This is a genomic window from Pseudomonas baetica (genome assembly GCF_019733355.1).
GTDB lineage: Bacteria > Pseudomonadota > Gammaproteobacteria > Pseudomonadales > Pseudomonadaceae > Aquipseudomonas > Aquipseudomonas baetica_A.
This window is the reverse complement of the sequence record NZ_JAIHLQ010000020.1, coordinates 1-115343: the sequence shown is the minus strand read 5'-3', so window position 1 is coordinate 115343 and position 115343 is coordinate 1. Positions and strand designations below refer to the sequence as shown.

Annotated in this window: 111 protein-coding genes (1 of these 111 running past the window's edge); 22 read left to right on the top strand and 89 right to left on the bottom strand. The window is 53.0% G+C overall.

What is annotated here, in order from left to right:
* On the bottom strand, positions 1-973 hold the 5' portion of the coding sequence (locus K5E40_RS19445) for a phospholipase D family protein (protein ID WP_078465779.1). 56 nt of this gene lie to the left of the window's left edge; 973 of the gene's 1029 nt are visible here — the first part of the coding sequence; the start codon lies at positions 971-973; its stop codon lies off the left edge, out of view.
* 23 nt (positions 974-996) lie between these two features.
* A complete protein-coding gene (locus K5E40_RS19440) occupies positions 997-1671 on the bottom strand; it encodes a hypothetical protein (RefSeq protein ID WP_078465780.1) in 675 nt (224 codons plus the stop codon).
* 382 nt (positions 1672-2053) lie between these two features.
* On the opposite strand from K5E40_RS19440, the gene K5E40_RS19435 reads away from it, so the two are divergent.
* From K5E40_RS19435 to K5E40_RS19415, 5 genes are all read left to right on the top strand, one after another.
* A complete protein-coding gene (locus K5E40_RS19435) occupies positions 2054-3226 on the top strand; it encodes a hypothetical protein (protein WP_078465781.1) in 1173 nt (390 codons plus the stop codon).
* A gap of 42 nt (positions 3227-3268) precedes the next feature.
* Complete coding sequence (locus K5E40_RS19430) at positions 3269-4306, top strand: hypothetical protein (RefSeq protein WP_153045947.1); 1038 nt, start codon at positions 3269-3271, stop codon at positions 4304-4306.
* A 130-nt stretch (positions 4307-4436) separates the two neighbouring features.
* Complete coding sequence (locus tag K5E40_RS19425) at positions 4437-4778, top strand: hypothetical protein (protein WP_078465783.1); 342 nt, start codon at positions 4437-4439, stop codon at positions 4776-4778.
* A 90-nt stretch (positions 4779-4868) separates the two neighbouring features.
* Entirely contained in the window at positions 4869-5078 is a 210-nt protein-coding gene (locus K5E40_RS19420) for a hypothetical protein (protein WP_078465784.1), read from the top strand.
* A gap of 99 nt (positions 5079-5177) precedes the next feature.
* The gene (locus K5E40_RS19415) at positions 5178-5519 is read left to right on the top strand and encodes a hypothetical protein (protein WP_169904193.1); all 342 of its coding nucleotides are present in this window, start codon (positions 5178-5180) and stop codon (positions 5517-5519) included.
* Positions 5520-5574: 55 nt separating this feature from the next.
* Here the strand turns inward: K5E40_RS19415 and K5E40_RS19410 are convergent, their stop codons facing one another.
* The 5 genes from K5E40_RS19410 to K5E40_RS19385 all read right to left on the bottom strand — a co-directional run bounded on the left by K5E40_RS19410 (position 5575) and on the right by K5E40_RS19385 (position 9546).
* Complete coding sequence (locus tag K5E40_RS19410) at positions 5575-6348, bottom strand: hypothetical protein (protein WP_153045948.1); 774 nt, start codon at positions 6346-6348, stop codon at positions 5575-5577.
* Between the two features lie 134 nt (positions 6349-6482).
* Entirely contained in the window at positions 6483-6638 is a 156-nt protein-coding gene (locus K5E40_RS19405) for a hypothetical protein (RefSeq protein ID WP_155007503.1), read from the bottom strand.
* 700 nt (positions 6639-7338) lie between these two features.
* Positions 7339-7581 (bottom strand): hypothetical protein, encoded by a 243-nt coding sequence (locus tag K5E40_RS19395; protein ID WP_078465788.1) that lies wholly within the window; start codon positions 7579-7581, stop codon positions 7339-7341.
* A 228-nt stretch (positions 7582-7809) separates the two neighbouring features.
* Positions 7810-8991: a C2H2-type zinc finger protein gene (locus tag K5E40_RS19390; protein ID WP_078465789.1), complete on the bottom strand. Its 1182-nt coding sequence runs from the start codon at positions 8989-8991 to the stop codon at positions 7810-7812.
* A 183-nt stretch (positions 8992-9174) separates the two neighbouring features.
* A complete protein-coding gene (locus K5E40_RS19385; protein ID WP_153045949.1) occupies positions 9175-9546 on the bottom strand; it encodes a hypothetical protein in 372 nt (123 codons plus the stop codon).
* A 1222-nt stretch (positions 9547-10768) separates the two neighbouring features.
* Here K5E40_RS19385 and K5E40_RS19380 point away from each other — a divergent pair.
* Both K5E40_RS19380 and K5E40_RS19375 read left to right on the top strand, forming a co-directional pair.
* Positions 10769-11143 (top strand): histone-like nucleoid-structuring protein, MvaT/MvaU family, encoded by a 375-nt coding sequence (locus tag K5E40_RS19380; protein WP_194941020.1) that lies wholly within the window; start codon positions 10769-10771, stop codon positions 11141-11143.
* A gap of 252 nt (positions 11144-11395) precedes the next feature.
* Complete coding sequence (locus K5E40_RS19375) at positions 11396-11938, top strand: DUF1523 family protein (RefSeq protein ID WP_078465791.1); 543 nt, start codon at positions 11396-11398, stop codon at positions 11936-11938.
* Between the two features lie 128 nt (positions 11939-12066).
* On the opposite strand, the gene K5E40_RS19370 is transcribed toward K5E40_RS19375, so the two are convergent.
* The 6 genes from K5E40_RS19370 to K5E40_RS19345 form a co-directional block, all read right to left on the bottom strand.
* A complete protein-coding gene (locus K5E40_RS19370) occupies positions 12067-12492 on the bottom strand; it encodes a hypothetical protein (protein WP_057710748.1) in 426 nt (141 codons plus the stop codon).
* Positions 12493-12575: 83 nt separating this feature from the next.
* Positions 12576-13052: a hypothetical protein gene (locus tag K5E40_RS19365; protein WP_194941019.1), complete on the bottom strand. Its 477-nt coding sequence runs from the start codon at positions 13050-13052 to the stop codon at positions 12576-12578.
* A gap of 84 nt (positions 13053-13136) precedes the next feature.
* Complete coding sequence (locus K5E40_RS19360; protein ID WP_033896493.1) at positions 13137-14348, bottom strand: hypothetical protein; 1212 nt, start codon at positions 14346-14348, stop codon at positions 13137-13139.
* Positions 14349-14359: 11 nt separating this feature from the next.
* The gene (locus K5E40_RS19355) at positions 14360-16342 is read right to left on the bottom strand and encodes a hypothetical protein (protein WP_221732165.1); all 1983 of its coding nucleotides are present in this window, start codon (positions 16340-16342) and stop codon (positions 14360-14362) included.
* A gap of 9 nt (positions 16343-16351) precedes the next feature.
* Entirely contained in the window at positions 16352-17209 is an 858-nt protein-coding gene (locus K5E40_RS19350; protein WP_221732164.1) for an SH3 domain-containing protein, read from the bottom strand.
* Between the two features lie 22 nt (positions 17210-17231).
* Positions 17232-18491, bottom strand: coding sequence for a hypothetical protein (locus K5E40_RS19345; protein WP_169904190.1), 1260 nt, complete (start codon positions 18489-18491; stop codon positions 17232-17234).
* A 417-nt stretch (positions 18492-18908) separates the two neighbouring features.
* Here K5E40_RS19345 and K5E40_RS19340 point away from each other — a divergent pair, with 417 nt between their 5' ends.
* Complete coding sequence (locus K5E40_RS19340; protein WP_194941017.1) at positions 18909-20162, top strand: TerD family protein; 1254 nt, start codon at positions 18909-18911, stop codon at positions 20160-20162.
* A 328-nt stretch (positions 20163-20490) separates the two neighbouring features.
* A complete protein-coding gene (locus tag K5E40_RS19335; RefSeq protein ID WP_194941016.1) occupies positions 20491-21735 on the top strand; it encodes a VWA domain-containing protein in 1245 nt (414 codons plus the stop codon).
* A gap of 57 nt (positions 21736-21792) precedes the next feature.
* On the opposite strand, the gene K5E40_RS19330 is transcribed toward K5E40_RS19335, so the two are convergent.
* The 18 genes from K5E40_RS19330 to K5E40_RS19245 all read right to left on the bottom strand — a co-directional run bounded on the left by K5E40_RS19330 (position 21793) and on the right by K5E40_RS19245 (position 39355).
* A complete protein-coding gene (locus tag K5E40_RS19330; protein ID WP_194941015.1) occupies positions 21793-22986 on the bottom strand; it encodes a DUF4236 domain-containing protein in 1194 nt (397 codons plus the stop codon).
* Between the two features lie 136 nt (positions 22987-23122).
* Positions 23123-24097 carry a lysozyme inhibitor LprI family protein gene (locus K5E40_RS19325; protein WP_194941014.1) on the bottom strand — a complete coding sequence of 325 codons (975 nt, stop codon included), beginning with the start codon at positions 24095-24097 and terminating at the stop codon, positions 23123-23125.
* An 83-nt stretch (positions 24098-24180) separates the two neighbouring features.
* A complete protein-coding gene (locus tag K5E40_RS19320) occupies positions 24181-25188 on the bottom strand; it encodes an LppP/LprE family lipoprotein (protein ID WP_221732163.1) in 1008 nt (335 codons plus the stop codon).
* Between the two features lie 164 nt (positions 25189-25352).
* Positions 25353-25931, bottom strand: coding sequence for a TerD family protein (locus tag K5E40_RS19315; RefSeq protein ID WP_046071046.1), 579 nt, complete (start codon positions 25929-25931; stop codon positions 25353-25355).
* An 82-nt stretch (positions 25932-26013) separates the two neighbouring features.
* A complete protein-coding gene (locus tag K5E40_RS19310) occupies positions 26014-26589 on the bottom strand; it encodes a TerD family protein (protein ID WP_046071045.1) in 576 nt (191 codons plus the stop codon).
* A 27-nt stretch (positions 26590-26616) separates the two neighbouring features.
* Positions 26617-27618 (bottom strand): TerC/Alx family metal homeostasis membrane protein, encoded by a 1002-nt coding sequence (locus tag K5E40_RS19305; RefSeq protein ID WP_078466138.1) that lies wholly within the window; start codon positions 27616-27618, stop codon positions 26617-26619.
* A 44-nt stretch (positions 27619-27662) separates the two neighbouring features.
* Entirely contained in the window at positions 27663-28112 is a 450-nt protein-coding gene (locus tag K5E40_RS19300) for a tellurite resistance TerB family protein (RefSeq protein ID WP_221732162.1), read from the bottom strand.
* Between the two features lie 45 nt (positions 28113-28157).
* The gene (locus tag K5E40_RS19295; protein WP_194941011.1) at positions 28158-29327 is read right to left on the bottom strand and encodes a TerD family protein; all 1170 of its coding nucleotides are present in this window, start codon (positions 29325-29327) and stop codon (positions 28158-28160) included.
* Positions 29327-29914 carry a TerD family protein gene (locus K5E40_RS19290; protein ID WP_078465803.1) on the bottom strand — a complete coding sequence of 196 codons (588 nt, stop codon included), beginning with the start codon at positions 29912-29914 and terminating at the stop codon, positions 29327-29329. Before K5E40_RS19290 ends, K5E40_RS19295 begins: the two co-directional genes overlap by 1 nt.
* Positions 29915-29916: 2 nt before the next feature.
* The gene (locus K5E40_RS19285) at positions 29917-30675 is read right to left on the bottom strand and encodes an HAD family hydrolase (protein WP_221732161.1); all 759 of its coding nucleotides are present in this window, start codon (positions 30673-30675) and stop codon (positions 29917-29919) included.
* A complete protein-coding gene (locus tag K5E40_RS19280) occupies positions 30672-31622 on the bottom strand; it encodes an HpcH/HpaI aldolase/citrate lyase family protein (protein ID WP_078465805.1) in 951 nt (316 codons plus the stop codon). Before K5E40_RS19280 ends, K5E40_RS19285 begins: the two co-directional genes overlap by 4 nt.
* On the bottom strand, positions 31622-32716 hold the full coding sequence (locus K5E40_RS19275) for a cysteine protease StiP family protein (RefSeq protein ID WP_194941009.1): 1095 nt from the start codon (positions 32714-32716) through the stop codon (positions 31622-31624). Before K5E40_RS19275 ends, K5E40_RS19280 begins: the two co-directional genes overlap by 1 nt.
* Entirely contained in the window at positions 32709-33467 is a 759-nt protein-coding gene (locus K5E40_RS19270) for a trehalose phosphatase (RefSeq protein ID WP_078465807.1), read from the bottom strand. Before K5E40_RS19270 ends, K5E40_RS19275 begins: the two co-directional genes overlap by 8 nt.
* Positions 33457-34584 carry a phosphoribosyltransferase domain-containing protein gene (locus K5E40_RS19265; protein ID WP_194941008.1) on the bottom strand — a complete coding sequence of 376 codons (1128 nt, stop codon included), beginning with the start codon at positions 34582-34584 and terminating at the stop codon, positions 33457-33459. The genes K5E40_RS19270 and K5E40_RS19265 overlap by 11 nt, the downstream gene beginning before the upstream one ends.
* Before the next feature lie 72 nt (positions 34585-34656).
* Entirely contained in the window at positions 34657-35796 is a 1140-nt protein-coding gene (locus K5E40_RS19260) for a trypsin-like peptidase domain-containing protein (protein ID WP_078465809.1), read from the bottom strand.
* Positions 35797-35886: 90 nt separating this feature from the next.
* Entirely contained in the window at positions 35887-36885 is a 999-nt protein-coding gene (locus tag K5E40_RS19255) for an ATP-grasp domain-containing protein (RefSeq protein ID WP_194941007.1), read from the bottom strand.
* 481 nt (positions 36886-37366) lie between these two features.
* A complete protein-coding gene (locus tag K5E40_RS19250) occupies positions 37367-38065 on the bottom strand; it encodes a hypothetical protein (RefSeq protein WP_153045950.1) in 699 nt (232 codons plus the stop codon).
* Positions 38066-38074: 9 nt separating this feature from the next.
* A complete protein-coding gene (locus K5E40_RS19245; RefSeq protein ID WP_078465812.1) occupies positions 38075-39355 on the bottom strand; it encodes a site-specific DNA-methyltransferase in 1281 nt (426 codons plus the stop codon).
* Positions 39356-39479: 124 nt separating this feature from the next.
* Here K5E40_RS19245 and K5E40_RS19240 point away from each other — a divergent pair, with 124 nt between their 5' ends.
* Entirely contained in the window at positions 39480-39881 is a 402-nt protein-coding gene (locus tag K5E40_RS19240) for a hypothetical protein (RefSeq protein WP_078465813.1), read from the top strand.
* A 256-nt stretch (positions 39882-40137) separates the two neighbouring features.
* Here K5E40_RS19240 and K5E40_RS19235 read toward each other — a convergent pair whose 3' ends face one another.
* Positions 40138-42552, bottom strand: a complete 2415-nt coding sequence (locus K5E40_RS19235; protein WP_078465814.1) for a UvrD-helicase domain-containing protein — start codon at positions 42550-42552, stop codon at positions 40138-40140.
* A 194-nt stretch (positions 42553-42746) separates the two neighbouring features.
* On the opposite strand from K5E40_RS19235, the gene K5E40_RS19230 reads away from it, so the two are divergent.
* Positions 42747-43394, top strand: coding sequence for a helix-turn-helix domain-containing protein (locus tag K5E40_RS19230; protein WP_078465815.1), 648 nt, complete (start codon positions 42747-42749; stop codon positions 43392-43394).
* Positions 43395-43767: 373 nt separating this feature from the next.
* Here the strand turns inward: K5E40_RS19230 and K5E40_RS19225 are convergent, their stop codons facing one another.
* The 5 genes from K5E40_RS19225 to K5E40_RS19205 all read right to left on the bottom strand — a co-directional run bounded on the left by K5E40_RS19225 (position 43768) and on the right by K5E40_RS19205 (position 49316).
* Complete coding sequence (locus K5E40_RS19225; protein WP_221732160.1) at positions 43768-44859, bottom strand: hypothetical protein; 1092 nt, start codon at positions 44857-44859, stop codon at positions 43768-43770.
* A gap of 490 nt (positions 44860-45349) precedes the next feature.
* Complete coding sequence (locus tag K5E40_RS19220; RefSeq protein WP_153045953.1) at positions 45350-45859, bottom strand: hypothetical protein; 510 nt, start codon at positions 45857-45859, stop codon at positions 45350-45352.
* 22 nt (positions 45860-45881) lie between these two features.
* Positions 45882-47012, bottom strand: a complete 1131-nt coding sequence (locus K5E40_RS19215; protein WP_228759002.1) for an endonuclease/exonuclease/phosphatase family protein — start codon at positions 47010-47012, stop codon at positions 45882-45884.
* Positions 47013-47056: 44 nt separating this feature from the next.
* Positions 47057-47566, bottom strand: a complete 510-nt coding sequence (locus tag K5E40_RS19210) for a DUF922 domain-containing protein (RefSeq protein WP_169904182.1) — start codon at positions 47564-47566, stop codon at positions 47057-47059.
* Positions 47567-47663: 97 nt separating this feature from the next.
* Positions 47664-49316 (bottom strand): tetratricopeptide repeat protein, encoded by a 1653-nt coding sequence (locus tag K5E40_RS19205; RefSeq protein ID WP_221732159.1) that lies wholly within the window; start codon positions 49314-49316, stop codon positions 47664-47666.
* 129 nt (positions 49317-49445) lie between these two features.
* Between K5E40_RS19205 and K5E40_RS19200 the strand changes: the two genes are divergently transcribed.
* The 3 genes from K5E40_RS19200 (at position 49446) to K5E40_RS19190 (ending at position 52130) form a co-directional block, all read left to right on the top strand.
* Complete coding sequence (locus K5E40_RS19200; protein WP_169904181.1) at positions 49446-50423, top strand: DNA replication terminus site-binding protein; 978 nt, start codon at positions 49446-49448, stop codon at positions 50421-50423.
* A gap of 112 nt (positions 50424-50535) precedes the next feature.
* Positions 50536-50970 (top strand): tetratricopeptide repeat protein, encoded by a 435-nt coding sequence (locus K5E40_RS19195; RefSeq protein WP_169904180.1) that lies wholly within the window; start codon positions 50536-50538, stop codon positions 50968-50970.
* A gap of 2 nt (positions 50971-50972) precedes the next feature.
* Entirely contained in the window at positions 50973-52130 is a 1158-nt protein-coding gene (locus tag K5E40_RS19190; RefSeq protein WP_078465822.1) for a hypothetical protein, read from the top strand.
* 550 nt (positions 52131-52680) lie between these two features.
* Here K5E40_RS19190 and K5E40_RS19185 read toward each other — a convergent pair.
* Positions 52681-53049 carry a PilZ domain-containing protein gene (locus K5E40_RS19185; protein ID WP_078465823.1) on the bottom strand — a complete coding sequence of 123 codons (369 nt, stop codon included), beginning with the start codon at positions 53047-53049 and terminating at the stop codon, positions 52681-52683.
* A 186-nt stretch (positions 53050-53235) separates the two neighbouring features.
* On the opposite strand from K5E40_RS19185, the gene K5E40_RS19180 reads away from it, so the two are divergent.
* The 6 genes from K5E40_RS19180 to K5E40_RS19155 all read left to right on the top strand — a co-directional run bounded on the left by K5E40_RS19180 (position 53236) and on the right by K5E40_RS19155 (position 56404).
* A complete protein-coding gene (locus K5E40_RS19180) occupies positions 53236-54201 on the top strand; it encodes a hypothetical protein (RefSeq protein WP_078465824.1) in 966 nt (321 codons plus the stop codon).
* Positions 54198-54464 carry a hypothetical protein gene (locus tag K5E40_RS19175; protein WP_078465825.1) on the top strand — a complete coding sequence of 89 codons (267 nt, stop codon included), beginning with the start codon at positions 54198-54200 and terminating at the stop codon, positions 54462-54464. Before K5E40_RS19180 ends, K5E40_RS19175 begins: the two co-directional genes overlap by 4 nt.
* 75 nt (positions 54465-54539) lie before the next feature.
* Entirely contained in the window at positions 54540-54953 is a 414-nt protein-coding gene (locus K5E40_RS19170) for a 30S ribosomal protein S10 (RefSeq protein WP_078465826.1), read from the top strand.
* A complete protein-coding gene (locus K5E40_RS19165; protein WP_078465827.1) occupies positions 54953-55678 on the top strand; it encodes a Crp/Fnr family transcriptional regulator in 726 nt (241 codons plus the stop codon). Before K5E40_RS19170 ends, K5E40_RS19165 begins: the two co-directional genes overlap by 1 nt.
* Positions 55657-55878: a hypothetical protein gene (locus K5E40_RS19160; protein WP_078465828.1), complete on the top strand. Its 222-nt coding sequence runs from the start codon at positions 55657-55659 to the stop codon at positions 55876-55878. The genes K5E40_RS19165 and K5E40_RS19160 overlap by 22 nt, the downstream gene beginning before the upstream one ends.
* 1 nt (position 55879) lies before the next feature.
* Positions 55880-56404: a hypothetical protein gene (locus K5E40_RS19155; protein WP_078465829.1), complete on the top strand. Its 525-nt coding sequence runs from the start codon at positions 55880-55882 to the stop codon at positions 56402-56404.
* Between the two features lie 2 nt (positions 56405-56406).
* Here K5E40_RS19155 and K5E40_RS19150 read toward each other — a convergent pair whose 3' ends face one another.
* Both K5E40_RS19150 and K5E40_RS19145 read right to left on the bottom strand, forming a co-directional pair.
* Positions 56407-59772 carry an exodeoxyribonuclease V subunit beta gene (locus tag K5E40_RS19150; RefSeq protein WP_194940994.1) on the bottom strand — a complete coding sequence of 1122 codons (3366 nt, stop codon included), beginning with the start codon at positions 59770-59772 and terminating at the stop codon, positions 56407-56409.
* A gap of 178 nt (positions 59773-59950) precedes the next feature.
* Positions 59951-62647 (bottom strand): PD-(D/E)XK nuclease family protein, encoded by a 2697-nt coding sequence (locus tag K5E40_RS19145; protein ID WP_221732158.1) that lies wholly within the window; start codon positions 62645-62647, stop codon positions 59951-59953.
* A gap of 202 nt (positions 62648-62849) precedes the next feature.
* Between K5E40_RS19145 and K5E40_RS19140 the strand changes: the two genes are divergently transcribed.
* The gene (locus tag K5E40_RS19140; protein ID WP_221732157.1) at positions 62850-63563 is read left to right on the top strand and encodes an EAL domain-containing protein; all 714 of its coding nucleotides are present in this window, start codon (positions 62850-62852) and stop codon (positions 63561-63563) included.
* Between the two features lie 28 nt (positions 63564-63591).
* Here K5E40_RS19140 and K5E40_RS19135 read toward each other — a convergent pair whose 3' ends face one another.
* The 27 genes from K5E40_RS19135 to K5E40_RS19005 all read right to left on the bottom strand — a co-directional run bounded on the left by K5E40_RS19135 (position 63592) and on the right by K5E40_RS19005 (position 95255).
* Positions 63592-64629: an ATPase, T2SS/T4P/T4SS family gene (locus K5E40_RS19135; protein WP_169904176.1), complete on the bottom strand. Its 1038-nt coding sequence runs from the start codon at positions 64627-64629 to the stop codon at positions 63592-63594.
* Between the two features lie 10 nt (positions 64630-64639).
* Positions 64640-65809 carry a transcriptional regulator gene (locus K5E40_RS19130; protein ID WP_311775960.1) on the bottom strand — a complete coding sequence of 390 codons (1170 nt, stop codon included), beginning with the start codon at positions 65807-65809 and terminating at the stop codon, positions 64640-64642.
* The gene (locus tag K5E40_RS19125) at positions 65790-66104 is read right to left on the bottom strand and encodes a hypothetical protein (RefSeq protein ID WP_221732156.1); all 315 of its coding nucleotides are present in this window, start codon (positions 66102-66104) and stop codon (positions 65790-65792) included. The genes K5E40_RS19130 and K5E40_RS19125 overlap by 20 nt, the downstream gene beginning before the upstream one ends.
* 2 nt (positions 66105-66106) lie before the next feature.
* Positions 66107-67354, bottom strand: a complete 1248-nt coding sequence (locus K5E40_RS19120; protein WP_169904174.1) for a radical SAM protein — start codon at positions 67352-67354, stop codon at positions 66107-66109.
* The gene (locus K5E40_RS19115; protein ID WP_169904173.1) at positions 67339-68007 is read right to left on the bottom strand and encodes a hypothetical protein; all 669 of its coding nucleotides are present in this window, start codon (positions 68005-68007) and stop codon (positions 67339-67341) included. Before K5E40_RS19115 ends, K5E40_RS19120 begins: the two co-directional genes overlap by 16 nt.
* 107 nt (positions 68008-68114) lie before the next feature.
* On the bottom strand, positions 68115-68759 hold the full coding sequence (locus K5E40_RS19110; protein ID WP_169904172.1) for a 2OG-Fe(II) oxygenase family protein: 645 nt from the start codon (positions 68757-68759) through the stop codon (positions 68115-68117).
* The gene (locus K5E40_RS19105) at positions 68756-69952 is read right to left on the bottom strand and encodes an SPASM domain-containing protein (protein ID WP_169904171.1); all 1197 of its coding nucleotides are present in this window, start codon (positions 69950-69952) and stop codon (positions 68756-68758) included. Before K5E40_RS19105 ends, K5E40_RS19110 begins: the two co-directional genes overlap by 4 nt.
* Positions 69949-71484 carry a radical SAM protein gene (locus K5E40_RS19100; protein ID WP_228758998.1) on the bottom strand — a complete coding sequence of 512 codons (1536 nt, stop codon included), beginning with the start codon at positions 71482-71484 and terminating at the stop codon, positions 69949-69951. Before K5E40_RS19100 ends, K5E40_RS19105 begins: the two co-directional genes overlap by 4 nt.
* 100 nt (positions 71485-71584) lie before the next feature.
* Positions 71585-75016, bottom strand: a complete 3432-nt coding sequence (locus tag K5E40_RS19095; RefSeq protein ID WP_169904169.1) for a PEP-utilizing enzyme — start codon at positions 75014-75016, stop codon at positions 71585-71587.
* Positions 75013-76842: a hypothetical protein gene (locus K5E40_RS19090; RefSeq protein WP_011922853.1), complete on the bottom strand. Its 1830-nt coding sequence runs from the start codon at positions 76840-76842 to the stop codon at positions 75013-75015. Before K5E40_RS19090 ends, K5E40_RS19095 begins: the two co-directional genes overlap by 4 nt.
* A gap of 76 nt (positions 76843-76918) precedes the next feature.
* Positions 76919-78538 (bottom strand): radical SAM protein, encoded by a 1620-nt coding sequence (locus K5E40_RS19085; RefSeq protein ID WP_169904168.1) that lies wholly within the window; start codon positions 78536-78538, stop codon positions 76919-76921.
* Positions 78539-78647: 109 nt separating this feature from the next.
* Positions 78648-79706: a hypothetical protein gene (locus K5E40_RS19080; protein ID WP_169904167.1), complete on the bottom strand. Its 1059-nt coding sequence runs from the start codon at positions 79704-79706 to the stop codon at positions 78648-78650.
* Between the two features lie 42 nt (positions 79707-79748).
* Positions 79749-81239, bottom strand: coding sequence for a hypothetical protein (locus tag K5E40_RS19075; protein ID WP_169904166.1), 1491 nt, complete (start codon positions 81237-81239; stop codon positions 79749-79751).
* A gap of 12 nt (positions 81240-81251) precedes the next feature.
* Positions 81252-81626, bottom strand: a complete 375-nt coding sequence (locus K5E40_RS19070) for a hypothetical protein (protein WP_169904165.1) — start codon at positions 81624-81626, stop codon at positions 81252-81254.
* Positions 81627-81866: 240 nt separating this feature from the next.
* Entirely contained in the window at positions 81867-82985 is a 1119-nt protein-coding gene (locus tag K5E40_RS19065; protein WP_169904164.1) for a radical SAM protein, read from the bottom strand.
* Complete coding sequence (locus K5E40_RS19060) at positions 82982-84124, bottom strand: radical SAM/SPASM domain-containing protein (protein WP_169904163.1); 1143 nt, start codon at positions 84122-84124, stop codon at positions 82982-82984. Before K5E40_RS19060 ends, K5E40_RS19065 begins: the two co-directional genes overlap by 4 nt.
* Entirely contained in the window at positions 84124-85206 is a 1083-nt protein-coding gene (locus tag K5E40_RS19055) for a radical SAM protein (protein ID WP_169904162.1), read from the bottom strand. Before K5E40_RS19055 ends, K5E40_RS19060 begins: the two co-directional genes overlap by 1 nt.
* Before the next feature lie 154 nt (positions 85207-85360).
* On the bottom strand, positions 85361-86371 hold the full coding sequence (locus tag K5E40_RS19050; RefSeq protein ID WP_169904161.1) for a type II secretion system protein: 1011 nt from the start codon (positions 86369-86371) through the stop codon (positions 85361-85363).
* Positions 86355-86879, bottom strand: a complete 525-nt coding sequence (locus K5E40_RS19045) for a type II secretion system protein (protein WP_169904160.1) — start codon at positions 86877-86879, stop codon at positions 86355-86357. Before K5E40_RS19045 ends, K5E40_RS19050 begins: the two co-directional genes overlap by 17 nt.
* Positions 86876-88045: a type II secretion system F family protein gene (locus K5E40_RS19040; RefSeq protein WP_169904159.1), complete on the bottom strand. Its 1170-nt coding sequence runs from the start codon at positions 88043-88045 to the stop codon at positions 86876-86878. Before K5E40_RS19040 ends, K5E40_RS19045 begins: the two co-directional genes overlap by 4 nt.
* A 15-nt stretch (positions 88046-88060) precedes the next feature.
* Positions 88061-88528: a prepilin-type N-terminal cleavage/methylation domain-containing protein gene (locus K5E40_RS19035; protein WP_169904158.1), complete on the bottom strand. Its 468-nt coding sequence runs from the start codon at positions 88526-88528 to the stop codon at positions 88061-88063.
* Positions 88529-88803: 275 nt separating this feature from the next.
* Complete coding sequence (locus K5E40_RS19030) at positions 88804-90597, bottom strand: GspE/PulE family protein (RefSeq protein WP_011922841.1); 1794 nt, start codon at positions 90595-90597, stop codon at positions 88804-88806.
* A gap of 2 nt (positions 90598-90599) precedes the next feature.
* Positions 90600-91280: a hypothetical protein gene (locus K5E40_RS19025; protein ID WP_011922840.1), complete on the bottom strand. Its 681-nt coding sequence runs from the start codon at positions 91278-91280 to the stop codon at positions 90600-90602.
* Position 91281: 1 nt separating this feature from the next.
* On the bottom strand, positions 91282-91698 hold the full coding sequence (locus K5E40_RS19020; protein WP_153045957.1) for a hypothetical protein: 417 nt from the start codon (positions 91696-91698) through the stop codon (positions 91282-91284).
* A 79-nt stretch (positions 91699-91777) separates the two neighbouring features.
* Positions 91778-92707 carry a hypothetical protein gene (locus K5E40_RS19015; RefSeq protein ID WP_011922838.1) on the bottom strand — a complete coding sequence of 310 codons (930 nt, stop codon included), beginning with the start codon at positions 92705-92707 and terminating at the stop codon, positions 91778-91780.
* Positions 92707-94359 (bottom strand): type II secretion system protein GspD, encoded by a 1653-nt coding sequence (locus K5E40_RS19010; RefSeq protein ID WP_011922837.1) that lies wholly within the window; start codon positions 94357-94359, stop codon positions 92707-92709. Before K5E40_RS19010 ends, K5E40_RS19015 begins: the two co-directional genes overlap by 1 nt.
* A gap of 14 nt (positions 94360-94373) precedes the next feature.
* Positions 94374-95255 carry a hypothetical protein gene (locus K5E40_RS19005; protein WP_169904230.1) on the bottom strand — a complete coding sequence of 294 codons (882 nt, stop codon included), beginning with the start codon at positions 95253-95255 and terminating at the stop codon, positions 94374-94376.
* A gap of 130 nt (positions 95256-95385) precedes the next feature.
* On the opposite strand from K5E40_RS19005, the gene K5E40_RS19000 reads away from it, so the two are divergent.
* Positions 95386-96903: an HD domain-containing protein gene (locus tag K5E40_RS19000; protein ID WP_228758997.1), complete on the top strand. Its 1518-nt coding sequence runs from the start codon at positions 95386-95388 to the stop codon at positions 96901-96903.
* A gap of 52 nt (positions 96904-96955) precedes the next feature.
* Here the strand turns inward: K5E40_RS19000 and K5E40_RS18995 are convergent, their stop codons facing one another.
* From K5E40_RS18995 to K5E40_RS18890, 22 genes are all read right to left on the bottom strand, one after another.
* Entirely contained in the window at positions 96956-97441 is a 486-nt protein-coding gene (locus K5E40_RS18995) for a hypothetical protein (protein ID WP_169904155.1), read from the bottom strand.
* Positions 97442-97446: 5 nt separating this feature from the next.
* A complete protein-coding gene (locus tag K5E40_RS18990; RefSeq protein WP_011922833.1) occupies positions 97447-98787 on the bottom strand; it encodes a type IV secretion system DNA-binding domain-containing protein in 1341 nt (446 codons plus the stop codon).
* Between the two features lie 26 nt (positions 98788-98813).
* On the bottom strand, positions 98814-99509 hold the full coding sequence (locus tag K5E40_RS18985; RefSeq protein ID WP_078465854.1) for a hypothetical protein: 696 nt from the start codon (positions 99507-99509) through the stop codon (positions 98814-98816).
* A 39-nt stretch (positions 99510-99548) separates the two neighbouring features.
* Positions 99549-100460 carry a hypothetical protein gene (locus K5E40_RS18980; protein ID WP_169904154.1) on the bottom strand — a complete coding sequence of 304 codons (912 nt, stop codon included), beginning with the start codon at positions 100458-100460 and terminating at the stop codon, positions 99549-99551.
* On the bottom strand, positions 100450-101367 hold the full coding sequence (locus K5E40_RS18975) for a hypothetical protein (protein ID WP_169904153.1): 918 nt from the start codon (positions 101365-101367) through the stop codon (positions 100450-100452). Before K5E40_RS18975 ends, K5E40_RS18980 begins: the two co-directional genes overlap by 11 nt.
* A gap of 183 nt (positions 101368-101550) precedes the next feature.
* Positions 101551-101922, bottom strand: a complete 372-nt coding sequence (locus tag K5E40_RS18970; RefSeq protein ID WP_011922829.1) for a hypothetical protein — start codon at positions 101920-101922, stop codon at positions 101551-101553.
* A gap of 120 nt (positions 101923-102042) precedes the next feature.
* Positions 102043-102657, bottom strand: a complete 615-nt coding sequence (locus K5E40_RS18965; RefSeq protein WP_011922828.1) for a hypothetical protein — start codon at positions 102655-102657, stop codon at positions 102043-102045.
* 95 nt (positions 102658-102752) lie between these two features.
* Positions 102753-103673, bottom strand: coding sequence for a hypothetical protein (locus tag K5E40_RS18960; protein ID WP_169904152.1), 921 nt, complete (start codon positions 103671-103673; stop codon positions 102753-102755).
* A 73-nt stretch (positions 103674-103746) separates the two neighbouring features.
* Positions 103747-104991 carry a DUF3150 domain-containing protein gene (locus K5E40_RS18955; RefSeq protein WP_169904151.1) on the bottom strand — a complete coding sequence of 415 codons (1245 nt, stop codon included), beginning with the start codon at positions 104989-104991 and terminating at the stop codon, positions 103747-103749.
* 561 nt (positions 104992-105552) lie between these two features.
* Positions 105553-105819: a hypothetical protein gene (locus K5E40_RS18950; protein ID WP_078465859.1), complete on the bottom strand. Its 267-nt coding sequence runs from the start codon at positions 105817-105819 to the stop codon at positions 105553-105555.
* A gap of 101 nt (positions 105820-105920) precedes the next feature.
* Positions 105921-107975 carry a hypothetical protein gene (locus K5E40_RS18945; protein ID WP_169904150.1) on the bottom strand — a complete coding sequence of 685 codons (2055 nt, stop codon included), beginning with the start codon at positions 107973-107975 and terminating at the stop codon, positions 105921-105923.
* A 2-nt stretch (positions 107976-107977) separates the two neighbouring features.
* Entirely contained in the window at positions 107978-108193 is a 216-nt protein-coding gene (locus K5E40_RS18940; RefSeq protein WP_078465861.1) for a hypothetical protein, read from the bottom strand.
* A gap of 160 nt (positions 108194-108353) precedes the next feature.
* Positions 108354-108575 carry a hypothetical protein gene (locus K5E40_RS18935; RefSeq protein ID WP_007250479.1) on the bottom strand — a complete coding sequence of 74 codons (222 nt, stop codon included), beginning with the start codon at positions 108573-108575 and terminating at the stop codon, positions 108354-108356.
* 160 nt (positions 108576-108735) lie between these two features.
* On the bottom strand, positions 108736-109554 hold the full coding sequence (locus K5E40_RS18930) for a hypothetical protein (protein ID WP_169904149.1): 819 nt from the start codon (positions 109552-109554) through the stop codon (positions 108736-108738).
* A gap of 15 nt (positions 109555-109569) precedes the next feature.
* Positions 109570-110739, bottom strand: a complete 1170-nt coding sequence (locus K5E40_RS18925) for an AAA family ATPase (RefSeq protein ID WP_011922821.1) — start codon at positions 110737-110739, stop codon at positions 109570-109572.
* Positions 110740-110900: 161 nt separating this feature from the next.
* Entirely contained in the window at positions 110901-111191 is a 291-nt protein-coding gene (locus K5E40_RS18920; protein WP_078465862.1) for a hypothetical protein, read from the bottom strand.
* Between the two features lie 305 nt (positions 111192-111496).
* Positions 111497-111928, bottom strand: coding sequence for a hypothetical protein (locus K5E40_RS18915; RefSeq protein WP_011922819.1), 432 nt, complete (start codon positions 111926-111928; stop codon positions 111497-111499).
* Between the two features lie 125 nt (positions 111929-112053).
* The gene (locus K5E40_RS18910) at positions 112054-112425 is read right to left on the bottom strand and encodes a hypothetical protein (protein ID WP_153045958.1); all 372 of its coding nucleotides are present in this window, start codon (positions 112423-112425) and stop codon (positions 112054-112056) included.
* Between the two features lie 280 nt (positions 112426-112705).
* The gene (locus K5E40_RS18905) at positions 112706-112960 is read right to left on the bottom strand and encodes a hypothetical protein (protein WP_078465865.1); all 255 of its coding nucleotides are present in this window, start codon (positions 112958-112960) and stop codon (positions 112706-112708) included.
* A gap of 117 nt (positions 112961-113077) precedes the next feature.
* A complete protein-coding gene (locus tag K5E40_RS18900) occupies positions 113078-113536 on the bottom strand; it encodes a hypothetical protein (protein WP_078465866.1) in 459 nt (152 codons plus the stop codon).
* 60 nt (positions 113537-113596) lie between these two features.
* Entirely contained in the window at positions 113597-114541 is a 945-nt protein-coding gene (locus tag K5E40_RS18895; RefSeq protein WP_011922816.1) for a PD-(D/E)XK nuclease family protein, read from the bottom strand.
* Between the two features lie 73 nt (positions 114542-114614).
* Positions 114615-114773: a hypothetical protein gene (locus K5E40_RS18890; RefSeq protein ID WP_155007399.1), complete on the bottom strand. Its 159-nt coding sequence runs from the start codon at positions 114771-114773 to the stop codon at positions 114615-114617.
* Positions 114774-115343: the final 570 nt, after the last annotated feature.

The window sequence follows — 115343 nt, the reverse complement described above, 5'->3', positions numbered from 1 at the left end:
CCAATATCTCTGACTCGTCCCACACAGTTTGCATGTACGGCTTCAACTCCCTGGCCAAAGCCCGGCATTCCATTTTGTTCAAGCTGTGGCCGATCAGCGTCGACGTCGGTCTCGCCAAATCTAACCAGCCAGGCTGACCACCTTCTGAGTACGTAAACTCCAGCTGAGTCGCCGTCATAACGCACGGACCGTCGACGACTACATTGGCTTTCTCCTGATTCCAGAGCATGGCCAAGTATTCGACCTTGCCAGTTGTGTTCAGGTCCTCAGGCCAGCATTCAAATGACCAGCGCTCGGTGCCTTTACCAGGAATTGCCCCCAACGCCTTAGACTCGGCGGCAGCGTGTCGCGCAGTAGCTGCCTTGGCGTCATCCGAGGGGCCGCTCACATACAGCAAACCGTACGCATCCCTGTCGATCAGATCCGCCGGCGTGAATTTCGAGAAGCTAAAGGGTCCAGTGGAGCTGCAGTCCGGCCGCGTACCTCGATGCCGCTTATAAGCCACAATTGCTTTCGCGACGTCATCCCGCGTTATCACGCGAACACTAGCGGTGTTCCATAGCTGGTCGAACCAGGCTCGGGCACTTTCTACCTCTTCGATGGCTACTGTATGTACACCTGCCTCAATCCATCGGCCAGTTTCATCGCCATCAAGACCAAGGCCGTTAGCGGAGATATTGGCCGAGCCAATGATCGCCTGTGACCGGCCTACCAAAACCTTTGCATGTAGCACATCGCATTGGCGGATCTGGATGTTGGAATTCAACTCAGCTCGCTTAAGAAAGCGTGCAATGACCCAGGGGTTCGTCCCGCCGCTTAGCAGGTTGCAGATGATGCGGATAGGTTTCGTCTCATCAGGATGCACTTTCATCTCAGCACCCTTCCCCCAAAACGCCACAGCAACGTCCAGCGAAGACTCTTCAGCGACCATCCGCATCAAAGCGGCGCTGTATTGATCTGGTCCCAGGAACATGGGGCAATCCTTACTCCTAGTGATCAGTGAAGGCGTACGGGTGCATGCTCATTGAAAAACGCTGCGCCAGGATCGACCGCAACCATCGAAGCAAGCGCTATGACTACCCGTTCTGATATGTGTTTTCTGAGGCTCGTCTCGATTTGAGGGACTGTGAACGTACGCTTCGTTACGAAGCCGAGCTCCCATGCATCTGCGGCTACCAGTGAGCTGTTCATCATAGAAACGGCGAATGACATGTCTGACTTATCACCCGAGGTGGTCGCGTTGTCGACTGTCTCCTCAAGCGTACGGATTAGTGCGAAGACAACCACTCCAATCCACTTGACATCGTAGGGATTCTTTATCAATTCATCACGGACGCGCGCCAGCACCGTTTGCGCATGTGATGAGCTGCACATCTCGTCTGCCTTCATGCCGGCCGGATTGACCCTGGGGTCATCATTCGAAAGGGCCTTATGGGCATCAGCAGCGCATCGCTGGATGAAATCTGCGAAAACAGGAAGCCGGACAAATGAAGATGCGATCTTACCCGACCAATCGTCAGCGGGCGGCTCAGTCTGTGATGGAGCCCCAACTTCACCTAACGTGATCTTTGGCATCGGGCGGAAAAGCTGCGGGTGAAAAATCAGCCCAGCAGCTTGTGCCAGTGCAGCCCCAACCTGGGCTTCAGTGAATACGGGGGACTTAATGCTCATAGCCAACCTCGAACAGTCTTCAGCATGCTCACCGGAGCATTGCCAAAGTGTTAAACGAATAGTCGGCTCATCATAACGACTGGGCTCACGATCGCACAGAATTCAGAAACGCTGCGCCTAGCCCTGTTGAGTAGAACGAACTTCCACACGAGCATTCAAGTCGGTTTGACTGTAGGCCGGCCCCATTTGAAGCCTAATCAAAAAAAGCTTTCACTCTACCCCTCCTCCTTGAACATCGACTATATTGGCCGCGCCGCCAGGCATACTTGTGCGCGAGTAGAAACCGGCTTTGCACCACCAAATTCTCGTTCAACCCTCTCGCTCGTCGACAGGTCTTAAACGCGCACCCCACACTCCGTCGGCGAGCTTTGAGGATTGACTCATGCTGCTCAAAGAACTTGTATTCTCCCTGCGCCAGAACCTTGCTGAACAGACAGGCGAAAAACCTTCGGTTGGCCACACGTACGAACTGCTTTCAGCGCTGTTGGGGTATGACTCGTTTGCAAGCCTGAATAGCCAGGCATTCATCGTCTCGCTCAGCGGGTGCGATGGCAACGCAGTCGAGAACGTTCGGCTCCTTCTGGCTGGGCTTCTAGATCTTAGGCGGGCCACAGAACGGCATGTCGCACTCCAGGCTGCAGGCTCTCCACGCCTCACTGCGTTGGTGGTGGAGTCTTTTGCACAGCGCCATGAGCTGGCAGCGATTCCCCTCGCAGGGGTGCTTGGCCTATACGATGATCAGGTTTCAATCGACCATGCCACCGAGTTCGCCCTCGAGGAGCTGCACGGCTGCCTCCTTGATATGGAGCCACCTCAACTGCGGCTTTCCTTGGGGATGCTTGAGGATTTCAGCTGCAAGAACCCGTCCGCGCATTACGCCCTTTTCCGGATCTACGAGCGGCTGGTCAAGCATCATGACTCAGGGTCGGTCTACTGGCTGCTCCAGATGCGCTTAGGCCGACAACTATCAGGTTCTGAGAAACAACTTGCCGTCGAAGCTCTCTTCGAAGAGGGTTTGATAGAGCGTGCCGAATTTCATCTATCGAAGGCATCCGCATCTGGCCATCCTGAAGCTATCTTTTTTGAGCTCGACGAATTGCAAAAGCGGATTGCTGTAACCGCGGAGGACTTCGCAGTCCTAGATTCGCATGCAGGGGTGCCGGGACTCGCCGGGCGGGTTGCAACCCTCGCTGAGGCTGCAGGTTTGACTTTGTTGGCGATGTCATGGTCCCAGGTAGCCGCACGCAATGGTGACACTGAAGCGTTACACCGGTTGGTGAGCGCTGACAGAGATGCTCCGACCGTTGAAACCTGGACGTGGATTCATCTGAGCCGTCTACTCGGAAGAGATGTCACGGTCGGGACGCTGCGGGCATACCACGCCGGTGGCCAATACGCAGGAGAAGAGTTTGATGATGACCAGGGCGGCGACTTCTACGTGGATGGTGACGAAGGGCTGGATATTGCTCCGATGAGCGCAGAACTTGACCGGGATGCTCAGGCCGCGGCCGCCATTATTTATGAGCGCATTCAGAATGGACACTCCAAGACGTAGCGGGCTCACCCATCTCCGCCGCGGCATGGTAGACGGTAATCAGTGGATTCCCTACTGCCCGCCGCGCTGATGCTGTTGCGGGCGAGGCTTTCAAATATCTGCGCCGGCCTGAACACTGTTTGCATTACCAGTAGTGGTAGAATGCCAGTTCAGTCAACGGAGGTACGCGATTTGGAGCAATCGATAATTGTCCTGGACAGCTTTGAAGATCTCGCCAAGCGCCCGAACTTCACGCAATCGCTAGCGTTCCGCCCCAAAAGCGATCGCGGCTTCGACGCTGTTGTCATGCCCTACCACTTTCTCGATTCGATCCCCTGCGGCATCGAGTCCTGCCATACCCCGCATCGTCGAGGCTACCTCATCACCACTACGGATGGACTTGAGACTGGCATTGGAGGCCATTGCGGTCGCAAGCATTTCGGGATCAGCTTCACCCTAGAGCGCCAGCGGATCGACAAAGCCCTATCTCGGCAGCGCCGAATTGATTCCATCATGCGCGCACGTGAAGACATCCCTTCGCTGATCCTGGCAGCGAGCAGCCTCAAGCAAGCCCATACCGAGCTCTCAGAGCTGAAGCGCCGTTTCATGGGGGCCGTAGGCACTCCGTTCTATACCCAGCTCAAACAGCGAGCTGATAGAGGCCAGGATCGGATCATCCGTGATGAACCCATGACCGCAGATGAGGCTGCTGCCTACTGGGAGACGACCAACAAGAAGTCCAGAAAGGACTTGCCGACGAAAGAGGTGTTGGTCACCACCCTCTCGGGACTAACGTTCCTCGCCGCCAACTTCAAAGACATGCTGGTGACGAACCTAGTTCTGCCGCTTGAGCAATTCGCCACACAATCCATAGATGACATTGAACGCATGTCACCGCGCGTGCTGCAAAGCACTGCGAAATGGGTCGGACGTGTCCCGCAGGACCTGATCAAAGCCCAGGAAGTGGTTGACGCCGGCCGCGCCTTCTTCACAGTTGAAAATATGCTCAAGCTCGTTAACCTGAATGCCGATATGCAAGCGCTCGGCCCTCTAATTCAGGAACTGAAAAGCAAGCCGGCCTCGCCTGCCACTCGTATGTAGCCGCGTCGATGTTTATCACCAAAAGGGGGTTGCTGTGCCCAGCCGGTGATAGATGCATATGCCCAGCAATACTCCCAGCCCCGCCATAATGCGGGGCCATTTTTTCACATAGTTCAAGAAGAGAATCCAAATGAAATCTGCACTATTCATCGCATTGCTCATGGCGTCCATGTGCGCGTCGGCTAAGAGCGCCGAATCAGGTACATCAGAGGCTGCCGGGGCATTAGCAAAGGATTATATGGCAACTCGGTTCATTCTCGTGGGAACGCCTAAGATTGATGGCGACCACGCGTTGGTAACTGCCAAGATGCTTGGGCAGGAATGCCAACTCAATATGGTCCGCATCGGGAAGGAATCCGGCAATGAGCATGGATGGCAGATATTTGGTCAGGTGTGTGGCCCTATACCTGGTACCGACTCCGGCAAGTGGATCACTGATGAACAGGGCAAACCACAATATGTCCAGCCATAGGACTGGGTTCGCCTCTACAAGAAGTGACCCGGTAGAAACCCGGCACCGGCAAGAGCCGCGCTGGGATGCAAATCCTCAAGGATCTCTGTAATGAGTGCCACCCCCAACGTTAAGGCTGTTTGGTCGCTTACCCTCCTCGTTAGCTGCCCTGCGTGCAAGCAGGAGTTTGATGTGTTGGAAACTCACGACATTGCTGCTGAAGGTATTCAGACTTGCGAGCACGACACAGAGGCCAGCCGGGATATCGAACTGTCCTGCCCCGAGTGTGAGCACGAGTTTCAAGCAGACCTGGCCTACTGATCCAATCGAATAAAGCGGCGCTCTGCAACACTCAAATCCAGGCCAGTCGGAGCTGTGCACATAGAGACGCGACCACGCGCTCAACATACGGGGAGTCAAATGACCACAAATATCGTAACCATGAAATCCGCAACCGGTGAGGAAGCTAAGATCGATCTGGCGAATAACGGACGCATTGGCAAGGGCAAGCGCTTTCTTCCGGAATTGGCGTATCTGTCGGATCTGTTGCAGTCGGGGGCCGTTGTTGCCCTTGATGATCTTCAGGTCGAGCAGCTCGACCAGGTACTCACAACCCTTCCGGAAAAAGCTGGTGTCGCGGAACTGGTAGAGGCGTTGGCTGGGTATGAGCAGTTGGCCCAGCTTCGTGCAGCACTGCAGGAGACTCACGACCAGGGTCGCTATGCGACGGTTTTTGATCAGGCTGCCGCCCCCTTCGCCTAACCCAACGCATGTCGCTCCCACTTTTCTCTTCTGCCGGCAGTTGGAACCTATCCCGCTACTCCATTGGGGGATTCAAACGGGGCTGGGCCATGGACTGGCCACCCCAGGCCCTCAGTGATTCCGCACGTTTGAGGAAAGTTCGAAGCTCTCCCTTGGAAACACTGGGAGTTCCTTTGAGGATCCGATTGAGAAGCCCGAAAGCTTCGGTGTCACGCTGTTGCGCATGGTGAAGGCTGGACTCCAGCTCGATTTCCACTTTTTCGGCCGTTTCAGTGAGATCATTTATTTCTTGCCGCAGTCGCTTGACGACAACTCGTTGGTTTGCAAGTTGATTCAGCGCTGCATTCAGTTTGATCCCGCCCTTGCACCAGCTGACAAACGCCAGCTCAACCTCGGGATAGACGAATCTGGCATCAGAGCCTTCACCGACCCGATCAAGCACCAGATAGCCGTTCCACTCCGCGATGAATGCAGACAGCAGATCTTTGGTGAAGTCACGAGTACGAGTTGCCGCCTCAAGCTCCTGAATTGCTCTCGTGAGCACTTCCTTGTTGACTTGAGGTGTGTTGGTCCAGCTGCAGGCCTTTAATGCTTCAGCCGTGTTTGAAGTTAAGTGCTGGCCGGGATTGCAATGAATGCAATGCGCTGTCCACGGAGAGTGCTTGCCCCCACAGCACAGGCAGCCGTACTCCACCGGGACGTCTATGGTCTCGAGCAGAAGTTGTTGGATATCAAAAGCCAATTCCTCACAGCCTTTGGCGAGGAGTTCAGTAGCCGCGCGCTCAAGGACCTCTCTTGCTCTCGCATCATTGATGCGGTCATTGGACATTAACTCCTCCCTCACGAATCTACGCTCCTGAAGCTATGCCTACAGCCATTCGATACCTGAACCTGCTGGCCGCCCTCAATGCATATCAAACACTAAGCAGGGAGCAAGCTTCCGCGGTGCGAAAGGCCACAGTTTCAGCACATGACGTTACGGCCATCGACATGACAAGGACAGCTGCACACTCGCAGCTTTTCAATGACTGAGTCGTCCCAGTCGCCTACGGTCAAATTCTCGACAATTTTCTCGAGGCGTTCCTGATCAACCTCATCTTCGTTGGGTTTGAATTTCATGCGTTCTGCGCCGCAGCAACCAAGCATTGGTAATCGCCTCATCAAGGGTCGGGAGGTCTGGACCTCGGATTGGGATATCTACCCTACTGCGGCTCTAAACGGGGCACAACTCAAAACCTGACTGTGAAAGCCCGGGGCACCGTCGTAGCCTGAAGAGGGTTGATTTAGTATTTGGAAGGTTTAACGAGGGGGGCCTTCACAGGCGAGCGTTGCGGTATCGCAGTACGTTGCCTGGACAACTTGCACTACATTCAGGATCTCGCCTCCCCGACGTCACAGCCCGCTGCAAGGAAAGCCGCAAGATTGGCTTTACCCTTATGGTATATGCAGACGCGTGGTGGCTAATGGGCAAGCGTTACAGGACTGACGACTCCTTAGAGTTTGCACCTCGTGTCATGACCCTAGTCAAGTCTGCCGCACGGGATACCAGCGTGCTCTTGGCAAGCGAGCGTGGTAGCTGAAGTCCAGAATTGCTTCGAGCCGCTGAGCCACTGCTACGCAATGCATTGCTGATGGCCATCGCTGCAAATGGGACATTGAACCTGATGGCCAATGTCTCGGGGGCATCGAACCTGTATTCAGCTACGTGCTTGCGTGCCGCAACGAGTCTTCCCTGCAGGTAGCAGTACATAAGGTGCATAGCGCAGTCCAGCGCGCACTTGCCCCCGGGCCTGAAGCCTGGGGATTAGTAGCGCTGCGCTCACTGCCCCTTAATTGAAGCGCGCTTGGCATTCAGACCTTTACTCACCGTTAGCCAGTCGATACCTTCGCTTCGACCGTCTAAATTGGCCCTATGACGGACCATGTGCCGAACACGCTCCCAAAGTGCAGGATCGTAATTGGCAATTCCGGTTACGCCGTAGTGACCAGTCTGGTAAAGCTCAAGATCCGGCTTCGTTTCAAACGCTGGGGCGTGGCTAGCTTGATGACCACGGTCGGGCATAACGTGATTCCTCGTTTAGGCGGCTTATCCGGGGCTTCTACGGACTAACCCCACTTGTAACTGCGGGATTTGATATAGCGGGTCAGTCGAGCCGCGCCATTGCTTTAAAAATAGTTGCCCAGTCTACGCCAGAGCATACGGAGCCAACCAATCTTAAAGGTCCGCAAGGGTCGCTTTGCTCAACATACTCGGACTTATATGGGATGAGCTTAGGGCAGCCTTTTTGAACTAAAAGACCGGCAACGACGCACGCTGTGCTTCTGATCCATGCTTCCAAAGGAAATTCACCATGGCTTCAGACAAAGGCTTTTCCAAATCGAAGTCACCGTATCTTTGCTGAAAGTCAGCCCACCTGGTCTCTAAGAGGCCCATACGCCTGAACATTGGGGCAATCCAGATCCATTGGAGTGACCACTCTCCTTCAGCCTTTCTGGACGTTGTATGCATGAAAGCGCAAGCTCCGGCGATTTCGCCCCCGGGGCCAGCAAACAAATGGCCTCTCCAATCAGATGGTGCGCGTGTACTTGAGCCACCAGGCCACTGAATAAAATCGTAACCAAATTCCCTTCTGAAAGCTGCCGCCCTCTCGTACACCTCACCGTGCATCCACAGCGGGGCGTCCGGACCTACGAGTTCGCCGGTAATCCCGGTAACGACTCGCTTCTGAAGGCGCGCACTCGGCTTGGGATTTAATCGGCGAACCACTCGATCGTGTGTTGTCTTGTGCCGCCGCGCATCACCAGGATGATTTGTGACGTAGAGCATTCCGCAGAGGTCGCACGTCACCGCCTCCTGAGGTTTGGGCTCCCGGTATTTAGGCCCACTGATTTCCAGTGAATATGGCAGATCACCCCGCGAACAAACGGTGTATCGATTCCCGATCGAGTCTTTAAACGTCTTCTGGGTAACTGGCCCCTCAAGGAAGGTTCGATCAGCATTCAACTGGATCCGCCGTTTTCCCAGGGTATGCTTGTAGTGAAGGATGTCGAACTCAGTGCCTGTAAGAAGTTTACGATCCCCGATATGGGTAACGAGTGCTTCAACAAGTCTACTTGGATCAACCTGTACCCCAATCGCCTCCAGCATGATGAGAAGCCAGGTAGCATCGGCCGCATTCAACCCCTTCTCGCCCTCAACCTCATCACCAAGGCACTCAGGCCTGGGGTAGATGCCCTGGATGTACAGGTCAAACACAGTGGCCAGGTCTTCAACCAGTTCTTTAATGGCCGAAAACCCCCGTTTCTCATTGGCAACCAAGTGGGTTCCTATCGCGGTTAGCGTACAGACACCCTCCGCTAATAACGCATTCTCAAACCTCAACACCGTCGGAGAGGCAGTAAAGGCTCGCTGCGCCTCAGAAATAATTTCGCAAAGGCGAAGCAGGGTCTCGCCGGGTAACTTGAAGATCATGGTATCAGTGCTCAGTTTCAGACTCAGTATCTTGCCAACCGATAGCGGCCCGCACAACTAGGAATGCGTTACTACCGTATGTTTGGAAAGCTGAGGAATCGTGACACATGCACCCAGATACTGAGTAACCCAGCCTCCGGCCGAAAATCGGAATTCAGAACTTCATGATAGAATCGTGCCAAGTCAATTGTTTATTGATCTGTAGTCCGCCTGCAGTTGTTTGAGGGCTTGTTCAAAAGCAGCAGTATCTACCATGGGAAGCCCACCATTTCCACCAACTTGTATTTCCATTACTTGTTTTAGGCTTTCTTCATCAGGCGCACTCCAACAGAAACCTCTTTCACACCTCTCGTATTCAGTATGCTCATCACGCGTTACAATCCGCTGCGTTACTGGCGCCGACGCTTGCAAGGCAAGCTCTGCAACACTTCGCGAGTATGTTTGCCTATCTATGTAGATCCTGAGCCCATTATAGATACAGCCTCCCAATACTAACAAGATAGCCAAATACAAAACTACACGAGTGCCGACTGGAGATTTTGTACTAGTTTCCACCGAAATTTCCCTTTTTCAACTTGAAGTGAAAAGCTGAGAATTAATACCCTGGCCTGATTTTGAGGGTTTCTCGACGGTATTCACCCTTGTCCGAGCATATCCACAGCTTACCGCACCACTATGGCTGCGGGCTACCTTTTCTCGGTAGTTTCCTTGCAAGCAGCAATTAACTCCCAGCGCACTTGAAAAAAATAGTGGATTAGTGCTTGGCTGGACAGTTTCAAGCCAGAGCCAACTTGACTATAAGGTACTGAACTACACAACAGAAATTTGTAAAGATTATGTAGCCACGGAATGGAGCCAGCATATACATCACGTTTTCTTCTTTTTGGGTTCATGGCACTCCAGTGCAAAGAGCGCTATAAAACACAAGGCGATCACCCACCATATACTGAAATTGGCTACAAAGTACACGGCAATAGGAATGACGATTAGGCACAACACCGTTAAAAAAAGTATCACTTCAATGAGCATCATTTATACCTATATATGAATTCAAGATTTAGATAGAGCTCACCAACCCACTCCAACCGTTAATATAACGGCGACGACCTCAGGTTTCAAGTCCAAAGCAAATTACGGATTCAATCTTGACTTCTCAAATGATGATGACAACGTTCTGCATGCAGCCCCAAATTACCAACCCATCGGATGCCTTGTCCGTGCGCTCATGAACAATCAATTTGAAGCAGCGGTGCCTAGCTGACCATCGACTTTTAACACGACGGCCAGGAGTATAGGCTTGCAATTACGTCATCATATCAATGCGCTCCATCGTGATGTGGTGCATTTTTCTAGCGCATGGAAACAAATTACATCTGGTATTACACTAAGACCTAACGACCGCACTTCGCCTTCAATCCAACTCCCAACAGACATTTTGAAAAAATAGTCTGACCGTTACAGTCACCTTTGAAATCTCTATTTTTGCCTTCGAACCGCTCATGTTCTGTATTAACGCTTCAAAAGGAGATTTCACAGATAGCCGGAGCGCAGTTCAAGGTGGCTTTAACTGAAACCTGTTGGGAAAGAATCCACGGATTGGTAGACTTAGTATCTGAGACTGAAACCTAAATTCTGATCTCCGCCTCGCAATAGCACCTCCTTTTCTCACCAAAGGCGCTTCAGGCAGAACAGATTCAGAGAGCTCTAGGCTGGACCACTACGGCATTTGGATCTCGAGTCTTGCCAGTAACGCAATCGTAATCATATGGAGCACCAAATGAGCCTCATCAACGAATACCGTACCATTGAAGCAAATATCCTCGAATTGGAGGCCCGTCGAGAAGCACTCAAGGGTGACCCGAAGCTTCAAAAAGAGATCGAGTTTGAATCCAAGTTGAAAGACCTACTGGCTTCCTACGCGAAAAATCTCCGCGACGTGATCAATATCCTTGATCCGCAGGCTTCCGCGAGCAAGGTTGCCAAAGCGGTGCCCGGTAAACAGGTCCAGCGAGCGCCACGCCAGATAAAAGTCTACAAGAATCCACACACCGACGAAGTTGTTGAAACAAAGGGTGGCAACCACAAAATTCTGAAAGAGTGGAAAGCTGAGTGGGGTGGTGATGTAGTCGAAGGCTGGGTATCTGTTCGTTAAAAATCTCGCGGCCACCCATACAGGCCAGGGAGATATCCCTGGTTTTTATGACAGTCAGGGCACGTAGTGATTTTCTTCGCTATTGGGCGCTCCTAACAGAGCCAAAATCAATTAGGCTGGCTCGCCACCTTCGAGATACAAGGTCTAGAGCAAACACATTTGTTAACCATGTTTTTTCCAAAAGTCACTGTTAAAAGTAAATCCCTAGGTCGATTTAGGGCAGAATTCGATCATCTATAACGGAGCACACGCATGAAGTGGATTAAAGGAGTGATTCTCGGCGCGTTTTTGCTGGTGGTCACCGGCGCTGCCCTGGGTCTGTTTTATGTTTTACCGCAATACGATGTGGTGGCCATCACCGGCGTCGAGGTAAAACGTGTGGATGATGACGGCGTCATTAATGCTGAAAACCCCGCGGACGGCCCTACCCGGGATGTGTATTTCATTAACACTGAACACCCAACATCGAAAAACGTAATGGTCTATCGCAATGAAGATACCGGGTGGAGTTTTCCGTGGTACTTCAAGTTTGACGCGGCCGATGTTCAGGCAAAGGCCCAGGGTTACTCACGAGATGCCCAGCAGCTGGCTCTCATTCGTTATTACGGCTGGCGCATTCAAATCTTGTCCGTGTTCCCAAACATCACAGACATCGAAGCCACGAACAGTCGCGAAGAGCCGTTTCCTTGGTTCAACACGATTTTCCTCACCGTAGGCACGCTGCTTATTTTGTTTGTGGTGTTTTTCCTGCGCCGGCGATTCAAGCGCAAGACCAGGGGCGAAGTACTGGGTTGAGCGGTTGAACCACTCGCCTTTTCAGCTTGGAGGATCGTTAGCCGCAGAATGAAAAATGCCAGTCAGTTACCTGACTGGCATTTTTTGTAGGTGAGATTCTTTTATCCGGCCTGGCAAAAGCAAGCCAGTCAGCGCTTTACCATTTCACACTGACGTCGCAAGTCGTCGTTTTTGATGCTCCCGCAACTGCCATTGCCAGTCTTGGCGTAGCACAAGTATCGCTGATCGTCGTCACGGATACTCGCGCAACTCCCGTTGCCTGTTTCGACGTAGCAGGCGTTACGCAAGTCGTCATTGTTGATGCTTGCACAGCTTCCGTTGCCCTCTTTCACGTAGCAGTATTTGCGTTTGTCATCATCACGGATACTCGCACAACTGCCATTGCCGGCCTCCACATAGCAGGTAGCGCGCAGATCGTCGTCCTTAATGCTCGCACAGCTCCCATTCCCCTCTTTGACGTAGCAGTAGGCGCGTTGATCGTCGTTGTTGATGCTGCCGCAACCGGCGTGAGCGAAGCCGCTGAGCACCAGCAGCATTACCAAAATAAACCTCATCCCACCCTCCATGAATTGCCAAACGCTACCTCGAACTGTCCGTAGCAGCCGCGTCGATTACCGTGGTTCGGAGCAAATGAAGGTCAGCCGCGGGCATCCTTTCGGAGGTCGTCCAGTTCGTCGACAATGTCCTCATCGCGATCCTCGAACGCCTTGGCCATATCACGCTGCAGATCCACCTGGACGTCCATGGATTTTTTTGCCAACTTCATGCCGTCCTTAGAGCCCATGATAATTTTCATCGCCTGATCCGGATGTTTGTTGGCCTCGATCATCAATTCGAGTTCGTCGGCATCAAAGTGATCTGCGTAGACCTGGACCAGGGTGTCTTTCAGTAGGTCCTGGGAAATGTTGTCCTCGATCACGGCCTTGATTTTTTCTGGCGCGACTTCGCGATATTTGGATGCATAACCCGACGTGGCGACTTGCACTACCATCTTGTATTGGACGTCCATGCCCATCAACTTGACCAGTTCTTCAGCTTTGTCCTGGCTTGAACCGCAACCGGCCAGCAGCACCGAGCAGAGCGCCGTGATTGCCCATTTGGAAACGTTCGTCATGAAATGCCTGCCTTTGTCTTGAGATTTTTTTAGGTGACCGTGGAGTACGGCGGACCGCACTCCAGGCTCTAGGAAATGTGGTGATCAGTTCGTCTCAAGCGTGAAGCTTTTGCTCACGAACAGGCCGGAAAATAACGACTTGTCTTCCTTGAAAATGTAGGACTCTTCAAACTTGGCATCGGTGGCCAGCTTTTGAGCGATCGCGCACTCCGAATCGCTGTGATCCTTGCCCTTGACTCCAAAGTCACTCTGATAACCTGATAGGCCTGTTTCATTGCAAAAGCCGGTGAACTCCTCACGCTTGGTAGCGGCCTTGAATTCGTCGAACGACTCCTTTAACTGGTCGAAGCCCTTGTAGGTCAGCGAGTAGCTGGCCACCTTGGTCTTACGAGCAAAGTCACCTGCGGCTTCCGCAATTACGGCCTGGCCCATGGACGTACTGTAAGCCCCCATGATGAAGCCACTTAGCGCGCTCTTGAGTTGCGCCTGGACATCGTCAAGCTCTGGGATGGACGCAAATTTAGCCTCGCGCACAATCCGGCCAACTTCGCTGCCGTCATTACGATGCACCACTACAAACTCGACCGAGCCTTCGCCGTCGCTGGAGCGCGTGAGCTTGAAGTCCAAGTCAACTTTGGTGCCGAACTCCCCTGTAGCGCCGGTGATAAATGCACCAGTGAACGGCAGACGTTGGACGATATTGCTACCCCACGAGTAGGGCGACTTGACCACGCCTCCGTACTGATCCATCTCCGCGCGCGGCTGGATCTCATCCGCTACTTCCGAAGGCAGGACCACATCTGTGCCTTTGTGCGACAGGTAAGGAGTACTCATGTCCATGCCCAACAATTGGACATGAATCTCGCCCTTCTTGTTATCACCTTCGCGGCTAACCTTGAGGGCGTCGGCCTTCAAGTAAACGCCACCGGCACGACCGCCACCAGTACTGGACGAAAGCAGATACCGTGACCATTCGACCAGGGCAGACTCTTTTGCCCCGGAGTCCATTCCACCGAGCAGCCCCATAATCCCTTTCAGGAATTTATCTGCGCCGTTGGTCTCTGCTGCAACCAGGCGGATTTCTGGTGTTTCAACGGTGACGTTTCCCGACCAGAAGGAATAGGAAATATCTCCCTCGCTCAGGACGTTCTCGAGGAAGTACTGTTCCTTCATCTCATCGTACTGACGCAGCGCTTGCTTCTTGCCGGAGCTCGATAACCCCACACCAGCCGCAAGAATCGCAATACCGGCGACCGCAGCGGCGATGAGGATGTGCTTCTTGTTCATCGTTTTCATAGTCGGTTGCCTTACTGAATTTGAGCAGATGCTTGCTGCCAATCAATCACGTGCTGCTGAGAGACTGCAGGCGTCCAGTTGAAGTCGATCCCGGCGCTAGGAAATTCCTTGGCCAGTACGGCACCAAATGACACTCTGTCAGCACAGTGGTCTTGCTTGCAGGCCTCAGCCGCGCCAGCGGTATACACGCGATACGTAGGAACGGCGCGACCGTCTTCGAGCGGCAGGAAGGGTGTCATGTTTGCCGCCGGCAGCACGTACCACTGGCTCTCCAGTTCAGCATCAGCCTGTACACGCCCCTTACGTGGGAAGTCGACCTCGTAGAAGTCGCCGCTCTTTCCGGTGACGTGAATCATCATCGGCACAGCGGACTTTGAAGAGCTCGGGTCCTGCATTGCGATCGGCGATGGGAAGGTGACTTTGATACCGGCCATCTGCGCCAGCGCTTCAGCCTCCCGACCTTCGAATTCCTTCATCCCGGATTTGAGTTGTTCGTAACGCTCCAAGACGCGTGTGTGCAGCTCAGCCATTTGCTGCTGCAGGCGACGTACTTCTCTCATGCGGATCTCCTCGCGACGCAGGGCGAAGTTATTGCCTTGGCGAGCATCGAAGTAAAACTCACCACGGTTCTCGCCCATACGCGTTTTGAGAATGTTGTCTTTGGTTTCCGACGCGTATCCCTCGGGGTAAAGCGCTTCGAAGTTCTTGGCGAAGAAGAGGTTCGACAGGCCGACGGTCGTTGGCGACGTTGCCTTCACCAATTGGTAGACCTCAACCACAGCGCGCTTCAACTCAACCGCATCAAGAGCAAATGCCTCATCTGCAGTGATCACTACGTAATACGGATCACTGGAGAACGGCGACAGGACACGGTAGTTGGGGCGCTCAAAGGCCAAATACACCTTCATGTTACGCGCAGGCAGTTCACCCACCTGAAAGAGTGCTTGGTCTGCCCGGCTATTCAGGAAAGAAAGCGCCTTGCCTTTCACCGCTGGGACCAGTGCCTGGTTGAACATCAGACCGCTCGGGTGCACGGTTGTTTTTGACCAGGTATCACCGCGATAGGTGTTCGGTACCGCCCAACGCAATTTGTCAAAGGACCCCTCGGCATAGCCTGATGCAGAGCAAGGCATGGCGGGTGTCGACGCAAAGGACAGACTTGGATCGGACTCATCAGTTACCGACTTACTGATAACCCATTTGCATCCGCTTCCGTCGGTAATCCCCATCAGGTTCTGGTTGGCCAGCACCAATGAGCGGCCGAAGTCACCGGTAGGAACGGCGGCAACAGCGGCCGGCGCTTCAGCTGGAGCGGCAGGCTTAGGGGCGGCGGCTGAAGCTGCCTCCACAGGTACTGTGGCCACGGCAGCTACAGGAGCAACAGGGGCAACGGGCGCAACCGTCACAGGTACTTGAGCCACCGGCACCGGTTGCACTGGCGCGGGTGAAGCCTCTGGTGCTGGTTGTGGTATCACAGGTGCCGTTACAGGCGCTGGGGCCGGTGCAGCAGCCACAGGCGCTGCGACGGCAGGCTCAGTAGGCGCAGCGGCGGCTGGTAGTACAGACGCAGCCGCCCCAGCTGCTGGTGGCGTAGGAGGAGAAGTCACGGGGGCTACCGAAACAGCGGGCGCGGCAGCGGCCGGAGCGGCAGGCGGTGAAGTCAGCGTGGCCAGGCCCAGATTGGTCGCATTGCCCGCACCGGTGGCGTAAACCGCCCCCTTTGCGTCGACTGCTTTCCAGGTGACCTTGGCCGTCGGGCATTCCTGTCCGAGAATATACGGGAGCTTCGATAGAAGCGTGTTCAGCGGCTTCTGGTCATCCCACGTTGGACGCTGCATGGTGATGGCCACTTCTGGTTTGCACCAGGTGGTCGCCTCACCATCGACGTTCACCTGGATCTGTTCTGTCTTCGAGTAGGCGAGCTGGTGAGCCCAGGCTTGCGGCGCGATGCCGCAAGCACCCACTACAACGAGAGCGAGTGCGCGGTTTTTCATGAAGATCCCTTAGATGAGTTCCCAGGTGCCGTTGGCTTGTTTGCAGAAGGTGTTCTTCTCCTGCTCAGTGTTTCCGTCGGCCGCTTTGAGGCTCACTGTCACCGGCCGGCAAGACGTTTCAGCAGCGACCTGCTGAGTTGGCAACGTCGGGATCGAATCCAGATCGAAGGCCTTTGTTTCCTTGTCGGCAGCGACGTTCATCTCGTCCAGGTTGGCCGCGAGCTTCACACTCTTCGCAACGGCTACTGATTTTGGTTCAACCAAATCTTTGTGGACGTAGCCGACAGTGACACCCTTGCGGCCGACAAGAATCCAGTCGCCTGTCGAACCAACGGCAGTGAACTCGGTGCCGGGTTTCAAACCACCCACTTTGTCTGCGCCTTTTTCAGGCGCGGCGCGGACGTTCGAACTGCTTTTGGTGACGTACTGCTCGTTAATGAGTTTCATCGAAGGGACGGCAACGATCTTAGGTGCACGTTTCACTTCAACCGTTTTGGTTTGGGTGAACTCTTGGCCCTGAACGATCTCCGCCGAAGCGCCGGAATGCGCCGATGTCCAGGACACAGGCAAACTGGACCCGCTCGGCGAGGCGTTCAAAGCATCTTGCGTGCGTTGCGCCAGGGCCTGTTGATCCTGCTCATCGAGTTTTGCACCGATTTTGTTACCGATGTAACCGCCCAGTGCACCGCCGACCAGGGTTGCCACGATCCGTCCGTTGCCTTTCCCGATGAACTGCCCGATGACAGCGCCAGCGACGACACCCACTGCGGTACCAGCCTGTTGCTTGTTGATGCCCAACTCAGCGCAGCCAGAGGTTGATGCTGCGATGGCCAATGCCAGTACTGAAACGAGAAACTTTTTACGCACGGTGACTCTCCCTTTGTGTAGGTCACTCTGCTTTCAGCAGAGGCCTTGTGATGTTGTAAAGCATTGCTTCTGAGGACATGGCCCAATGGAAAACGGTGGCAAGCACAACTGGCTGTTTGCCCAAGCTCCTGAACGCATCTCTATAACCGGGGCTATCGACAATTGCGTTGCCAACAACGAGAGGCAGCATAACGATCGAAATCACGGCGACCGGTCGAACGAAGCGAATTCGCCCGGGGAGGCTTCGAAGCGCCTCAACACCCGAGATGATCAAGACCACAAGACTGATGCCGCCGAAGAACAACCCACTAAGAAGGGAGAAGGGGATAAACCACATATTCTTGAGGACGTTCAAACCTTCAGCCCCGTGGATGTCGGTGTGAGCGACGTCATAGGCCATGTTGTCGGCAATGCCAGGCAGATAAGCCTGGTACTGCTCTCGCGTAGCCAGAAGGTTCATGCCCTTCACATAGAGAGGACCGAGTTTGGTCTTCGCCATGTGGCGAACCTCGGTGGTGTTGGCCAGAGCATCTCGTGTCCGCACACCGGGATTGATTGACCGGGCGTACTCGTCAATGGTCGGCTGGTATCCCAGATCTTCCCCTGCATTCGGCCATTTGATCGGTCGCCACTCACTCCCCGAGATGCCTCCCGCACGAAAACCTTCAAGCTGTGCATACGCCCTGCTGATGTCACTGATTGAGGGCACGACAGTTTCTTGCAAGCGCTCGTATAACGCGTCTCCATTACGGACGGTGTAGCCACGAAAAACAGCAGCTGAAAAGCCTTGGAAGTTCCTGTCGATGCGCTCGACGTAAGAGCCTTGAACACTCATCAGAACGCCGAGGTTTGCTATAAAAGCCTTCCCCTCTCCCTGATCCTTGTAAGCCTTATAGGGGATCTGCGGAATAGTCAGGGAGTCATAGAGCAATCCCTTTTTGGTGACGTATGCGTAGAGGCTACTGACCCGTAGCGAGCCGGGGAACTGCTCTGCGATCCAATCCGGTGCCGCACCCTGAAACCACCACGTCAACGGCGTAACGACAAGTGTCGATGCTCCGAGCCAAACCCACAGCACCCTCCCCTTGCCTTGGTATCGTCGATAACAGATTCGCCATACCAGCAAGCACATACTCGTCGCCGCCAGGATCTGGCTATAGGTCTCAAGGACTTCGAGTTTTCGGAGGGGGATATCAGCGCCAGCCATGTTGAGCAGCTCGGCGTTGAACAGCAGACTGCAGATCAAATAAAGGGCGTTCAAAACCACAAGTGCGATTAGCATCCAACGGGTCCTTGTCAGAAATTAAACGCCAGACCCTGGATGATGAGGGGAGCGCAAATAGATGTAGCATATTGCCATCTAGCAGGAGACCGCACCACTCAAAATGCCGTGTCGAATTCCGGTGCAGAACGCCGGGCAGATGTTTTTGTTTCCTACGAACAGAACTTAACGGGACTGAGAGGACTTTCAATGTCGCGCACAACATTCCCTCTCGTACGTTCCAAACTTGGGTTTCAGACGGTGTGTAAATGGAGAATGGATGTCGCGGCGGTCGCCGGCGGCCAAGCCGTTAAACTGCATCAATGCGATCAGCACCAATGAGGGATGTTTCCCCATTGGCCGGCCTTCGCGCTCAAACAACAAAAGCGCAGCGCATGAACAATGCGTTACGAAAACCCATGGAATAGGCGGCATGAATTGAATCAGTCACTCAAACCCGGCGAGAACACAACGATCTTTTCCTCCCAAGGGCGGGTGGAAGTTACCCATGCGGCAGGTAACAACCTAGACGTAAACCTTACTGCGTTTTTGGTCACCGACACTGGCAAGGTAGTGGATGACAGCGGCATGGTTTTCTTCAATGCACCAGAGCACTCTTCAGGCGCGGCGACATTCGCGCCCCCGGTCGCTCGTGGCGACACGGTGAGTCACAGCATCAGCTTCGACTCGTCTCGACTGCCGGCCAACATAACGAAGATCGCTATTACTTTGACGCAAGACGGCAGCGCCGGCGGCTTCGAAGCAGTCAAAGACCTACGCGCTATCGTCATTGCCGGGGACCAAACCCTGGAACTGGCCCCTGAGCCCTTCTCACAAGAGACGGGCATCATCGTGCTTGAGTTGTACGTCCGGAACGGCCAGCTCAAAGCGCGCTCTGTATGGCAAGGTTTCGCCTCAGGTCTTGCCGGACTTTGCGGGTTTTATGGCATCGAAGTTGAAGACAATGCATCCTCCGGGCAGGCGGTAACACCTGCACCGCCTCCGAAGCCCGTCAACATCGCTAAGACCGTAGTAAAACTGGACAAGCCTGGCAGCAGCCACAAGGTGTCACTCGAAAAAGGGCCGTCAGCTCCAAAGGTAATTCGCGTCAGCGCTACGTGGGTTGATAACGGCGACGGATCTGACAACGACGACCTCGATCTGCGAATCGGCATCCTTCGTCCCGATGGGCGAATGTCCATCATCCAGGCACCTGATAAGCGTGGGGCTTTTGACGTCGATCCCTTCGTTTTCCATACCGGCGACGTGATCAGCGCCAGCGCCTCCGCTCCTGGTATTGAAACCGTCGAAATTAACCCAGCAATCTCGCAGCTCATGGGCGGCAAGGTAGCGCTGGTCTGCAGCGTTTATTCAGCAGTAGATAACGGTGCGATTTCGGTGGCATCGCTGAAACCTAAGATGCGGATGGAGTATGGCGACCAAGTCGTGGAATGCGAATTCGAGTTCAAGTCCGGTTTTTTTAGCTCAATGGTGTATACCTATGTGATCGGGCAGATCGAAATTTCCCAGGACTTTGTCCTGCTTCGCCCGTCCGGAGTTACCTCCAAAGCCGGCAGCGAAGCCACCCCGTGGCTGACTCGAAAGGGAGACAAAATTGAGCTGACCATGGACGGCCCACACGTATTTAAAGGCCACCCAATCGAAAGGAGCGGCAAAAAACAGTATGTCTAAGCTTTCGTGCTAGCAGGCGCTTTCAGCAGATTCATGCTTGACAAGTACTCCCGCGACGGCACACGGCCGCCGCTGGATTTCTATTTTGGTTGTATGCAAGCATCATCGGCCTCGTCAACCCATGATGAATTGCCCCGTGTCCTCGAGAGAATGAACAGTTCTTCCCATAGGAATTTCCCGCTGCGACCTCATTGGCCGTATAAGACTTGCAGAAACGTCGAGCGCCGTTAAGTTTAAGCCTACGGATATACCAGCCACTCTTGTGAAACGGCTGTATCACCTTGGCCGTTTCATAATCAGGCGCTCTAATCGTCACAAGGAACCATGCATGCAGATCACCCAAGGCCAGCGTATGCCTCTGGCAAATATTCTTCCCGGTCTCTCACTCACTCTCTCGGTCAACATCGAAAGCCCCAGCGCAATCGACTTCGTCTGTTTCGGTGTCGACGAACATGGCAAGCTTTCTGATGATCGCTACATGGTCTTCTTCAATCAGCCTTTCACGCCTTGCCGCAGTTTGGTTCTCGCCACCGGTGGCCAGTTTGAAATTAATCTAGCCACCCTGCCCGCCTCTATCGATCGCTTGGTCTTTACAGCCTCCATCGACGGTCCCGGGGCGATGAATGACATCCAGAATGGCAACTTCAAAGTAATCAGCCCAGCTGGTGAGATAGGAGCGACCTGCGCATTCTCAGGGCTCACATTCACAACCGAGAAAGCGGTAATGATCGTTGAGCTTTACCGTAAGAATGGGGAGTGGCGGTTGGCCTCAAACCTTCAGGGGTTTGCCGAGGGCTTGGACGCTCTCGTGAGGCATTTTGGCGGCGAAGTTGCTGGAGAGGCTGCACCGGCCCCATCTCCCTCCACAATCTCTCTGGAGAAGCGTGTAGCTGCTGTCGCGCCGGAACTGGTCAGTCTGGCCAAGAAGGCACAGGTTAGCCTCGAGAAAGCCTGCCTGGTTGGAATGAAAGCTCGCGTTTTGCTTGTGCTCGACGTCACCGACTCGATGAGAAATCAATACAAAACCGGCCGGGTGCAGGAAGTACTCAATCGACTTGTGCCCATCGCCGTCGCAATGGATACAGACGCCGAACTTGAGTGTTGGACATTTGCCGAACGGCCGTTGCGACTCTCACCTGTGACACTGAACAACTACCAGAACTTTGTCGCGGCCGACAACAATGGCTGGACCAAGTGGGACGTGGGTCGACGCTACAACGATGAGCCGAGAGCGATCCAAAAAGTGATCGAGTCCTTCGAAGCGTCTAAAGACAAAACCCCAATGTTTGTCGTTTTCATTAGCGACGGTGGAGTGTCTGAAAACCGCAAGATCACGCAACTAATGGTGGATGCAGCGAAGCTGGGAATCTTCTGGCAATACGTAGGTTTAGCAGGCCGGAATTACGGCATTCTTGAGAAACTGGACACCATGCCCGGGAGAGTTGTGGACAACTGCGGATTCTTTGCCCTGGATGACCTGCACGACATGACGGAAGAGCAATTGTACGACCGGCTGATGCGGGAATTCCCGATGTGGATCTTGGAAGCAAAGCGCGAAGGAATCATTCGCTAATCCACTCCCGCTCTGCCCTGCCCCACACCGCGGCGGCTCTAGCCGCCGCGGTTATCTTCAGTTCAAGACCGACATATCCATCGGCGTCACCTCAACAAAACGCGCAGAGCGGTCTAGCTTTACCACTGCGCCACACGCGTTCAAGGTCGCTGCAGGATCGATCGTCTCCAGACGATTAAAGTCAATCGCATCCCACTGATCCCGGCCTACCAAGACCGAGAGCACATAGTGGTCATCCACCGCACCGGTAGCAGGGTTGTTACGCTGAATGTAGCCAGACACCAAGATCTTCTGGATCGCCGGCAGTAGAGCAAATACCTCTCCTATAACTCGAAACAGAGAGCCATAGCACAAGGCGACAAAATCCCTACGCACCTGGGCGTCCGAACGATTCTTAAAGGTCAGCTTGCCATTGCCTCTGGCTTCAGCGCTGCGCTGCGGGATATCTCCCTCATCAGGTAAATCAACATCGAGCGCGACGCCGGTAACGTCTTGCGAGAACTCATAGGCCACTTGTGTTTCTTTTGGCCAGGCAATGCCGCTCAACACATAGTCCAGAGCACGTTCCATCTGAGCACTGAAGCCCTTTGCCGCCAGCCGGAATGCTTTCTCGATTTCGGTGCGTTCAAACTCATGGGCGTCCCGCGTTGCCTCCCAGTTCGCGAGGTCTTGTCGATACTGCTCTTCCGCCGACTCGGCCTCACGCTCAATCTTCGAGCTGCGCAGTAGCATTCGATCCATTAAGCCTGGCGTTTGCTGAGTAGGCCTCGTGGGTTCTTCAATGGCGAAAGGAACTGGGATTACCGGCATGGCCCCCGGCCGAGGCGTCAGTAGGTGCACACCTAGGCATGATTCGAGATCCTGATTGACCTTATCAGCTGCTTTCGTCAGCAAATCCTGAATGGAATCGGCCATCTCGGATTTGACGCGTTTGATGACAGCAGCCGGCAACTCGATGTCATCCATATCCGTAATCAACAACGTGCCATCGTCGTTTACTTTCACCTTTACCTGGCCAGAGTATTCGCTTCCGGCAGGGCCTGGTTGAGAGCTACTCGATCTGCTGGGCCGGTCGATCCTTTCACGATATGAAAGACCAGTACCGGGTAAGCCCGCATTGAGATAGGTGCCATTGCGGCCCATCGTCATACTCAGACCACGAGGCCCAATCGAAGTACTTACCCCTTTTCCACTGATGTTAAGGCGTACGCCAGGCACAATCGTGATTCGCTTGCTGAAACGAAATCCCATGACTACTCCTTGATCCTTCTTCCTGGATTCTTTGTTGTTTGAAATGCCGGCTTCGGTCGGGCCCCTTAAACTGGCCCGACGTCCATTTACATCGGTGGTCGCGCATGTGGCAATAGCGCGACCTCCGATATGTCACTTATGCCCGTCCGGCTATGTAATCGTCGATCGAACTGAATTGCCGATTCCGGCACATCCAGCCTGAGAGGAATACGAATACGGTCGTGGCAAGAACTGCCCAGCCGCGCCGCCGCCGGGCCTCACTTTTGGTTCGCGCACCGCCGCACAGCAGGAGGGCCATCATCAGGAGGTAGAAGGTCAGCAGAATGACCTTTGCGAAGAGGGATAAAAGAAAAAACCAGATGCTGTTGCTTCTGTACGTTTGGATAAGCACCTGCAATGACATAAGACCACCAAGGACACAGGCAGCAATGATGGAGTAGTTGCGTGGTACCTCGAGCCAGGCGCTCGCGACGAAATACGCACCAATCCCCAAGATCGGAGTCAAGGTTGTCCAAAGCGCGTCGGTGTAGTCCTGATAGATCGTAATGGTCCCCCGACGGTGCAGGTAAATGCAGACCAGCAGCAACATTGCCATCACGAACAGGCCAATCTTCAAGTTCAGGATCGCTTGATGATCATCCGTGGCATTTCGCGGGGCTGCCGGCTTCACCACGGCGGGGACCATCGGAGAAGTAGCGGCCTTTGAAATCACATTCGTTTCAGATTGATCAACCCGGGTAGCGGCAACGGAGGTTGGCGCTTTAGATGGCTGATCCACCTTGGTGCGTAATAGAACACTGAGCCGATCAGTCATCGAAGCGGTTAAGCAACTGGCGGTCTTGCAGTTGTCGCGCAGACGCAACCAGTCTCGTTGATCTTGACGGACCTGGGCCTTGTTCGGCGCTACGTCTAAAGCGCGGACATATTCGGAGTTCATCTGCTCATCCAGACGACTGAGTGCAGAATCTGTGCAAATCGATTTCTCAGCAAAGCTTGCAGCTTTGGTGCAATCAAAGCTGGTGGCATTGGAGTAGGCTGATACCAGGGTGAGCAACATGACGAAAAGGCCAGAGCCGATGTTGAATCGCGACATATTCGATTTTTCCTTCATTTTGTTTGCTCCAGCGTTTCGCCAGAGCCCTGCCTAACCGCGCTCGTATGCACACGACTAGGTGCCTGAAGCCTGGCTCTTACTTACGACGTTGGGGCTTGAAGAAATGTCGTGCCGTCCCACTTGTAGTTTTCGGTGCTCTGAACACTCGGGCAGCAATCCGCATCATCCGGACCGACGGAGAGAACCGTCAGTCTGACGGTTTGGGGATCAACTACCTGAATGTCCTGGACACCATTGCCGACTACAGCTTTTCCACGGAAGTCCCAACCTGCCGAGTTGCCAATGAACGCGGCAAGGGTTTGGAAGTAGCCATTACCGCCACCTTGACCTTCGATCGTGTAAAGCACCACGGCATCCTTGATGCCGTCGTTATTCAGGTCAGCAAAAATAACCTGACGGCCCTCCTTGTATTCATCCCCGCCATCCTGGGCGATTTCACTCGCGATCATCCGATCTGCAGATGCAGCAAGGTCGGATGGCACTAATGCCTTTGCCTGAACAGTCGGTTCGACGGCCTGAGCTGCTGGTTCCGCCGGCCGGGCAGTCGGGGTGACCTGAGCCTGAGTCGGTGCTTGAGGTACCTTGCCTAACAAGATTGCCTCAGTCTCCGTCATTGGTTCATTAGGCTTAGCAGATGCTTTGCTCGCTTGAACACCGGCGCTGATCTTTTGAAGCACTGCAGCACGCAGTTCTTGCATGTCTGAAATGTCAAAAAGTTGGTTGCGGGTATTGCCGAACGGTTGACCTTCACCTAGGAACCATCGCGCAAAAAAACCTGGACGCTTGTTTTCCTGTTGATCGACCAAGTGGTCAATTAGCTCATTGGCAGTTTTTGAGAAACGATCAAATCCATCTTTGCCGACGACTTGCACGATCGAGTCCTTCTCCCGCTCGATGTTGCTTCGTGCGAGCTCGAGCATGACAATGTTCGTGTCGACCAGTTTGCTTTCGCACTCATTCGTATAATTTCCAAGGCATGCCTGCCTGTATTCTTGAACTGCATTGTTTGCCTGGAAGTCGTTGTAGGCTCCGCAGCCTGACATAGACACCAAAACACCTGCAGCTACAACCCCACGAAACATGCCCATCCAAATATCCTTTTAAACCCGAGAACCGGTGGACTGCCGTGGCGATCGCCAGCAGTCGCTCCTAGTGATGAAGTAGTCGAAACCGCCTACAGGACCAACTCCGTGGTCTTTCTGTAGGCAAGAAAAAGCCCCCGTTTCGCGGGGGCTTTCTCAACCCTTGCGGGTTAGCCGATGTTCACGCCCATCGATTTAGCCAGAGGCGCCAGGCCACCAGCAAAACCTTGGCCGATCGCCTTGAACTTGAATTCGTCGCCATTGCGGTACAGCTCGCCGAAGATCATGGCGGTTTCGGTCGAAGCGTCTTCACTCAGGTCGTAGCGCGCCAGTTCTTTGCCGTCAGCCTTGTTCACTACACGGATGTAAGCATTGGCAACCTGGCCGAAGCTCTGCTTGCGCGCTTCAGCGTCGTGAATGGTCACTGCGAAAACCAGCTTCTTCACAGCGGCAGCCAGACCGTTCAACTTGACGGTGGCTTGCTCGTCATCACCTTCGCCTTCGCCGGACTGGTTGTCGCCCATGTGTTCAACAGAACCATCAACCGATTTCTTGTTGTTGTAGAAAATGAAGCTGGCGTCGTCGAGGACTTGGCCGCTTTCACCCAGGATGAAGATCGACGCGTCGAGGTCGAATTTCGAACCATCGGTAACTCGTGCGTCCCAACCCAGACCTACAGTGACTTCGGTCAGGCCTGGAGCCTCTTTAGACAAACTAACGTTCCCGCCTTTCTGCAGAGATACGGCCATTTTCGATTCCTTTTAGTAAGGTAGACAAGGCCTTTAGATCAAGGCCAGGTAAAAAAAGATAATTAGATTAACGGCTTAGGCGTTAAAAATTCATGCCGTAGTTATTGGCCAGAGCTTTCAGGCCGCCGGCATAACCCTGGCCAACAGCCCGGAATTTCCACTCGCCGCCGTTGCGGTACAACTCAGCGAACACCATCGCAGTTTCAGTCGATGCGTCTTCTGCCAGGTCGTAACGAACGACTTCCGCATTGGTCGTATCGTTAACGATGCGAATGAAGGAGCCGCCGACCTGACCGAAGCTTTGCTTGCGTACTTCTGCATCGTGGATGGTAACGATGAAGACCACTTTGTCCACGTCGGCCGGGATGCGGCTCAGGTCTACCTTGATTACTTCGTCGTCGCCGTCGCCCGCACCAGTGCGGTTGTCGCCTGTGTGCTCAACCGAACCGTCAACGCTTTTCAGCTGGTTGTAGAAAATGAAGTCGGCTTCCCCGCGTACTTTGCCATTTGCGCCCAGCAGTAGCGCACTGGCGTCCAGGTCGAACTCAGCACCATCAGTAGCACGCGGGTCCCAGCCCAGGCCTACCAAAATTTTGGTCAGGCTCGGGTCGGTTTTGGTCAACGAAAGATTGCCACCTTTCTGTAGGGTCAACGCCATGGGTATTACTCCTTGTGGTATGGGCTATTACTCAGCGGTTTCAGTTTGAGCTTCTTCCTTGCCTGGAAAGACAAGGCTTGCAACTACACCAATCACCAGTACAACCATAACGATTAGCAGGCTGGTGTTTGCATCGATTGTGTAGCCATGGTGAAACATGTGGTCGGTAGCGTTCAGGCCGAGCTTAATGGCGATGAAGAACAGCAGGGCGACTACAGATTTTTCCAGGTGAACCAGGTAGCGTTTCAGTGCTTCGAGCACGAAGTACATGGTACGCAGTCCCAGGATCGCAAACAGCATGGCAGAGTAGACGATCAGGGGCTCACGGCTAACGGCGATCACCGCCGGCACAGAGTCGAACGCGAACAACACGTCAGAAACTTCGGCCACTACAAGGCAGAGGAACAGCGGGGTCGCAAAAACTGTTCCTTTTGCTGCAAGGGTCATGCCTTTGTTCTCAGGCTTCTGGAGTTCCACCTCCAGCTGCTTACGGCTGACGAAGAAATTATGGCCGTGGAGTTTCGGCCACACAGGGAACAACTTCTGTGCGAAGCGGTAAGCCATGTGCTTGGAGTAGTCCTCTTCCTCTTCATCATCGCCGCCGGCGCGCAGCATCATAACTGCGGTCCACGCAACGATCACGGCGAACACGATTTCGACCCATGGACCGAAAGCCAGCAGACCGGTACCAATGGCAACGAAGATGCCGCGGAACACGATCGCGCCAATGATGCCCCAGTACAGCACGCGGTGACGCATGCCATCCGGCACTTTGAACCATGCGAAAATCGCCATGAACACAAACAGGTTGTCGACGCTGAGAACTTTTTCTAGGGCGTAGCCAGTTACAAACAGGCTGGCAACCTCCGGGCCATGCTGTACGTATAAGAAGCCGGCGAACGCCAACGAGATAGCGATCCAGAAGATCGACCAAATCGAAGCCTTAGCCAGGGAAATTGGCTTGTCACCGCGGTGAGTGACCATGTCGAGGAGAAGCGCGCCGAGCGCGATCCCCACGAATACCGCCATGGTCAGCGGAGGGAAACCGATGTGAGTGTCCAAAGTACCACTCCTTAAAGTTCAAAGTCAGCTGGGTTAAGGCCCAGCTCAAGGCAGACCAAGCGGCACGCCGCTTTTTCTTTGTCATCGAAGTCGCCGTCAGACGCACCAATGGCGCAGCCGACTCGAACCAAGAGCCGGGCAGCGCCAGCATCGTTCTTGATCTTGCCGATAACCTTCAGTGCTTCGGCCTGGCCAATCTGAAAGTCGAACTCAAACTTTTCGCAGTGTGCGTTGAACGCCTTGATTACGTCGCCCATGTCGAACACTTTCAACTCAGGCGAGTTTTGAATGAAACCGGTCATCTTCTGTTTTTCTTCAGAAGAGATACCACCTGACGCAGCCGAGATGAGCGCGCAATTCGCAGTCATCGCATCAAGAAACTTCTGGTTCTTGAACTTTGAAACTTCAGTAGTCAGTGCTTCACGCGCTGCAACAGCGTTTTGTTTAAGCCATGCAAACATGTTGTGTTCCCTCAAGGGCGGGGTCGGCAGACCCCGCCAGATTTTCTATTTGGAGCCTGCGCGCCAGTTCATGCCCCAGCCGTAAGCTTTGTCCATTACTGCGTGACCTCGATGGAAGTCCACACGCCGAGAGACCTTAACGGCGCCGTTCACATTTTCAAGCATCGCAATGGCACACATTGCGTCACGACCACCCTCTTCATTGAGACGGACCTCAATTTCGGGTTGGCCAGGGATGAAAATCGTCACAACACCATCGGTTTCTTTCCAGTTCGGAGCACCTTCATAGATGAAGGCGAATACCAAGATCCGGCGGATGTCACTCCACTTCGCCCCGTTGATGTGCAGCCACTCACCACCAGCGACAGAGCCCGTACGGTCATCACCCATCAATTGGATGAAAGGTTCCTGGGTGAGGCTGCCGAACGATCTTCCGAGGGCTTGAACAACCCCCTTCTCGCCGTCTTGCAGCTCGTACAGGCAACCAACGTCCAAGTCGACGGATTGGCTTCGCTTAAAGAAGCCGCCCGAGCTGCCTTTGTTCCAGTTCAAGTTCACCTTGATTTCGCCGAAACCGGCTGCCGTCTTTTCAAGACTGATAGACGATCGTGTTTTATCGAGGGTGACCTTGTTCAGGCTAATCGTAGATTTAGGGGGCGCGGCCGGAGCAGGCGGCGGCGTTTGTACCACTGCCGCTGGGGCCGGCGCTGGTGCGGCGACATCTACACCGAAGTGCTTGGCCAACGGCTCAAGTCCGCCATTGAAGCCCTGGGCCACACAGCGGAATTTCCAGTCACCATTTCGGCGATAAAATTCGCCGAGGATGAGTGCTGTTTCCTTCATGCCGCCAGTAGGGATTTGAGCTTCGATTCCTCCTGTCACAACAACCGAAAGTTGTGACACACGCTCAAAGCTTGCCTTGTTTTCGTAGATAGTGGCGGTAAGGGCCACTTTCTCAACTGAAGACTCAAGTCGACTCGTATCGAGGGAGAAGACTGCGCGCCCGGCCGAGGACTCGGTCAGCTGAACAGCGCCACCCAGAATTTGAGGCTGGCCATAGAAACACATGTCACCATCGCCTCGGACTTTGGCCGAGTCGCCCAGTGCGAAGGCAGAGACGTCAATGTCGGCCCCCGGGATTGGCGAGTAATTGATATCAACGCGAAGCTGGCCGCTGGCAACCGGCGCATTACCCCCAGGGACGAGATTAGCCATTAGCGCAGCGCCTGAACGGCCAGAGTGATTAGGTCGTCGGCAGTTCGGCCATTCGTCGTCGTACCGATTGCCTTGAATTCCCAATCGCCATTCTCGCGGGTCAGGCTCGCCATGACGATTCCGGTGTGCCCACCTTTTTCCGATAGGTTGAAGCGAGCTAGCTCATTGTTGTTGCTGCCATTCACAATACGGCAATAGGCCTTTTCGACTTTCTCAAAAGTCTGTCCCGTAAATGAGTTTACCGTAAAAATCAGATACTTGACGGAGGCAGGCAAGCGCTGCAGGTCGACATTAATGGTCTCGTCATCACCATCGCCTTCGCCGGTACGATTGTCACCGGAATGTTTGATCGAACCGTCCTGAGACTTCAGTTGGCGAAACCATACCAGGTCGATTTTTTGGTAATCGCTGTTCAGCAAAATGCAGGAAGCGTCGAGGTCGATCTCGGCACCGCCACCAAACATCTTGCCGAGGAAACCGCCCGCCTTGACTGGGTCCCAACCCAAACCAAGGCTGATGCTGGTCAGCGAACTACCGGCCGTTTTAGCCAGGGAGATGGATTGCTGTTTTTGCAGGGTTAGTGCCATGGTTACGCTCCTTGTTGGTCATCAGTGTTCGCGTGTCGATCAGGGTTGATCGTCACTTGCAGGTTGGCTTGCGCGACATTGCGCACACCCGAATTCCCGCTTCTATTTGCCCGCAGGCCTAGACGACGCCATGCGGGATGAAAGTGTCGCCAGTGTGCTTCTTGGGCCGCAGCCAACAATTCGAAATCGCCGCGGGTATCACCCCATGCTTTAACCCGGAACAGGTCCAGTGGCCCGTACACAGCCTCAAGCCTGAGTACTTTGTTCTCGCATCTGCAGTTGTTGCCAGTCATGCGCCCGGTCAACAGACCGTCTACTACCTCAAGCTCGGTGCCGATCAACTTGATGCCAAGTCGATCCGCAAACGGCTTGAGAACCAACGCTGGGGACGCGGAGCAGAGAGTAACTACTGCTCCCGCCTCTACTTCGGCGGCGACAGATTTTAAACCTGAAGGGCGCATGAGCTGTCCCCAAAACAACCCGCAGAATTTCACGGCCTGCTCCTGCATCCATTTCGTTTCTACGCCTGTGAGAAACGTGCTGATCAGCTGTGCTTTCAACTCATCACGATTCAAACGCCGAGCCAGGTATCGAACGCTTGGCAGGGCAAGCCGCAAAATACGTCGATTGAATTCCCGGGTTCCAAAGGCAAACTTCAGGAATGGAACGAAGCTATCGTGCCGGGTCAGCGTGCCGTCGAAGTCAAAAACCGACAGCACATGACGCCTTTGCCCGCCAGCATCGTCATATTCCATTGTCATCCCACGGCCTCGGCCAAACGGATAGGGGCCTCAATGGGTCCTACATCTGCTTGCCGAACCCCGTGCCACTTCGCTCGTTCAAGGATGTTGACCGCCCACTTGTAATGGGTCGCAGGTTCGCACATGGCATCGTTGTGCTTGAACACTGCCGGAGCAGCGTCACTGACAATCATCTTCGCGCAGTTGAGGTCTTCGAGGCTTACGCGCAACGTGTCCTGGATCGTGCTGATCTGCGATGGATGAATCGCCGTCTTCCCTACCAAGCCATGGGCGATGTCGAGTTCAAGCTCCTCCATCAGCAAATGCGGTGTCGCGAGTTGCTCGAACACTGGTGCCGTCAGTGCGAAACCTTGGGACCCCATGACGCCTGCCAACATTGGGATCACGTAGCCCATTGGGGTGCTATAGAGCGTTGTTGCAGGATTCCGACGAAGTCCAAGACTTCCCATCAGGTCGTTCCCACCGATACGTAGGGCGATAATCCGCTGATTTAGGTTCGCCTTCAGCGCCTGGCCCAACTCGACCATTGCACCAGGGTTGAACACGTCTGTGGTTTCCAGCGTCGGCATAAGGTACAGCGCCGGGTTTGTAACGGCGTGTTCCCATTCCCCGAGGTTGCGCAGGGTCAATTTCGGCACAACGAACCCATCAACGTGGGCCATCAACGACCAATCATTCAGCACAGCAGCCATCACCGAGTCTCGGGGACGAACAAACAGCAGTGGACCATCGGACGGACGCCCACCGCGCTCGTTGATTGCGGTAAGCAGTCCATGCAGATTTCTCAAAGCCGTGTCGACGTCAATCTCCGCGACCGCATCCTCAAGGCACACGACCAAAGAACGCAGTTCTGGCAGTTTTGTGCGGAAAACCACATCCAGCAGATCCGGACGTGTGGCCGGCATGTAGAGCGTTGCCCCCAGGGCATAAGGAGAAAGGACTTTCATCAGCTCACACTCCGAATGATGGTTACCGCCCGGTAAGGGCCTAATGCAGCACCCACTTCTTCCACAGCGACCCCAGCGCCCTCAGTCAGGTGCATGAGCAACTGAACATCACTGTCGCTACGGCTGCGCACCAAGACGTGATCAGGTACGCGACGCAGTACCGCGCGTGTTGCTTCGGCAATACCAGGCTTTACTCGATTGAGATTGGTAATGCCGAACTGGGAGGCCAGCGACTTGACTACGTGCGAAGCTGCACCCTGCAGTTCAAAACGCTGGGTATCGGTCCATGGAGAGGCTTGAGGAGCCGTCCCCAACGCCTTTCGCTTCTCTTCGATCTGCTCGATGAACTCGCGGGTGACATCGTGCTCACGCAGATGGTCATAAACCACACAACCATGCAGGCCTCCATCTGCGGGCCATATGGAGCGCGAAACCAGACCAGACACCGTCGCACCAAGGATGCCGGAGGGGATAACCCAGTCTTCAGCCGACGCGGACAACCACGCCCGGCCGCAGGGATCTGCCAGTACTACAAGCCGGGGTTCCTCAGGGAAGCGCGAGTCGCCATTGAGGCTGCGCTGAATCTCGCCAGAGATTGCGCCCTTCCCTGTCCAGCCATCGACGAAGACGATGTTCTCGGAACCATGTTCCTGAATGATGGCCTCGAGGGCGACTTTGTCGATCCCGCGATCTCGGACAATGCTGATTCCGTAGTGGTGCGCATCTCGACCCATGTCGAGCAGGGCCCGACGCAATAACACGCCGAGCGGCAAGCCAGCACGAACGAAAGACACAAGAACAATAGACGGGCCCGTGCATGCCTCGCTCAGCGCCAGCGCCAGGGACTGAACGTCCATGGCCATGCGGGTACCGTTTTGTTCGAGTGCGCGCTCGTAGAGGGCTTTGTGCACGTCAGTCGGCGCACTCTCAAGGCTGATCATTTCGGAGTAGTGCTTCTGCTTCGACTGAATCAGACGCTCCTTCTCCAAGACATCAGTGGTCTCCATCTGAACGGCCTGCAGCAGGAACTGAACATCATCTGCTGCATAGCTGCCGCTCCCCACGGTAACCAGACCCGCAATGGCCTTAGTCATGGACTTTCCCTCCAACGAGCTTGGCCAATTGGCTACGCGCTGGGGTCGCCCACATATGGCACTCCTGCATGAAACCGAGGTCAGTGATGCTGTCCCCAAAGCCCAACACCGGACGCTCACCATTGGCCTCACGATCACGGCGCAACAATTCTTGAACAGCCACTACCTTCGACAGGCCCAGCGGCAAGAACGCGAGGTTGTTGGAATTTCCGTGGATGTGCATGCCTTCCAATAAACCGCGGGCCTGAACTTCAGCGAGAACCGTTTGCAGGACTTCATCATTGGATTCGTTGTGCTTGGTCACTACGTAGTGGCGCAGGCCTTCTTCCTCGACAACCCATCCGCGCAAGGAAATGCCAAGCTCCTTGCCAATGGCGAGGGTTGCTTCACTGAGGCCTGGCAAGCGAGCCTGATAGTCAGCAAGAACATCGCTCATGCGTGCTTGCCATTCCTCGTCAAGCTTTCCATCAGCACCAAGGATCACGCCGCCATGGGAGCAGACGGCACCGTGCATAAAAGGCAGTTTCACACGACTGAATGCTTCAACGCTGCGCGCTGTAACTGGGACCACGTCGGTCGTGGACAGGAGCCATTGTGCGAGGGAGTGTTGGACCGTACTCATGTAGCCATTGGGCTGACCCTCGATATCGAGAGTCGCAGTAATCCGCTGAGAACCTTCTGGCATTTTGCGAGCAGTCTGGAACAGGGTGTCGTCGAGATCAACCAGGGCGAGGGGGCGCTTATTGACCATCGACAATCACCTCCGCGCTCAGGGATTCAATCAGGGCGGCGGACACAGCCTGCTCAGGTGTTTCCGAGCAAATAAGGACACGATCAAATTGCCCTGGGCTGACATTGTAGAGGAAGTTGGGGATACCGAGACCGTAGTTGTCCGCGAACGACAACGCGTGACCGATGGCATGGCCCAGTGCGATTGGTGAGCGACTGGTCGAACTGAAATGCACATCAGCACCAGCACGCTCCAAGCGCTCGGCGAGCAAAAACGGACGCCAGACGAATTCGCTGGTACCAACCACGAGTACGCGCTCGCCCGCTTTGACCTTCAGATCGAGAGCCAAAGTGTCTTCTACACAACGAATACCATGGCGCCCCCAATCGCTTTCCGCCGACAACGGCCACTCTCCGGGCTCGATGCTGCCCACGGCCGGCATTTCCGGCAGCGGCGCATCAGCGTCCTCGTGGAAGGTATACGCCCCCTGCAACAGCGAAACCTGTTGAGCAGAGTCACCGATGGTTTTGCGCACCGCATCGCCGGACCAATCCGTCAGTACGCAAGTCACCACGCGCTCGACCCGAGTCAGGCCGGCATCGACCAGCGCACGGTGAAGATTGATGAAGGTTTTGCCCGTTGAGGCTTCGTCGTCGACCAGCACTAGCGAACGGGCATTCAACATCATTTCCCGAACGTCGGCATCGATCGGCAAATGAATGAGGTGCGCACTGGCGTGACTATGTTCTTCTTCAAATCGGGCGAACAGGTCATTGCCAGTAGGGTGGCGTGTGCTGACCATATAAACCGTGTCCGGGCGCGTCGCGCTGTATGCGCGATGCACACCAGCACCCAGGCCAACTGCTGTTTCAGCCATGCCGATAACGAGTACGGGCCCAGGCAGGTCGTCAGGAATTTGTGCTGCGAGGCTATTGAAGCTTGAATTCATGATCGAAGGCCGCACAGGTATGTGGCGACCAAGTACTTTGGACACGAAAAGAAACGCACGCTTTGGATTACGGCGCTCGGCAAAACCGAACAAGGAGTCCGGGTCGATATGTGTGGCATCGACAGTGACATCGAGACGCCCGCGCATCAGTTGTGCGCTTAGAGCTTGTTTATCTGCGTTGCATTCCATGAAAAAATTCCTAGGGTTGCGTGAGGTCGATAACCTAACGTCTCTTCCGCAGTTTTCAAGTCAAAATAGGGGCTAAAAATTCTTGGCTTCGACGCGCCACATAGATGCTTGGGCCGAACGTGCTAATTCAGCAGTTGTGAACGTCCTGCTGCTGGATGTTTGAACTGCATCAACGCGGCACGCATCCAGAAAGGAGAGGAGCAAAGACGCTTTAACGGCAAAGTTCATATTTTGAGCATCAGGCATTGTAGAAGTTACCAACCCGATAACAGCGCCTGTCGAATCAAATAAGGGGGATCCGCTAGAGCCCGGTTGAATAGCCGCAGTAAATTGTAGAAGGCTAGAATCGTTATGCAGGCCAAACAACGCCGACACGCCGCCCTGGGTCACGTGGACACCACCGCCGGCGAAACCCGACATAGGGAAACCCAGCGCGACTACAGATTCACCCAAGTCGCAGCCGGAGCCTTCCTTAAAAGTGACAGATCTGAGGACAGGCGACTCCATCACCCTGAGGAGAGCGATGTCATTACGCTGATCAACGACGACCGGCTCTGCACGATAACGACCTTCAAAGGAGGAAATGAATATATCACTCATGCCCTCGATTACATGAGCACAGGTGAGCACATGGTGCTGGGAAACAGCGAAACCAGTGCCGGTTGCGCCCGCTCGTGCGCGGTCAGCCTCCGCAGAGCTAGTGCGCCCTTTTGGATGAGCGTCATTAATATCGATCCCGATGCGGCGGCCTAGAGCGGCTAAACCATAAGCCGAACCCTCAGCCAGTGCACGAAACTTCCATTGCTGATTGCGGATGTAGAATTCGCCGATAATGATCGCCGCTTCACCGTTATCGCGAAGGTCCAACCTATATTCAATCTGTTCGTCAACAAGTAGGTGCAACGAACGAAGATCGCTTACCGGTCCTGCTGCAGAAAAAGTGTATGCGATGAGGAGTAGCCTATCGCTACCGGACGGGAGGGCTGACAAGTTCAACTTACAACCAACCTTTGCTTGGTCGCCGCTCCACTCCATCCAGGACTGAGACGTCTGAAATAGGGCAGCCTCACCAGTGGGTAGGCGCTTGTCATTTACCGGCAGTATGGCAATCGCAGCGTACTCTCCGAAAGCCGAGGAGTTCCCGCATTCCAGAGTCCATTCACTCCGTGCACTAGATACCGCGGTGTTTGCGCCTGGCGCTAGCACCATCATTCCTTTTTTACTCCTTGAGTGCTAAATCCACCGCGCCACCGGAAGCGCTCCAATGGTACCAAACTTCAGGGTTCTCGATGATTCAGGATGTCATTTTGGAACTACAGCTGCAACGGAGACCCCTTTCACACGTACGCCTGCCCGCCAAACGGTAGGTGGCTCAGGAAGGTTTAAGCGGCGCGTAGCAAAGATCCCTGCCAAATTGACGCCAGCCTCCCGGGTGTAACCGACTCCACCGGAGTAGCGAGGATTGATTTCCAACAAATGCGGTTTACCCTGTGCATCATCCTTTGTTTGAACGTTCACGATGCCATCACACTGGAAATGAGCAGCCGCTTTTAGTGCCAACTCGACCGCCGCACCTTCCTTTTCAAATAACTGATACGCGCCGGTCTTCCTCCGGCCTACAAACGCAACCGCTCGGCCAGTCTCACAGACCATATCCACCGAACACTCGGTTCCAGCCATGTAGGGCATTACAAGCATCGACGGAGGATTTTCCACCTCGCTGTATGCACGCATATAGGTCGCGAAATTCGCAACGCGGGCATCGGGATCAGCAAAGCTACGAAATGGGTCAGCACCCTCCTTGAAGCGCCAAAAGCCTTGACCATAAATGCCAACGGCAGGCTTTACGCAAACCTCTCCCGAAGCAGACAGAGTCCCGTACGCTGCTAACATTTCATCGGCATTAGTTGCGGTTATTGCCGGAACGCAATCCAAGCCCGCAAGCTCCGCCTCAGCGGTAAACCTGCTTTTGTCATCAACAAGATCGAATGTGCGCATCGATGAACCACCAGTTACCAGCACCAGGCCAGCTTCCTCGAATCGATCCCGGGCGCTTTCAAATACCGCCCCCAAGCGACCCGCCAGGATTACTTTGATTCCATAGGTGCGTGCAGTAGTAATCACCCACGAAACCCGCTCTTCAGCGCCACGGGGCTCGCAAAAGCTAATATCTGCTCCAGCCATAATTTCGGGGCGATTGTCGCGGTGCGAGGCAAATATCTTCACCTCAGGTGGCAGCGCGTCACGCGCACCTTCAATAATGTCACGCTGGCTTGACTGCCCTTCGAGAAACCAAATCATACTTTAACCTCACTTGTAGATGTGCACTGACAGTCAAACCCGAGGAAGGGGACTGACAGCATTCGATTGTTCAACCGGAACATAACGAGTCCAGCTGTAGCTTCAAGGCAATGCGGGGGGCCGCCCAAAATAGAGACGTCATTTCGACAAAAAGCCCCCCTCTACAATTTCGTTTTGCGGGTTTCAAATTGGTCGGCCTTGCTTGCGGTAACTGCGCTAGCAAAATATTTCTCGACGGTGGGTGTGGGGCAAAACGAGGTAAGGTAGACCGGTAAAATATAAACAACATCTACATTATAAGTTTCGGCACGGCCAAGACTGATTAACAATCCCAACAATCTCCCTCTAATTATGCAGAGACTCCAAGTTAGTCGTCCACAGATAATCTATTTCAGCATATGAAGGATCACGATACCCAGCTAAAAATGATTCGGTGTAAAGTGGGCCAACGCAGAACGGAGGATCAATATCAAGTCTATCACTAGATGTCAGGATTCACCGTTTCGAATTGGTTGCCCTTTTCCGTTTGCAAGCCGCGATCGGCCCAGGTGAAGAGAGCCATTTCAACATCGGCGATGCGCCATCCCGTCGCTGACGCAGCGGAGGGTAGATTGCACTCCGGGCGGCATATGCCCTTAGACTCGAGCTCGAAAACCAAACTCTCGCAGAGTGTTTGGAATTTCACGTAGCCTTCGATCATCGAGCTTTTATAGCTATCGTGTATTTTGGGAAGTAGGTCTGCTTTCAACAGTGCAAGCCTAATCCGGCGATCCAAGCTCCCATACCGGCCAGGGTCAAAAAAACGGAGAAGCTTGGAAGCATACGTCAGACCAAATCCCGGAATTTTAAGAGCAGCGTCAATAGCAGCAAGCGGCTGTTCAAGACTGGCCACTACTTGCTGGAGGATTACAATGAGAGACACGTTACCCAGCCCGGCCTCAAATTTCATCCCGGGGTCATTCTTCCCCGCGCCCCATGCAAGGATCTCGCGAAGGTAGTCCGTCGGGCACGCAGTAATGACACCTTTCGCCACAATCCTCACACCACGTCCTTCTAGCGACTGAATCCATGGAAAATCAGGAAACGTGTCCCCTGGATATCCACGAGAAGCATGATTAACGTTAGTCCAGCGATAGGCGCGAAGAAATGCAGGAAACTCAGCAACGTTGATGGCTGGCAAAATGGATCCTTAGCGCTGGACTGAGCCGGCGAATGCTTGTTCTAGTTGAGGGTTGATACGAAAGCCTGGGCGCTCGCGGAATAGCTCTGCTGCACCACGAACGTACTGTAGAGCCCGCTCGCCAGTGATCCAAGTCCGATTAAGCATTTCGGCGGCCAAACCTGTCATCGAGCGGCCACCCCATGGATCCACCACAAGGTCACCTTCCTCAGTCAAATATTTGATAAGGAATTCAGCAACGCTAAAGGGCTGGCCCGCACCATGACTAGGCAACCCCAGCGCTTCCGCTGAAGCACGAAACTGTGAGCCATATGGGCAGCGAATGCCGCGCTCCAGTACGTTCTTAGGAATACGTCCCTCAGTTTGGTTGCTGTAACTGCCAACCCGTAGCCGATAGGCACCGTCCCCATAGTTTGTTGTTCTCTTTTCGCCACCTGAATTGATTAATGCAAGATGTCGCTCAGAGTGAGGCTCGAGAACGCGCCTATTGTCCCCTTTAAAAAGCTTTGGGTTCTTTGCAAATATTAGAATTGGTTCATAGGTTGCGTTAAGAAGTTGCCTCGTCTTAGACGCCCAATGAACTGGCCCAGGCGGCTTGTTGGACTTCCATACCAAACGATCTATAAGCCCTAGACCCATGTCTTCCAGTGTTATCGTCAATCGCTCAACGTAGGTTGAGCGCGCGGGGGAATTAGGCAGGAAAATATCATTGCTGACATTGATAGCGAGACTACCTGTGTCTGCAAGCTTTTCAATAATTGGCTCAAGAATCCCCACAATGTATTTAACGATTTCCGATTGGGTAGGATTAGAGTAAGCCCGACTTTTTGCCAAAGGATAGGGAGGACTGCAAATAATTGATACTGGCTGAACATCTAAGTTATTGAAGATATACTCGCTACCGCCGAAAATTGCGACACCTAGATCAGTTCGAAAGCCAAGTACCTTGACGCCTGGCTTCGCCATGTTTAAATCGCGCTTAGCCTCCTCCGTAAGGCGCCAAATACCACGCTCACCCGGTACTCGCTCAAGGACCCCTGCCCTGCGCAGATCTTGCTGCGTCCATCGAATCGCACGCCTCTCTAGGCTATGCCGCTGCCCTGATCGGCCTACGGGTACACGCTCGTTCAATGCGCCAGCCGACAATCCGTTTCGCATGGCAACCAATCCATACAAGGTGGCATTGTCGATGTGTGCTTCCGGTTGGGATCTATAGATGGCGGCGATCTGATCTGCCCCGAAAAGCTCACCTTGCGAAGCTGGTACTGACTTGGCCTTAAAAGACTTCATTGCTGATAACTCGCCTAAAATATCGATGCCCTACCTTCCCATCGCGAAACCTGTGGCAGAAGCCTTCAGGTGGTAGGGATGATGTAGCGCGGTTAAAGTCTTGACTCCACTATGGAGATCTACTGTGACCCGCGATGAACTGGCTGCCCTCTTCGACCCTATCCAGCACTCGAACGTCGAATGCGATGGTTTTTCACGAATTGTCTTTTCCGTTTTGACGGAGAGAGGGCACAAACCAATTCTCAAAGCGGGGGCACTGTCCGCCCGCGGCGCTATCGTGCGTCCACACCTCTGGATCGAGGTATACGGCTTTATGATCGACTACCAGGCCAGGCGGTGGCTTGGACATGAGCCATGGATTCCCCATGGCGTATTCAGAGCCTCTGAAACCGAAGCTATCTACGAAGGGGTCACCATAGAGGTAAAAGTGCTCCCTGAACCGATTAGAAGGCTGATGTTGATGTCTTTTGCCGACGTCGAGTCAGAAAGCCAGAGCAGCCTGATTACGCCCGAAATAATTCGCTGAGTAGAGGGCTCGACCCACTGTTTGTGGCCGCAAAGCACTGACCAGGTAAGCCTGCACAAACGTCAGCGCTTATGGTCACTCTGCCTACAGGAACGCTGAGATGCATGTAGCGACGCTCCACTTAATGACTAAACTTCTCAGTCAGCCCATACGCCCCATCGAGATCTACACCTGACAGAACAAGCACAAACTCCTCACCACTATTTCGAGCATCACCTATCGGCTTTACCAGCCCATCTACTAAATACCTACCGCATCAAGCACGGCGCTCATCATCGAAGAGTCCCGGCATCAGCCCACCCAGCACACTCGCGGTACGGACAGTACCCACTCCGCGATTTGGAAACCAAATGCACTTATGCCTCGCCCTGGTGATTGCCACGTGGACTAGGCGCAAAGCCTCGCCGTGAGAGACCGTATCCCCCGGCGCAGAGTCACCACCCGAACTGAACCCCGCTATCTTGTAGAGCTGATTGCGGTACCAAGACGAAACACCAGTCGACGGGTCTCCGACCATCACGACGATGTCCGCTTCAAGTGACTTCGCCTTGTGGAATGAACGAACACGGATAGACCGCCCGCCTGAAGCACGATCATCTCTAATCTGGTCCCCAACAGCAGAGTCGACCCAAGCCTTGTCGACCTCGCTGTCGATGAGTATCAAAACTTTGTAGCCATCTGCCGCTGCTGACTGGCAGATGCGTTGAAGTTGATCCAGATCATCACCAACTATCCTGACAGGCTGATCCTCCCCCTTTGGAGGTCGAATAGACCTAGGGCTTCGGTTTACTCCCAAAGAAAGGTTTTGGACCAGGTTAGATCCCGCATCGATAATGGCTTGAGTAGACCGGAATGACTCGGTCAGGGTCACCTTCGTAGCCGGTACCGGACTACTAAACATATCTTCGAAGTCAAAGAACAATTTTGGAGTCGCCCCAAAACTACCGTACACCCACTGATTCGGATCTCCTGCCACTGTAATACTTGATGACAAACCCCTTGTGTATATTTGAGCTGAGTCTCTTCTACGTATCTCAATCAGTACCGACCGCACCCAAGAGGCAACCGGGAGCGTCTGATCTTCTGCACCGTCAATGAGAAGGTGGCGGCATTGCTCGAGAATACTCATAGGCACGTACCGTACGGCTGGCAGCTTACCGCCCCCAAGCGCGGCGAACAGACGACCAAACGGAATCACCGGTCCCTCTAGTTTAGAGAGGTGCCGCTCAAGGGCCTCCCAGTAAATCGCCAATGCCTCAAAGTAGAGTGCGTCAGAATCTGCAGGTAGAAAATTCATTCTGCCAGGCACAGACCCTACCTCTATGCCCAGCGAATCAAGTAAGGCTGACGTTGAATTGAACGAATCGAGAACCGGTACCGGACCTGTTTGACCTTGTAGTGCGTAAGAAAAGCTTGGAGCGGCTTGAGCGAGGTATTTCAGCCTCTCCGACAGTTCGGCAGCATCTTGATAGGAGTCCAGGTGCACCACACCCTCTGGAAAGTAGGCCTGGAACAGGGTGCGCTTGATCGCGACCTCTTTGTACAGTTCCATTGAAGCTGAAGGATCGCGGCGCAAGCTCGGCCCTTCCGACCTATCGAAGCCAAGCACCACGTGGAGTTTCAATTGTGGGATGTAGCCATGTGTTGCATAAGGTCGACCTCTGACGGTGAAGACCTTTCTAGCGGCTGTCACACCCTCAACAGGCCAGGCCTTTGCTTTGCGCCACAAAGCCTCAACAGAGTTGGTCAGGGCCTCGTCATGCTCGCTGAGCTTCCATCCCAATGAAGCGCGCCTTACGACTTCGGGTGAATCGACTTCAAGCTGAGGTAGTCTTAGCGACGAAATCCACAAAGCAATGTAAGTTTCATTGAACCGCTTATTGGATCGATAGAGAAGGTTGAGGCACTTGGTCATCTCCACCCTCTGCGTATTGTTCAATGACGCCTCGAAGGGTCGGCCGTCAGCGAGGGCAGATGTGTCAGGCGGGCTGGCTCCATAGTTCTCAAGCGGTATCACCGTGGCAAGGTCAGGAAGAGCCATCGATTGGGTTAAAAGGCATGAGCGTGGGGTCATCACTATCGCTTGACATTCGGCCGGCGAGAGCACCACACCGAACAGACCAAAGACCTCCTGTAGATCGCTGGCCATCTCTACACGAGCCTCACGGCTGAACGTGAGAATACGTATCTGAGATAGAGGGACCTGCGCATATCGATGGAAAAACAATGCCCTGAACAGCAATGTCTTGGTCTTACCAGTACCCGCACCACCTCCGAGAAGAGTCGTATTGGATGTCGAAAGGATAGCCTTCCATTGCTCCATTGTGGGCTGTGCACACTTATCTAGCCTTGCTTCACAGTCAGCGCGCATAGCTGCGCGAGCATCACTGCTGATATGAATGCGTTCGCCGCCAAACACCAAGTCATCTTTGCCTGTGACCTGATGATCGGGCTCAGTGGTTTTCAAACCGGGAATTACGACCTGATCCTGGGTAGATGACTGCTGAGCTAATGCCTTGGCCTCCATGAGACCGATACGGCGGCCAGCCTCCCAGGACTCGAGATGTCTCGCATTAAGTAGATCCAATCCAGCACCCAACACCTGGGCTGCCAAGCGATGATGAAATGGAAGCTCATCGAGTTCGTAGGGTGGCTCGATTGGTTGATTCACTGTGATCGCCTGTCGAACAAATTAATAGATCAAGTGTGTCTTCAGGATCCTCTATGTGCTACCCAAAACGAGCTCACGGAAATTACACAGCCCTCTTTTGAGTAACACCTTCCACTGAATCTGGGTATCGTCCTGCCATCTCCCAATGACCAGGTATCTCGTCATTATGGGACTTACAGATGATGGAGCGATGAATGAAACATGCCGGCAGCAGTGCGCTCCAGAAGGCAGGCGCTAATACCTTGTTTACTGCGTCGGGCAAAAGACGAAAATTTGCTCGGGGTTCGACGTTGATGAGATTCGACTCTGAGGAACCATGTGTTTTTTTGCTCACAGAAGGTACTGCGGCTATACAAGTCACTGATCATTCTCAAGTAAGCGAGCTCAACATTGCGCACCTAATTCCTGGCGACGTATTTGGAAGCATCGATCCCGGAGAAGGCAACAAGATCGAAATGTACGTGCTTGCCAAATCTGAGTGCTTTGCATACGTGCTGACTGCCAAAGAGCTGCTGCAGGCCTGTGCATCTCAGCCTCTTGCGATGTTTGGACTCTGTCGTGAGCTTTCACGCACGAGCGTTAGGTCTTTACGCAAGGTCGGCCAATTTGCCTTCTATGACGTTCGCGGCAGAGTTTCAAGCGCGCTCGTGGAACTATGCAGTCTACCCGGTGCAATCTCTCACCCAGAGGGGTACGTATTGAAGAATACACGGGTCGAGATCGCGTCCATGGTCGGGTGCACGCGAGAGATGGTTGGAAAGGTGATGAAGGAGCTTTCTCAGGAAGGTCTTATCAGCATCAGGGGAAGGCAGACCCTCGTCCATGCCAGCACCACCAGGTGAGGTGAGCTGCAGGGTGTCTTTGCGTAGTGGACTACCTTGCAGACACTTGCGCTTTAATTAGTCCAGAGCCTTCGCCGGGAGGTCGCTATCTGGTGCGACCTTACCGAGTTGGTGGACTAGTTGCCGAACTAAAGCCGCTAATTCGTCCACCACGCGGCTGAATGCTTCCTGATCGTTCACAGCTTGTTTACTCGAAAACTGTACGGTTACCTTGATGCCATCGCCGAGTTGCGAGGCAACGAGAACACGGCCGATAGCCCCCAGTATTTGATATTCACGATCGATCCTGGGAGCGAAAATCACGCCGCCCCTACGGCAACGGCCCCACGGGTTAGGCGGGGCTTGGGTGTTCCTCATGCGATTTTCTTGATGTCTACTCGGACTTGCTAGAAATAATCCCAATTGACCATCCGCTGGGGTTGCCGATGCTGTTCACAATGTATTTTTGGAAGAACTCCGCGCTAGACTCGCACTGGGTCTGCACCATAAAGAAGCGAATCATGCATTCCGAGCCGCTGTCCTGAAACTCTGGCCCTGGCTCATTAATGTCCTGTAGAGCAGTTGTTGCACGAAGCAACTTGTCGAATGAGTCCAGCGATCTGTTCAGGAGCAGATCGCGCCAAGTCCCCTCATGATGAATCTGGCCAGCGTAGGTGAACCGCTTGCCCCCAATTTCTTTTTGCTGCAAATGTCCCCAGCAGAGGAGCAGGGTATCCGCACCAGTGATCGCTTTGGCGCTCTCAAGCATCACTCGACGAACCTCATCTGCCATCTGGTCATGATGATCTAGCGGCGTGTAAGCAAGGCTGGTCAGGAAGACCGGTACCTTTTCGCTATCGGATATTTCAGGGCTACACGGCATGAAGAACGATGGTCCACCGTATTCATAATCTTCGACAAAGGTATCTTCGATCAGGTCGAAGCCCTGATCGCTGTAAAAGTCCCAGAAATCCCCCGGTTCAACCGGATGAGAAATGCGCAGGCGGTCGGTTAAGTTATCCAGATTGCAGCCTTCGAGGCCTGGCGCACCACCTAGCAAATCCTTGAGCATTGCGTTTGCTACCCGAGGATCATCAAAGCCCGGCACATAGAGGCTCAAACCTTCATCTTCAGGCGGAGAATGCAAAGTACTTCGGTTGATTGATATAGTCTTAGGCATTTTGCCGCTGGAGGGACTGAGGTTCGCGGCCAGGTGGACGGCCATCGATGGGTTTATCGCAAAGACATCAACCATCACAGCAATGTAGCTATCCCGTCGAGCCATCAACTCGGGTACTTCTAGTTGCTCGTCTGGAACACTGGGCTGCTTGTTCCCTATCGCACTGGTAACTGCATCCCAAGTTCGGAAACCGCACAGATTTGCATACATGGCTGCGGCCTCAGCACGCTCGATGCCCAAGCTCTTGCCGCAGACCTCGACCCATAGGCGAGCCAATTTGTGTTCAGTAGCTATGAATTGCGTCATGACGGTGGCCTCGTATTCAAACAACGCTGGGTATCCCGCCATCGCTGTGGCGATACATCTGCACTGCGCCACCTTAGGCTTTTCACCACACGGTGTTGTCAGTTAAACATACGATTTCACTGCTGCGCATCTTCAAACCGATTCGGGCGACGATTTCGTCCAGCACAATGCCTTCGCATGTGAAGCGGGCGTTGACCGCGCTTTGCGGGTTCACTGGGTGGCATCAACATAGATTGACACAAAGCCCCTAAATCACTGACCACTCACGTATCAACCCGGACAGCAACGACAACATAGTTTGACACAACCTACCAGTGATTCCGGGCGCTGCAGGCTGTTGCTCTGCTCCAGAGGGCGATTCATCAGCGTTTTTGTGTCAATCTATAATGCCGAGTGTCGCAATAAGTTGTCTTGTGTCGAACGATGTTGTTTGCTGCCAACAGATCGCATGGCTCGTTTTTGTTTGCAACAGTCAGGACTGTTTCCGTGGTCATTCGTGGTCAAAAATCGCCGCCTCAATCTCTCCACTGTTTTTCGAGCGAAAACTTCTCATCGCATGAGAGATTTTATCGTGAGCGATTTTGACCTTCAAAGCGTATTCGGGTGGCATACACGGCAACCCTTCGATCAGGGTGCAAACATCTGTGATCAGCGGGAAGCCGTTATTGAAGTCCGATTCACGGAGCAGGGAGCGAATATTGAGCAGAAAGAAGTCCTTATTCTGTTGGGTTTGAGAGAACACGTTCCACCCGCCAGAATATTCACCTCCCGCAATCAAACTTAGCGAGCCAAAAACAGAGTGTATGTCACCATGAATTGCCGCTAGGGTGCGGTGACTGTCGAAAGCTAAAATTTCTTCGTCACGACCGATAATGGCATCTGCATCGCGAAGTACACTAAGAAGTTCAGTTAGGACATTCAGTACGTTTTGATTGTGTTCGGTTGCCTGCTGCATTGTGGCTTTCATTGGGTCTCTCATTTTATATTTACCGTCATTCATGACAAGATGCCGTTTGCTTACCTTACTTGCAATTACCCGCCTTCCTGTAGTTGCTCGTAATCGCTTCGGCTTCACTAGCAAATACCACCAGATTCTTCTCCGAGATCATTCCGTAGGACGGGCAACCGCTGGAAAGGTGGTAGATATGGGAGCTCTTATTACCGTGCACGCTCCCGACCTGAGTATTCGAAGCGGTAGAAAGGGCACCAAGCCCGGTCGATGCGAGAGGAGTGAAGACAGAGTCATTACGAGCCGGAGCATTCACTACCTGGTGCATCAGCTGAGCGGGTCCTTGAGGATAAGCCATCTGGACAGCACTCCCCAGCCTAGCCTTCCCAAGCTGGAAGAACACTGGCGCATGATCGCTCACGGCGCGCCGCCCATCCTCATGGCTTACCTTGAGCATCGCAGGGTAATTGACGATCCCAACACCGGACATCATCGATCGCGCTGACTGGTTGGCAAACACATTGTCGTACAGATTGGCAAACCGACCGCTTGTGTTCGACAACGTGCTTGCGCCGTCTGTAACCATTGGGATAGCACGTGCTCGAAGGGACTCGAACGCAGGGTCCGAAGGGGGCATGTTGAAATCACCCATCAGCATGATGGGCTCTCCTGGGTATACCTGCTCGAGCCATTCCCAGTAATTACCGAGCTCTTTCAGCTCTGGGGTTCTGTCAGCGGCTGACTTGCCGTAAATGATATGTACGGTGGCCAAGGCGAAGGTATTGCCGTCACTGAGGGACTTAAAGCGCGCGCTATAGGGCTCTCGCATGAACACATGCTTACGATCCAAAAAGCTTACGGCGCCGTCTTCATATTGAACTGCCGAATCGCGGCTAAGAAAGCAATACTGCTCCTTATAACTGCGCGAGCCTACAGGGCTTGAGCACAGCGAGCTCCACTTTTCACGTGTCCGTTGCTCCAGTGCCAGTTTTAGGTATTGGATGCCCTCATCATTCATCACCTCCTGAACGGCCAGGACGTCAACATTGGCGGCGACTGCTGCTAAAGCTGGGTAACTTTTCTGGTCACCGTTGCCCAGACGCATTGTATTCCAGGTTCCAACACGAGCGTCTGCGGCTGCGGCAACCCCTGATATAGCAGTAGCCAACACCAACAAAGCAGACATCAATAACGTTTTCTTCAAAGGTTATGCTCCAGGCAGTTAGGCTTCATATTCTGTGGGGGGGGTCATCTGACAACGGGGTTCAAATAAGCGCCCTGCGTAGTTCCGTGACGGGTTTGAATGTCTAGATCTTTGTCGTAGGCAGAAATCCGTTCTATCAGCGCGGCCGTAGCCTTCTCAGCGATCACCTTGGCGCGAGAACAGGGCACATCAGTGCGTGTCCCGTTTATTTTTGCCAGTAGCGTGGTGGCGGCCCGGTAGGCGTTTTGCGCATGCAATGCTTCATGAGCATTGAGGGCGCTGTAAAACCGCCGCCACTCTTGCTCAACACCTGGGGATTTGGGAATCGATTCCAGAACAGGTAGGTGAATCCTGATTTTCAAGAACACCTGCCCGTTATCGAGTAGGCAGCCATGTGGGGAGGGAATCAGGTCATAGGATGCTGAGAGATTCCATATCGTGACGCCGGCGTAGTAGGAGCCCCCGTTTCGACTGGGTGTATGCTCTGCAATCGATCGTTGAATTTGATCGATGGTTTGCCCGGACACTCCGTAAGTGACCAACTTGGAATCCACAACTGGAACCGTTGATGCCACAGAATGTAAAGGCATCCAAGCGAGGATCGCTGATATAGCGATTCTTCCAGCCCAATTTGAAGCACTCAGTCGAATCCTAAGTAGCATTTGCCACCAAGCGGGTGTCGAGCTTCTTTTGAAATGCAGCGATTTCCTTCGCTTCGCGCTTGATTAACGAGCGTTTCCCAATTCCGTGCTCAAGCATGTAATCGGCTACTTGCCGCGCAAAGGCTGCTGCGTCGACATGACCATAGATCCATGCCGCGCGAAGGAATTCCAGGGCGCCTTGCAGGTCACCACCTTTGGCAGACAATTCTCCAAGCTCGTAATTGGCTTCAGGATCCTTGCGAGAGGCGGCTTCGTTCAAGAGAGCCAGACCCTCGTCTACTCGCTTACTGTCACAGAGCATCTTCCCGAGGTCTGTCATCGCAATCGGGTATCCGAACTCGACAGCGATTCGCAGATATCGCTCAACGGCGGCTAAGTCTCCAGCTCCCAAAGCCTCATAGGCCAAGCCGTAAGAGCTCAATGGGTGCAGGGCCCCAGCCTTGCTTTGCCAAAGATGTGCCGTTACATCGCTTCCATCAGCTTTTGATGACTCATAGCACCGAGCCAGCGCTACAGCAGCTTCGACAATTCCGTCATTAAAACCCTGCTCAAGGGAGGCTATTGCCTCTTTGCGCCTGGCATCTTCTTTTGGCAGCTCTGTTTGAAATGCCAGCTTAATTCGACATGCCCACAGCAACAGCTCACGCTTGGAGCTCGGCATCAGCCTAAGCTCGCTGTCCCATAGATGGCCGACAACGCGGAGATCACGTGAGTCTTCATTTTTTTGGAAGACATGACCAGTTGAAGGGTCGATGGCCATGTTGCCAAGCAATCCCAACGGGATGATCCGGTTGAAGGCTACACCGTTTATGCGCTGGCCCAGGCTCCATGACGTATGGAGTGCTCCTTCAGCACATACGAGTCTCATCGCCGTGCGTACGAGAGCGGCCTCGCAGGGATCGCCGAGCTGCTGCGCCGGCTCAACTTTTGCCAATATTGCACCCCATCCACCCTCTACCCCTAAACCGAAGGTAGAAATGCCGTATCGGTTGATGGATGGGGCCCCGCGAGTAATCGGACCGCCAAGTGGCTGCAACTGCACAGAGTGATGTTGAATCAGGAAATTCTGTGTGTGGAGGTCGACCTCGTTAAATGAGGCCGAATAAACAGGAACACCTTGCTTGGTGGACAGCGACATCGCAGTGGAGGTATTCAGAGCCTCAGCCTCGTCTGCCGACTCTGCGGCAGGGTGAACCCATATTGCCAAGTCGACCTTCGAAAAGCCGCTCTCGACTGCTTCGCCGTGGGTCAATACGCTACATGCGGGAAGGTTGAGCGCTGTCGCAAGCTTTGAGAATTCGGAGTCCGCATTCTCGTCCAGGGTATAGATGATCTCCACAGCTCCTGGAGCTCCAAGAAATTCGCCAGCCAAGCTAGCCCACTTGGACTTATCGAATCTTATGAGAGGATCTGATCCCAGCAGGAGGACACGAATTGGCTTCTCGCTCCAGCTGATACCTGATTGACGAACGACATTCGCGACTAAAGCTCCCGGGGCCATTACCGAGGCAGCGTTGTTGAGCTTGGCCTTCACCCCGAGTTCGAAAAGTTGGGTCTTCAGCAGAGGCTTGATTGTGCGCAACCAGGCTTCAGTAAGAGCGCCCAGGTTCACTGCAGATTCAAAGGTTTTTGCCAGAGACAAGATTCGGATACCCCAATTTGGTTATGTGCCAGAGTGTACCCGCGCCATAATAGAATCCAATTCAAAACGCCTAGTCGAAAATCCAACGCCCGTTAAAGTGATGTGTGGGCTCACGCAGTGGACATCTCTATGGAACTCCACCTCAGCGCTATCAGTGAAGCAATCGCAGTGGTCAAACAGCTTGAGGCCGAGCTCAAGGTACTGGTCAGAATGCTCAATGACTCACGACACCGATTGAGAGTCGATGCGATTTTTGAGATGGAGTTTCGACAAGAGCCAGAAGTAGACGAAGCTGCGCCTATCCCGGTGAGGAGGCTTGAAGGTAGCGACGCGGTCGACGCAGCTATAGACGTCCTCACTTGCATCACGATGAAGGAAACTCAGAACGCGAAGGAAACCTTGAGGAGTCCAGGGGTAGTTGCGCTGCCTGGGGAAGTGATTGCCAAAATCATCGAAACGAATGATCTGCGCAGCAAGCTGGAAATGCTAATCGGCAAGATCAAGAAATCTAACGATCGCCGGAAGGTTTGGATTAAGTTTGAGGCCATATCGCCAAAGCAGGCAATGCGTTGCACCCCGGTGCTGATGAACCCTCAGACCATTAATTTCTACTGGACTGATACCGGCACATCCGGATCAAGGCATGTGGCTTCAGATTTAGTGAAAGAGTGGGAAGACCTCTTAGATGAGCTTCACGACCGACGTCCTACCATGTCCGACGCTCCTGAGGGATCAATTGAAGAGGGCTTGCTGACCGCTATTGATCTCTTACGGAAGCTAGGCAATGAACAGGTCGCTATTCGGAGACCAGTCAAACCCCACATCCGAGCACGGGTTCGTGACGGTGATACGCCGGTGCGCCAGATCATCTCTTCCGTGCCCTTCGTTTACGACATCGATGAATGCAAGTTTGCACCCACAATTAAACCGCTACTTAGCTACGACGTAGTCACGGCACGACGCAAATCTGCCGGCCGCGAACTACTCGAGAAAGAACCGTACATCAAGAAAATGAACCTCTATCAGTATCTCGAGAACTATCGCGTCTTTGGGCCTTTGGTACAGAAAGCCGAAAGCGATTCATTTCCTGCCTCAATTGATGAATAAGGCAATAATCAGAATGCAGTCCACTGACCAAACCACCAGTCTCCGCCTGGCCAGTCTCACTCGAGATCTGGTCTCCTGCGATGAGCGAAACCGAGCGAACGCATATCGAGACATGCTTGAGCTTGCTGAAAATGGAGATGGCAAAGCAATGTTCCAAGTGGCGAGGTGTCTCAATCAAGGCATCGGTGTAGACACTGACATAACCCGCGCTGACCACTGGCTCCGGCTCGCCTGCATTGCTAAACCTGCATCGACCGACGCCCTATTCACCTACGGAATGTCCCACGTCCTCAAACAACGCGCAGGGGCCGATCCAGTTAAGGGCATCCAATACATCGAGCGAGCTGCTTCTGCCGGTTACGTTAAAGCCACTATAGAGCTCGTCAAGATCGTCGAGCATGGCATGACTGACATCAAACCAGATCTTCGCCGCGCTTACCGCTTACTGGCATCCTCGCTTAGCGAGAAGTCCGACAAAGCCCTCTACGCGGCCTACGTTGGATTCGTAGAGCGCCACCAGCCCATCACCAACCTTCTGGACTCGTGAGCATGTACAAAGAGCAATCTGAACGTTTGGTCAAGAAAATGGCCTTGGGCATTAATGCTGAAGCGGCAAATGTGATCGTTGCGCGTGCCTACGGGTACAACCGTCTGAACGCTAAAACTGGTGAACTCGAAGAGCCAATCAATGGCCTGCAGATGATCAAGACCCCTGATCAGATAAGAGCCATTTCCGATCGAAGCCTCCAGATGATGGAGTTCTTGCGAATGGCCATGAACATGGATCCCCTCAAGAATACGTTACCCGACATTCGTAAAGGGCACCCTCAGGGAACGCTCATTGCAACCATGTGGGGGTTTAGCAATTTTGAAGCGCTGAAGGCATACGCAAGGCAAGATAAGATAGATCCAACCTCTCAATCAGCGGAGGAAATGGCGAGATTCAAGGCTCGCACTGGTTTCATGCCACCCTCCCAATATTTACTGGGACGTGATTATGCCGGCCATACCCTAATCATCCATACCGAGCCCCTGCACATCTCTCAATGGATCGACCAAGAGATTTGCCTGAACCGCCTTGATGACCTGTTCGTTGCCGTAGTGCGAGCCACACACGATGGCGACAACTATCTGAACCGTTACAGCCGCGGCCATGATGTCTTCAGAAAGTCGCTTTCTGAAGATCACAGTTCGTTCATCCTGGGTGAACGTCAGAAGCATCCAGACCACCACTTGGCGGTGACGATTTTACCAAGTCGTACCTACACGCTCGAGCAGCTAGTCTCCGCTCATTATTCTGCCCTTAACGAGGGAGCTGTGCGTGGACGCACCCTCATCATCGACCGGGTATCGGTCGCGAGGGATGAGGAATCGGTCACTGCCGGTTTGAAGCTTGCCAGTAGCGTAGGCATCAACGTCGTTCTAACCATCTCTCATCCAGACCCGATGCTTTGGGACAAATTTGATAGTCGTGTCATATTTGGCTTCGACCCTACAATGGTTGCTACGGGCCATGAGCAAATGGATCAATCGCTAGTTGCTTCAGCTCCATTCATTGGCCTCAAGAAGAACAACCTGCAACTCGCCTATCATTCGAACGACACAGGAGTAATCTTCAGCATCGTCCAGCTCGTGCCGGAAACCCAAGCCCAGGCACAAGGAGCTACGCTATTCAAACGGATATTCGGCAAGCCTGCCGTCGGTTGAGCTCTCTCATTCCCAGACGCGTCCTAAATTAGCGCGTCTGTTATTGCCAAGAATCACAACCAAGTTGACAGAATTGTCGTAAAAGGGAGGTGTAGAATTCCCGCAACAGGAAGCTACACGCCCTGAAATAGAGCATTACCAGTCCACTCGGGCCGGAGACAAGAAAAGAAAAATCCTGGTTTTTTTTGAACCGATGGGCGGCGAGAGGGTCGAAGACACTTGAGATAGAAAGCTTTTCCAGATTTTCGCCGCTTTGCGAGATTTCTGAGACCGCTGCATAGGTGTCAATTTATCGCAAATTCACGGCCTTCATCTTCACAAAGCCCGGTCGTTCGTACAGAATGTGCGGAATGGGGTTCACTCCCCCATGCCAGTTTTTGACACAGTTTCTTGAGGAAAGCATAGGCTTTAGACCTCCTAACTCCTAAGTCACCCCCTTCTACATCCAAATGCCTATGGGTGCCGTTGCTTCTCCTCGACTTATTCAAGGCCCGTCCATGCAAATGGGCGGGCCTTGTCGTATCACAACCAAGCAGTCACTGCTATCGGGTCAGCGCGCTTCGGGGAAGGACTCGCCCAGACTGTGAAGAAAAATATGTTCACGAGATTCCGGAGCTTGTTCGGACAGGGCAATCCCAAGCTGGAAATTTCCGCTTCGATGATCAGTACCGCAGTTCACCACCCTCCCTTCGAATTGAAGCTCGTCACCATTCCGCTGGATCAGCTTCATCGAGATAGCATCTCCGATTCCTTTCTTCTTTTCTGTCAGGATCATAGCGCCCGCGATCGATAAATCTCGCACCCGGCAATCGGCCCAACCCAGGAGCCCTGCTACCAAACCCTTTCCTTTGATTTTTTGAGAGAGCAGCGCTCCTTCAGAGATCACGTACCGCGTGTGCCGTCGGCTGGACGCATTCATCCTTTGTTTCCTATAGCTAGTTGTGCGGATCTGTTCAGAGCGCCGTTACAGAAATCCGAGACCCCTTTTTGGCTGGTCACCTTCAAGGAACTGAATAGTATCGTCACAACATATTCAACGGCTATTCAAAACCCCCTTATGAAATTCCTCCCTAGCACAGCTTCAATTTGGCCCCGAGGTGCTGGTGTGCTCGAGTCCCGAATACCCTGGCAACTTCAGATCCCGGTGTTCCTTTTTGTTTACTTGGCTGTGTGTGTGACTCTCACATTCGCCACACCTGACGGCGAACAAATCACTTTCCTGAAAGTGCTCGAGGATCTTGGCGTCTACGTTCTATTTCTGAGCTTATGGACTGGTATCTATGCTCATTTCCGCCGTGAAATGACCTTGGGGTGGCTCGCGGCAATTGCCGCAGTTTCACTATTCCAAGAAGAGGTCAATTTTCTTAACCTGGGGTACGAAGGAATTTGCTGGATGGTCGGTCACGTACCCACCGGCGAAGAGCGCCAACGCGGAGACGTCTACACACTGGCTCTCGTTTTTACGAGCTTGATTTTGCGGTTCATCGCCCAGCGTGGGTTCCGCAGTTTCATGCGAATTCACATCACATTCTTCCTTGTGGCCTACACCACCTTCTTGTGCTGCATCCACTATCTCTTCGCTTACTACATCCAGGGCGAATTGCTGACAGAAAGGATGCGTTACCAAGAGGAACTGACGGCGACCTATCCGGGTCGGTTCAAGTATGAATGTGAGCGTCTACCCATCAAATGCTTTCAATGGGTGGGAAATGAAATCCCAGCTGAGGTTTTGGCTGCACCTTCTGCTCAAGGTATCCTAGAGTCGATCGAAAGCTCAAAAATGAGTGTTACCGGATGGCTAGAGGTCTTCCCTGCTACCGATAACGAATCCGATACCGTCCTGAGGGGGGTTAGCGCAAGCCAGAAGGTGATCATCACTGCTTACAAAAACGACACCCTACATCGGGCGGTTTTCGATGAAAAATTCCCTAGTCATTCCCTCAACGTCGCCAAGGTTGGTCTACTTTCGTTCTCAACCACATTCATAGCTGTGTGGTTTTTTGGTGGGATGCATCTGGTCTTTATGCACCAGGCCCGCAGGAAGTCAAAACCCAAGGGAGCAATTAAGTGATCCTCGACTATAAGCTTTGGAAGCAACAGGTCATCAGTCAGGCCGTCTCTGCACATGAACAGTCACTCCCTATGGTGAACCAGCTCGCCAATCCCCAGATAATGGCTCTTTACGACAAGATCCTTGGGGTTCTCACTGGGCCGCACACAATCCGAGTCCGCCGAGACCCGGGGCTGTTTGATGCACTGCGCCTAAGGAAAGCGCAGCGATCCTTCGCAAGCGCCCTCTATCATCATCAGAAAATTGCAGATCTGAACAAATAATATCGGTCAAAGTCGCTGAAATGGGGCTGTCTCTTTCCACTATTAGGGCATGAGATATTTCAAGGGCCCCGTCCAATGTACAGCGAAGCGAAATCTGCCCAAGCCTGGGATCTTGCAGATCCCAGGACCATGCGCTCGAATTTTTCCTCCGCCAGCTTCTACATCGTCATCGATGGGCTGGACCACCCTATCGTCCTGCAAACTGCCAAAACGATTAAAACTGCCCTGCGCCGCACGCAAGGGGTGAAGGTGCGAGGCCCTCTCGCGCTTCCGACTGTACGCAGACGTCACATCATTCTCCGAGAAGCCCTGTCCAATGGCTCCCGCGGTCTTTACTGCGCCAAAGCCAAACGAATCAGGAATGTCCTCCTGGTTGAATCTCCAACCTCGGAATCCATCATGTCGCTCGTGGCGTTACCACTGCCGGCGACTGTCAACATCAAGATCGAGTCGTACCAGAGCCAATACGACTTGAAGGAAGCTCAATAATGGCAAACGGTTTCTCACACGCCATGAAACACCCAAACATTGCCGTCCTCGAAACGCCCGAACCTGACTGGTTCAAAACAAGCCCTCAAAAGGGAACGTGGGCCAGTTGGCTCATCCATGGCAACCATTACGGGACATTGATTGACCTCCCGCCAAAGACTCAACTGGACATCGACCGAGGGAATTTCTTCATCGTCCTTCAAGGCTGCGTGGTTGCCTATGCACTTTCGCCAGATGTCCAGGGCAAGGGGATCTTCGTAGACGCCCTTCGGAAGGGTGACATAATCTGGCCACTTCAACCTAAGCAGGTACGGTTTGGCTACGAGACTCGAAGCCATACCTTCCTACTCGCTGTCTCAAAGTCAAAATACGATGAGTTCATGAAAGCGAACAGCTACAGCGAGACTGTTCTCATGGCCGCTGAACTGAACTTGATGACCAAGCATTCCCAGGCTGCGCAGTACCTATTTGCCAAGGACCTTGATCGCATCAAGCGGGTGATTACCATGCTGGTTGAGCATCCCGACTCACGCCCCACGGCCCGCGGTATAGAGGTCCATGCCAGCAAAGATGAAATAAGAACCCTTGCGGGGGTCGAGAGGCGGTCGGGCAGTCGCGCGTTCAAAGCATTGGAAGAGGAAGGGTTGCTGAAGTTTGATGGGTACAAGACCTTTTTCTTTCAATCACAATCTGAGGTTTCGGCATGCGCCGCAGTACGAACGTAGCTGTTAGCAAGATCGCCGCTTATGCAGAGGATCCGCGCAAGTTCGTTGGGGCCGGTGGTGGGGCATACAACCAACGTTTAGCCAAAATGGGTACCGCAGCGCATGGCCGGATCGGCGCGGGGCCAAGCAAAGGCGGATTTATTGCCATTGTGTTGGTAGCCATCGCCGCCCTGCTCTACTTTAAGGTGATTACATTCTGACATGCTGATCATTCTTGGAATTATTGTAGCGGCCCTGTCGCTGTATCTGGCCCTCAAAGCCAAGGCACCACTCGATATTTACAAGCAGTTTTCGCTGCCTGCAACTCAGTGGGTAATTGTAGGGACTGACCTAGGCAAGGGGCATCCACGAAAACGGCTCAGCGCACTCGGCGTAGCAGGTGAACCGGATGCCATTTTCCGCGGAAATCGTACAGGGCAAATTGTAATCGGTGAATTCAAAAACCGAATGTACAAGGGGTTCGTACGACGCCGGGAATACTACCAGGTGATGCTGTATATCGGCCTTGCTCGGGAGGCATTCAAAGAATCGAATGTGGTTGGGCTGCTGAGCTTTAGAGATGAGTGTGTGCAGATCCCGTTCGATGAGCAGCTATTTCGAGCTTTGGTTTCCATCAGGACTGAGGTACCCATTTCACTCAAGAACAGAAAGCCGCAAGATTCAAGGCCTCTGCATAAGCGAATGGGCATCACAGTCAAGAACCCGAAAATCAGGTTCCCTCGTTAGGCTTAGGCAACCTCTGCAAGCCGGTCGAATGCTGGGAAATACAGCACCTTTTTAACAGGGATGGTGATACCGGCATCTTTCACAGCACGCTCGTACTCATCCATTTTCGGCCGGTACCGCTCAACCTCCCGCGCAACAAAAGCGTCTTCGGACATACCCTCCGGGCAGTCCGGAGTTTTGTAGTCGCTGATCCAGTAAACCCCATCATCTTCAAAAGGTCGATCCAGGAAGCGGTGAACCCAACGTCCGTTACGGTATGCACTGACCTGCACCTCATGGCCACTGCCCGGACGCTTCTTCAAGATCCATTGCCCATGAATACTGTTTACGGTATTGGACAGCAGCCGGAGGATGCGAGCAACCGCCTGAGGAACCTCAGCAGCAGGGAAGCCTTCACGACGAAGCATCGATGCGATAGCCTGAGCCTTTGTACGCACGCGAGCTTCATCCCAGAGTTCGATACCCTGCTTACCGATCTGCTCTACAAACCAGTGGTAGACGATACCGATGGTCTTGGCGCGATAGTCGCTCCCCTCCTCCTCCCGCAATTCATCGTTCAGTTCATTTTCAGTGGGTACTTGGTCATTGCTTGCAGCCGGAACAAAGACCGTTTTAGGCAATTCGACTTTGTAGCTGGGAGCCAGGCGTGCCTTAGAGGGAACCCCAGAATCCGTAACTGCAACAATAGGGAATGCCGGGGCGACCGCTTTCACTTGGGCTCCAATAGCCGACCACAAGCACTCAGCCAACGAACCTGCTGCTGGCTTGATTTCCTTCTCTTTCTGGACCTCACCCTCGGCAGCAGGGAAACGGTCGACGCATACGAAAAGGTGGCAATCTTCTTTGGCCCGAGTCGTCCCCACGTACGCCGCCCGACATACTTCATCAGAAATATCCTTGCGAACCATGCGGCCAACGAATTTGAATAGACGACTATCAGGGGTGGTAGTGTCCAAGTCTCCGAGGTTAGGAACGACGGAAAAGACACCATCCATCTGGCGGAAGTAGAACAGAGGCGCATCATCTTTAGCCCCGCCTTTGTTTAAGCCAGGAATCAACACAATGTCGTATTCCAGGCCTTTGGAGCCGTGGCAAGTCATGACTGTTACCGCGCCAGCTTTTGGGCTTGCATATGCTTTGTCAATCGCGCGGAAAAAGGCCTGAGGGTCAATAAGGTCACCTGACTCCGTGTGTGAAGTGAGTAGCTTGAAGATGGTTTCCACATCGTCCATCTCGCCAGTATTTACCGTTGCAGGTCCGCCCAAGGCGATCCAGGCTGATTTAACAGCCCAACCCAGCTCTGAACCACGACTGGAGCGCTTCACTCCGTCCAGAACCTCCAAGAGCCTCAACACTCGGGTCAGTCCTTCGGAAGACAATTGAGCCTGCACGCCTTCGTCGCGTAGAGCATTCTCAATGACGTTATGCCCCCGGGCGACAGTCAAACAGTCTGCCCAGCTAAGACCAACGAACGCTGCCCGTAACAGTGCGATCCACGAAGCTCGATCAGCGGAATGCCAGAGTGAACGAATCAGTGAAATCACTTCAGAGACAGGGGCAGCCTCTCCAATGGGATCAATATCCTTACCGCGAACCTCAATTCCAGCCTCTTTTAACATCGGCAGAATGTGTTTCAGGTGCGAGCGACCACGTACTAGGATTGCGATCGACTTTGAAGGGTCTTTTGAAAGGGCTTCCTGAACAACCTTTGTAACTTCTTCGGCTTCACCGATTTGACCTGTGGCCACGGGGTGTACGCTCACACCGCCATCGCCTTTCCGGAACGCTACCGATGGGACGAACTCATAAGCTGAGTCTTTGAAGACCTCGGCATAGGTCGCGTTATTCCACTCAACGACGCCCGGCAAGGACCGAAAGTTGACAGTCAACCGGAGAATATCCATTTGCTTGGGCCCGAAAGCTTTCGCCTCGACAACTGACGTGAACAGATTCAGGTCAGCGCCACGGAAAAGATAGATCGACTGAAAGCCATCGCCGACATAAGCGATAGAACGATTGTCGGCCGGCTCCCAGTTCTCTACCAGCAGTTTCAATAGGTCGTACTGGGCCTGGTTGGTGTCTTGGAATTCATCAACCATGATATGCAGAATCCGGTCTTCTTCGAGCAAGGCGTCGCCGACAGTCTCACCAGCGCCGAGAGCTTGAATGGCGCGCTGAGCGATTTCAGGGAAGTCCAGTGAGTTTGTCCCTTCCATTGCCAGCGTCAGATTGGCCAACAGATACCGAAGAATTACCGTGAAGTGCTCGACCATTTTTGCTGAACGAGCTGGGTATTGAAGTTCTGGCAGGGTTGCAAGTGTGGCTAGGGCCTGAGCATATTCTTGAGAATGAGGGTTAACCTTGAGGTCAGCCAGAATTCCATTCATCTCAACTGTGCAGAAATGCTTAGCTGGGAATCCGTTGGCTACGGTTACTTTCGCCCGGAGCGTGCCGGTACTAGTCAGCATGTAGGAGGCAAATTGCCCGAAATATTCGAGCGTTTTCGCACTCGCAATGGCAGCGGGCATTTCCGCAGCCCACTCGAAACCATCAAGGGCACCGGAGGCAGATTTAAGACAAGTCATTGCACGTTCGAGATCAGATCCTGGGATCAGTGAAATAGCTTGTTGGGCAGCATGCAGAACAACTGAGCTGACCGCTTCCTGCATTTCAATAGTGTCCAGTGCCATGATACGGCCGGCCCACTGATCGCGTTTCATTAGTAGGTTTTCGAACAGTGGAACCAAAGCTTCAAATCGGTTTTTAGCGAAAGACAATACCGCCTCAAGCGCGTTAGAGAGAGCCTCAGGAATGTCGTTGTCGTTAACGGACTTGAGGGTTTCGAGAATCGCTTGACGATAGATGAGCGAAGCATCGTCGGTAGTTTTACCGCCACCCAGCCCGGACATGATTGGAGTTTTGCTTGCCAGTGAAGCGCAAAAGCTATCGAAGGTCATAATGCGCAGACGGCTAGGGTTCAAGAGAAGGTTCCAACCCATTTCCTTATCTCGATCCAGCACCAAACGAGCCAGACGGTATTGCGGGAGCTCATGGGCCAATTCAGGCTCAATGCCAGTCGCTGCCTGCTGCAACGCACCAATAACACGCTCTACAATTTCAGCAGCAGCCATGTTGGTGAATGTGATAGCCAGCACTTCCTCAGGGCGCTCCACGACTGTCAGGCAGGAAAGCAAGCGCATTTGCAAGGTAGACGTTTTACCTGATCCGGCCGGGGCCAGTAACAGTAGCGAGCGGCGAGGGTCGATAGCCAGGGCGCGCGCTTCGGCATCTGCAATGCTGAGACCTCGGATTCCAGCAAAAATAGGGTCCAGGTGCGGCAGAGCGGCGAAGGGTACGAATGCAGTCATGTGGTCAGCTCCAATTCAGATACACCCAGAATAACGTCGCCCCCGCGTGCCACCAGCCGCCAAAGTAATCTTTCAGGACGCAGGTCGGTAAACCCGGGATTGGACTAAAAGTTTTCGCATGCGGAATGTTTTAAGCTATGGGCTCCCCTTCGCTATGCATTGGGAGCCCGACTGACGCTTATCGTGCGATAGGCGCAATGTACTCGTAGCCGATTGGAAACCCCTTTCCACATAGGTCCAGAGTCGCTTCGCCACGGATGAAGCCAGCACTCATAGAATCCAACTGCCGGTTCCATGCATCCTTCTGAGCTTCCCATTTGTCCGAGGTATCGACGTCCTCTTGTCTGGCCTTCTTCCCTTCGACGAGATTGGCCGAAAAGTTTGAGCGAGCATGAAAACCGAGAGACTTTTGATTCACCTGAGCCAGCACAATGCCGTCGATTGGTTCTACTGAAGCGACACTGAGGTCGATCTTGGTCGCGTAGATTGGCAATTGAGGCTCTGTGAGGGTGGAAGCATTCAGACTGTTCATCCGCATCTCTTGGCCTGTCTTGTAGTCAAACACAACACTCCGAGAGACCGTTTGCTCTTCGTTCAAGAAGATGCGCTCCCGACGATCAAGGCTTACCGTCAAAGGTACCTGCCCAACAACGATGTCATGGCGTTCTTCAAAGCCGATAACCTCGAACTCGAATTCCCGCTTCTTTTCGAGCTCCAACCACTCAATGGTCAGGTCGACGATACGACGTTGCTCAAGCATGATCAGCTTCATGCCGTAGCGCCAGATCAGCTTGTATAGAAGGTCCTCGGAAGCCAGCTGAGTGTGGTGCTGGACCTTGGCTTTGAGCTCGGCAACCGAGAATGCCTTGAGTGCCTTGGAGGTCACCACCTCAGTCCAAAATTTTTCAAGCACAAGGTGGATCATTGTCCCTTGGATTCGAGGATCAAGGCCGATGATTGGTTGCGGAAACATGTTGGCTCGTAGGCGATTGCGCACGAATGAAAAGAATGGGGACTCTGCATAGTCCTTGAAGATGCGAACTCCACCCTTGATATCAGTTAGTTCGATATCGCTGACAGCTGGGGCCACCTCTTGCTCGTAATTATTCCTATCCAACTGGCCCATCAGGTCATCAAGGAAGTCACCCTTTGTTTCCAGGGTAGGTGCAGTTGCGGGCCACGTGCCAAACAACTCACTGGCCCCGATGGCCGCCCCCTTTTCGTTATGGCTGGGGCACGACACCGTGACGTCAGCGCTAGAGCTGAGGAGTGCGCCCACGACACTTTGAGCATATGCGAGCATCCCTTCGCTAGAGGCGTCAGAAATCCCCGCATCAATCTGAAGATCGGTAGGAATGAAGGGTGATGGCTCAGCGCGGCCCGGCAATACGTTGTTCGATGCGCCAACGATCCATAAGGCGTCGAAGTTGAGGCCGATAGCATCCTCATAGCCCAAGATCGAAACTGGGGCCAAATGGCTGATACGGGGCTGGAATTGTCGTGTGTCTACGACCTCCCTGAGCCACATGAATGCTCGCTCATACTGAACAGTCCCGAGTTGAGCATCCAGTGTGCGGAACATTGCAAGCGCCTCAGCCCAAGCATTAAGTGTCTGGAAATTGGCACTGTCCAGTTCGCTCTGACCGGGCCAGCCCATATCGTTCAGGGCTTCGGTAAAATGGTCGGCCCACTCAGATGGATATCGGCTTTGCTCGCCGGACACCAACTTCTCAAGAAGTCCACCAAAGCGCTTTCGGAAATCAGGAACTGCATCCCCCTTGTATGCCCCAATAGCCCGCAGAAAATCCTTGCCACCCATGTTCAGGCCTAGGTTGTCACGGAACCACAGATCCAGAAGGGCACGGGTCGCAGACTCGCCCACATGGCCAGCAATCCAGCGAGAGCGCAGCACACGGCTGAAAGTCTCGGAATCTGCCTTGTCGGGCGTGATGGACAACAGATCCATAGCCGCACGGATCATGGGGCGGCTACCCAGCGTTGCACCACTGGAAATATCCCACGGCGCGCGTGTTTCACCATCCGGACCAGCAGGCATTAATGATCCTGGGCTCGTATGCAAGCTCAGCGCATCAAGCAAGGGGCCTTTGTAGGAACGGATGTCAGGTACGACGATGGCGAGTGAAGGTGCAGCATGAGGGGCGTCCACGAAGGGCAGCAGGTGATTTGACACCCATTGCGCGACCTCTAGCATTTCGCTTGCATTATTGTGGCTGCGCACAAGACGCGGGGTCGTCTTATCCCCCTCTGCTGAGACGATAATTACATCAGTACCGAGATCCTCTAAGGCATCGAACACGGCCTTTTCTGCTGGGTTCAGGGACATCATGCCTACGATAATCACCCGCTCCGGGGGTTGAACATCGCCAGCCTTGATAGCCTTAAGCAGAAGCGTAGGGAGGTGAGCACGGAACACATACTGTTTTGCGCCGCACACGCTATCGAGTTGAGTCTTCCATTGGAGGAAGGCCTCAAACTCTTCTTTGAATCGGAAGCGATCACTATCCATCCCAATCAGGTACTTGTTTACCTGCGAGTACGCCACCCCAACTCGGCGAGCTGCGTTCGTGGAAGAGATCATGTTTGACGGCAGTAGGTCCGACTGGTCAATTACCGACTTCACAGTGGCCAACTCCTGAACAGGGTTGAGGGCTTGTTCGTCGGGCATCAGCTCCAACCAAGTGGTCTCAATCCACTTCGTGATGGTCATAATCTGCCCCTGGGTGAACCAAGCCTTCTTCCCACCTACCGCCTGGAGCAGTGCTGCTTGTAGCTTAATGTGTCGCGCGACACGCTCTGTCGAGGCCAGGACAACTGTCCCGTCTGTGATGTTTGAGAGGTGGCTGAGGAATTTCATTCGGGCAGATCTCCGTTATCGATACACCCAGAATAACGGCGGTCTTTAGTGCCACCAGCCCAGACCAAATGAATCATTTCCAACGGAATGCGGCAAATGGGGTAGTGAGATCCCACTATTAAGGTATCCGCTCAATGCTTGGTTGCGTCATATGTCGATCCAGAGGTTATCCCAGACTTCGCCTTGGGCACATGAGGGATCAGTGCCCGTAAGATTCAGCCTGGCATACCAGCCAGTCTTCAGTGTCATGGATGACCAAAGATCAGTAATAGCCTTTGAGTCCTTGCTTCGGATTTCTGACAGCACTGGGACTCAGGGGCCAGCTGCGCTTGTCGCGCGTGCAGAGTCTGATGGTTCGATTGTCGATATCGACCGCTGGGTTCTGGCCCAGGTGATCAATCAATTGAAATCCCGGCCGAGGCTTTCTGTCTGGATCAACACAAGCCAGTTGTCGATCGCGCACCCATCCTTCGTCGGAGATGCCGTGCAGGCCCTCCTTGCAGCGAATGTGATGGGCAGGGTCACGTTTGAAGTGACTGAAACTGCAGACGTTGATGCTCACCTGCTTGCGAAGCGTCTTGAGGCTCTTCGTTTACAGGCGCTGACAGTGATGGTCGATGACGTGCGTGATGGTTACGCAAAGCGCTCGCTCTTGCTTAGCGACTCGGTTGTTGGCTGCAAACTCTCACGCGAGTCAACCATGGAACTCATGGTGTCTGAGTCAGCGCGGGCAGAGGTGCAGCGTCTGGTGAAGCTTTGCCGTCGGCGGGGTAAGCAGGTTGTGCTTGAGGGAATTGAGACTATAGACGAGTTGTCACTGGCCAAGCATTTGAATATTGACCTTTGCCAAGGGTACCTGCTTGGTATGCCGGCAATCCCCTCAGAATTACAACACTTCGCCGAGATGCGCCCCTGACTGAGGGGCGCTACAGCGTATCAATACATTACCGAACGTAGTCCAGTTGTGAGTCGTTGATACGACCACGTGTCTCAAGCCATTGGCGAAGTTCTTCACGTGTTGCCTGATTCTTGCTTACCCAAGCTGTCGCCGACTGGGCCATAGATACACGTTTCTGAGAAACCATTTCGTTCATCAACTGAGGCAACTTCTCTGGGCCGTCAGCAATGATCTGACGTACAGAGTTGGTTACATACAGCGATTCGTAAATGGGAAGCGGCTTGCTTTTCCCGTCACCGCGTCGATAGACATGCTGCCACCAAAGTCCGCGTAGAACAGATGGCAAGATCCGAGCGAGTTTGGGATCGAGCAGCGAAGCCATGCGCGTTGGGATATCGATGGCACTGTCCGCATGGAGGGTACCCACAACACTGTGACCGAGGGATGCGGCGAGAACCGCTGCGTCGGCAGTTTCTGGGTCACGAATCTCACCAACCATAATTGTGTTGCGATACTGCCGGACGAAGTCACGGATCGCTTCTGCGAATGAGTCAACGTGCGTACCTACTTCACGCTGAATCACTCCCCCGCCCCGGAACTCAACTTCAATAGGATCCTCCACCGTACCGAGGTTTCCGCGTTTGCGCCCCAACTGCTCGATTGCTGAGATCATCGTTGTCGATTTACCTGACGACATCTGCCCCGCAAAAATGGTCAAGCCCGACCCCTCAAGAAGCGGACGTATCGCGTTCCAGTCCAACCCTAGATCTTTCTCAATTCGCGGTATCGAGCTCATGAGTTTACGCATGGTAATGACCTGGCCGCCCGAGGAGTCAGCCAAGATGCAGCGGTAACGTTCCCCGTTGAACGGGGTGGTGAAGTTTGCGGCCTTACGCTTGTTACCTCTACCCTTCTCAGAGAGCATTTTATCGAAGAAGTCTTTCCACGCTCCTGGAGGCTTCATTATTTCGAACCGACCGCTGTTATCTTCAGCCTCAAGGCTGTCCTTGGTCAGAGTGATGTTAGTCGCGTCCTCCGGCCTCAAGGGTTTGTCATTAAGATGACTGGTTGTGAGCACAGACACCGGGTTTCTCCTAGTACAGTTGAACGGGGCCACTGAGGCGGGGATCTAAGGCGTTGCGATTGATGGCATGTGCCACAAATCGCTTTGCGCCGAAGCACTCATCGTCAGGCTTGTTTGGTTTTGCGAACTCGAGAAGGCATGCGTTACGAAATTCGCAGGATGCACATTCAGGATTGTTGTTCCTACGCATCTGCCGACGCAGGTACAGAAGCCGCTCTCGCGAACAGAGGATGTCTCGAAAAGTCACCCCCGGCTCAAGGATGTTCCCAAATGAGTGCAGGTACTCCTTCCAGCCATCACGGTAATTGGGAAGAACCATGTCGCCATCGGGGAGGAGGAACAGTGTTTGGCCGGCCATGTTGCTCATGGCGTTGCCTTTGATCTTTTCCACGGCAAAGTGTGCTTCGCCGATCGCAGGAGCATTGACCCCACGCTCCTGCAGCTCGTACCAGTAGTCGAGCATTTCGATCATGAAGTCATTGAAGGCTTTCATGGTTGGGGCAAGTACTTCGTATTTGCCGGGCACGTCGTTCTGCTCATTGAGCATGAACGGCAGCCAACCCGACTCCTGAATTCCCATCTCACGTAGCTTATCCAGAGTGTGCCTTGGGCCCTGGGTCAGGAGGTCCGAGTTGACCACGCTGATGGTACCGACATTCAGACCTCGCCTGATCGCCTCCCGAACCTTGAGTTCCCACTTGCGTACATAGTTACCTGAACGCATATCGCCATCGTATGAGGTCTGTACATAGCCATTGCAGTGCTTCTTCCACAGCGGTTCCCATACATCGAGGTCGACACCAAGCATTGAGGTCAGCATCACATGACGTACTTGGTAGCCCTCTGCTGCTGGGAACTCTTCAGCCATCATCTGAACGTAACCTTCGAAATATTCAGGCCCGGCGGCAGTTGGCTCCCCACCGTAGTTGTACGCAATGATGGTTTTCTGATCCGGCTGCTGCTCCTCGAAATAGTCGTAGATCTTGCGACAAATGACCCGCAGATCATCGAGGGACATAACGCTCTTATCTGCTCGCTGCTCCTTGCTCAGATAGCAATGTTTGCAGTTATAGGGGCAGTGCAGCGTCGGCATTATGGTGAAAACGAAGTAACCATTTTCAATCGTGTCTGGCCGAAGGGCTGGGCCCATGAGTGAAAAGCTATCGCTGCCGGACTGCACGCAGCACCTCCTCATCGATAACGAATCGGCCTTGGCCAAGCTTGTTGGATTCCTCAATGAGGGATTCAGCTTTTCTGAAATACGGCGAAGAGGCGTCCTCTACGTAAATCGGGGTCGACTCAAGGTGGGTCTCGAATTCAACCTCTTCAGGCGTGCGCTCGCCGCTGCCCTGCCCTTGCTTTTTCTCCAGGGCAACGAGGGTTTCGAAACTCAGCAATTTCTTGGCAGCGCGGAAAATTATTCGAGCCAAGAGAGGGAAAATTGAGAAGAATCCTGGTGTTCTAGACTCGTCCACTTTCACCCCACCGCAATCAAGTTATTTCCCATCGCGCGCTCACGCTCGAGAACAGACTTTGGAAGTACGCCTTTTTCCTCGACCAGATGGCGCACGTACTTTATGAAGGTCTTGAAGCCCGGGCATTCGTCTTTCTGATTCCACTGCTCATGCAATACACCGCAGTTTGCCTGGCACAGCGTTCGCTCATCGCAGGTACGACATATCTCTGGCAATCGCCGTGCCTTCGCGACCTCTCGCAAATAACTTTTTGAAGTGAGAACATCGTGGACGGACGTCGTAAACTCAACTTCGGTAACACCACCCTCCCCAATGACCTCTCTCGTCTCAAAGACATTGCCGTGGGAAACGTAGTCGTTAGTGCCACCCTTTTCGATACAGCTGATCGTACGGCCGTCAGAGTCGAAATCCAGAGCGCCAGCGACGATTGGACATACCACGTCGTCCGAGGGGACGTTCCGGAACACAGCTTCAAGCCATGACTCGCAAGGATTGATCCAGAGGTCATCGATGTGATCACGCTTGGCCAGGTACCAGTCCATCAGTTCCATATAGAACTTTGAGGTTGCCGCGTGCTTGGGCTGAATGAGTTTTGCATTAAGATCCCCATCGCCCGATGGGATGAAGAAGCCGAAATGGACTTTCGTGAAACCCAATTGGTACAACTCTTCCATCATCGCAACGGCGCCGGCTTCGACAACAGGCTTAACTAGCGCAGTCGTGACAGCGAAATCTTTGGGGCCGTAGATTTCTGGTTGTCGGGATTCATTCATGAGCGTGGTCACATTGTTTCGCCAGATCTCTTCCTGCCTACCCTTCGTGAACCTGGTAGACCGCTCATAGGATGTTGATATCTTGTCGAACAGCCGGGCGACATCAAGCGCCTCTTTTGTCACAAGGTTGGTCACAATCGAGAATGAAACTGCTTGTGGGATCAGGGCAAGCAATGCCTTAGCTTTAGGCAATGCGCTTTCATAGAATGGGACTCCAAGCATCGAGGGTTCACCGCCGATGACGTGGATATCGACATGGTTGTAGCGCTGAGCGAAATTATGATCCGCCTGCATGTGCTCGACGATCCCAGCCACAATGTGGAGAAACTCCGTTTCGCTCATGTCAGGACTCTTGTCCTTTTTGTCGGACAAAATGTAGCAGTGTGAGCAACGTAGCTGGCACCGGCGAGTGACGTTGATCTGAAACAGGAATGTGCTGCGCCCCGTTTCGCCGATTGAGGTCAAGCCTGGCTGCATGGGGGCGTTCCTTTAAATAAGACTGATCGGAGGTCGTCGATTCGTCCGTCGCTATCAACCACCTCGGGTTTGTTTAATCTTGCTTGGCCAACGCGCGTGTAAGCACTCCCGCTTGAGTCAACGAACGATGACGGGTGGCTTGTCAAAACGACGTTGCGGGCGCTGATGAATTCGATCTCATCGTGGTTGATGATCGTTCGGTGTAGACGTCTTGAGAGGTATTTCCAGGCAGGGTTGATTCCCGCTGCATCCCGCTCTCCAGGACGTACCGGAAACAACACTTCACGACCTGGCTCACCACGGATATGTCCGTGACTAGTCTGAAAGGTCGCACCATCAATCAAGGTGACCCGGCTAGTGGCCATGCAAGCGCTGCAGAGAAATGAAAGGCATTCGGCCATAGAGACCCCGGAGGGTAATGACGGGAATCGACTGCGGACTTCCTCGGCGATCGCTTCATCCCAAGAGTTGAAGATCGCGACCGCATTTTTGCCATAGTCAGGATTGGGCCATGATTTGGCGTCCAGTGTGTCTGGGAGCATGACAACTTTTTTGCCCTGGTCGGCCAGGGAAAGGGCTGCACAAATCCCCACGAGGGGATCATTTCCCATCACAATCGTGTCGGGACGTAGCGACCCGTAAATCCCGTCCACAAAGGCATCAAGAACACGTAATACAACTCCAGTACGCGTTAGCGAAACCGGAGCCGTTATTAGTGCATCCCTGAATTGAAGCCGCCTCAGCGGGAGGTGAACACTGCTCAACGCCAATCATCTCCATATCTCTTGCGCGGGTAAGCACGCATTACATTCTCTCGATAGCCGAATTGGCCAATCAGTGTGTAGCGCGCCTTGTCGCAAAGGATCTCAGACACGCTATGAACCCATCTCGGGTTCGTGTTAATCAGCCATACGGCTGTGCCATGGTTGGGCGACACAGCTTCTTTCACGACAACCTTTGATGGATCGACAAGCGCTCCCTTGTCGTCAATGTCACCCTCACCCAACAACAGCTGCCCGCCGTCTTCAGGAGTCCAGATTTCGTCCGATAGGTAGATGATCACCACCATCTGCATGGGGTCGTAGGAGTCGTGGTGCCATCCCATCGAGTCCCCACGCTTACCACGCTGGAGCATCACGTTAGTCCGGCTCCAGTCGCCCATATGGGCCCGGATGTGCTCTGTCTCTTTGCCCAGACCAATCAATTCCATGGGCCCCAGGTAGTCCAGCGGTACTGACAGGCTTCGCGAGGGATCATCTTCTTCCCACGACACCACATCAGGGCTGCCAGGCTTATCGGGCTGGAAATCATCCGCCTTCGCGGCCTTCAGAAAAGCGTCAGCAATGTGCCTAGGGATAGAGCTTACAGCGAAGCCATCCCTGTAAATCGAATTCAGGTGCTTCAAAATTCAGCCTCCACCATTGCGGCCAGTTTGGCCCTATCAAGACCCGCTGATTTGGTGTTCGCGTGCCGCATGTCGATTCTATGAAGCCAATCAACGACCTCACCTAACCCATGCTCGGCGACGCCTTGATCGATCAGTGAGAACAGAGACTTCCAACTTGTGCAGTGCTGGCTTCTGCCGTACATGCCACGCCCTTGAGCTGCTGACTCGAACATACAGCCACCCTGGCATTCAGTGAGATACGGACACGAACGACAGTTGTCGTCGAGACGGTTCGGCCGCTCACTGAGCATTGCAACCATTTCAGCGTCCCAAATGCTTGTGAGGGCATTGCCTAGCTTCCCTATTCCGCCATCGGCCATGTCTTGGCATACATAGAGATCACCATTCGGCTCAAGGGAGAGTGACCGCTTGGTGCAGTCGGACTGAAACGCACAGGCAGCGCCTACAGCTTGCTGCTGGCCAGACAGCGTTCGAACTCGTGCCTGAGTGAGGTAGAAGTAAGGCTCTACGATGATGGGTAGTCGCATGAACCATTGGCGGAAACCTGTTACAAATGCGTCCCTTGTAGCCTCTGCCCCCTGCAAAACCTGGCCTGGAGTGCCCCCCTGGAAGAGCGGGCGGAGAGTCAGCATTCTTTGATCTCTGGCAGAGAGCATCATTTGTCGGGCTACGCCGTTTAGGCCAGATTCATCAAGGACATATACGGCCCCCGGCACACTCCGCTCACGCCGAAGAGCGGTATCAGCCTCCTTCCAAATAAGACGGTACTTTTCTGGCGAACCAGCAACGGTCCGGACATCACTCATGTCATCTACAGAAGTACCAAGCCGACCTTCAAACAAATCGTAAAGTCGTTTTGCCCGGGCGGGAGAACCAATCAGATTACTCTGGACACCATCTACAAATTGAATCCCACGTGAGGCTGCCATGTCGCGCAAGTAGGTGACACACTCCAATAGCTCTGCGTGAGGTACCGTCAAAATCTCTCCGCCGATGTACTGGGCAGTGAGATGTGTCGGAGAAATACCGAGTTTTTGAAACCCTTCCTGGAATATGAAATCGATAGAGCGCTTGAAGTCATTTGCGGGCATTCGTGTCGACTGCGATTCCTGCCAGCTACTGCAATACCCGCAATCGGCATTGCAGGCCTTTGTCATTCGAATATGAAGCGTGAGTGGTGAGGGAATCATGCTGCTCGCTCCCGCATCTGAATCACCTGGCTACAAAATTGGATCATCTCCTCATGGCTTCCACCGATCGTTTCCGCTCCAACTGGCAGACAACCCTCAAGCTCCTGAATCGTCCGCATCATCAGCTTGGACAGATACCATTCGCCGCGGTAACGAATCTCATTGAAAACGGCGACCGGGTCGAACTCGAGGAAATGAAAATTGCCATAGACAATATGCCGATAGAGCTCTTCTCCACCTTCGTCGGCGGCTTCAACGTACCAGCCCGGATAGTCATCGATTTGGGCACCAATTGCATCGTAGAAAAAGAGCCGCTCTACCCACCTTTTTTCGAAGAGCTTTCCAGGCTTCATTGCTACTAGCCTGGCCCGGTCGAACTCAGTGAAATACTTGTCGTAGTTACCAGCAACGCAGTCCTCAATGAGTGGCACATCCTTGCCCTTGGCCACAGCAGTCGTAACGAGCCTCTTTGTCATTCCCCCCTGGCGCCGGCGAGCTTCTGTTCGTCTGAGATAGCCAGCTCGGTCCAACCTACCTACCGTGGTTTCATCTGCAAAGTCCCACACGCGCTTCAAACCAGCACAATCGCCAGACGCAATGAGCGATGACATATTTGGATCGAGATCCTTATGCCACGCCCACCCTCCTGAGCAGGTGATGGCGAATTTGCACGTCCCGCATGCTTGATAAGGCATCCGATGCCGAGAGACGTACTCAGGAGTGTTATTGAAGATGGCCTTCGCTGAGAACAGTGGATCGTGCACGGATAGAGTCTGGGTCGGGAAAATTGACTCATTACCGGTGTAGCTAGAATTGAACGTGACCTGCCCATTGGGCTCGATTTCTATGTCGTATGAGTCGTTGCCTGGATAGTGATAGTGCTCGCCTGATCGGGAAGCGGTTCGCATCTCCACAAGCGGGCTGATAGTCACACCCTGTGGAACCAAGGAGTTGAGTTCAAGCAGGTAGTCGGAAACATCTCCGTACGTACAGGTCTTCAAGAAATAGCTCTTACCGCTGCCGGCCGGATACAGCATGTCGCAGCTGATGTCAGTTATTCCACGGCTGACGAACTCATCGACGATGAATTGAGGGCCGCGCTCAATGACTCCTCGGCTCATAGTGATACACAGTGTTTTCCGTTTGATACCGGTAATGGCTTCAAGCGTCGCGAAATACCGAGGAAGTAGTTTGTCGTTTTTTAGAAACCTGTTGGTGTCGGGCTCCCACGGGACAAAAATGTCAATCCCGTAGCCAAACTCGGTTCCGACAGAGTTGAGGAGGTCAATGTAACCAGGGTCTTTGAAGATAAGATTTGTGCACCAGATCAACGCTGCCTCAGCGTCATAAAGGGTTTCCCAGGCCTTCATAGTCTTGAGGGTCCACGGCAGGTTCCGCTCCCAGAACTGGAGGGGCATCATGGTCAACTCCCCACCCAGCAGCTCCACGTTTATCTTGGTGACCTTTTTGTCGCGACAGAACAACTCCTCGATCCGCTGGAAGGACTCGCGGTAAGTACCTTCATCCATCATGCTTTTGTCCCGCAAAAGGGCGGGATCGACATAGCAATGGGTGCAACTGAGGTTGCACAATCGGGTGGGCGCTATGCACACATTCAACATGTCTAGGGCGTTATGCACAAAACACCCCACCTGTAGGTTCAATTCGAATGGTCTTACCAACTAAATCTGCACCACATTCCACGCCCACAACATGCGGAATGTCTAGCCTGCGGGCGTGCTGAAGAAGATGCGATAGCGAGGAGCCAGATCGGACAACTAGAGCACCTGCTGTCGAAATCATGGCAAGCTGGGACATGTCCGTCGTTTCCAAGTAAACCGCTGTGCCTGCAGCAAAGTTGTCAGGGGTTGTGAGTGTCAATTCGAGCCCCGGGCGAGGTACGCCCCAGGCAATAGGCTTGGTGCCCGCCTGCGGATGGTGCTGACCATACTCAAAGAATTTGCGGATTTGCTTGGGCACTTCATCAAAAACCGGGCAGTTACCGGATAGATCGCCCAGGTATGACGGCAAGATGTCTAGCAGAAGGTCGGCGACCCCGCGCCGGCAAAGTTCATCAATTGCAGGACTCAGCCTTCCAAGTTCAACCATCATCATTACTGCGCATTTGTCCTTCATCCAGGCAAGAGGGGAATCCACTACCTGTATAACGCTTGATACCAGCTCAGCGTCTAAGCAAGGTTCGGCAAACGGAGCGTATGAGGTAACACCTGCATACCCTGCCACTGATGCCATTTCTACAGTCTCGTCTGGGCTGAACTTGCTGGCCTCATGCCCGATCAAAGTGGAGGTCAAGGCCCGTTCAAATCCCTGACTTGGGGATTCAATCTTCAGCTCGATCGCGGTCGTGGCTATTCGACTAAAGCGGCCGTAAAGGCGAGAGACGACAGCAAGCTCACATGCAATAGCTTCGGCCAATGCGCGATCAGGACCGCCAAGCGAGATTTGGCGGGTCCGGCGATCGCTATCACGCTTTCTGTCAGCCAATTCAAAAGCCTTCAACAGGAGAGCTCCTGGGACGCGGGAGAATGCAGATCGAGGCAGGGACCCAAGTACCGAGGTGATATCGGCCAGCTGAAGTGCCCGAGCACTTACGAAACTGCGAACCCGAGCTAGACGCACTCCCCCAACCGAGAACTGATCACCAGGTGCCGCCATAGCGGCCACCACCGCGGCACCTACGGAGCTTCCATGGTCTACTGGTAGTGCAACGAACCTAGATGATGTACGGCCATACCCGCTGGTGCCTTTCAACAGTTTTGAAAGACCGGGTCGCCCAAGGGTATCTGTACTGACCTGGAGGATCGTGAGAACTCCATTTGCCGACACCGCCCACTCAATCGAAGTTGCCCCCATATCCCGGTGCAGATTTAGAAGTGCTGAGCGAACCTTTTTCGTGTCATTCGACAAGCCAGAAGTTTTCCAGATAGGTATCGCTACACGCTCTGTCTTCCCTGTGCCGGCAGTAGCAGCGTCGCCCACCCCCCCTTCACAGATGAACAGATGACCGTCACCAGCAGTGCCAAACATTGCTACACCGAACATTCTCGCGGTGATAAATGTCTGGATAAGTGAAAAAGGGACTTCGCCGGCGGCAGTGATCTGCGCATGAACAGTCTTCAGTGCTGCCTTTACCTCAGCCTTGCCCTGGGCAGGTATCGACTCGAACACCCCGATTGTTTGAGCAGACGAACTCTCTGAGGAAGCTGCGGATCGAACCAGTACACGCGCTGAAGTTACCCAGTGCGGAAACCTGTCGAGGTCAACGTTTGAAACCACGTACCCCTTCTGCACGTTGTAGCCAAGCTCCGCAGCCCGCTGCAGAAGACCAATTTTCGCGGGTAGAACATCAATGACAGCGTCAGTTTTGAACTGCCGGCGGGCAAGAAAGTGCTTGGCTGCAATCCAGCCTGACAAGGCACCCAATATTTGCGAGATTGAAATGAGATCATCGCTAGCCCAAACCGGCGTTGTCTCAAGATACGCGAGCCAGAGAATGTAAGTGGCCACTGTACCAACGAGAGCTACGGCGACCTTCATGGCCGGATGTCGTGGGCGGGCAGCTAAGAATGCACCAATAAAACTGATGGCCAGGTTCAAGAAAACAACCCATGCAGCTGATCCAGGAACCAAACCGAACACGCTTCCAATAGCTCGGATGCTTCTGCCCTCGATACTTGCGTACATCGCCGCTTCCGGGTCGATGAGATCGTCGTCAGTAAGCACCGCTCGATTGAAGAGGCCGGGCTCTGTGTTGATACCGAGCCATCTAACTCCGCCTGCCGACAGGATTTCGCCCGCAAGGATGGAGTGATAAAAAGTCCTTCGATCGTATGCCAGCCCAACGTAAGCTTTGCTTTGATCCAGCCCGGCAATAGCTTGAGTAAGCCCACCTTTGGCCACGATTTCCATGTCGATATGGTCAGTGCGTGGTAACTGGTTCTTTGTTCTGGCCCAATCATCAGCAGACTGGAAGTCTAGGAATCGAACGTCTTGGTAACCCAACACGTAGTCGAACGATTGGGCTGCTCCGAAGTATCGATCTGCGTTTTTGTAAGCCTTGAAGTATGCTGGCTTGATCAGCAACTCTTCTCGGGTTGGCTGCATGAAGTAGGCATCGACACCCCTAGCTCGAAGCATATCGAGCAAAATCCAGGTATCACCCGAGTAATGACTTTCAGCCGCAGTGATGAGAACGGTCTTGCCATGAAGGGCTTCGGCAATAGCATCAGCCCCTGACAAGAACACAGGAAGGGTCACCGTCAGCCCATGCAGCCAGCCATAGTTCAAAAACTCATCGGGATTGGTCGTACTGATGATGGTTGGGTTCCGCTGCTCCTTGAACGATGGAATGTCTGCTGGCAACACCGCATGATCATCACCGAGCTTAGCCAAGTGATCCCACGCATAGTCATTGAGAGCATTGGCGCCGCCCTCCAAAAATTGTATGTGAACGCCGAATCTCTCATTCAGATCCTCAGCTATCGCAGCTGCTGTAGTCCCCCTCTCATCGACCAGGACCACTTGTTGGTTTCCCTTCTTAGCTATCCCTAGCAGTGGCTCAGGATTATTGTGGATCTGCGTCGCAGTCGCTCCAAACCCGAAATCCTTGAATAGCTGAGGGCCAAGGTCGACGCGGATGACACGAATCTTGCGATTAGAGACCCCTTTGTAGAAGTCATCTGCGGTAATGCGCGACCCTGATAATGCTTGGGCAGCATCACTTACATAAGGGTATGGGATGTCAGTAGTGCGCTGTGAGGGGGCTCCAAGGCTCTGTGTGTTAGCAAGGATCGCTTCACGATTCGCGTCAGCCCACTGGATGCAGACGATCGCGCAAATGAAAAATCCAGCCAGGGAACAAATAATCAGGGCAAGTCGGGGGAGCTTCCAGAGCTTGACGCCGAAATATAAGGCAAGACCAATTCCCAGAAGTGGGAGGAATCCCGCACCCAGAGCCAGGGCACCAGCTCCACCCAAAATCACTGGGAATGCCTGTGCCTGAGCACTGACACCAATGAGCAACAACAGCCAAATTCGATTCATGCGGCACCGTCTAGCGAAGGTTCGTTGTGATCAATGCCGAGTTCACGACCGCCAATCGCTCTTGCGACTGTTGAAATTCGACGAAGGAAACTGGCTGACTCTTCAGTTATCACCGCCGGCCGCCGAGCGAAGGCCAAGGCAAGAATGTCAGGCGGTGGACGTCGGAACAGGGCCCAAATGAGCAGATCCTCGAACTTATGGGAAACCTCTAGGCCGGAGCTTTGCCGGGTGCTACCGCCCAAGACGTCAATAGGAAGTTCTGCCCACGAAGAGAGTGATAGAGCGTCGATGACATAGCGGGACAATGGCGTCGTGGGACCTGACCTGAGTGCCGCCCATACCAGCTCGTCACTGAATGCAATCGAGTGGTAATTACCTGCCAGATGGTGAGCCAGAATCGAATAGCGCTCATCGAAACCATCCAGGCTGCCGTCCGGCAGGAGGATCTGTTTCTGCAGGCGATCGTAGAACCACAAGCGCTGGCGGGGGGTGCAGCCGAACATATCAATCGGTTCCAGTAGGACTCGAGTCGCCCCCTTCACGGCCTCGAAATAACCTTCGTAATCGCACGTGTAGTCAGCCTCGCGCAGCGGAGCAGAGTTATCCGCAACAGCTTGCTTCCTGAGTTGAGCTCGCTTAATACGGCGGACGTTGGCGTACTTGCTTACACCTAACGGATCAAAATTCTCACTCGCCTGTGACTCCCAAAGCTGGAAAAAACCTGGGCAGCTGAAGCTGTCATCTGAACTCTGCATGAACGACCGAACGGTTTCAGGCGGTAAATCCTTGTGTGGATACCACCCGGAATTACACGCCTGCAGGTATTGGCAGTCACGGCAGAAGTCGTGCTCGTAGCTGAGCTTGTTATCGAGCTCACTGTTGTTACCCCAAACAACTTTCAGTGCAGCATTCGCATCGTGCGCATTTAGATTTATGTAGGGCTTGAGCGCCTCTGTGCCGGTCTGATTGGGATTGAGCGAAAGCTCCCCTCTCTGGTCCCAGTGGAACTCGTAAGCATCGTTAAGCGTGTTCTGGGACCGTGACAGCGTACGTAACGACTTTTTCATGTCGTCCAGGTGATCGACCGTCAATCCATATTGCTTGCCCAGCCGAGCCAGTGTCGAAATGTACTCGGCAACGTCCTGGTACTGAGGTTGGGCTCGATCGAAATACGCCTTCCCTGAACCCCATGGAAAAATCATGTCGCAGGTTGCGTCGGTAACGCCCCGCTTCACGAACGTTTCGATGATGTACTCAGGCCCAAGATCAATTAGACCCTGCCCCATTACAAGCACCAGGTTGAGCATGTTGCAGTCGCCCAAGGCTTCTATACGCTTGAGGTACTTAGGCAGGATGGCCATGCCTCTTCCGAACCGCCCACTCTCAGGTCCCTCAAAGGGGATCGCAATATCCATTGCGGGGTGCCCCTTGAACTCACGAAGGAGACCTAGATACCGATCGTCCTTCCACATCAGATTTGAACAAAAGGTGAATTCTGTCTGAATACCAATCCTGTTCATCTCATCAATCTGGCCAAGCACCCAAGGGAGGTTTCGCTGCCAGAACTCAAAAGGCATGAGGGTGGCTTCCCCCCCAAGTACGTCCAGGTGTAGGTAGGTAACGGACTGATCTAGATGGAAGGCTTCAATGATGACCTCCACCGCCCGCCGAAAGGTCGCTTCGTCGATGTACTCTTTACGTCGGAGCAGCTCTGGCTGGATGTAACAGTGTTGGCACGCCAGATTGCAATTGAGGTTGGTCGATATGGTCGTCGACATCATCTCAATTGAGCGGTTACGCGGAAGGGCGAAGGGTTGGATATTCATACCCTAATAGTGGGAGGGGACTGCCCCATTTCGGCCGTTCTGCAAAAAAAAACCGCTCCATTAAAGCGGTCTAGGTTCAGCTAAGGTTATGCCGACGCCTTGCAATTCTGTCTTTGGCTCGTGCTTCAAGCTGAAGGTGGTGCGCGAGCTGCTGTACGAGTGGGTGCCGCTCATTATTCGACTCGCCAGAATGCGAAAGGCGCGGGTACTTGAGCACCCAGCGGACAAGTTCGGTATTGTGTCCGGCCACCAATATGTCTGTGTGGCACAGCCCGCTAGACTCTAGGTCAACCTCAGCTCTTGCAAGCAGGTCGGCCAATGGATCACCGCCATTGGCGTCAACCCAACTCCATAAAGCCTCTGAAGGTACCGAAACCGCGGATAGATCTTGATACACCAGGTGCTCGAAGAGCACGCGCTGCTCCGTAGCTGTTAGCAGGTGTATCTCAGCCTGCTGGATCATCGTGGCCGTCCCTACACCTTGATAAGCCCACAGTCGCTGGATCAACGGCTTATCGAAACTGCTCGATGCACGCACGTTTACTTTTGCTCCGCGGGTTTGCTTCAGCCAATCTGAGAATGTCCCTGCAACCCCTACCGCCTCCTCATGGAAGACTTCAGAAGGGGGCTGAGCCTTAGCGCTCATCATCATCGATTGCATTTCCGAGCTATGCCTGGCCTGCACAGGATCAAACGAACCGTGTCGATCCTTAACCTTTGTCCATAACTGCTTGTAGCCTGGACAATCTCCTTTATCCCATGGCCGGACATCGGCTGGCTCGGCTACCCTGTAGTGGTACCAGCCGCCAGCACACGCAGAGTGGAATTCACATTGGAAACAATAGCTGTGGTACTTAGATAGCTTGTTATCTAGCTCTTGAGTGTTGTCTGCAAGGACCCGGTAAGCCCAATCATCATCACCAACATAAATCTTACGCTCGCCAAGGGCTGCTTCAGCTGTCGTTTGATTAGCGTTGAATGTAGTCAACCCGTCAGGCTCCACAGCTAAATCGTATCGAAAATTGCCGATGCACTGATAGCTTGTTCCGCGGAAAACGGCTCCTGACATTTCATCGGCGGGGGTGAAGGTGATTCCGGGTGGCGCAATATCAAAGAGTCGACATAGGTAGTCACTCATCTCCTTGAAAGACACCATATTTGGCTGCCAAAAAGCCCTCCCCGAGCCGTAAGGGCTTATCATCTTGATGCTGAAGTCGGTTATGCCGAGCGGCAGAAACGTTTCTAGTAAGTAATCTGGACCCATCGCCACGGTGGTCTTCGTAAGAATCACATCGAGAATCTTCTGCTTGGCTTTGATCGCGCGCACAGTTTCAGCCCAGGGCCCCATGAGCTTCATGTTTTTGCCAAAACGATTTGTGTCGGGTTCCCAGGATGTATAGATCGCCATCTCTGGCCAGTCACCATAGGTGTTGAACAGGTCGACGTACTCGCTCCGATGCTTATCGTTGGCAAATATCAGATTCGTCAGGACATTGATAGATCCTGGCGTTTTGAAGCCAGCATTGAATTCACGGCACTTATTCAAAGCATAGGGAAGGTTTCGCTCCCAGTATGCAACGGGGAGCTTTGTAATCTCCCCCCCGATCAACTCCCACTCCACTTCCTCTAGACCAGTATCCAACGCAACGAGCTGAGCAACACTGTCAAAGACAGATCTGAATACAGCCTCGTCCATTTGCGTCGGATTTCCCAGCTCAGCTGGGTCGATATAACAGTGGGTGCAGCGCCGGTTACACCACCTGGTCGCGGTGATGCTGATGTTTGCTTGGTTTACACGAGACGCCTTATGCACTTTGCATCCTCAACGAAGAATTCCAGATGCTGAGTCCGCCGGCACACTCGCCCGAGCCATCAAAAACAGGCACATGCGCCGGTCCGCCACCGCAATAGCTGACATGCTCACACCCGTGACAAGCCCTAATTCTTCTGCGCTCATGGGAAATTCGGGATAGCCGGTTTCGTGAAATAATCATGGAGTCGAGCGAACTAACGTGCAGATCACCGAGTATGGTGCCTTCGAGGTCAGAGTACAGCGGGTTGGTAGTGACTGTGCCGTCTGGATTCAGGGTTAGGAACCGATCCTCGGAAAGCACATTGAACTGAAGGTTGCCCGCATCAGGATTCTGCTCGAACACACCAATTGTGATGCCGGCCCGAGTCAGCCGTGCATAATGCCGCTCCCTTAGATCTGCGAGGAATGACCAGGCTTTCTGGTATGGAACAGTGAGCGGTAATGCCGGCGTACTGGCGGGGTGATATACGGGTGTCTTCAAGAATGAAGCGAAGTCGACAGAAATGTCGAACTCCCATACCTTGCATTCACTTTGAAGCATGACATCCACAAGGGCATCCGCTCCAGCCTGAACCGTCTCTGCATTGAGCTCAACGTTGACAACGCAAGGGACCCCAGCGGACCAGAACTTGTTGAGGCCGGAAAGAAACCGTTCCTGATAGATGACTTCAGATCCGGCCAGGTTGAATTTGTTGCCAAGTGCATAGGTAGTTTCGACCAGCCCATCAAACTCTTCATGAACCATTGCCAATAGCCAGTCTGGCACTGAAAAGCAGTTTGTAACCATGGTCTGCCTTGCGCTTGGCAGCAGGCGACGGGCTGTATCAACTAAAAGTTGCATCGCCTGCGGCCCAATCACTGAAGGCTCGCCACCCTCCCAAATGAGGGTGCAGTCTCGGTCTGCCCAAAATGATGACTGGAGGAATTGCTGGAGTGTGGCGACCGGCAACCGCTCTTTAATGGCCCGGTGCTCCTCAGTGAGATAGCACCGCTTGCAGTCAACATTGCACTGTCGGGTTACGTTGATGAATCCGATAGCTTCTGAGCGCATGCATGCCTCATAGGCTGGCAGCTTACTGCTGCCAGCCGGGACTTAACCGACAGCGATCAAGCCACTGGGTGGGGTGGGCTTGGGCGTGGCAGGTGGTGGTGGCGGCTCTATAGCACCGCCAGCTTCGAGAACAACCTGAAGAAGTGTCGCAAGCTCACCTGCAGCCAAGGCAGCGACCTTTGGTGCAACACCAAGAGCATCAGCTACACGACCTGCAGCCAAACTTGGGAGGGTGGTTTCACGGTCAAGGTTGATCCGCTGATCGAGCTGAGTCGCAGACTCGATGGAAGCCCAAACAGCTTTGAGAGCGTCAGGGCCTCCAGCAACAGAACTAGCCATCAGGCACAAAGCTTTGGCCAAATCCGCTTGCTTGGTATTAGGAGCTCGAACGCGCATACCTGAATCCTCTGCAGGTACTTTTTCCTCTGGGTCGACCTGCTGAACTCCATCTGCATTCTTAACTTCAGCACTGGAGGCGGTGGAATTTTCGGGCTCTGGTTCTACTACTGGGTCAGATGGTAGGTACTTATCGAGCACTGTGTGGATTGCGTTCTTAAGCTCGAACAGTAATCCGGCCGCGTCGGCACCGCGAAGCCCCGTAGCCTCAGCCAGGATGCGAATCATGTTTGGAAACGGAGTGCGGGTATCCAACTCAGCTTCAAGGATACTGGCCCGAGCTTCCATGAACTGTAAATCCTTCAGGTGCAGGGCTTTTACAGTGTTTACAACGAGGTCTTTCATGAAGTCCGGGCCTAGGACTTCAATCACGACCTCCGCGATGCACGCTTTAACATGATCCATAACGACTTCGGGCATGGTATCGGTGTAGAGCAAGTTCATCATCTCGTCGGTGGAGATGACCTTTGGTTTGTAGCCAAGCTCTGCGTACAGCAGGTACTCCATGTAACCATCGATCGGCGACACCCGGATATTGCAGCTCTGGCCATGCAACGAGATCCGACCGTAATCACGAATGAGGTCACAATATGCCTCAACCTCGGCATTAATAACCGTAGCGTTCGCCGGGGGAAGTAGATTAACCCCAAAACCAGCAGACTCAGCCTGGTAGAGGATTTCACGCGTATCCACCGACGTGTCAAAAGGCACATCAATTGTGCCAGGCGATGACGATCCCATAGCGAGGATAAGGCTGAACTCAAAGTTTTCGCTCAGCATTGCAGGGTTTTGGTCATCAGCTTGAACAAGCAGGCCAATGGAGCGGGCGTCAAGTGGAATCTGATTCAACTGCTCGTCACAGATCACAGATTGATAAGCAACGTCGCGTTTTGGCTTTTCAGCACCCTCCTCCCGGATCTGACGATGCTGCTCCTCGAACAGCGCACGAAGCTCAGACACCTTCTTGTTGAACACAAGGTTGTACCGAAATTCTTCGGGTATCGATTCGTCAACCTGGTCGTCGCTGACCTGGGTGGGTATGTCTACATTGTCAGCCACAGTGGTTGCAGACTCCGGCAAATGAGAGCCCGTCAGGGCAGCTGCGTCATCAGTTTGGGTCGATTCAGGGGGGGTCATGTTCATATTGCCTTAGCGCCAGCCTCGTGCACCGTGACATGCACCGTGACATGCGCCATGGCATGCACTATGGCAATAGCCCCAATTGCCGACGTTCGTGGAGTCCATGTCCTTGGCGGTTGCTGTAGCGGCCAGAAGCATGTTGTTGATCCGCGGGACGGCCTCGTGCTTAACGACGCTGTTCAGAGTGTCAGCATGCCGCTCTACCATTGGCTTGATCGGGTTCATTTCGAGCAGCTTCCGCATCTGGGCGACGTTGTGGTCAGCTTCCAGTTCGGCCTGGGTCTCGTTGATTGTGAATCTGGTTTCAACGCTGTTGAACGCCGCTACCGCGATCGCGCTCACGGCCAAAGTAGCCAGCACCCTGTTGGGAGTAAATTTACTCATTATTCGCCTTCTCTCCAGATTATCAACGCGGCCCATACGGCACCGACTACTCACCCATTGCCGATGGAACCGGACTTGGATGTAGCAATACTTCAGAGGTCCTGACCATTCCCGACCAGAAGTCTCGCCCAGCTCACCAAGCTAATGGTGGACGTGGGAGTACATCGGGATAGTACATTCAGGTTTCCCAATCACGAAGCCAAAACGACACTACCGAATTATTCAAGATCCCAAGGGGTTCTATCCCGCGACTGCAATCAGCGATGGCTGCTCAGCCAAAGCCATTTGCTCGTTGATGAGCTTGAACGCGGTAAACCCACCGGCACACTCTCCGCTCTCATCCGTTTTTGGTGTCGCCATGCAGCCTGAACTGCAGATTGGCTTGAATTGACAGCTATAACAGTCAATCTGGCGATCCTCGCGCATCTCAACTAGTCGAGTCGGCTGGGCATCAGATCTGCCTATGGCGTTACGGTTATTTGATTCGGATGTGAGTGCAGTACAAGCTTTGTAGTAGCCGCCATCGTCAAAGGTGTGGAACCGGGTATCACAAGCGCCAGACAAGCATCCATAGCCTCCACGCTGCCCACTGCGAAGCCTCCGGACGCTTTCAGTCAAGCCGTCTAGTGGGGATATGTGAATATCCTGGTAGTGATCTCGAGGAGTCGCGATATACCGAGAATAAGCCATAGCGAACCGGGCGATCCAAAGACTGTATTGGCGGTTGGTCACACCGATACGATCCCAATTGGTGATTGCATATCCGGTCCTAGTCAGCCTCTCAAAGTGAACGTGACGGATTCCTTTCGAGCGAAGGTAGTCGATTAGGTCTGAGGGGTTTCTGAACCGTTGCATCAGGATCTTGGTGGTTGTAATCACCATGTACGGCTCAAGCCCAGCGCTCTGCAGGGATTCCATATTTCGCCAGAACCGCTCCTCGAAATCTACATTGGACCCAGGCTTGCTGGCCTTGGTACGACGAATAACCGGATCCCAAGAAACGCCTACAACGCCGTCAAAAAAATCTCTGTAGAGGTCGGCCCACCTGAGGTCGAAGTTCATCAGATTTGTTTGCAGTGAGAACACGACCTTGAATCCCTCAAGATTCGATCGCAGGTATACAACAACTTTACGCATCAACTCGACACCTACGAGAGTTGGCTCCCCGCCATGCATTTGAAACAGGATGGTGCTACCTGGAACAGCGAAGGTTTTGACCTTAGCCGGAATTGCTTCAATCTGCGCCCAACTCATCCGCTTTGGATTGTTTGGGATAAAGCAGTGCTCGCAATGTAGGTTGCAGGCCTCGATCAGTCGCACGTAAACCATGTGATCGAAATCAGGTGCGCCGATGCTCACTGAATACGCTCTATGCCGTAGGTGTAGGGGTCGTACCCGTATATTCCAGCTGCCGCTAGATATGAAGAAGCCAGCCGGACTCCATCCGCCGAGCTCAGAAAATCCTGGACATGGTTTAAGTGCGATCGATATCCAGCGCACTCACCCAGTCCTGAATGCACCTGATGCGCAGTGATCGGGCAGCCGGACTTGCACCAGCTCCGGAACTCGCATTTTCGGCAGTGGTTTTCGACGTGCTCGATATGCTGGACTCTGATCCAACCCTTGCGCGCAGGGCTAGACTGAAATGCATCGATACCATCAGAGGCCTTAGGCCAGGCGTCGACTTCATACTCCATCCTGTCAGGACATGAGTTGAGAGAGCCGTCCGGATTTATTACAAGAAAGTCACGCTGGCAAGTCCCGCCCCAACGCTCTCCTGGCTGCCCGTTCAATACACCGGCTATCGAGGCACCCACAGCATTGTTGGTAACGCACGAGCCGAACTGACGTAGGTCAGCCATCGAGATGTCGAATAAATCACGGAGAAATGTTGCGTGCTCACGGTTATCAGGGCGATTCTCATCACCGCCTTGGCTGTTGTAGCGTTCGATGTTGAAATGTTTGAAACCATTGCTCTTGAACCATGCGTAGATCTCGGGCGCCCTGCCTAGCTCGCCGCGGGTCGGCACCATGACAGGTCCAACCTCGAGGCCATTGTCCCGGGCCAACTGAACCTTATCCATCCAAAGGTCTACGTACCGGCTGCTAGAACCATTGATAGTTCGGCCAGAAAAGTCGATGGAGGAGCCAATGAAGGCGCCGCAACGCTCACGCAAAAAAGCAATGTGGCCCGGGCGCAGAGGGATCAATGAGGTTTGGATAGATTCTTGTACTTCAAGCCCAACAAGCCCCTGACGCACGGCATCAGAGAATTCGAACAATACTTCTGAGGCCAGAGTAAGAGGCTCGCCACCATGGTAGAGGATCGATACACGGTCGTGCCCCTCTCGTGCAGCAAGATCCCGGATCAGCTGCAGCGAGTGCTCCAACGTCTCCGTTGTCATTCGTTTCTTATTGGACCTGACTTCATCAGGCAGGTAACAGAAATCACACCCAACATTGCAGTAATTTGTTGGCTTCAAGTAGACCTGGAGCATCAGGACACCTTGCTCAGGTCTGAAATGCGCGAGTGAGCATCCGCAGGGGTGATGCCAAGCTTCAAAAGCAGCTTATCAGCCTCGCCGCTTGCCACTGATTCCTTGAGCCTGGTGAAAACCATTTTCCAGCTCTCACAGTATCCAAACTTGCCACCCATGCCGCGCTCAAACAAAACCGAATCTCGGGCGCAACCACCTTCACATTCGATGAAATGATCACAAGACCGGCAGTCGACCGGAAACTTTATTTGACGCCGCATAATCTCTTTGGACGCAGGCGACGCAGCTAAGGCAGAAACGATCTCGGCCGGCGGGTAGAATTTTACCTCTACAGGAGTGGAACCTTGGACCTCACCCGTCAGAATATTGCCAAATCGGTAGCGCTCATCACCAAGGTCACTGAACTCACTGCAATTGAATACTGAACCGTCTGGATCGATGGTTAAAAACTTACCGCCGCAAGACTTCGTCCAAGGGCACAGAGTGCTTCGGTAACCAGCAACCTTCTGGAGCATCTGATCCAGAGGCGTGATGTTGAAAATAGGCAGATCCTTGACCCAGCGATCGTACAGATCTACCAGCATCTGACCATACGTGTTTGGTTTTATCAGCATGCCAGAATCTCTGACCCGACCGGCCGGATACGCGTAGTTGAATCGAATGTCGAAGCCGTATACACCATAGGCCTTAGCTCGGTCATACATCTCCATTGCAGCCGGGGCAGCACCTTCGTCATACACACCGATGACAAGTGGACGAAACCCATCGCCAATCGCCGCATCCATAGCGCGCCAGAACAATCTGTCGTATGTGTCAGCCGACCCCTTAACAGTGCGGTAGCGCTTATAAGGGTCATAACTGGTTGAGATACGACCTTCAAAGACGTCTTCAAAGACATCTTTCCAGCGCGAGGACTTGTAGGCCAGAAGGTTGGTCTGAATAGCAAACTTCACACCAGGGTGGCGCGCCCGAGCGTATTCAGCACACTTGATGTAGAACTCAGGCTTCATGAGCATCGGCTCCCCGCCGTGCCAGATCCACTGCACGTTAGGGGTGAAGGAATCAACAAGCCGATCGAACATCTTCCGGAAATCGTCGAAGGTCCACCCTGCATTGCCGTCGGGAGGCGCAGAACAGTAAGTGCAATCTGCATTGCAGTCCTTTGTGGGCTTGGCGATGATGACTGAGTACGGCACTTATCAGTTAACCTATAGTGGCGAACGCCTCTTGTGAGGCTTAGGGGTAATAGCAGTACACGTCTACGAGCGAGTCCAGCTTGTTCCGCTCTTCCGCGGTCCCCCAGATATCCGTCTGGACAACCCACATGCTTCCGTTGTCGATAAGCCGGTACACGAACCCGAAAATACCGCTACCAGTGACACCAGGGTCGTAACCACCAGACATCATGCCAGGCCGTAACGAAGCCCTAGGGAGACCTCCATTCGAGCAAGTCGGCTTTATAACGCCCCAGCCATGTCTGACAAGGTATGTGCCTTTCTGAACATAGTTCGGTAGCAGATCCGAAAGGAGAGCGTTATTCCTCGACCTAATCTTAATATTGTCAACTGTCAGAATATTGTTAGTCGCGATGCTTACGCTTCCCGAGCCGGATGCAAGCTCTAGCTCCCCATTCAAAGCGGTAACCTTAGGGTTGACCTTGGAAAGCTGAATATCACCACCTTCTGCAATGGTTTGCTGCCCCATCAGGAGAGCAGTTTTCATTCTGTTGTCTTCGGGATCACCAGTTGCGATGCGACTCAATTTCGAATCAAGGGCCGGCTCTGTACCTGGGACACCAATAGTTGTCCTAACAGTATGGCTTGACGTATTTGTGATAGTGGTCGCAGGCAAACCGTTCGCAACATCCCCATCCCAGTCCGCAATAATGTTTTGAGAAATGCTGAAGGTGTAAACGGTGCAAGAGGTGTTAATGGCTGAGTTGAATTTGTTCTTGTTGGCAACTCCCGCGAGCATCGGTGGGGCCGTACCTTGAAGCACGATCTGGGCGTCTGTGCAGCTTGGACTGGCCGGCCAGACCCCATTCTTCATTCGATATGTGCGCACAGCATCCAAGAAAGTTTGCGTCTCTTGAATAGTCAAGCTGACGCGCCTCTCGTTGATCGACTCCATAAGCTTAGGAACCGTAAACACAGCCATAAGCGCGAGAATTGACAAAACTACTGACAGCTCGATGAGTGTGAAGCCCGCCTGAGCTTTGATTCTACTGCGATCAGCGTGTTTCTTCATCGTGCAAAATCCGTTTCTGATTGACAACCCAAGATGGGTATGAGGAATTCTTGATTCGCGTGGTGACTATCACCCGAGTCTTCCCACCTACAGTTTCGGTTGAATAGCCACCGTAGTCGCTCTGTAGGAACGGTAGGTCAACTGCCACGTAGCACCTGGCCGCGTCGAACTTCACCAGGATCTGGGAACCAAGGGCATTTTTTGTAGCCAGGTCGTAGTTGGTGGTCAGCTTCGACTGAAGCACCGTGGTCGATGCCCAGTTATCTAGAGAGCCATAGGTATGGGTGTATCGGCCCCGGGCATCTACAGATGTAGCCAGAACTTTCGTTCTAGCGATCTCGCAAATCTGCAAAATCATTTGAGCTTGCCCGATAGACCCCTCTACCTTTGCCTCGGTGATCCGCTCAAGTACTGGGGGCAAGATCGCAGTGCTGAGGATTGCCATGATAGCCAGCACGAAAATGATCTCCAAAAGAGTGAAGCCCGCTTGGGCATCGCGAGATCTCACATCTGTTTCAACGCTGAGTTGAGGTTTACAATCGGCATGTAGAACCCGATTGCGAACATCATGATGGTGAGAATCATCATTGCAAAACCGAGCATCGAAGCCGCTCTACTGACACGTGAGGAATACTCGAGGTAATAGGCACGCAAGGCTTCGTTGAGATTCGAGAGGATCATATCCCGGCCGCTGGGGCCCTGTTCCTCGAATCCCTGCAAGTTTTGATGGACAATCGTGGGCCATTCCGGACTGTCAAACACATCAGAGAGCTGACGGCCTTCAGTCAACCGGTCAGCCGCCTCTAGGTAAAGGCGATGGCTAAGCCCCTTCGATCGCACTGCGAGAAACCGAAAGCTCTGAAGGTTGTTGAAACCGCTACCCAGTAACAGCTGGTAAGAGGTTACAAAATCGAGTCCTCGGGAGATCTTCATCCGGTCGTTGATGAATGAAAAGATCGGCAGCGTACGAATGTTGTCCCAGATTTTCTCCCGGAATACATAGGTAGCGGCGACTGCAGCAATCAAGAAGACAAAATACTGGGTGTAGACCATGTACAGAAACATGATCATTTTACTCATGCTGTTGAGTTTAAGCGGAATGCGTTGAACCTCAATGAAGTCGTGCATTGTGCCGCCAGCCCATAGCGGGATACCAATCATGAACAAGCATCCCAGGACCGTATAGAGGAGGCCTTGCTGCATGGCCTTACCGAATTCTTTCTTGGCGTTAATCCGCTCCTGAATAGCTTTTGAAGCTCTGAAGAGCGATTCGGATAGCTTTCCTGCCTTCTCGCCGGCGTCCGCAACCAAGATTGCGGTTTCATCAAACCGCAGCTTGGTAAAATATTCTTTGGGGGTTTCGCACTGATCTAGCTCGGCGTAGGTAATGCCAAGACGCTCATGATCGACCGACTCCTTGATTGCCTTGCCGATTGTTTTACCGCTCGCCAGCTTTGAACCAATTGCAGAGAGAATCAGAACCTGTTCAACAAGTTGGAATCGTTTCTCAAACGTAGCCTTTACAGCACCCAGGTGATCAATCTTTACTTGCTGGATGAAGGCCGGGGGGCGACCGGAGAGAGTAATGGCTTGCTCGCGACTCTCTGCTTTGATTGACGAAGAAGTTTCGATGGAGCCGGACTCTCCGATGTAGCGAATCTGCCAGTAAGCCATTATCTCATTTCCCGATCAGTTGCAGCGGTAAGTGACAGCGATCCGGGTGTTACCAGAGGCAGTTGCCGACTGCACGTTGTTATTCGAGGAAAGGGCGGTTGCCATATCAGAAGCGGTTTTGGCATCCGTTGAATCGATGGTGTAGTTGATGGTGACGGTGTTCGAGGTCACACCAGCGACACTCCAGTCAGTGTTCCATACGGTGGTGGTCGGCAGGCCACGCGCGAGCAGCAGCTGTTTGGTGATCGAGGTGCTGGAGCAGGTATTGGTACGGGATACCTGACGCGTAATGGCGGACGGGAAGTCTTTCTCGAGCTGTGTCAGCGCGGTGCTGTACTTGGCGTCTTCCTTGTTCTGGAGCAAGCCAGGCAGAATGTACGCAGCCAGCATGGCCAGGATGGCGATTGCGATTACGATTTCCAGAAGGGTGAAGCCCTTCTGAACTTTCAGCGCTTGGTTTGAAACTCGGTGTTGGTGTTTCATCTCGGAGTTGCCTCGGTTTTCATGACTGTTTGTAAACGCAGATGATGTGAGCTGAATCTGCTGCTAGGTGCTACTGGTACCGCCGAGGCGGCCGTCCATGACAGAGCTAAAGACCTCATGCAGGACAGGGGTGAATCGAAATCCCCCATCCGAATGCCATCCATCGCCCTGTTTTCCGGGAGATATCTGCACTGCAAGATTGTCTTGGATGTTGTGGGGACACGCTATCCAAAACACCCTTCCCAAATTCCATAGGTGTCGCCACTCAGTAAAGGTCAGAGCTGTGGCTGAATTCGAAGATGCGAAGGTGTTTGTTGCCCGGCCGGATGTGACAAGCCCTTGGCCCCATGCTGACTTGCCCGGCCTGCACTTAGGCGGTCAGTCAAATAAGGACGCAGATGCTTTTCGAGCTCTTCGAAGCTGGTGATGCCGGCCTTGACCAGACGCAAACCATCGTCCCAGAGATCGAGGAAGGAGCCGTCCGCAATTGCGTTCCTGCGCATGGTGTTAGGCGGCACGCCAGCCAGGATTGCTTCCTGGATATCAGGCGTGAACTCAAGGATTTCCAAGATGCCAGCCCTGCCTTTCATGCCACCCGATTCATGCCCGCACTTCTCACAACCCTTGGGGTTGGCGCGATAGAGGCAGACATCGGTGTCCCCATTGAATATCTGGTTCAGACCATAGAGCGAAGCCTGGGCCGCAGAATCTTTTAATCTGTACTCAACCTTGCAACCGCTGCAAAGTCGGCGTACTAGCCGTTGGGCTGCAAACGCAGAGGTGTTGGAAGCGATTATGTCCAGCGGGATGTTCATTCGCTCAAGTCGACCGATCGACTCGTGGGCGTTGTTAGTGTGCAGGGTAGTTAGCACCAAGTGACCAGTTTGAGATGCCTTGAATCCCAGATCAGCCGTCTCCTCATCACGCATCTCACCAACGTAAATAACGTCAGGGTCTTGCCGCAAAAGGGCCCGAAGCGCGTCAGCAAAAGTCAGATGTTTCCCGCACTCAGTATGCGACATCCCCTCATGCTGAATTTCAACCGGCTCTTCGATGGTGTGGTAGTTACGATCAGGGTTATTGCGATATGCATCAACGAGCACAGCGCTGAGCGTGGTTGTTTTTCCAGAACCAGTCGGCCCGGTCATAGCTATGAGACCGTTAGGCTGGTTACCTAGCCGTCGCAAGATGTCCTCGTTGCGCTTCGAAAGGCCAAGCTGCGGAAGGCTAGAAAGCTGGGTGTTGTTTCCGAGAAGACGCAACACTAGCTTCAGCGCTTTATCAGAGCCGCGCTGGACGGGCAAAGAGCTCAACCGTAGGTTGATTTTTTTATTGCCCGTCAAATCGAAGCTGAATTTGCCGTCCTGGGGAGTACCTGTTTCAAGAATCAGGTTGCTTCGAGTTTCAATCGCCACCCGGCAGATAGAGTCATGAAGGGTGTTTAAATAGGTTCTTTGGGTTCGAAGATCACCATCGATGCGATAGCGCACCTGAACCCGATCACCCTGCGTGGGCTGCAGATGGATATCGGTAGCGTCCTTCGATGCAGCTTCACGAATCATGTCGTCAATACGCTTGGCAGCAAGCTGTTTAGCTTGTTCACCATCTGCGGTGATGACTTCATCATCATCGATAACGGTGTTGCGTAACCCGTCTAGTTTGGCTGCACCAATGACGCCAACACGAAGCTCGCTATCGGTCTTCAGCTCCCCTTCGTTCTTTTTCTGACGGGCCCAAGCCAAAGCTCGTGAAATGGACCGCTGATCCAGAGGATTGGTCAGAAACACAATGCCATCGTAAACGCAGTAGTTTTCAGAGGGGCCCGGTAGGACAGCTTTCCGCCCCTCTTCAACCTCGACAAATGCAGGACGACTCAATGCTGTTGCTACAGCAGCAACTAATGCGTCCTCGTTATTCGTCATCCGAGCAATGTCTGGGATGATCGACTCAACGGACTCAGACGGCGGTAACGACTGAGCCTGTGAATTGGTGATCTTCCCCTCGGAAACTAGAAGATTGAGAATTTTCTTCTGTTGAAGCTCAATAGATCGTATGTTTTCAGAGCTCATAGTCAGTCGTCCGCATAGCGCTTGGAAGATGTCCAGTCAATTGAAACTACCTGGGTTCCCTTAGGCCCCTTCAAATATGCTTTATCAACTGAGAAGCGAGTCAGAGTGAGGTCATAGACCTTCTCACCAACACGGAGGATCCGGTCGCCGTCATTGGTTCTGAGAATGATTGAGTCGCCGCGAACTTCTTGGAGAGAAAGGATCTTCTTATCGTCGTCATCAGATGCCGGCTGCTTTTGTGGTTCTGGACGCTCTTGATTCGGCAAGGGTGCCTGTTGTAGACGCTGCTGATTGCCAAAAGCGGAATTCGGCGTGCTGGGTACGGCCCCGCTCATGGTCGGCTGATCGAGCATGAAGGGCATCGCATTGGGGACGATTGGTGAGCCAGAACTCTGGAACGGGTTGACCTCGGAAACTCGGCCCTGCTTGCGCACCTCTACGCCCAGTTTCTGGATGCTTTCCACCCCAAGTGGATTACCTTCATTATCAACAATGAAACTGGCATCGGACATCTTCTTATAGGTTTCAGCCATGTCGGCTTGGATCTTCAAGAGGTCGCGCTTGTATTCCATTGCACTGAGGGTCTTCTGACGGTCAAGTACCTGGTCAGCATCATCTGCGAAGATCGGACATGCAACAACAGCAGTCACTGCCATTACCAATAAGTTAGGAAAGAATTTCATCTCAGGTCCCTACAACAGTGATGTTTAACTTCATGATTCCGCCTGAGATCGTGTAGTCATACAAGAACGTCGGAACCTCAGATTGGATTTTTTTCACGGCTCCAAGTACAGCCCGCGGCGAGCCGCTTACTTGAGCCGTCCAGTTTCGGAGAGGCCCAGAATAAGTATTGGCTTGTTCACTTTTGGCTTGATCATCCAGAGCTTTGAAAGAAACTCTGTGGATCGCAGCGGTAGCACTGGCCATTTTCCATGAGCTTTCAAGCTTCGGCAGTACCGGAAGCTTATTAATGGCATCAATTTCGTTCTGTAACCCGTTATTGACACGATCTATCTGCTTGTAGTCATTAGGTAGCTTTCGGTCTTCACTCAGCGACATCGTCACTTTGAGACTGATGAAAACTACAGAAATCATCGCCAAGTACATGGCGCCGGTGAAGAGAGGCTCACCACGGGTGTTTTTGCCCTTGGCCCCAAATCTTTTCCGGAAGGATTGAATATTAATACGCTACCTCCAGTGCATCAGGAGATACAGTCAAGAGATAGGACATTTGGGGCATCAACTTTGATGTAACACCTGGAATCTTTCCCGAAAGATCCACTGCAAAATCAGGCCGCGTCATAAAAACATGCCCAGCTGTAAAACCATTTGTGTGCCCGGCAGCAGTAGGCGTAGATATCTTGGGATCGAAGGCAAGAACCTGATCTATTCTCGAAATAACGACGCCATCATTTGGTATGGTCTGAAGCCGTTCTTTCAACAGGCCCGCGACGCGCGTATCCAAGTCGCTGCTTAACTTCTTTTTGGTTGTGTATTCGGCCATATTCATCGTGAAAACCGCATACATTGTGTAGTTGTAGCCAACGGCGGCGACAGCAGCAACGATGCAAATCGCTAGAGCGAGATACCAACGCTTTGTACGTTCGTGTTGCTTTTTGGAAAAGAGCTCAACTCGTGTAAACGCTGGCGTCGATGGAAGGATCAGGTCGGTGATGTCAACGCGGATTCTTGGCGCTGCGAGCAGATCATAGCCATATAAGTCCGCAGAGTAGTTGTCGATATACTCAGAGGATCGCTTGATATTTGCAGGACTGTCATAGTCAGTCCCATTCTGCATTTGCAGGTATACGCCACCTGCTTCGCTGGTAGGGAATACAACAACCTCGTGCCCCAAGGGCACAAGGTTGTTTGCAAATAAGAGCTGCCAGAGGCCATACACGTTTGTGCCGGGAAAATCCTCCCTTAACGTGCCGAGCTCATTCTCATCAATATAGATTGGTGGACGACCATCCGGGCCGGCATGCTCAATGACCGTGAATACTTCAGCATCACGGCCAGTTGCCAAAGCATCGGTACCGATAGCGTCACGGAAGATGATGACTTCTTCACCACCTATCTTGATCGGTATCCCAAGCTGAAGTTCTGCCATTACAACGCCCCTTGCACCAATGTTGGGGTTACGACCAGAACCAGTTCACGCCGCTCCAGAGAGTTGTTAATGCCTTGAGTGAGCGGATTAAGAATCGCTTTGGTCACCAGGTTCTGCCATGGCAACTGGCGCATGGCTTCGTTCATACGCTTTGTGATCAAACCACCAAGGTGCACTGACTGGCCCGAGGAAGTAATCAACTGGGTGCTGAACTCTTTAAGATTCACTCTCGGAGTATTGAACGAATAATCACCGATGTTGATTGTGTCCGGGTCATTCAGGTTGGAAATCACAGGCCAGACATCAACAAGCAACTGGTCATTATCAAGAACACGGACAGTAACGCTAAGCGTTACACCAACCTTCAGTCGGCCAAGCTTAGGGGTCACTGTTACGTTTCCGCTCTCATCCTGAGATTGTTCAACATCAACGATGTAGGTCAGTTCCTCACCGGCGTAGATTTGAGCTGGGACGCCATTGCGGACAGTGATGTTGGGTTGATCTTTAAGCTCAACACGGCCGTATTGCTCGAGGAATTTAACCAGAGCCGATGCCGTTACCTTGGAGGAGGTGTAGGTTCCTTGAACGTTCCAGAAAGGGTCGTCGCTCTTAGGAGACGTGTTAAAGAAATTCAGGCCGAGGGGGTTCCCGCTGACCGTAGAATTGACCAACAGATTCCAGTCGATCCCCTTTTGCTTGCCATCTGTCAGGAGGACGTCATAAGCCTCGACCTGAACGTTCACAACCTTCGTGGACTCTTCGATTGCACGCTTAAGATATCGATCAAGAACCTTCATCTTTGAAGGCTTGCCGCCGGCAGTAACGATGCCTACAGACCGAATGCCCTCGATGTACGCAGGTGCTTCCTCAGAGTCACCCAAGCCGCCAATCATAGCTGGGAGTTGAACGTCGAAATTCAACCCAGAACTTTGTTGGTTCGATGGGCCAGTGGGGGAGTTGCTACCGCGGCTTCCAGATCCAACGCTCGTACTATCTGCAGTACCCATTGAGCGCGTAGAGCCGCCTTTATCCGAGGCGGCACCGATGATCTTTCTGGCACCTTCCATGATTTTGGTCCACTCGTCCTCAGACAGGGTGAAACCAATGATGTTGCCAGTGGACGTGCCGGTTTCCTTGGTATTGTCTTCACTGTCACCCGCTTTGGCACCGCGGGTTTGAGTAGACGCAATCACGTTGTTTACGTTACGGGTCGAGGCAAAAGCTGCCAAGTTCCATTCACGCGTAGAGTAATTGCTGACAAAAATTCGGTTACCTTCGATCTTTATGTCGAGATCACGAGTTCCCTCAATGTACTCGATGAAATCCGCCATCTGCATGCCGTCAGCGGATACGTCGATAGTGTCATTCAGATTTACCTTACCGCGCGGGATAATTGAATAACCCGGAAGTGTTTCAGCCAGGACGGAGCGCAGGGGAATCCCCTTCTTGCTCAGGAACACCGGCTTACGCCTGGCGGCATCCTCCGTGCGAATCTCACGCACATAGGTATTGCCCCGAAGAGCCTGCATTTTCTCTTTAGCATCGGGCCGCAGGGCACCGTACTGAGTTTCAGGGGAGAATTCGAATTGGCTCTGGCAACCGAGCAACCCGGAGGCCAGTGTCAGTGCAAGTACAATATGCTTGAGCTTCATTAGCTGGCCTTACGTTACGGGCGATCGGTGAGGAGGATCATTGGAGAAGGGTTGCCACCGGCATCCTTCAAATCCCAAAAATATTGGTAACGGACTTTGGCGTCGCGAACCGAGGCCGTAAGACTTCGGAGTGCGACATCCCGAGCATCCGTGGAAACGAATTCATAGGTGCGAACCTCAAGTTCTGGCTTACGGCTGAAGTCAGTCTTCACACGCCAGCCATTCGGCATGATGCCGGTTACGATTTGCTTGATTGTTGCTGCCTGGTACTCAGCGGTAACCGTTTCGTTCATCACGACTGTGGGATCGATTCGCTCCAGGATCACCCGCTTATGGGCAGAAGACTCAATCACTTCAGCATTGTTTTCGGCCAGCATTAGCAGCTGGTCGCTATGAGCCTTGATATTGGCCACTGCTGCGACTTGCTCATACTTCAGGCGTTCTGCTTGTTGCTGAGCTTGTCGGTTAAGCGCTAGCGCTTGCTGAATCTCTACCTGCTGCGCAAGCAGATCGGAACGGCGCTTAGCCGCAGTTGCTTCGGCGGTAGCTTTAGCAGCCTCCAATTGGCGCTCAGTTTCCTTACGCGCATTCATCAGAGACTGCTTATTTGTTTCAAGGTCAGCCAGGGTTTGCCGGTACTTACGCTCCGTTTCAGTTTCCTGAACGGAAATCACTGGATCATCAGCAGAGAGATCGAGTTGAAGGCCGTGTGAGGGCTTAGTCTGCTGGTAGTCGACGGGTTGGTTGATGTTTTGCGCACGACCGGCCTCATAGGACCGATCGAACGGGGACAAGGCTTCGTTGCGTGCGAGGGCGCTGTCGCTGAACGCGCTATTCGCCGCATAAGCCGCTTGGCAGCCGATCATCAGTGCCAGGATGGACAGGGCATGCTTCACAAACAAAATCCTTTGGAGGTGACTGTTACCGTAATAGTGGAAGGCCAGTGCTCCAAAAACGCGGTTTTGGTTGGAACTTTTCGAAAAAAACCGGCACCCTTTTTGAGTCCCCGCTTTTGGTATGTCAAAAATGAGCTCTTCAGCAGCATCGAGCACTAAATCCGCGATGTTCCCATTGATCGTCATGTTGGCTTTGGTGATCGGTGGATACGCGGCCTACCTCGTCGAGATCGGCGAGGAACTCAACTACCAGGCACACGCGCTTGCGCCCGTCTGGTACATGTTCAAGCCACACTTGGTTACGCAGGTGATTTCGGATGGTGGCTACTTGGGTACCCTTGCTGCTGTAGGCATGAATATTGTCCACGCCTTATTGTTCTCGGCGGTGGCTTACTCCCTCGTAACCATAGGCTTTGCGAAAATCTATGCTCCACGCAACGATCAGCCCAAAGCTGAGGAAATGGAGGAACCAGATCCAGCGGTAACAGGCATTTATCCTTGTGACATTCCTGGTTGCACGATGATGGTAATGATCCCGGATAGCCGAGATGCCAGCACTGGGGCAGTCATTCCTGGTGTTAAGGATACGGACCCCTTTGAGCAATACTATTTGCGATGCGACCGCGCACCGGTCGCCACTGCTAGGCCGCCAGAATCGCCGATTGAAAAGCTCCAAGTTGCCATTCTTGAGTTACTCAAGGCTCATCCAGAAGTTCCGGCGAGCGTAGGACATCACCATGCTGATGCATCTCTCGGGGACCACTCCATAGCAATCTCTAAATCCGTTGCTGATTACATGCGTGCCAAAGGTTGGGAGGAGCCTCTTGCTCGCGTCGCCGGCCTGGCTCACGACATCGACAAGCTCCTCGCGTATCAGCAAAAAGGCCCTGGTGAATGGGTCAAACGCAAGGACGCGACCCACCACAACACATTCAGTGCTTATCTAGTCCGGCAACAGCCCGAGTTCAACTCGCTTGCCCCTGAGGACCGCTTCACGCTCACGATGGCTCTGCGTTACTACCACCACCCGACCCATCTGCCCACTAATGCAGGGGACCGCGTAGAGCGGCTCATTAGCGCTATCCGGCATGCCGACGGAAAGATTATTCAGTCTGAGAAAGCGGCAGGTATCGCTGCTGCTCAAGCTGCCTCAAATACGGTCGATCTTGTTGCTTCGGCAGTAGAGAAGTTCTTGAACGTGGCAGATATCAATGCTTACCGTGGCGGTCAAGATGCAGGCTGGACGAAGGATGCTTTCGAGTATGTGATCATGCCCATGTCACGCTTGATTGAGTCCCTTGATGAATTTTTACCCAACGCTCTTGCTCGTCAAATGCAGTTGGGCGTGGACTCACGAAGCTTCAGCCACCCGTCGATTCCCGTAATCAAGAATGCACTCGATTCACTAGGCCTTCTCATGTGGAAGGTCAAGGACATGGAAAGCCCCACTGCGATGTTCGACGTAAGGGTTGGTGTGAAACCATGGAAGGCCTGCGTGCTTCTCAATAAGGATCGAATCTCCGAATTGCTCCCAACAACAGTGCCTAAATGGGGAACCACCAAGTACGGAAACGTCAAAGTGCTACGTCCAACACTCGACAAAAATGAAGACGACAACGAAACGCCGGATGCAGACGCAACCAGCTAAAAGATTCTGCATGCGGAAACTTTTCCCCGGGGCAATCCCGGGGAAAGTGATCTTAAGGGGTGCTCAAAATCCGAAGGGCTGCCTCAGTTCTGACAACCCTTTCAGCACGATCTATCTCCCCCATTTCGTTCCAGCAGTGATAGGCCTCTTCGTACTTTGCTTGTCGCTCTGATATGCGGCACAGGGTCGTCTGATACTCTGACCCGGATAAGTAATCTTTCGCGAACTGCTTCAACGAATCGTCGCGACCGGTCTCCCAGAGAAGAGTGGCTACGGTATCGATTGCATGCTTTCTGTTTTCGCCACTGATGCCGAAGTATTTCATTCTGAGTTGACCAGAATTATTGCGGCTAACGTATTGGGCAAGCATCCGCTCAGCGTGCTGGTACTTACCCATTAGAACAGCCTGGTCCGCGCCCGAGAGTTGGCTCCGATCCTGCAATTCAGATTCAGAGGGTGCGAAGAAAGGCTTCTCGTCGTGAGCACAACCCGACATGGCAAGGACAGCCATAGCCAAAATGGAATAGCGCTTGATCATCACAATCACCGGAAATGGTTCACGAGCGAGTATGGACCTCCGGTACCGAACAAAAGGTTCTCGCGCGGCAGGAGAGATTTCAGCAAGGTCGGACGAACACCAAACAGCTTCGTTATTTCTTGGTACGAGGCATCAGGGGTCTTGAGCAGGAAAAACGTTGCAAAGTTCTTGAGCAGATCTTTGGTGACCTGGTCGGGCTGCTGCACACCACACCAGACGCCAACACCATAGCCTCGACCTTCCGTACCGATTCGGTTAAACGGACTTATTGGAGAGACGGAGATTTCCTTGATGTGTTTACCCTCGTCCGCAATGAGGATGTGAGCTGGAAATTTAGGGTTGAAGGCGTTGTTACGCTTGGTCTCCATTACCCCCATTGCGAATACCTGGCTTGCGATAATCCGCATGATCACTTGCTGGTGAGCTGGGCTCAGAGCGGTGAGATCATAGCGGTTGATTTTTCCCTGCCTCGGCTTAGACGGATTGCCGGTGAACAGCCTGCTATCAACCATCCCTTGGATGATTGCTTTGAGACTGTATAGAGTTTCCTTTGACCAATGTTCCCAGTCGCTACGGGCGCCATTTCGATTTGTGAGGGCATCGAAGTTGATAAGCTTTGAAGCATGACCTTTTAGCGTGTCCTCAAGGGTCGCTCGAATTTCGTGAACTCGCTCCTCAATTGCTGAATTAGGCTCCTCATCGATCTTCATCTTCCGGATGTCTTTTTCAGCCTGGTTTTTGGCCTGGCCAAAGGCCTTAAAGATGTCCGCAACGGTGGTGGTGTCCATTCCCCCAGTGAGGGCATTAAAGATCAAATCGATCTCACCAAGCACGTCGATCAAGGTTGGAGATTGCCGCGCCCAAGTCTCAGGGTCATCGTGGTCGATTCCTGACTTCGTGTAGACCGTCTTTAGAATCTCGATGAGGTAGTTCAGCTGCTTCGGGCCTGCCTGCGGGTTGAAGACCTTAACAAGCTCTTTAACGTACTCAATTGTACGCACGACTCCCCCACCCTCCTCTGTCCGCGGGACCTGCAGCGGATTGAGCGAGCAGCCGTCTTGGTAGTAGTTGAACTTGATCTCATTAAAGTCTTCAGGGTGGAGCATATGCCCCAAGCCCGTAGCCTCAAAGTTCGAATGCGCGAAGTCACCCTTAATGTCGATAACGTGTAGGGTCGTACCTCGCACATACACATTTGCTGCCATGTGATGGATCGTATGTGTCTTACCGGCACCCGACCCCCCAAGGAAAATGATGTTGAAATTGGTGACCGACGGATACGACCATATTTTGGGTTCGCCAGTCTTCGCGTCCACACCGATATGGATGTCTACGAAATGGTCCAACCCACTCCCGCGAGATACGCCTTGTGCTAACGCTGAAGGTGCGTGTGCTGAAGCTTGATGCATTTGATTTTCTCTAAGAATTTTAGGTCAGCGGCGATGCGCTGCGGAATTGAATCGCCCTGAAACCGGACGTAGGGAAACTTGCAGGTGGTGCACTTCAGCTCTTCGTTACGCAATTTGGCTGAATTACCTGGGGTGTCGGCAATCACATCGATTGACTCATCATCCCCGCATTCACACTCAACCAGGATGCCGCTCTTGCTCAACCGTACTGCTCGATCATCAAACTCACCCCGAACCTTGGCCAATGGCTCAATGTCCTGATCGAAACCACCTACGAGGTCGATGAAGATGTCGCTCCAAGCCTCGTCATGTGGTTTCTGAATTTCGACGCCATCAACCTTGGACTTCACACCATGTAAGACGTGAGCTAACTCATGGGGGATAACCTCTCTGATCATCACCTCGAAGTCCTGCATCAAGAATAAGGCCTGCAGGTTGAGCTTCACGATACCGTGGGGCTGCCCCCGTATCAGCATGACGTCTAGGTTTGATGAGGAGTGGTCGCTCAATGAGTAGTCGAACCGGAGATCGATCCACACGTCCTCACCAGGAAAGCCAACCTTCTGCAAAAGCCGACTAACCTCTTTGGCCGCATGTATCTCCCGGGCGTACTCAGCGTTGTGCTGATAAATCAGTGGGAATTTCAGATTCTCGTTCATACCCCAATAGTGGGACTGGACTGCCCCATTTTGGAGAAGTCACCTGGTCGAGGGGTGAAGCAAGCCGTAAATCTTGTCCCACTCAGTGAAGTCACCAACGTTGCCGGCTTTCACAAAACGATCCATGGCATCGACTGGACCATTCTGAATGTGCTCGATCGTACCGATGTCTTTGCGTGGCCATCTATTCTTTCCAACTGCGAAAACGGCCTTCTTGGCCTTCTCAATGTCGACCTCTAGGAGACACTCACCATTGGCAGGAATAGAGCCCAAAGGAGGCTCTGCGGGGAGCTCAGTTGGTTCGGGAACCACATTGACATGTGATGGTGTGCCAGTGGTCGTGGTGCATGAGGTTGGGGTCCTCATGCGAGGCTTCATGTGCGCTAGAAGAGCAGTATCACTCAATGATGGATAAAGCAGCTTGGCTAGCCCCAGGCAGTGCAGCTGCAGATGGAAAATGTCGGTGTCGGATAGCCCAACCAAAATAGACCTAGCACTACCATCCGAGTCATTTTCGAAGGCACGTATGCTAAGTGGGAATTCGAGGTCTGTCTCAAAGCCGGTCACCTGTTTCTTGGGAGCACCCGGCCGAATAATCTCATAGGTGAAATTGGGGGTATCGCCGGCTAACCATGCATAGAGTGATCTCACTCCACCCATGTCGAGAGTTAAGGAGATTTTTTGCATATCATCTTGCAAAAGAAACGTGCCCTTAACCTTCCGACTGAACACAAGCTTCAACCCAACGTGAACCTTAATTGCACGGCCCGCCTCGAAATCGTTCCTCAAGTAGAGGGCAACTCCAAGCCCGGCATTACTGAAAACCTGGTGGGTGCTCAGATGTCTACCTGTTCTAGGCTTTGCGGGGTTTACAGGGTTAAAACTCCAACCGGCCTCATCCATTGAACCCTTGAGGTAAGTTCGATGGACTGTCTCGAAGTCAATCAGCAAAAGACCTCCTCCTCGCGAAGCGGCGCTTGTGGAACCACAGAAGCCCAAGCGCCCCGAAAAGCCATACCGAGTGTGCTGCTGCACAAAGGATGTAGAAGGACCTCAAAATAACGGTATGGGCGCGGACACCATATCGACTGTCACCGATCACCCAGAAATGGCTGCCCTTCTTATACACAAGCACCGCCATCGTTCCATTAGATACAAGATCATTGTCGGAGCCAAAAGTCGTACCCAGCTCGGCTATCGGTTCTGACTTAAGCATCTCAATGCGCGCCCTGACTTGATCCCGAATGTAGGGATTGAATGCTGACGGCTCAAAGGTATCGCCTTGCCAGCAAACTAGACTACTTTCGCCACAGACCCGATCCATCTCAGAGGGCACCGCTACTGCCGCAACATTGCCCCAGGCAATGCTGAAATTCCAGCCTGGCAGAATTGTCTGCACAAGCAGCATGTGGAACAAAAGCGTTGTCGCTACCACGGTGCATTGAGCACTGAAAATCATGATCCGATCAAGCGTGCGCCATTGCTTCACAACCACCGTAACGCCGACCCCGAGTAGTGAGACAGCAGCCAGGCCGAGATTGAGGAACTGTGGGTTTACTGAAGGTCCAAAAATCAAATGGGCAAGCGTGTAGTTTTCACCTTGATGCCATAAAAGCAAGACGACAAAAAGCGCACCGAGTCCGCTTTTGGCGTTCAGTGTCCGACGAAAAATCATGGTTATCGATAGAGCAAAGGATAGGTAAATCAAGAGGTGAGAGTAATCGACGATCCAGTCGAAAATGTTGCCGGTGAACCAGTCACGGATGTAAGTGAACGAGAGGGAGAAATGGTCGAGATCAATGCTGCGGTCAGAGGCATCCTCGGTCCACATGATCTTGAAGAACTCTCTGTTAGACATTGGCAAGCGGCTTCTCAGTATGGGCGGTCACCTATGCTGCCGGTGAGGTCCTAAGATCGCTAGTCAAAATGGGGTAGGGAAAGTACAGGAGGCGTAAGGGCCGACTGCTCGGCCCTCGGTGCGTGTCCAGGTACACGCACGCCGGATGAGGTTGCGCCAGCAGAAGCAAGCGAGGAAGTAGGCTCACTTGCTTGAATACTGGAGCATCGAACCGCCAAGTATCGGCGGTAGGGTCTCGTTCTCGACGTTGCCCATAAATGAGTTACAGAAACTGATGTCCGCAAAGAGTACCAGTACGTGGTACCCAGGGTTGGCCATCTCGTCTTCTTGACTGAAGGCATAGTACCCAGTTCCTGGATGGTACCCGTGCAGCTCAATATTCCATTTCTCCATGGTATCGCGAACGAATTCAAGCGGCAGGGAGTCTTGGAAGTAAAGCTTGGGTGCCTCAGGCCGAGCAAGAATGCACTCTGCGCCGTAGCGAAAATGGCCCTCGAACGAAAAGCCTAAGTCTGTAACAAACTGGGGGGAATTGTCGCTAACGTGATCGTACATCGTGACACCTCATCGTCTGATTTCTGGGGCGGGCGCCACCTCCAATCAACCTCCAGAGGAAGATGCTTGGAGGTGACGCCCGCCCCTTCCGTCAGTCGGAAGAAGCGGGTCACCAATCAGTTAGAACAGCGCAGCCACGGCAGCTTCAAGAAAGCTCAAGGCCATCTGAAAAATGCCGTACACAACGCCCCCGATAGCTAAGTACCAACCGAGTGCCCGAGCCGTACGGCTAGAAGCATCAACGTCTTGATACATATGATAAAACTCCTGGTCACCGAGGTTGGCGGGGCCAACAAACAGCTTGAGTTCGGTCTCCTGGTTTTTAGGAATACCCAAAGCCTTTTTCGCGTCATAGTTCAACGCAATAGAGTCTTTGGTCAGCTGCTTTTCACCAGCTATGGTCGGTACGCCCTGGGCTCGGATCATCAAGAACTTACCGTTCTCAGCGTTGTAGATCTTGATCAGACCTTTACGGCTGACCAATCCAGTACGCCCTTTCCCAGTGCTACTACCAATGTGCATGTTTGAGAGCCGAGCAATACTTAACTCAGCATCAGCACCGCGTAGTGAGAAGCAATGCGTGACCTCAATGTTTTGAACCGGCTTACGAGCAGCAAAGTGCGTCTGAAGTGGACGTGGGTCAAAGACCTTCATGACCAACCAGAGGAATTTTGCTGCCTTGAGCACAGCTACGTCGAACATTGGGACCAGCTTAGCTTTGATATTTGCTTTCATGATTTTCTCCTACTGAGGGCCGGACCTCAGCTCGCACACCGTTTGGTGGCTAATGAATTATGGAGAGGACGCCGGCAGCGCCCCTCGAACATCAGTTAGTCAAAATCGTAAGAGAAGTCGTCAGACTCGAAAGCATCCATAAGAGCTTTAGATACTGGTTTTCTTCTCCCGCCCTTACTCGCAATGACTTCATCTGCTTCGTCGTCAAACTCAGCGAGATCTGCATTGAGCTCAGGCTCAGGTACGAATTCGTCTTCGACCTGTGCAGGCTCTTGCACGTCATCCACCGCCGGCACGCAACTGACCTCAACTGTCACGGAAGCAGGAACCACAAGTGGCTCGGCAACCTTGACGGGTTTAGATACAGCTTCGATCGGAGGTAGACCCTTTGCAGCACGTTGCTTGGCACGCATTTCACGCATCTGATCCCGCTTGGTAAGAGACCGGATGGTGTCCCCCGTGCGGGTGTTGTCGATGAAGTCGTGTTGGGCAAGAACTTGAAGGAAAGCTTTGAGGCAATATTGGTGGTCCTCATCGGCGTCCATCATTCTCAACCGAACGTCTAGGACGATAATTGAGTTGATGACCAACCAGGAGCAAGGGTCATGGAACAGCGGTTCGATTGCAGACCTCGCGGAGGTCAGCACAAGCTGCTTATTCAGATCCCGGAAAAGGCTGCCCTTCTCCCCATAACGTTTGGCGCCTTTGAATGGCTTACCAACGCGCCGGTATTGAAACCCGAACGTGTCGTTTAACCACTGCCCATTCTTCACGAGAGGTTCGAGCCCTAGAGCCTTTTCCAATCGCTCAATCGTTGCGTTGTCAGATCGAGTATCAGATGTGGCCATAACCTCAGCCACGTTTTCCTTATCAACCTGAACAGCACCGGGCAGATATCCAGAGGTCGACCACAGAGCCTTACGATCAAAAACCAGCCGGGTGGCGGTAGCTTTTCGGTCGGACTGTTTTCTAACGGATGGTGTGCGAATTACTTCGCCGAACAGATCAGTTTGCATAGCGCGCTCCAAATTGGGCGCACCACTCCCCTAACGGGTGTGGTGGCCCGTCAGGGGTGGGAAGTTTCGAAATTTAGAAGTAGAAAGCGAGCGAACCGGGGTTAGCGGTTTGCTGGGCAGATACGCTTGATTCAACGGCCGGGACCGCCTGCTCTAGCTTCACATCAGCAGCTTGTGCAGCTACGGCTGGAGCCGCAGCTTCTTCAACAGGAGCAGCCACAGAAGTGACTTCAGTTGTTGTCGAGGCAACCGCGGGGGCGGTCGCTACATTTTGCTGTTGAGCTACATCGCCCTGGACAGGTGCGCTTGCAGTGTTGCCCTGGGGAGCCGAGGCACCCAACAAGGTTTGCTGCGCTGTACTCACAACAGAGATCAATGGCAAGCCTTTGGTCAGGTGATCAACGACTTTCCGTTGGTCACGTAATGCAAGCAGGCACTGTTCAAAGTTGGTGAACTCAGGAGCACTCATGAACCCAGACTCAGGCAGCTTTTCCAACTCAGCCGAAAGGGCGTCGTGGAGCGGCTTGATCAGCGGATGAATGAAGGCCAGCGGAACCAGCTTTTCAGTCATCGCTTTAGCACGACGAATCGTGCGAGGGTTCAATTTGATCTCGCCAGTGCTAGTGGTCCGATCCTTACTGTCTACAAGCTTCCAAATTGCATACGCTTCAGCACAAACATGCTGAACGCAGGCACCCATCACCCCTTCACGAAGAGCCACAACGCTGTCGCGCTGGGCCTTGTAAAGCTTGGTATTAAAGTTCGCATCGTCCAGCTGGATAATGTGAACGCTGTACGCAAAGGTGAGGTTCTTAGCTACTTCCTCCCACGTTGGTTGACGCTTGACCAGTGCTGCCATCAGTTTCGAGACAGTGAGTTGATCTGCGCCACCTTTAATTGCTTTGGCACCCAATTCGAGCAAGTGCTTTTGGCACATGTCGGTGTAGCGCGCCTCATCAGTTGCCAACAGCTCATCCCATTTAACTTCCAATGCATCAAGTTCTTCTGCCTTCTCAACTGCCGAAGCGATGGTGTTAATACCGCCGAGATCAGTTTTGATGGAGCCGAGCTTGTCCAGCACCTCTTCCGCTTGTTCGCGAATGCGGTGGTATGGACGCAGAAAGTCCTTAGGGAAGATTTTCTCACAGAGCAGTTTACGTGCCTCCTTCGGCAGCTCTCCAACCACAACGTCAATGTCTTTCATGTCGATCTGACGATCTTCAGAAATGCACTTGATTTGATGATTTAGAACAGCAACCTCAGTTTCAGCAGTTTGAGCAACGATCTGAACAGAGCTGTTTACGTTTGCAATAGTCATGGTATTTCTCTCGCACCCGCCGGACCACGGGGCAAATTTAATTAACACCCGGGGCCGGAGCCGGGTGTGTATCGAGCAATAAACTCGAGCAAACACCCGGCGTAAGCCGGATGTTTGATCCAGCTCACTAGGAGGAGAAGAGGCCCGATATCGGGCCTCCCTGACTTATTGGCCGAAGCCGAATTCGTCAGGTTTAACGGTATGACTAAAGCGAGCCTGTGCGTTAAGTCCGATCGAGAACCACTCGGTGAGGAGAGGGAATCGCTCGAACTCTGGTGGGGTCAGTGCTCCCGGAGGGGCATTGAATCCAGCATTGCACGCTGCACAGATAGCGGCCTTTTCATCAGGCGCGCCACCGTTAGGAGCTATGTTCGTTAATGCGCTTACAGCGGTATCTACTAGGTCCATGATGGATCTCACTCCCGCCGTGTCGGGGTATTTGGTTTTCAAACACCTGGTCACGGGGCCAGGTGGAATCGAGATCGATGTCTCGAAAATCACCCAGCTAGGTCTGCCCGAAGGCCGTCCTGGTTGAGATAAGGCTCTAGAGAGCCTTCAGCTTCACTTCGCGGATTTCTCAGCGAGACGCTTAGCTGCTTCTTCCTTTTGATCGCGCTCACAAGCGGCTTTCCACCCAGCATTCCAGCCTTTCAGCAGAACAGGAGTGGTTTTAATCACGTCCGGTGCACCCCATGGATAACCATGGAAACCAGCTGAGTAGCCGTGACCCTCTACTGTTTCCAGAGAGATTTCACCGGGCTCTAAAACGTGATCATTGAACGCCGAAATTGCTACTTCGACGTAGTCGTAGTTGATTAGACCGGACATAACTTCCTCGCACCCTAGTTGGGGCATTTATGAAAAACGCCCAGGGCTACCCGGGCGTTCTGAGGCAAGACCTCGGAATACCCAGGTGGGTACAGTGATTGTTACATCAACAGTTTTCTGGCTTCAGCCAGTAGAACAGGTGTTACCTCAACACTCGAAGCTGCTACTGCATATGGGATACGAGCCTCAGTGAGCCAGTCTGTACGGACCTTTTCACCAATGACCAGATACACCACACGAACACCACTGCTTTCGCAGAAGCGGGTCATTTCAACAGCCTTGGCAACGTTGCCAGGGGCACCATCCGTGAGGACAAACATCACCTTACGGTTGGCTTCGTGGCACACCAGTCGACGCCCTGCATGGAATACAGCCTCTCCAATAGGGGTGTGACCGCCGCCCGCCACTTTCCTGAGTCCGCCAATGCGGTTGATTGCAGTTTTAGAGGAATCGCCGAAGCAGCGAGCCATAGAAATCAGCTCGCCGCCTTTAGGTGCGAACCCAAGAATCTCGCGAGGGCAACCGATCTGGTCGAAGACCTTCTCAAGGAGCATCACGGATTCAAGGATCGAACGAAGAGTGCTTGGAGCCTCAGCGGCCTCAAACTGGTCCTTCTCACCTTTGGCGAAATCTTTATCGGCTTTATCCTGAGTAGAGCTGGATAGGTCGACAACAATTGAGATTGCGGTAGTAGGACGTTGAGCTTCCTCACTTTGAGTGAAAACGCGAACATCGCCCAGGCCTACACGGTAGAGATGGTTTTGCCCCAGCTGACCGCGAGTAGTCGTAAACGACTCTGCTTCCTGCTGTTGCATCAGTAAGCCTTTCAGCTTACTAGCTAGCACTTGAGACCTACGCCCCAAACGCTTTTCCATATCGCGGGCCTCAGAAATGTCTTCGGGGCATACCGTCATCCCGTCGACCTTCTCCTTGTTGCCAGCGCCTCCACCGAAGCCCTTACCTGCTTTACCTGGTGCTTGATCCAGTTTGCCGTCAATGACGCAATCAGGAGCCAGCGATTGGCCTTTGTAGTCAGGGTTGGTACCGCTTTGTACAGACTTGGAGACAGACTTGACGGCGTCACCGTCGTCAAATACTTCTTTGTCGCCGAGGCCAGTGGTATTGAGAATCTCGTCAACGATTGATTTCAGGGAGCGACCATCAGCCGCCTCTGAACCGCCGGTTTGACCCGCATTACCATCAGTTGTACCAGCCTGTGCACCAGTTTGGCCATCAGGCCCAGTAGCGCCGTTACCTGGGGACTGCTCATCACCATTGCCTTTCCCGCTGTCAGCACCATCACTGTCCTGAGACTGTTTTGGGTCCTGGCCGCCGTCTTTGCTTGGTTCAGATGGATCCTCAGGTTCCAAATCGCCAGTGGTACCTTCAGTGCCACCGTCCTGTTTGGGCTCCCCATTCGAACCTGAATCGTCAGCAGGTGATGATTGCTCACCTCCCTTCGACTCCTCAGGTTGACCCTCATCCTTCTTCTCTTCATCTTCACCAAGCGCTTTCAGCATCGCAATGATCCGCAGCGTCAAGCTGCCAGCATCTTGAGTTGATTGCACATTTGGGAATTCGTTGATCAGAATTTCATTGAGATTGCCACGAACGTGATCAGCATGAGCACCGAAGTGCTTATTGAAGTTAGCCTCGATTACCGCGAACGGGTCACGATACTCACTCCACCGATCGGTACGTAAGTAGCAAAGGGAATAGCAGGCAACCGCTTCAGCAACAGAATTGCTGCCGTCACGGAATCGCTTGCGTTCAAACAGGATGCTCGCCTTACGCCGGAAATAGATTTCGGCTTCTCGGGTCGCTTGTGCTTGTTTGTACTCCATGTAGACGTCGTCCAATGCATTGAGCAGGAAGCGGGCGAAATCGCCATGCTTCGCAGCAAATGCCTGGAAGAAAACCACATCAGAGAATTGGATGTGCCCAACCTCGTGGAAGCCAAAGGCTTTCGTAAGGTCAAGATCATCTTTAGTCAGGTTCATAGGCAGGCTTGGAAGGTAGACACGTCGACCGTCCGTACGGGGTTGCTCATCCTTACCAAAGACGAACTCGATCCCCGAGTTTGAAGCCAAGACCCGAAAGAACGAGATCCAGCCTTGAGTGATTGCATTTTTGCTGAAGTTCATCATTGCAGACATGGTCATTCTCCGATTCGGATTGCTTTAGCTTTCTGATCGTGCAGCACTGCGTTGCCACGCAGCTTCGCGATAGAAGCTGTGGGAACGCGGTGTTGCGTGTGAATGACAAGATCGGCGTGATGAGAAGCCAGCTTCCGGTATGCCAGAGCCATGCGGCGGTGGTAACGGATCATCACGAATTTGGAAACAGCCTGCGCTACGGTTTTGAACAGTTTCATGGTGTTGCCTCGCACCCGCCGGACCTCGGGGCATAAAAGATCTACACCCGGGGCCGGAGCCGGGTGACGTTGAGTTCGAAGAACTCGACAAACACCCAGCCAGAGCTGGATTTCAACTCTCAGAGCAAGAGGCCGCCCGTTAGGGCAGCCCGTAAAACTGTTAAACCTTACCCTGCAGCAAATCAGCTTCCAGCTTGTGACGGAGAGCCTGGTGGCTCACGTAGTCAATCCGCGGGTGCTCAACTGCTGCAAGGGCCAGACGCTCAGCCAAACGGCTAAAACGTGCGGCCTGCGCTTCGTGATAAGTACGCAGAACGATGCCAATCCAGAACAAATCCAGAGCAGCGTCAACGCGAGTGATTGCTTTCATCAATGCTTTCATATTTGGAGCCTCTTACCTGCCGTGCACAGGAACAAATTTGGTTTCAACCCGGGCACGGTGCCGGGTCGTGTGAGCTCAGTGAACTCGAACAAAAACCCGGCGTGAGCTGGGATTTTGGTCCAACTCACTAAAGAGGTGCGGTCCATTGAGGACCGCATTTTCAACAATAAAAATCTACTGCACTGAAGACTTTCGTCGCCTGTACAGGGATCGTTTGGTCTAGCTTGAGAACACTGCTGAGAACTTCAGGGTGATCCTGATACCACTGAAGATGTTTCACATCAGCGGCAATGAACGGATTCGATTCGAGAAAGCGCCAGTTCTGATCAGATGTAAGCTCGATCACCGCGCCCGCCTTGATGGCCCCTTGCAGAAATGCTCGGACGTACACATCAAGAAAGGTTTCGCGAGTGCGCAGATGCAACAACCCACGCCCATCAGGGAGAAGGTAATTGTCATCCAGCATTCCGCGGTTCTCGCAAAGCTCCTTCGCCTTCGTGGTCATGATTTCCCATAACCGTTCAGGCACAAATCCAAACCTGATGATTTGAGCCCCAAGGCGCATCTCAACAAATTTGTCATCGTCATAGCTCTGTAGCTGGACATCAGCATGTGACAAGACCTCATGAACTGCCCGCAACCTGGCAAGCCCGGCTGCGAACTGATCTTTGGCCATAGTCTTCACACGTGCGTAAAAGCCTCTCAACACCAGAGGGAATTCCTCATGGTGAAGATCTGCTGGCACCTGCAATTTGCTGGCAGTGAATGCAGTGTCGAGATAACCGTCAGCTCTCGCCTCAGAAACCATCTCGCACATAAATTCCCATGCATCGTGAGAGCTGCTTGCAGCTCCCTCCAAACGCTTAGTGATCTTAGGTTCGCCTTGAACCATTTGACCCTCGAACATGATGCTTTCGCGCGTCCCAGCCGGCAGGAAGCCGGCCAGGAAACTTCCATTGGGGTTCACAACGTAAAACATGGCGAACTCCTTTGGTTAGGCGGCTGCTGCTTTTGAGGCAGCTACACTTTTGGTGATGAAATCGTCCGCGATCGACGTAACCGAATAAGCATGCTCTTCCGGCAAAATCAGGTCGCGGCTGAATGTTGACTTGAACAACTCAATAGCCAGCACTCGGTCGGTTTCTTCAAGATTGGTGTAGATAGAATCCACGAAGGACTCATCAGTATCGCCGTACATCATCCACTTGTAAGCCCAACGCTGAATCTCGCGGAACGAGATATTGTCGCAGGCTTCTTCCATGGCGAACGCTTTACGAAAACGGAAAGCGAACTCTACGAGTTGATGGATGAACATGTCATCCATTGGGGTCAGTTCACGCTTGGCAGCGTAGGCATCTGCAGCACCTTTGAGGGCTTTCATTTCCTCTTCAGGTGTCATGAAGCCCACCTTGAAGCTGGTCATGCGACTACGAACAGCAGCGTTCTGAGCGTTGACACCGGCGAACCGGGCATCGCTCTGCTGCTTACCACCAGTGTTATCGGTCGCGAACAACCGGAACATTGGGTGTTTAACGATAGTCATCCCGCCGTCCACGTTCAAAAGATCACGTGGGTTGAGCGTAGGATCAATACCGTGGTGTTTCAGGTTGATTACCCCGTCACCTTGAAGGATGTCGTTGACACCAACCATAACACCGGGACGCAGTGTGCAGATCTCGTCGATGAGGCATGTCAAGCCAGTGCGATACGCATAGCTCAAAACACCATCGAACTCTTCAACGTCACCACCCTTGATGGTTTTGCAACCAAGCAAGTGAGTGTCGTCGATGCCATTGCTGCCAGTGATAGCGATCATCGGCTTGTTCAGGCGATTGTGCATCTGTGTAACCAAGGAGGATTTACCTGTCCCTTTGTCACCTACCAGCATAAAGCTGGTATCGCCACCCTTCATGCTCAACAGGATCCGGCGAACCAGGCTCTTGTTGAAGACATGATCATCGTTACCCTTCGGCACTAGAGGATGGTCCCCAACGAAGACAGGCAGTTGCCCTACTCCCTTGAGTTCCTCAGAGAAGCCAAAAAGCTCGTGAGCCATGACCATTTTAACCGGCTGCGAAGCCAGGGATTCACGGTGCATCGCTTCGATATCAGCAACAGTGCGAGCAGCTACGGTGTTGGTTACAGCGTTAGTTACGTTAGTCATTTTAAAAGCCTCTCACCCGCCGGACCACGGGGAATCTTTAAGTAACACCCGGGGCCGGAGCCGGGTGCGAATCGAGTAGTGAACTCGAGCAAACACCCAGCGTGAGCTGGAGGTTTGATCCAGATCACTAGGAGAAAGGACGCCCGGATAGGGCGTCCGAATTACAGAAGAATGAGATGTGTACCCACACCCAATTGGACCGGGCATGAGTAGTCGCCACCTTCAATCTCAGTGAGATCGAAGGAGTGCAGTTGACCCATCCATTTCAGCTTCAGCGTAAGAACGTTGCCGTTCATGCTCAGCTGCGTGCCGGTGTACATAGCAACCTCTTCAAGGTACTGCTGGAACTCAACTTTCGAGATCCTGCAGCCCGTGGAAGCGCGACGAACGTTCAGCAACGTTTCGGTAGCGATACCAGTAAAACCTGGTAGCCATTCGGCAGATATAGACATTTTGGTTCCTCGCCGGCAGTCGCCGGGATTCAAAATCCAGGCGAAATGCCAACGAGCTAACCGTCTGAGATTTACTCAGACTGGTTGAGCAGACCAGATATAACTTGGTGGTAAATGACGAAGCTGAGTGGTCACTTCATCGTAAGATCCCTTTCGGTGATACTCACAATTCGAATTCCCATCCCATACTTTAATCAGCCACATATTTATTTCCCTTACCTACTAAATGCATGCGAAAGCACACACGGTCGAATGTTTAAAACATCCGGCAAGGCCGGATGCTTTATCCAGCCCTAATGCAAGGGTTACCCCGCTTCGCGAATTCCCAAAGGAATCGCATCCTCATCCCAGAAGTGATGAAGGATCATTCCAGCGCTTAACTGATCCCGAGAAACACCCAAGCGCGCAGCAAGTGCGAACTCAGACATTCCACCGACAGATAATCGGTTAGCTTCGGCCCAGAAGGCCCTATCAGGTAGGTGCTGCACTTCCATCAGAGGTAGTGAAACTACAACTGAAGCATTGATGGATTGCGACACCGCCGGAGCGTCATGCGACACCCCATGAGCAAAACCTTTCGCCCATTCAGCATGGTTGAAAGTGTTTGTCTCAAAAGGGTTGCTGGTGAAGCCCTCTTTGAGGTTAGCAGCCTGGCGGCCAGCCTCCCAAGGAGTGACTAGATCGTTAGCGAGGGCGATAAACCATACGAGGTCACCGCGAAAATTCATGTTGTTCATTGCAAAACTCTCCTACCCGCTGCAGACGGGAGATTAAAAAAAACGCCCGTCTGCAGACCGGGCGTGGAATTGCCGACGCCCGGCAACAGCAAAGCTGTGCCGGACGTTTTCACGACCAGACAGCGTTAGCTGTTTAGATACCCGTAGTGCTTCATTTCCATCTCTGCAGCTGCGACAGCTATCGAGAGAATTTCACCGGTCATCACGCTAGCGACTGAAAGCCACCAAGGTAGATGGATACCGTTGAAAAAGAGGATATAGAGCGTAAAACCAGTCACCCCCCATTTGAAAACCTTAGCCAGCCATACCGACACGAATGTAGGTACAACTAACCAGTGCCTCATAGGTCGCTCAGAAGTGATCGTCGATGCAAGAAGCACGAAGACCAGGACCAAGCGGTACTGATGATAGATTTTAATCAGTGCTTTCATAGGAGCGAGCCCTTTCTGAAATCCTGATAAACGAGTTTGTTGATTTTTGCAGTTTTGATAAAACATATATTCACCATTATTATTAGATTTTGTTTTTATAGAGTGCTGCGCCCTCCCAAAACCTAACAACCCAAAGGGGATTGTTAGGGCCCCTGGGCGGTGAATCCTTGCAGCTCCCTCAGTTACGAGGGGTGTGTCTGAACGGAATAAAACGCTTTCCGTTTGCTTCGCAGTGATCGCAACGTAACCATACTAAAAAGCCATGATCAATACCGCTATGATTGCTGTGGAAGACATGGTCAGTTCCTTAAGTGAGTTAATGAAAGTTTTCATCTCACCATTACACTTAAGGGCCATGACCTTTTCTTTTCTTGCCGCGTAGGGACTTACGCTTACGCGCTCTCCGCTGCTGCAATTTCATTTTTCTGCTCTTCTCCTTTGAGGAAGTTGAAGACTTGGTCAGCATTACTGCGACCATCAGTACCGAAATCAGAAAAACAATCTTCTGTTCCTTAACAGTCCACCCTTCAAACAAGGAGGCAGAGACAGTACCCATGATAGCTGACACAATTGCCAGCATCAGGTTTTTGATGTATGACATCAGTACCTCCAGTGACGCCGTCGCGCGTTAGTTGATAACACTCCCGGGGCGTCCCGCCGGAAGTATTTACTTCCGGCCCGAGGGCTGGATTTAGCCCATCGTCTGATGGAAAACTATTTAACCGACATTAGCTTCAATGAAGTCTATAGCAAGTTGATTCTTTTGATGCTGACGCACGGCAACTCGTCTCTCCAGTCTGTCACGCAATGTAGTGCGTAGCGCTTCATACTGATGAGGACCTACCTTACGAACCCAAGAACTAAGGTAATGCTGTCCTTCGAACTCCTTCCGAAGTTCGGATGATAGGAGTCTATGGGTCAAAACCTGTGAATTGGGACACCAAACCACGTTGATCCCTTCCGCACCGTCTGAACTTTCGATCAGTTCGGTGTGTTGGGATATGTACATTTGCCGCTCCATTTGGCTCATCTTTTGCAGTGCCTCACAAAGATGATCACCTTGCGCAAGATATTTGATCAAGACAAACTGACCAATCTTGCGGTTAGAGTCTTCCTCTTTACGGCGCTTATCGACGGCACGTTGAGCATACCGCTCCATACGAACTGACTCTTTCATTTGTCACTCCGAAGGGCAGCATTACCCTGGGGGCAGTTGTGCCCCACTAGGTAGGATGATTTAGACCAGATCAGCAATTGTTAGCCCACCTGGTATTCTGTAGCCACGCTTTGAACCTTCCAGACACAGCCCAGCGAAATCACAACGAGTTTGACTATCACAGGGAGAGTTGTAAGCAGCACCAGACGTTCGATGAAACTCACCACGTCTAATACGGCCAGCAACTACACGAGCGTAGTCGAATGCTTCTTCAACATCACTACGTGTACGCTTGGTCCATTGCACTGGCTGCCACATGGCTTTTACAAGAGACTCGGAATCAGGTTTTGACATACTCGGCTTTAGCCCTGAGGCAAAACCACACGCTGTCGGTTCCTTAATCCCAAGAGACTCACACGCTAAACGTACAGCTTCCCAGTAAAACGTCAGTTGCAAAGCGATGCCTGCAAATAAAGCGCCTTCCTTAGTAGCTGCCGTTTTCCAGTCAAGAATGACTGTATCCCCTTTAGATGCGATAAGAACACCATTGAAAATGATGTCCCTTTCCGCAACACCAACAAAGTCGATGACCAGGTTGATGTAGGTATTGTGTGAAATCCTTAGCCGAAAAGCTCCCTCAATGATCAAAGGTCGAAGACCCAGATTCTCGAAAAACGATGGGAACTGATCTGCTAGACGCTTGCCGATTGCTTCGTTAACCTCGCGCGTCTTTGACTTTGCCATGCTGATTAAGCCTGACATAGACAAACGGAAAAACTCATCTGAGAAGTGCTTTCCCATTTGATCGCGGTCGATATAACCTTTGATATAACCTTCTATTACCCAGTGCAAGGCAGAACCAAACACAAGATTCAAAGGTGTAGCCATTGGTTTTATACGAGCTCGGTAATAGCCAAGTGAACGTTGGCAGACCTGAGATTTCAAAATCTGCGTAGGTGACATATCAACAACAAAGTCATCAGAGACAGGGTTGAAAATATATGTCGGATTAAGATATGCAGTCATGCTCTCACCTATTTACGGCGCACACGACTAACCCAAGGGCAGTGTGAGTGCCCTTGAGGGAAATAATATTTAGTTAAAAAGGAGAATCGTCAGACTCTTCCTTTTCATCCTTCAAATCAAAATTACCTTCGTGTTCGTGCGACAAAAAGCGTGCTTTCGCTTGCTCAAATGAATCGCCTGAAGGTGTCCTCCAAATTGGAGGGACACTCACGAGTTCAACTTCGTTCGACATGAAGAACCTCCTATATCCCTGACTGCACCAGGAATAAGCTCATAGAGATTACCCGTGCAGGGGAGTTGGCATGAAGCCGGAGGAGCCATTATCAGAGCAAGAAAGCGCTGAGATGGCAGAGATACAAAATCCTGGGACAAATCTACTGAAGCGCGAACGCAGCAGGAAATGCCTAGTACCTCGAATATGGAAACGTCAAAAGACGGGTCCAAAATGGTTCCAGCAATGTCTGTGCTCAACAAGCCAAGAATTAGCATGACTTGAATCACACCCTGAAAAACCTCATAGAAATGCTACGACGTAGATCAGGTTAGCTCTCGAGGAGGGCTAGTAGGACGGGTTAATGCTGACTCACCTCTGATCGGCCGTCAAGCCAAAATGACAGCATAAAAAAACCCTCTGGCAGCAATAGCTGGCCAGAGGGTTGTTTTGTATGCGTATTTCGGCCTATCGTGACCGCCCGTTTCGGTACATCGTGACCGACCATTTCGCTAACGCGTGACCGCTCATTTCGCTAACAACGTGACCGATTTTCCGCCTGTTCCGAAACAGCCGGTCACGCTCTTACCG

Excerpts from the sequence above, each read along its gene's own strand:
- K5E40_RS19440 (WP_078465780.1), bottom strand. The coding sequence starts at position 1,671 with ATGAGCATTAAGTCCCCCGTATTCACTGAAGCCCAGGTTGGGGCTGCA.
- K5E40_RS19435 (WP_078465781.1), top strand. The coding sequence starts at position 2,054 with ATGCTGCTCAAAGAACTTGTATTCTCCCTGCGCCAGAACCTTGCTGAA.
- K5E40_RS19425 (WP_078465783.1), top strand. The coding sequence starts at position 4,437 with ATGAAATCTGCACTATTCATCGCATTGCTCATGGCGTCCATGTGCGCG.
- K5E40_RS19420 (WP_078465784.1), top strand. The coding sequence starts at position 4,869 with ATGAGTGCCACCCCCAACGTTAAGGCTGTTTGGTCGCTTACCCTCCTC.
- K5E40_RS19415 (WP_169904193.1), top strand. The coding sequence starts at position 5,178 with ATGACCACAAATATCGTAACCATGAAATCCGCAACCGGTGAGGAAGCT.
- K5E40_RS19410 (WP_153045948.1), bottom strand. The coding sequence starts at position 6,348 with ATGTCCAATGACCGCATCAATGATGCGAGAGCAAGAGAGGTCCTTGAG.
- K5E40_RS19405 (WP_155007503.1), bottom strand. The coding sequence starts at position 6,638 with ATGAAATTCAAACCCAACGAAGATGAGGTTGATCAGGAACGCCTCGAG.
- K5E40_RS19395 (WP_078465788.1), bottom strand. The coding sequence starts at position 7,581 with ATGCCCGACCGTGGTCATCAAGCTAGCCACGCCCCAGCGTTTGAAACG.
- K5E40_RS19390 (WP_078465789.1), bottom strand. The coding sequence starts at position 8,991 with ATGATCTTCAAGTTACCCGGCGAGACCCTGCTTCGCCTTTGCGAAATT.
- K5E40_RS19380 (WP_194941020.1), top strand. The coding sequence starts at position 10,769 with ATGAGCCTCATCAACGAATACCGTACCATTGAAGCAAATATCCTCGAA.
- K5E40_RS19375 (WP_078465791.1), top strand. The coding sequence starts at position 11,396 with ATGAAGTGGATTAAAGGAGTGATTCTCGGCGCGTTTTTGCTGGTGGTC.
- K5E40_RS19370 (WP_057710748.1), bottom strand. The coding sequence starts at position 12,492 with ATGAGGTTTATTTTGGTAATGCTGCTGGTGCTCAGCGGCTTCGCTCAC.
- K5E40_RS19365 (WP_194941019.1), bottom strand. The coding sequence starts at position 13,052 with ATGACGAACGTTTCCAAATGGGCAATCACGGCGCTCTGCTCGGTGCTG.
- K5E40_RS19360 (WP_033896493.1), bottom strand. The coding sequence starts at position 14,348 with ATGAAAACGATGAACAAGAAGCACATCCTCATCGCCGCTGCGGTCGCC.
- K5E40_RS19355 (WP_221732165.1), bottom strand. The coding sequence starts at position 16,342 with ATGAAAAACCGCGCACTCGCTCTCGTTGTAGTGGGTGCTTGCGGCATC.
- K5E40_RS19345 (WP_169904190.1), bottom strand. The coding sequence starts at position 18,491 with ATGCTAATCGCACTTGTGGTTTTGAACGCCCTTTATTTGATCTGCAGT.
- K5E40_RS19335 (WP_194941016.1), top strand. The coding sequence starts at position 20,491 with ATGCAGATCACCCAAGGCCAGCGTATGCCTCTGGCAAATATTCTTCCC.
- K5E40_RS19330 (WP_194941015.1), bottom strand. The coding sequence starts at position 22,986 with ATGGGATTTCGTTTCAGCAAGCGAATCACGATTGTGCCTGGCGTACGC.
- K5E40_RS19325 (WP_194941014.1), bottom strand. The coding sequence starts at position 24,097 with ATGAAGGAAAAATCGAATATGTCGCGATTCAACATCGGCTCTGGCCTT.
- K5E40_RS19320 (WP_221732163.1), bottom strand. The coding sequence starts at position 25,188 with ATGGGCATGTTTCGTGGGGTTGTAGCTGCAGGTGTTTTGGTGTCTATG.
- K5E40_RS19315 (WP_046071046.1), bottom strand. The coding sequence starts at position 25,931 with ATGGCCGTATCTCTGCAGAAAGGCGGGAACGTTAGTTTGTCTAAAGAG.
- K5E40_RS19310 (WP_046071045.1), bottom strand. The coding sequence starts at position 26,589 with ATGGCGTTGACCCTACAGAAAGGTGGCAATCTTTCGTTGACCAAAACC.
- K5E40_RS19305 (WP_078466138.1), bottom strand. The coding sequence starts at position 27,618 with ATGGCGGTATTCGTGGGGATCGCGCTCGGCGCGCTTCTCCTCGACATG.
- K5E40_RS19300 (WP_221732162.1), bottom strand. The coding sequence starts at position 28,112 with ATGTTTGCATGGCTTAAACAAAACGCTGTTGCAGCGCGTGAAGCACTG.
- K5E40_RS19295 (WP_194941011.1), bottom strand. The coding sequence starts at position 29,327 with ATGGCTAATCTCGTCCCTGGGGGTAATGCGCCGGTTGCCAGCGGCCAG.
- K5E40_RS19290 (WP_078465803.1), bottom strand. The coding sequence starts at position 29,914 with ATGGCACTAACCCTGCAAAAACAGCAATCCATCTCCCTGGCTAAAACG.
- K5E40_RS19285 (WP_221732161.1), bottom strand. The coding sequence starts at position 30,675 with ATGACAATGGAATATGACGATGCTGGCGGGCAAAGGCGTCATGTGCTG.
- K5E40_RS19280 (WP_078465805.1), bottom strand. The coding sequence starts at position 31,622 with ATGAAAGTCCTTTCTCCTTATGCCCTGGGGGCAACGCTCTACATGCCG.
- K5E40_RS19275 (WP_194941009.1), bottom strand. The coding sequence starts at position 32,716 with ATGACTAAGGCCATTGCGGGTCTGGTTACCGTGGGGAGCGGCAGCTAT.
- K5E40_RS19270 (WP_078465807.1), bottom strand. The coding sequence starts at position 33,467 with ATGGTCAATAAGCGCCCCCTCGCCCTGGTTGATCTCGACGACACCCTG.
- K5E40_RS19265 (WP_194941008.1), bottom strand. The coding sequence starts at position 34,584 with ATGGAATGCAACGCAGATAAACAAGCTCTAAGCGCACAACTGATGCGC.
- K5E40_RS19260 (WP_078465809.1), bottom strand. The coding sequence starts at position 35,796 with ATGATGGTGCTAGCGCCAGGCGCAAACACCGCGGTATCTAGTGCACGG.
- K5E40_RS19255 (WP_194941007.1), bottom strand. The coding sequence starts at position 36,885 with ATGATTTGGTTTCTCGAAGGGCAGTCAAGCCAGCGTGACATTATTGAA.
- K5E40_RS19245 (WP_078465812.1), bottom strand. The coding sequence starts at position 39,355 with ATGAAGTCTTTTAAGGCCAAGTCAGTACCAGCTTCGCAAGGTGAGCTT.
- K5E40_RS19230 (WP_078465815.1), top strand. The coding sequence starts at position 42,747 with ATGAAACATGCCGGCAGCAGTGCGCTCCAGAAGGCAGGCGCTAATACC.
- K5E40_RS19225 (WP_221732160.1), bottom strand. The coding sequence starts at position 44,859 with ATGACGCAATTCATAGCTACTGAACACAAATTGGCTCGCCTATGGGTC.
- K5E40_RS19220 (WP_153045953.1), bottom strand. The coding sequence starts at position 45,859 with ATGAATGACGGTAAATATAAAATGAGAGACCCAATGAAAGCCACAATG.
- K5E40_RS19200 (WP_169904181.1), top strand. The coding sequence starts at position 49,446 with ATGGAACTCCACCTCAGCGCTATCAGTGAAGCAATCGCAGTGGTCAAA.
- K5E40_RS19195 (WP_169904180.1), top strand. The coding sequence starts at position 50,536 with ATGCTTGAGCTTGCTGAAAATGGAGATGGCAAAGCAATGTTCCAAGTG.
- K5E40_RS19190 (WP_078465822.1), top strand. The coding sequence starts at position 50,973 with ATGTACAAAGAGCAATCTGAACGTTTGGTCAAGAAAATGGCCTTGGGC.
- K5E40_RS19185 (WP_078465823.1), bottom strand. The coding sequence starts at position 53,049 with ATGAATGCGTCCAGCCGACGGCACACGCGGTACGTGATCTCTGAAGGA.
- K5E40_RS19170 (WP_078465826.1), top strand. The coding sequence starts at position 54,540 with ATGTACAGCGAAGCGAAATCTGCCCAAGCCTGGGATCTTGCAGATCCC.
- K5E40_RS19165 (WP_078465827.1), top strand. The coding sequence starts at position 54,953 with ATGGCAAACGGTTTCTCACACGCCATGAAACACCCAAACATTGCCGTC.
- K5E40_RS19160 (WP_078465828.1), top strand. The coding sequence starts at position 55,657 with ATGCGCCGCAGTACGAACGTAGCTGTTAGCAAGATCGCCGCTTATGCA.
- K5E40_RS19155 (WP_078465829.1), top strand. The coding sequence starts at position 55,880 with ATGCTGATCATTCTTGGAATTATTGTAGCGGCCCTGTCGCTGTATCTG.
- K5E40_RS19150 (WP_194940994.1), bottom strand. The coding sequence starts at position 59,772 with ATGACTGCATTCGTACCCTTCGCCGCTCTGCCGCACCTGGACCCTATT.
- K5E40_RS19145 (WP_221732158.1), bottom strand. The coding sequence starts at position 62,647 with ATGAAATTCCTCAGCCACCTCTCAAACATCACAGACGGGACAGTTGTC.
- K5E40_RS19120 (WP_169904174.1), bottom strand. The coding sequence starts at position 67,354 with ATGCAGCCAGGCTTGACCTCAATCGGCGAAACGGGGCGCAGCACATTC.
- K5E40_RS19105 (WP_169904171.1), bottom strand. The coding sequence starts at position 69,952 with ATGATTCCCTCACCACTCACGCTTCATATTCGAATGACAAAGGCCTGC.
- K5E40_RS19100 (WP_228758998.1), bottom strand. The coding sequence starts at position 71,484 with ATGATGGATGAAGGTACTTACCGCGAGTCCTTCCAGCGGATCGAGGAG.
- K5E40_RS19095 (WP_169904169.1), bottom strand. The coding sequence starts at position 75,016 with ATGAATCGAATTTGGCTGTTGTTGCTCATTGGTGTCAGTGCTCAGGCA.
- K5E40_RS19090 (WP_011922853.1), bottom strand. The coding sequence starts at position 76,842 with ATGAATATCCAACCCTTCGCCCTTCCGCGTAACCGCTCAATTGAGATG.
- K5E40_RS19085 (WP_169904168.1), bottom strand. The coding sequence starts at position 78,538 with ATGGACGAGGCTGTATTCAGATCTGTCTTTGACAGTGTTGCTCAGCTC.
- K5E40_RS19080 (WP_169904167.1), bottom strand. The coding sequence starts at position 79,706 with ATGCGCTCAGAAGCTATCGGATTCATCAACGTAACCCGACAGTGCAAT.
- K5E40_RS19075 (WP_169904166.1), bottom strand. The coding sequence starts at position 81,239 with ATGACCCCCCCTGAATCGACCCAAACTGATGACGCAGCTGCCCTGACG.
- K5E40_RS19070 (WP_169904165.1), bottom strand. The coding sequence starts at position 81,626 with ATGAGTAAATTTACTCCCAACAGGGTGCTGGCTACTTTGGCCGTGAGC.
- K5E40_RS19060 (WP_169904163.1), bottom strand. The coding sequence starts at position 84,124 with ATGCTCCAGGTCTACTTGAAGCCAACAAATTACTGCAATGTTGGGTGT.
- K5E40_RS19055 (WP_169904162.1), bottom strand. The coding sequence starts at position 85,206 with ATGTTCGATCGGCTTGTTGATTCCTTCACCCCTAACGTGCAGTGGATC.
- K5E40_RS19050 (WP_169904161.1), bottom strand. The coding sequence starts at position 86,371 with ATGAAGAAACACGCTGATCGCAGTAGAATCAAAGCTCAGGCGGGCTTC.
- K5E40_RS19040 (WP_169904159.1), bottom strand. The coding sequence starts at position 88,045 with ATGGCTTACTGGCAGATTCGCTACATCGGAGAGTCCGGCTCCATCGAA.
- K5E40_RS19035 (WP_169904158.1), bottom strand. The coding sequence starts at position 88,528 with ATGAAACACCAACACCGAGTTTCAAACCAAGCGCTGAAAGTTCAGAAG.
- K5E40_RS19030 (WP_011922841.1), bottom strand. The coding sequence starts at position 90,597 with ATGAGCTCTGAAAACATACGATCTATTGAGCTTCAACAGAAGAAAATT.
- K5E40_RS19025 (WP_011922840.1), bottom strand. The coding sequence starts at position 91,280 with ATGAAATTCTTTCCTAACTTATTGGTAATGGCAGTGACTGCTGTTGTT.
- K5E40_RS19015 (WP_011922838.1), bottom strand. The coding sequence starts at position 92,707 with ATGGCAGAACTTCAGCTTGGGATACCGATCAAGATAGGTGGTGAAGAA.
- K5E40_RS19010 (WP_011922837.1), bottom strand. The coding sequence starts at position 94,359 with ATGAAGCTCAAGCATATTGTACTTGCACTGACACTGGCCTCCGGGTTG.
- K5E40_RS19000 (WP_228758997.1), top strand. The coding sequence starts at position 95,386 with ATGAGCTCTTCAGCAGCATCGAGCACTAAATCCGCGATGTTCCCATTG.
- K5E40_RS18995 (WP_169904155.1), bottom strand. The coding sequence starts at position 97,441 with ATGATCAAGCGCTATTCCATTTTGGCTATGGCTGTCCTTGCCATGTCG.
- K5E40_RS18985 (WP_078465854.1), bottom strand. The coding sequence starts at position 99,509 with ATGAACGAGAATCTGAAATTCCCACTGATTTATCAGCACAACGCTGAG.
- K5E40_RS18975 (WP_169904153.1), bottom strand. The coding sequence starts at position 101,367 with ATGTCTAACAGAGAGTTCTTCAAGATCATGTGGACCGAGGATGCCTCT.
- K5E40_RS18970 (WP_011922829.1), bottom strand. The coding sequence starts at position 101,922 with ATGTACGATCACGTTAGCGACAATTCCCCCCAGTTTGTTACAGACTTA.
- K5E40_RS18965 (WP_011922828.1), bottom strand. The coding sequence starts at position 102,657 with ATGAAAGCAAATATCAAAGCTAAGCTGGTCCCAATGTTCGACGTAGCT.
- K5E40_RS18960 (WP_169904152.1), bottom strand. The coding sequence starts at position 103,673 with ATGCAAACTGATCTGTTCGGCGAAGTAATTCGCACACCATCCGTTAGA.
- K5E40_RS18955 (WP_169904151.1), bottom strand. The coding sequence starts at position 104,991 with ATGACTATTGCAAACGTAAACAGCTCTGTTCAGATCGTTGCTCAAACT.
- K5E40_RS18950 (WP_078465859.1), bottom strand. The coding sequence starts at position 105,819 with ATGTCCGGTCTAATCAACTACGACTACGTCGAAGTAGCAATTTCGGCG.
- K5E40_RS18945 (WP_169904150.1), bottom strand. The coding sequence starts at position 107,975 with ATGTCTGCAATGATGAACTTCAGCAAAAATGCAATCACTCAAGGCTGG.
- K5E40_RS18940 (WP_078465861.1), bottom strand. The coding sequence starts at position 108,193 with ATGAAACTGTTCAAAACCGTAGCGCAGGCTGTTTCCAAATTCGTGATG.
- K5E40_RS18935 (WP_007250479.1), bottom strand. The coding sequence starts at position 108,575 with ATGAAAGCATTGATGAAAGCAATCACTCGCGTTGACGCTGCTCTGGAT.
- K5E40_RS18930 (WP_169904149.1), bottom strand. The coding sequence starts at position 109,554 with ATGTTTTACGTTGTGAACCCCAATGGAAGTTTCCTGGCCGGCTTCCTG.
- K5E40_RS18925 (WP_011922821.1), bottom strand. The coding sequence starts at position 110,739 with ATGACTAACGTAACTAACGCTGTAACCAACACCGTAGCTGCTCGCACT.
- K5E40_RS18920 (WP_078465862.1), bottom strand. The coding sequence starts at position 111,191 with ATGTCTATATCTGCCGAATGGCTACCAGGTTTTACTGGTATCGCTACC.
- K5E40_RS18915 (WP_011922819.1), bottom strand. The coding sequence starts at position 111,928 with ATGAACAACATGAATTTTCGCGGTGACCTCGTATGGTTTATCGCCCTC.
- K5E40_RS18910 (WP_153045958.1), bottom strand. The coding sequence starts at position 112,425 with ATGTTTTATCAAAACTGCAAAAATCAACAAACTCGTTTATCAGGATTT.
- K5E40_RS18905 (WP_078465865.1), bottom strand. The coding sequence starts at position 112,960 with ATGTCATACATCAAAAACCTGATGCTGGCAATTGTGTCAGCTATCATG.
- K5E40_RS18900 (WP_078465866.1), bottom strand. The coding sequence starts at position 113,536 with ATGAAAGAGTCAGTTCGTATGGAGCGGTATGCTCAACGTGCCGTCGAT.
- K5E40_RS18895 (WP_011922816.1), bottom strand. The coding sequence starts at position 114,541 with ATGACTGCATATCTTAATCCGACATATATTTTCAACCCTGTCTCTGAT.
- K5E40_RS18890 (WP_155007399.1), bottom strand. The coding sequence starts at position 114,773 with ATGTCGAACGAAGTTGAACTCGTGAGTGTCCCTCCAATTTGGAGGACA.